Source organism: Bacillus paranthracis (assembly GCF_001883995.1).
In the GTDB taxonomy this organism is placed as follows: Bacteria; Bacillota; Bacilli; order Bacillales; family Bacillaceae_G; genus Bacillus_A; species Bacillus_A paranthracis.
Map to the genome: position 1 here is coordinate 57,672 of NZ_MACE01000005.1, position 115,343 is coordinate 173,014.

Here is a 115,343-nt window from a genome sequence, read left to right on the forward strand (position 1 = left end):
AAACATTTTATTTTTGAATTGATTTCTACTTCAACTACAAACGCCGTTCTTGGTTTCATAGATTTTGATGAGATCAGTATGCTATTTAAAAAGATAGCAGCAGTAATAAAAATTATGGAAAAATAACATTTTTCCATATCAACAAAAAAAGACCACCAAAAGGCAGCCCCTCTCAAAACTCAATCCTCTCTCCAACTCCGCGCTCCACCGCTCTCTCATACAAATACTTTGCAACAATAATATCCACTACCGCCAAACCAACCGATTTAAAAACAGTAATCTCTTCATCGTTTTCACGGCCGGCTTTTTCGCCGCTTATAATTTGACCAAGTTCGGCATGGATGTCGCTTGCTTCAAATAGACCTTCTTTTATTGGAACTTGAAGATCACCTGTTTCTTCTAATGCTGCGTCTTTTGATTCGACTACTACTTTGGTTGCTTGGGCGATGGCGTGGGATGGTAATTCTTGCATGTTCGGCCTAAATGAACCGACGGCGTTTACGTGGACGCCTTTTTGTAGTTTTTTTGAGAAGACTGGTGTGGATGCGTTCGTAGTTGTGACGATGATGTCTGCTTCGCTTATTGCTTCATTTGCACTTGTGTAAACGTACGCAGGTTTATTGAATTTCTCTTGTATATATTGCGAGAATGCATACGCCTTTTCTTCTGTTCGATTGTATAAAATGACTTTTTCAATATCTCTAACCGCGAATATAGCTTCAGCAATTCCTTTTGCCTGTTCGCCTGTCCCGATGATGCATAAAGTTTTTGCGTTATGACGAGCTAAATGTTTTGTCGCTACTCCTGATAGGGCGCCTGTTCGAATCATCGTTAAGTAGGATCCTTCTAACAGTGCGAGCGGTTCTCCCGTTTGAAAGTCTGATAGCATCACAATCCCGTTTATCGTTTTCTTTCCTATCTTTTTGTTCTCGGGGACTACTGTTACTACTTTTAAACCAAGTGCCTCAAGCCCTTCTGCGACTGAAGGCATAATTAATGCCGTATTTTGCTCGTTCGCAAATGGTAATGAACCGCGAATTGGCGTGATTGTTCTTTCTGCGGAAAACTCTTTTAAGGCAAGCGCCGCATATTCAATGACTTCATTCATATTTACTAAGTTTCGTTGTTCGTTCGCGCTTATGACTAGCATATATTTCCACCTCCTCCTTCTATCCTAACAAAAATCCCCGATTCAAATCATCTCTCGGGTCTACAACGAACTGATGAAATCCTGTAATAAATGCATGCCCCGTTACTTTCGGAACGACAGCTTCATATGTATGTACCGCTGTTACCGACAATACTTCTCCCTCGAATTTCCCGTCAGTAATACATTGGTGGACGAAAATTTCTCCCTTTTGTAAAGCATCTTTTGCAAAAAGAGTTGCGATTCTTGCGGAAGTTCCTGTACCGCAAGGAGAACGGTCTACTTGCCCATCAGCGAAGATTGTTACATTTCGTAACGTTGCGTCTTCCCCTTTCGGTTCATCTGAGAAAATAACGCCGTATATTCCTTTTAACCCTTCTTCAAGTGGATGTTTTACTTCCATTTTACTCTCGATGTAGTGCTTAATTTTACCGCCCCACGTTTGAATAGCAGCTAAGTCTTTAAAATCAACTTTCAAACCAAATTCTTTACTATCCACAACAGCGTAGAATGCTCCGCCAAATACGATATCTACTTGAAATTCATAGTCATCTATTTTAATAGGAACGTCTTTTTTGTATACAAATGAAGGAACATTTTCAAATGATACGGACTCTACTTCACTCCCCCTATATGTTGCGTACGCAATGACTTCCCCAGCGGGGCTATCAATAATGAACTTTTGTTTCTCACCTGTCACTTCAAACATACCTGTCTCAATTCCAACTGTAATAACAGCGATAATGCCGTGTCCACACATCGTACTCCATCCTTCATTGTGCATAAATAATACGCCAAAGTCAGCGTGAGCACTGGCAGGCGGAGTAATGATACAACCGTACATACCGTGATGTCCTCTCGGTTCATACATAAGAACTTCGCGAAGATGATCCAAATGTTCCATGCAATATGCACGTCTTTCTAGCTGCGTTTCTCCTTTTATTTTTGGCACACCACCCGTAATAATTCGAAGCGGTTCCCCAGCTACGTGCGCATCAATTGTCGTGTACACTTTACTAACCTTCATTTCTATCTCTCCCCTATATGTTGATACTCTTTTCATTGCAAATATCATGCCAACGCATAGGGTATAAAGTGAAACTTTAATCAGTGGGAGTTTTGTTCATCTCCCACTGATTATTAGTTGAACCAATCGGGCTTTTACGGGCAGTTGATCCCCCACCTAACTTCTTTGCTTCCGCTGACTTTTGAGGTGGGGGGTCTTACTGCCCGTTAATGCGGGATAAATTTGTATACATTGTTTGAAAAAGCATACAGTACTGTCTATTTTTTTATACACAATCCGGAATCCATTTTATGGAACCACTTGATACAGCCAGGCTTATTATTTTCAATGGAAAGTTACTTCCATCCCCAACATATACTGTTCAAAAGCAAAAAGGAAGTGATCCAATGTATTACGGAACAAAAGGCTGGTACGTAGCTGAACTAAAAAAATTAGGCGTGCGTTATCATGAAGGACGCAAACTAGAAAGTTACCGCGGACACATCTTGCGCAATTTACTACTTGCACAACAAGAGAAATTAAAAGAACAGTAATATACTAATGTAACGATATCGACGATTCTCGGAATATATCAGCGATTTCACACAATATATCGGCGATTTTTTAAATTTATCGACGATTCGACATGGAATATCGACTTACCGACAAATTTCGCCAAATCCCTCCTCCATTCCACCAACCAATCACACATTCATACAAAGCAAAAAAAGGTCACCCAAACGGGTGACCTTTCTTCCTTATTCACAAACAAGAATTTGTCTAGAAAATGTTCCTTTTTTTGTAGTGCAACGATCTATAATTTCAAATCCTGCTTCATGAATCATATCGTCCATTGTTTCCATTGTGACAACGACTACCTTTTTAGCAATGCGGCGTGCGCTTGAAAGAATGGAGAGCTGATTTTCTGGTGTTGCGTGCGTAAATAAGTCATATGGCATGTCGATAATTGCGACGTCATAGTTCTCCGTAATCTCCTCGATCGGACCTTTCGTTATCGTCCCATCGAATCCGAAGTGCGCAATATTTTCTCTCGCTCCAATCGCAACGAGCGGGCTTATATCTCTACCAACAATGTTAATTCCCATCGAAAGAGCTTCTACTACAACCGTTCCAATGCCGCAGCACGGATCAATCGCTCTTACTCCCTCTGGATTTGGCACCGCAATATTTGCAACGGATCTTGCAACGCGTGTGCTAAGAGATGTCGAATAGCTACGTGGTTTTTTTATGTGGTGATACCAAACTGGTTCACTTTCTACATAGTGCCCGAAATACCAGCGTCCTCCAAGAGGAACAATCCCGAATACACGCTCTGGATTACGAACATCCGCTTCTCCTTCAATATGCATGCCGAGGTCTCGCTCTATCAGACGTCTTTCTCCATATTCAATTTTATTCTCTCCAACAAGGTCATTAATTTTAACGAAGATAACTTTGAACGTCGCCCCCGCCAAATCAATTTGTTCTACTTGTTCCAAAATACTTTCTAAGTCGTCTCCTTCATACATAACCTCAACGCGCTCTTTCATAAAAGGACTTCTACTCGGGTCAATTTTGACATCACTTTTCAAAATATTAACGTGGGACTCCATTCCAAAGAACGAGCGCATTTCCAAGTAACATAAAGCACGCTCCTCCTCACGAAATGCATACGTATATATACATGCAGGTGTTTTCCTATGATTATTCAATCTATGATCATCCTCTATATCGTTATAATTACAATACTTTCTTATATAAAATTAAATGATATCACATGCCTGAAATAAAGAGAAACGTTAATAAATAAAAGAGACTGCCTATTGGCAATCTCTTTTAATGTATTAACGGAAAGAAGATACGTTATTACCCTTTGCTTCGTAATAGTCTAAAATACCTTGATAAATTGCTTCTGCTGCACTTTGCTTCTGTGCTGGTGTAGCGATTTTATTTGCATCATCCTTATTATCTACAAATGCTAATTCTGCTAATACAGCTGGCATTGTATTATATTTTACTACGTACCAATTATCCTTTTTCACACCACGATCTTTTGTTCCAAGAGCTGCTACAAGGCGCTTTTGAATTTTTTCTGCTAATAAGCGACTGTCTTCCGTATGTGGATTCGTTGATTTTGTCGGTGCTGCTGCATAATAGAATGTTTCTGTGCCGTGTCCATCTTTACCTGTAGAACCGTTACCGTGAATACTTACGAAAATATCACCATTATTTTCATTAGCAAATTCTACTCTTTTTCTTAAAGAATCACTAGCATCTACTCCTGGGCGTGTATCGTTCGTACGTGTTAACTTAACAGTAAATGGTGTCTTTTTCTCAAATAGTTTTTGTAATCGTAAAGATGTATCTAATACGATTTGACTTTCTTTCTCGTAATAACCAACATTACCCGAGTCAATTCCACCGTGACCTGGATCAATAATAATTGCTTTACCTTCTAAGAAGTTCTCTTGTTTTACTGGGTTTAATTGATTTTTATCAACCCATTGGAAACCACTATTTGTACGGATACGAATCCAGCTATCTTTTTCCTCAATAACCGTTACTGTTTGTGCTCCATATTTCCCTAGTACTTTAGAAGAATGTGACGCTTCTGCATATGTTGTAAATCCTTCATTAATAACTTCTGTTTTTTCTTTTAAAGGTGTCCACTTCTCACCTTTGCTCGTTACAATTTTAATCCATCCATCTCGCTCTTCTTTTACTACAACTTTTTGTGGATCATGCTGCAAGTCAGTGATTCCTGATGATAAAGATGGTTGGTGATATGTAATGAACTTACGATCTATATACATTTCTTTCGTTGTTTCTTCTGGTTTGCTCGTATTATCATTATTTTTCTTTAGCTTGTCCGCTTTATACGTCATTTGCGCTGCTTGTTCACGCGGTATATAAAGATCTGGGCTCCAAATTGTCTTACCAGTACCAGCAGAAATCTCTAACGCTACTAAAATATTTGCTGCTTCTTTACCGAAATGACCTTCCAAATCAGTAAATTTATTCGTAATTGGGGATTGTACTAACCCTTGTAGTTTATAAGCCTTCACAAGCATAGAAGCCATTTCAGCACGCGTTACTTTTCCATCAGGATCAAATACGCCTGCTCCTCGGCCTGCAATAATATTTTCTTTTTCAATTGCTGCAATATACTGAGTTGCCCAATGATTTTTTGAATCATTAAAAGATGGTTTCCCAACTGGATCCACTTTTAATCCAATTGCTTTCGCTATAATTGTCGCTGCCTCAGCACGTGTTAAAAGGCCCTTTGGCGCAAACGTATCACTTGTTCTACCACTAATTACATCTCTCTCTACTAAATAGTAAATTGCGTCTTTTGCAAATGAGTCGTCTCGAACATCTGAAAACTTCTTTGTTTCTGCTAAACTACTAACTGGATAAGCTAGTAAACTTGCTGCTAACATACCAGCAGCGATTGCCTTGTACTTCATAAAAATTAAATCTCCTCTCAAAATCTCACGTTATACAATTCTCTTAATCAAACTAATATAAAAAATACCAATTGGAAAATAACTCCTATAATAGTTTATAACATTCTACCACTGTAGTAAATACGTTTTCTGCCTATATTATTAAAGATGAACATATAAGGAAGAATAAATATAAAAATTCAAAAAGCGATCCATTACCCACCAAATGAAAAGCTGATTAAAAATAACATTTTCAATCAGCCCTCTTTATTTTCTACGAAATTATTCTTCAATTAAATGAGACATTACATACGCATATACTAACGCTTCTGTATGAGCAATCGAACTTTCATGTGTACGCTCAAATGCATGAGAAGAATCAATACCTGCTCCAATTAATGCATGCTTCACATCAAATCCAGCTCGAATCGCAGCTGATGCATCCGATCCATAGTACGGATAAATATCTACTTTATATTCAATATTGTTCGTTTTCGCAAGCTCTACTAAATGTTTACGTAGTGCATAATGATACGGACCACTAGAGTCTTTTGCACAAATAGATACTGTATACTCGTCAGATGCTTGTCCATCACCTAGCGCTCCCATATCAACCGCTAAATATTCAACCGTTTCTTCTGGAATGTTAGAGTTACCACCGTATCCAATCTCTTCATTGTTAGAAATTAAGAAATGAGTTGTATATGGTAATGTTACGTTTTCATCTTGTAATCTTTTAATTAATTTTAATAGAATTGCAACACTTACTTTGTCATCTAAATGACGTGATTTTATGTATCCACTCTCTGTAATTTGAACGCGTGGATCAAATGAAACGAAGTCTCCTACTTCAATTCCTAATTCACGTACTTCATCAGCTGAAAATACGCGCTCATCGATACGAACCTCAATATTTTTCTCATCGCGTTTCGCTTCACCTGCATCTTTATATACATGTACAGATGTTTGATGCATTAAAATCGTTCCTGTATACGTCTTGCCACTTGATGTTTCAATTTCGCAATATTCCCCTTCTACAGAGTTCCAGCGAAATCCGCCAATCATAGAAAGACTGAGACGACCATCTGGCTTAATTTCTTTCACCATCGCACCTAACGTATCAACGTGTGCTGTTAATAAGCGATGCTGTGCATCATTTTTCCCTTTTACCGTTAAAATAAGAGCACCTTTATTGTTACGCTTCGTTTCTACATTCCACTCACTTACATAGTTTTCAATAAAACGAATAATTTTATCTGTATTTCCAGATGGACTTGGAATAGAGACAAGCTCCTTAATCAATTCCATCGTTTCTTTCGCATAATGTGCCATTGTCGTTTCCTCCTCATTTTTCCTATTATTTAGTATACCGAATTTACTATAAATCCTCTACTCATATAGCTTAATTTTCTAAATTATAGTAAAATTCACTTTAGTATATAAAAGGAGTTATACAATATGAATATATCAAAAAAATATGTACACATTGCACTCATTTGGTTTCTAGCATCATTACTTTGTTTACAAGTTTCTTATGCAGTTCATACTACTACTTCTATTACAATTGGCTGGGTATTAACAGCTATCTTCTTCATTATTAGCTTAATCGCAACAAAAAAGCATAGCGTTCGTTAATGAGTAACGCTATGCTTTCCCTACAAATCTATTCTTCTGAAACATCCAACAAGTAAATACCTCTTTCAAACCCACCGCGCTCTATCTCTTTCTGCTTACGAAGACGTTCTACATCTTCAATTGTTGCACCTTCTGCACGCGCTAATGAGATGATTACTTCCAGTGCATCCGCAAGAGAATCAAGCGCATGTTCACGCTCTTTCATAGAAGCAAATTCACGAATTTCTTCTGTTCCAATTTTCGCCAAAGCTTGTATGTATGCTTGTCCTGTTAATTTTTGTGCTGTATATGTTTTTCCAGACATTAAAATCTTCTCTGGAACACGATCTCTTACTAACTTGTTATATGCTGACATCATTCATCCTCCTATGTTTAATAGCAGCCGAGCTCTGCCTTATAAAATAACCACTCTTTTTTCACACAAGCACTTAACATATCAATTCCTGATCCGTGCGCCCTTACTGCCGGAAAGAAATAATGCTCTGGTTCTTCTTTCTTCTCTCCATATAAGGTTTTGTACTCATCAGGAATCGCTTCTTTTTTCACATCCCGTTCTTTCTCCACTTCACCTGAGAAAGCAGCAATTGGATGCCCTTCAAAAAATAGTGCAGTCCGTACCGCAAGAGATGGTGTACTATGCAAAGCATAATATGTAAGTAAAATAATAACGATAACGCCAATCAATTTCTTCATTCATTACTCCTTAAAAAAAGTGCTAACACAATTATACTAAAATGTGTTAGCACTTTCTCCCCTTTATCCTAAATTAACCGGCAGTAAAACTGCCACTACACTTTATTCTCCTTTAAATACCGGTAAACGTTTTTCTAAAAATGCAGCGATGCCCTCTTTATGATCTGCTGTTTGTCTCATCGCATATTGGCCGCGTTTTTCAAGCTGCAGCGTTTGTTCTAAATTGGAGCGATTTACTTCACATAAAATTTGCTTCGTTTGAATCATCGCTTTGATTGGCTTTTGTGACCATTCACTAATTTTTTGCTTCACAGCCGTTTGGAAATCTTCGCCGATTACTTCATCAATTAAACCGATATCAAGCGCTTCTGTTGCTGATAATTTCTTTCCTTCCCAAATAATTTGCTTCGTCATATTTTCACCAACGCGCTTTTGAAGGAAGAAATGGCCGCCACCATCTGGAATTAAAGCGATTCCAATAAAGTTCATCGCAATAATTGATGATATATCTGCCATCACATAGTCAGCTGTTAGTGCAATACTTAATCCAAGACCAGCAGTTGGTCCATGAATAGCACTAATAACAAGCTTCGGCATCGTATATAAAGTCACAACGACTTCAGAAATAGTATTCATAATACCATCAAACTTGCTTTCATCATTACTTGAAAGCATCGATTTAATATCTCCACCCGCAGAAAAACCACGGCCGTTCCCGCATAACACAACAATGTGTGCAGAACTCTCCGCTACTTCTTTCAGTTTTTGTAATAACTCTTTTAACGTTGGTTCATCTAATGCATTTAACACCTCTGGGCGATTGACCATAACCGTTGCAACGTGCCCTTCATATTTCACAATGACAGATTCTGTTTTACTTGTTACTTCCATTATATATACCCCTCTTTTCTACACAAAGATTATACTTATATAATTATAGAAAGGATGTGAAAAACCCTTCTTTTTTCTTAATTTTCTGTCTAATAATCTCGTAATTTGTATATCGCCTTGCATAAAACATACAATTTCGTTGAAAAATATAGAAATTAAAGTCGGTTTATCCCGGCTCTTCATCTATTTACCATTACAATGAAATGGTGTATTCTTAAGTCTGATATAAAAATTAAATATAGAAATTCATTCCCCTTCCTATTATATAGAGGGGTGCTGAAATAAAGGAATGAAGAAATGGAGGAACATATGGTTACTAAGTTAAAACAGACGGATAACTACTTCCCGCATTTCCTACTGCTATTCATCGTGTTTCAACCAATTTTAGATTTATTAACGTCTTTTTCAATCTATGTATTACACATGAGCGCAACAGTCGGAATCGTAGTCCGTTTCGCCTTTATGCTTCTTGCATTAGGTTATCTACTTCTTCATCATAAACAACAAGGCGCGAAAAAGTACATTCTCTATTTATGTTTACTCGGAATTGCACTGGCAATCGGTCTTGTAAATAATATGATGGTTAAATCTCCAGTTTCATTTGGAGAAGAAGTTAAATTTATTTTAAAGAGCATATATCCAATTGTGCTACTGTTTGGATATATTATCGTCTTTAAAGAGCTAAAAAATAAAGAATATGTGTTTCATAAAATCATTACATATTTCTTATATGCAACTTTAATTTTAAGCATCACAATGATTATCGCAATGCAAACTGGCACTGATTTCCCAAGCTATCCTCACTCAAAAATTGGCTCAAGAGGTTGGTTCTTTGCTGGAAATGATTTAAGTGCTCTCTTCGCGATTATGTTCCCAATCGTTGTCTTATATTCGATTTATAAAACAACTTCTTTCTCGAAAATATATTACTGGATTCCAACAATACTTGCGATGTATGCAAGTATTATGGTCGGAACAAAAGTTGGATATGGTGCAATTGTGCTAACATTAGGCGTAGCACTTTTCTTCTCGTTCATTGAATATATGATAAACCGTAAAAAAGAAAAAAAAGGATTCACATATCTTGTAAACACCATCGTTGCAGCAGTTGTACTAGGAGGTTTAATTGTTCTTACACCGCATACTCCTATCGCAAAAAATATGGGAATCCACATGCAAATATACGAATACAAAAAATCAGTACAAGAAGAACAGGATAAAAAAGAAGGAAAAGTAATTAAAGAAAATCCAGAGGATGCAAAAAAACACGCAAAAGGTGAACTAACAGACTCTGAAGTGAAGAGTTTAATTTATAGTGATCGGGACAAATTCTTAAAAGTATACAAACAATACTATAAAGAAGCACCATTATCCCAAAAACTATTCGGAATGGGCTACGCTGGTAACTATACAACGAAAGTGAAGCTAGTCGAAATGGATTTCCACGACCTATTCTTTGCATTCGGAATTGTCGGCTTCCTTATGTATTTACTGCCGCTTCTTTATTTCGGTATAAAAATATTCATTCGCTTGATCACAAACTTCAAGAAACTATTTAGCGTAAAACACATGCTACTAGCTAGCACACTCGTCCTATCGCTCGGTATTGGCTTTATGTCTGGACACGTATTAACAGCACCTGCTGTAAGTATATTCTTTACTGTCATACTCGCTTATATGGTTGTTGATTTGGAAATTGAATAACATTGAAATGCCATGCACCTATTTTAAGGGCATGGCATTTTTTATACTTACTATGTTTACTTCTTGCAACAATCAAACAGCATGAGTCTCCTGCTCGCAAATAACTGAATCATATAGAAAATCCCTTGTAGGAAATTTCCTACAAGGGATTTTCATCAATAACAGATATACTATTTATTATTATTTAGCAACTACAGCCGTTGATGCAGTTACGTTACCAAGTGATAACTTGTTACCTGCAGCATCTGTAATGTTGATTTCTGGGTTATATGCACCTTTTGGTACTACACTAATTGTTGCAGCTTGAGCAACGTTTAGATCTTTTTCAGTTGTTAAGTAAACAACGTTTTTCTCTTTTTCGCCGCCATGCTTAATACCTTTAACTGTTGCATTGTTGCCATTTACAACAACTTTTAAGTCATTGATAAATTGAGCGTCATCTGCAGGGAACTCTTTAATGTTTTCATCAAATGTAACTTTGATTGTATTTGAAACTTCAGCTTCATTTGTAGCTTTCACATAAACAGCGCTAGCTAATTTTGGAGCTGTGTTATCAGCGAAGTTGATTAATTTTTCAACTGGAGCTTTTGTTTGAGCGTTAGCTACTACTTTGCTTCCAGAAGAAGTTAATACGTTTGTGCTAATTGTAAATTTAGCATCTTGAGCTTTTGCGAAATAATTTTTAGGTAAAGAAATCTTAACGATTTGTTTGCTACCAACGAACTCTGCAGTTGTACCTGCTGGTAATGCTTTACCGTCAATTTTGTAGTTCTCTACATCTTTCGCGTTACCGCTCATGTCTTGACCGTAATTTACAGTGATTACATCGCCTTCGATTGAAATAATGTCAGCATTTTTTTCTACGACAGGTGTTACAATACCTGATGTAGAAACAGTTGTATTAAATGCAATGTTGCTATTTGTGTTTACAGAGTAAGAAGCTAAGTTCTCATCTTTTGCAAACTTAACAGCACCAGCTTTTACTTCTACTGTGTAAGGCTCATCTTTTGCTGCTGAAGCAAGCTTAATGTTTAATACATCGCCAACAGTTGTGATTTCAGATGTTACAACTACGCCATCTTTGTCACGTACTACGATTTGGTCTTTATTATTTACAACAATTTTACCGTTGAACTTAACTAGTAAGTTATTACCTTCAATTTTGTTTAAGCTATCAGTAGATACTTTTGGTGTAGCAGTATCTTCAGTTAAAGAAACACTCATATCAACTGGTTTACCAAGTAAGTTTACTGTATCTTTGAAGTTTTTAAGGTTAACACTTAAGTCAACGTTCTTCTCACCACTTGCATATAATGGATTACGAGCATCCTTTGCATCTTCTTTAATAGAAACGATGTATGAAGTTGCATCTTGTGGATCAATTGTAAATTGTACTACACCGTTACCACCTACAGTATCATATGCTGCTGTTGGGAATGTGTAGTTACCTTTCTTCACAGTTACTTCAGGGTGTTGGCTTAATGGTTCTGAGAATGTAACTTTGAAAGTACGGTTGTTAATAGCTTTAACTGCTTTCACTTCTGGTGCTGTTGTATCAGAAGATACAGTGTATTTTGTAGTTAAGATTGAAGCTTTATTAGCATTTACGCGTAATGTATCTTCAGCATCATATACAACTACTTCATGATCGCCTTTTGCGAAGATTCCCTTATCAGCAATTGCAGAAGTTGTTAAAGTGTATACACCTGGTGTTTTACTTGCAACTTTTGCACCTTCGATTTTAACGCCGTCAATTTTAACGTCAGCAGTTTCTTTTACTGGTTTGTTGAATGTTAATTCAACTGCGTTACCAACAACGCGTGCACCTAATAATTCTGGAGCTTTTGAGTCAGAGAATGTTTTTTCTGTATCAAGATATTTTTCTACAGGTTTTAAGTCAGCACCTAATACGCCTGTAGTTGAATGTACTGCATATTTGTCAGAGTTAGCAAATGCTTTGTCAGCTACTAATTTGAAAGTTACGCTCTTACCGTCTTTTGAAAGAACACCTTTTTTACCAGCTTCACCTTCAAAATCAACAGCTGTTAAATTAGATCCATTTTGTTTGAAAATGTAGTTAGCTTCGTTAACCGCAGTTTTTTCATTTACTGGGTTTGTGAATGTAACTTTAATTTCTTGAGCGTTGATTGCACTTACAGATTCAACTTTAGCTTCTGTTTTTACTTCTGGGTGATAGTTCATAGCATTGTAGATGAACTGTGCAGCTTGCTCACGAGTTACAACACCGTTTGGATTAAATTTACCTTCACCTTCACCAGCTACGATACCTAAGCTTGCAAGAGTTTCAATTGAAGATTTTGCAGTTGCCCAAGGTAAACCGTCGATGTCATTGAAAGATTTTTTGTTGTTTTCATCAGCTTTGAAACCGTATGCGTTAACAAGAAGCTGTGCCATTTGTGCACGAGTTAATTTCTCGTCTGGACCGAATTTATTGTCACCTAAACCAGCCATGATTTTGTTAGCTTCAGCAGCTGCGATGAATTTAGCATAAATGCTGCTTTCTGGTACATCTGTGAATGGAGTTTTCGTTGAACCAGGTTCAATACCTTTTGCTTTTACCATGAAAGTAGCTACTTGAGCACGAGTTACATCGTCGCCAAATCCGAATAGGCCATCACCAATACCTACGATAATACCTTTTGCAGCCATAGAGTTGATCGCATCTGCAGACCAATGTCCTTTAGGAACATCTTTAAATGCACTCTCTTCTGCTGCTGTAGCAACTGGTGCTACTACTCCTGCTACCATTGCAGCTGTCATTGTACCAGCCATTAATTTGTTAAAAGACTTATTTTTTGCCATTGATTTATTTCCTCCTTGAGAAATATAATACTAGCTTTAGAAATATGTATTTGAAAAACTAGTGATTTACTAAATTCATATATTAATTTACAAACACTTTTTGAAGAATAGTAATTTATCAGCCATAATAAATACTATCTTTTTCCAAAAAGTTAAACCATGTATATAATACGTCATAATTCTTTTTTTTAAAAGAATTATTTATCGCATAATTCGACAAATTTATAATGTTTGTCGAATTATATATTTATCAACTTTTCTAATGTGTAAACGTATATACATCGTTTTTATTTAATATACAAATAGCATTATAGCACATAATATAAATGAAATGACAATTTATACTTTTTAAAATTATCGACAACCTTCGACAATAATGCGCTTTATTTTTATTATTTTGTCGAATTATTTGTTATTAATTTCTATAAAGTGGTATTATATTCATATAAATATTATTATATGGCATTTTTTATTCGACAAACAAAAAGACTGATCATCTAGGTGATCAGTCTTTTTATTTGTTCTTTATTAGTGTTTTACGTACTCTACATTTTCTTTTACAACATACGCTTCATTTACAGCAGGATCATCAGAAATGATTTTAACCCATGCTTGTCCATTTATCATTTCTTCGCCTGTAATCGTAACAACTTTATTTGCCGCTAAGTTATACAGTCTTTCATTCGACGTACGAGGATCTTTTTTCGCTTCCACCTTATTCGTTACACGAGCAAGTTTATATTTGTTGTACTCTTTTTTACCTAAGTACGAATCAAAACGGAACATATGCCCTGCTACTTTTTTACCCCAGTTTGCATCAGATGCATATTTCATATTTAAACCGCTAGCTTTATCACCTGTATATGTTGCAGTATAACGCCAATGACCTGGATTTAAATATCCTTCATTCATATATACTTTTGCCGCATGTTCAATACAATCTTCTTTTGAATTAAATGTTAGACCGTTACCAAACGGACTATTATCTGTTGCATTTAAGCCAAATAAATTATTTTTTTCTCGTGCAAGCCTACTTGTCCCAAAATCACTCTCATGAGCTGCTAATGAATATAGGAATAATGCATTTACATTATACTTGCTTTCTACTTCTTTAAATTTCGCACCTAAACCGATTAATGGAGAATCTGCTTTAACTGATTTTATATAACTATCTAACTGTTCTGCCGTGTACTCTGTTTTCGTACGTAATGATACGTAATTAAAATATTGGTAAAACGTTTCATTTCCGAATGTTTTTCCATCTACACTATACATTGATTGTCCCTGCTTCATGAACGAAGGGGCTGCACCAAATCTATATTCTGTATATCCAGGTGAACTTGTATTATACGTGAAATATCTGTGATATAAATATCCATCTGATTTTACGTAATAAGATGACTTTTTCATTTCATTTTCAGGAATTAAAGTGACTTCATTTTTCTTTACATAACCTGTTAAATCAGAGAGTTGTACTTTCACACGATCTTCTCCAACTTCTAACACTTTAAATTCCGTTCCATACTGAATGTACGTATATACTGTTTGTAAATTATCACCGTACACATTAATTGTATCTCCAGAAATTTGCTTCGCACTTGCAAAGCCATCTTTAATCCATACGTATTCATTTTCATACTTCACTGCATTGATGCCTTTATTTTGCGCAGCTGTAACAGCTTCTTTGTATGTAGTGTAACGCTCTACTATTTTCCCTGCGTCATTTAACAATACATAATTCTTTGTTTCTACAGGCGTTTCTCCTCCGCTGTTACCAATTTTATCAAGCATTAAGTTCAGCATCGCTGAAGCCATACCTCTTGTCGCTGATAAATGCGGTCTAAACGTATTATCTTCTGGATAACCTTTAATAATCCCCGTAGCTACCATAACTTGTACATGTTCTTTATAGTTAATACGATTCGTATCAGCAAATGTAAGCGGACTTACAGTTACGTTAACCTTTTTATAATCTAGCGCCTGTTTTACCATTACGGCCATTTCTTCACGTGTAATCACATCATTTGGTGCAAAAGTCTCAGGACTACGCCCTTTAATAATTCCCGCTCCGAATGCTCTACTTACGCCGTCATATAAGCCATATGATTTTGGCACATCATTAAAATTTGAATCTGCTTGCGGAAGTTGCAGGGCTTTCGCTACTAATGTAGCAAACTCTGCTCTCGTTATCTCTTTGTCAGGTAAATATACATTATTTCCATACCCTGACATGATTCCTTTATTAATAAGAGTACGCATATGCTGCTCAAATAGATGATCTGTAATATCATCACTCGCTGCATAACTTGAAATAGGCGTTAAAAGGAATGCCCCCGTTAATGCAACTGCTGTAATACCTTTTGAAAATTTTTTCACGGTTATGTAATCCTCCTCGTAATCTACGAATTTATCATTCCAACATCGATTATATACTAATTATATAAACATGATAAACAAAAATTAGCATACAACCTTTTTAAAATAAGTATTTTGTTATATTGAAATATTATATATCCTACTAATCTTCCTATAGACTCCATTCCTTTTACAACCGCGAAATCCTTTATGATATAATGACGTAGTTATTTCTGTTTATATAGAAATAACTACAAAGATATTACATACTACGGAGGATCATTATGCCTAGATTATATGCATTTGCATTTAAATCACTGCAAATATTAACATTGTTATTTTTTGTAATGACTCTTATATACTCATTGCAATTTTTAATAACTGAACCGAAGTACGATCATCCCTATTTCCTTATAGTGGCACTTATAGTCATTCTAATCGGGATCATATTCATGTCTATCATCGTGAATCGGTTTTTCACTCAAACACAATTTATCATATTTATTTGTCTACTAGCATTCACACTTCGTCTTGCATGGGTGTTAACAGTTCAAACAAATGTCGTACAAGATTTCGCACAAATGTATAACGGCGCCGTTGATGCTGCAAATAACAATTTCTCATTCGCGGACAAAGCATATTTTACTACTTGGGTATATCAATTAGGCTTTACAATGTACCAAGCTGGTGTGATCAAATTGTTTGGCGAAGGTGTACTAGCAATTAAATTATTAAACATACTATACTGCACTGGTATTACGTACTTTATATATCGCATAGCTACACATCTATTTAACGAATTTAGCGGTAGAGTTGCCGCGCTTATTTTCGCAACGTACATTCCTAACATTATGATGACTTCTGTACTAACAAATCAGCATCTCGCAACATTTCTATTCTACGGTGGTTTTTATCTTCTCGTAAAAAAAGGAATCTCGCATTCATATACGTGGATATTTGTTAGTATTCTTATTGCATTTGGCGATATTATGAGACCAATTGGTATTGTTATTTTACTAGCTCTCATTCTTTTCTTACTTATCACTCATATAATTGGTGATAAGAAACTGAATAAAAAAATGGTTGTATCAAAGCTCATTGGTATGATTGGCATTTATTATATCGTGCATTTCATCTTTAGCTATTCATTAATTGCTACAGGGGTTACACAATATCCATTATCCAGTCGAGACCCTTATTGGAAATTTGTAGTTGGATTCAACCCTGAAACAACAGGTGGATTTTCTTTCCCTGACCATAAACTTGTTTTTCAATATCCGATTGGCGAGGAACGTTTCGAAATTGAAAAACAGCTCATTAAAGAAAGAACTTCTGATAAAGGACAACTATTATTGTTATTCAAAGATAAATTTAAAATTATGTGGGGAGATTATGACGCAGCCATTTATTGGGGATTAGAAGGACATCCAAAACCCGAATTATCAAAATTACTGTGGACGTTAGAAAAATTATGTTACGTAAGCATTTGCATATTCGCTTGCATAGCTTCTATCAAAACGATAAAAGAACAACGAAATAAAACGTTACTGTTCTTCTCATTATTAATTTTAGGTTACGCAGGCGTGCACTTCTTCATTGAAATTCAATCGCGCTATCGCTACTTTATCATCCCGACGTTTATGATCATACAAGGTTACGGTGTCTATCTCGTTACACAATATATAAAAGAAAGATTCAGGGCGTAAATAAATACACTAACAAAAAACACTCTACTTTTTCTGTAGAGTGTTTTTTTCTATATGATAAATAATTTTCTTAGCCGCTTGTTCTCCTTGCAGTTGCAGCTCATCTACTCTTCTTTGCAGAGATTGCTGTATCTCTTCATGTTGCATCACTTGCCTCTTCGCAATTTTATATAGATCTTCTGCACTCCAGTCTCCATCCACACTTCCTATAACCGGTTGATTCACTTGTCTTAAAAATGAATCGATTTTTGGATCGTATGAAATTCCAACCATCGGTGTTTTCGCGACAGCCGAAAAAATAAGGGCGTGAAGACGCATACCAATTAAAAGAGAACACTCTGATAAAATAGATATTTTTTCATCAATATCCATTTTATATGGAAGCATATACGTCTCTTCTCCCATTAAATCCACTACATCACGCGAAGCATTTTGATCAAACGGACCATGCATCGGGACGAATAAAATTTGGTATCCTTCTTGCTTTAATTTTTTTAAAGCTATCGCTAACTTTTTTATATAATCTTCTTTTGCATTCCAGTGACGCACACTCACTGCAATTATTTTCCCATGCAAAGAATGTTTTTGTAGCCAATCTGATTGTTTTTTTCGTTTCCATGTTAAAACTGGATCTGGAACAAGTTCAATATCCCTTTTCATGCCAAGTTCCTTTAAGTATAAAAATGAATCCTCATCTCGAACTGATATATATGTCGCTTTCGACAAATGCCATTTCACTAATAGTCGATTATGCCTTTTTGTAATCGGACCTATTCCTTGTGAATAAATGTAATACGGTTTTTTTAACATACGAGCAAACCCCATAATACCCGTATAATATAAAATACTTTTTACACTCGTTTTATCTTGGAGGAGGCTCCCTCCGCCACTAATAAGTCCGTCACTTTTTTTTATTGCATCATAAACCGATTTGATACTCCAACGATCCACCGCTTCTACTCCGTACATTTTCCTTGTATAGTCAGGGTCATTTGACAGCACAACGAGTTCAATATTCGGATTCTCTTTATGTAACGATTCAATAATCGATTGTAGAATAGCTTCGTCTCCAACGTTATAAAAACCATAATATCCTGATAAAACTAACCGCACTCTTAATCTCCTCCAACATTTGGTAACCAACCATTTCATCCATTATTGGCACCAACTCCTTACCTAAAAAAGCATCATCACAATAAGCCCGTCCGAATTCCAATCCTTACATTTCGTAGTTCTATATTTATTTTTTCAAAAATGGTATTTGTTTTTTTGATATCCAGTTTAATTTCAAAGCACATACCGCATACAAAATGATTGCAATAGCAAGTGCTACAACACTATATAATAACGCAATAATTCTTGAAGATGTAACATCTATTATAGTAGATAGTTCATATAGTCCGAATCCTAAAATACAAGATACACCTATTACAATAAAAAATCTTCCTATGTGAACAGAATAGGAAAGATATTTTCGAATGTACAGATGATTTACGATACAGATTAACACATATATAATCAATGTACTATACGCCGCTCCATCTATGCCAAACTTTTTTGTTAATACTATGTTTAATAAACATTTCACAAAACTTGCACCGATAACAATCCACGCAGCTTGGGCAGAGCGGTTAATTCCTTGTAAAACTCCTATTGATAATACCATAACCGATGTGAAATACGAACTACCAATCATAACAGCTAACATACTGCTTCCTTTCGCATCTGTAAACAATCCCACATTTAACGGAACCGCTAATGCAATTAACCATATTGTTAACGGGGCTGTTAGCACATGCATAAGTGAGTTCGTATTTTGGACTGTCATTTTTGCTAAATTCATATCTTTTTTTGCTAGTGCAGACGTTAATAATGGTATTAATGGAAATACAATTGCGCTTGCGAAAACAACAATTAATTGTGTAAATGCAGAACCGCGGCTATATATACCAAATTGCGATTGAATTTCGGCTGACGATCCTTGCAGCACGTGCGGTACTGTTAGCGAATCCACCAAATTTAAAAGCGGCATGGATAAAGCTCCAATAGCAATCGGAATAGATACTTGCAATATTTTCTTTCCATCTTTTTTCAAATCTTGTAGTGAATACGAGTTGCTCTTATATCGGTATGAACTTTTATTGTACGTCATACGTAAATATATAAGTGAACTTATTACCCCAAGAAAAGATCCAACCATGGCCCCACTAGTAATGATAGTACTACTTTCATTCCAATATACTAATATATAAGCGATGATTAACATAAAAAATACTCGTACAAATTGCTCAATGACTTGTGATATCCCTGTCGGCTTCATATCACCGAATCCTTGAAAATACCCTCGATAAACTGCCATATATGGTGCAACGAGTAAAGCCAATGACGTAACCAGTAAGGGCACCCTCGTTTCTTGTCCACCAAGCATACTTGCAATTTCAGTAGAAAATAACACGATCACTAGACATCCAAATGTTCCAAATACCATCCCTATAATTGATGCCGATTTAAATAATTTCGCAATTTCTTTCTGCTTATTTTTTTCATTCAACTCTGCAATCAATTTTGAAATTGCCAATGGGACACCAGCTACTGATAAGGTAAGGGCAATCATATATACAGGAAATACAAGGCGAAAAATACCAAGCACTTCATCTCCTGCAATATTTTGTAACGGAATTTGAAAAAAACTACCAAGCAATTTCGACAAAAAAGTTGTAATTGTTAAAATTGCTGCACCTTTTACAAACTTCTTATTCATGTACCTTCTCTTTTCTTTTATACATATATTCTTAAGCGTATTGTTTTGAATTATAGAGACCATATTCTATCTCATTAAATCATCATACCAAATTTCTTATATATTGAATACTTTCTTTTTTACAACAAAACAAAAGTATCCTTACTCACATAACTCTTTTACACACATCCCCTACCACTTTCCATTTCTACTTTTTTCTAGTATAACTATGCTATAATGTATCTATTGTCAGTAAGAGGAGTGTTACAAGAATGCTGAATTCGGTCAAGAAACTATTGGGAGATTCACAAAAAAGAAAGATTAAAAATTATGAACAAATTGTGAATGATATTAATCAATTAGAATCTGTAATGGAAACATTATCAGATGATGAATTACGTCAAAAAACTGTCACTTTCCAGCATATGTTACAAAATGGAAAAACAGTTGAAGATATAAAGGTAGAAGCATTTGCTGTCGTTCGAGAGGCTGCAAAACGAGTACTTGGCCTTCGTCACTACGATGTACAGTTAATCGGTGGTCTTGTATTACTAGAAGGAAATATTGCTGAAATGCCTACAGGAGAAGGAAAAACTCTCGTTTCTTCTTTACCTACTTACGTACGTGCTCTCGAAAAAAAAGGCGTTCACGTTATTACAGTAAATGATTATTTAGCAAAGCGTGATAAGGAATTAATTGGACGAGTTCATGAGTTTCTTGGATTAACAGTTGGATTAAATATGTCACAAATGAAATCTATCGATAAAAAACGCGCTTATGAAGCTGATATTACATACGGAATCGGTACTGAGTTTGGTTTCGATTATCTTCGTGATAATATGGCATCATCTAAAGCCGAACAAGTACAGCGCCCATTTCACTTTGCAATTATTGATGAGATTGATAGCGTTTTAATTGACGAGGCTAAAACCCCGCTTATTATCGCTGGGAAAAAATCAAGCAGCTCCGATTTCCATCATTTATGTGCAAAGGTAATGAAAACGTTCCAAGACACTTTGCATTACACTTACGATGCGGAAACAAAAGCATGTAACTTTACAGAAGATGGAATTACAAAAATTGAAGATTTATTTGATATTGATAACTTATATGATCTAGAGCATCAAACTTTATATCATTATATGATTCAAGCATTACGTGCACATGTAGCTTTCCAACTAGACGTCGATTATATTGTCGAAGACGAAAAAATTATGCTTGTTGATATTTTCACAGGACGTATTATGGATGGCCGCTCTTTAAGCGATGGGTTGCATCAAGCACTGGAGGCAAAAGAAGGTTTACCGATTACAGACGAGAATCAAACACAAGCATCTATTACTATTCAAAACTTCTTCCGTATGTATCCAGCTTTATCCGGTATGACAGGTACTGCAAAAACAGAGGAGAAAGAATTTAACCGCGTATACAATATGGAAGTTATTTCAATTCCAACGAATCGTCCTATACTTCGTGAAGATAAAAAAGACGTCGTATATGTAACAGCCGACGCAAAATATAAAGCTGTCTGTGCAGAAGTAATGAATATACATAAGAAAGAACGCCCTATTTTAATTGGTACGATGTCCATCCTTCAATCAGAAGCAGTTGCACGTTACTTGGATGAAGCAAATTTGCCTTATCAACTATTAAATGCAAAAAGTGCTGAGCAAGAAGCTGATTTAATTGCCCTAGCCGGAAAAAAAGGGAAAATTACAATTGCTACAAATATGGCAGGACGTGGAACAGACATTTTATTAGAAAAAGGTGTGCATGAACTTGGCGGTTTACATGTAATCGGAACAGAAAGACACGAATCTCGCCGCGTTGATAATCAGTTAAAAGGGCGAGCTGGCCGACAAGGCGATCCCGGAAGTTCCCAATTCTTCCTTTCATTAGAAGATGAAATGATACAACGCTACGCAGGTGAAGATGTCGAGAAGTTAAAAAAGTCACTTAAAATTGATGAGAACGGTTTAATTCTAAACAATAAAATTTATGATTTAATAAACCGTACACAATTAATTTGTGAAGGCAGTCATTTTTCAATGCGTGAATACAACTTGAAATTAGATGATGTCATAAACGACCAACGAAATGTAGTTTACAAACTTCGTAATAACCTTTTAAACGAAGAAGTAAATATGATAGAGATTGTCATTCCAATGATCAAAAATACACTAACTGTAATTGCTAAAGATCATTTATTAGAAGGAATGCTTCCTGAAGAGTGGGATTTCACTAGACTAGTAGAAGATTTAAAAGCAGTTTTATCTACCGAAGAAATTCCAGCATTATCTGCTAATAACGTTCATTCTGCTGAGGACTTACAAGAGCTATTAAAAGATACTCTTACAAGTTATATAGAGCGTGTTAACGCTTTAGAAAGTGATGCAGATGCACAACAAGTATTACGTCAAATTAGCCTTCACTTCCTTGATTCTGGTTGGACAAGCCATTTAAGTGCAATGCAGCACTTAAAAGAAGGTATTGGCTTAAGACAATACCAACAAGAAGATCCGGCGCGCCTTTATCAAAAAGAAGGTTTTGAAATCTTTTTACACACATTTAGCCATTTTGAAAAAGAGGTTGCTTTATATTTAGCAAGATATATAACTGTCCCACAAAATATATAATGAGGTGAATTACATGCTATCATTTTTAAAAAAGGCAAGAAAAAAAGGTAGAGACTCTGTAATTTCGAGTTCTCAATTATTAGGAACCGAAGAAAATAGCAATAATACAAAAAACGTAAAACCGAACTTATACTTCCATCCTTCTTGGAATGAAGTTTCACAAGAACAAAAGTATATTTATCAATTTTTACATAAATCTTTGCCTACCTTACAAGAAAACCAAATTTCGCTAGCCGGAATTGAAAGTAAAAAACATGAAAATGCTTATTATATTACTACATTCATTCGTAGTAGTGTAAAGCATCCAATTCAATTTGAAACTCTTACTCTATCTTTATTAAATAAAAATGGAGAAACATGCGCACGCCAAACATTTGATTTATCACACTTAGAAGGAATCCCATCAAATGTAAATATGCCTTGGACTTTCGTCTTTGAAGAAAATTCAATTACAGAAGCAACGCTATCAAATGAAGACTGGCAACTAGTATTTGAATTACAAGGAAAACATTCATTAGATTTAGATCCTATATGGCAAGAAAAGCTACCTGAAAGTGCAATAATGAAATTACAAGAAATTATTGCTAACCTAGATCCACCTGAAGAAGATGAAATCAACCTCCGAGGGCTAAACGCTGTTGTAGAAGAAAACGGAGATTTGAATGCAACTATTTTAATTCGTAATGGCTATAACAAAAATATAACCCTTGAGCAACTTCCATTGCATATTTCAGATCGCTCTGAATCTACCGTTGCGGAAAGAATATTTGTATTAAAAGATTTTCAAATTAAGGCCAATTCTACAAAACCTTGGACCTTTACATTCCCTGCTGACTCAGTATCAAAAGAGCCAATCGATTTATCTAAATGGAAAGCGTTTATCCCGCAATAACCTTCATTACTCGCTAATCGAGTAATCAAAAACACGTCGTATCCGTTTATGAATACGACGTGTTTTCTTATGTAAAAATTCAACTACAAACGTTCAATATGATACGCTGCTTCCAACTTACAAAAATCATTTATATTGTGTACTTCGTGATCTTTTAAAATTTTTAATTGCTCTTCAGTCGGCTCTTCATTAACAAGCTCGTTAATTTTTTCGTTCACTTTTACTGCTAACGCTTGATGGAAATCTGGATGTTCTTTCAACTTGTCATCTACTTTATTAATCCAAGTTGATTTTGTATATAAATATTGTTTCCACTGTTCAACAAATTGTTGTATGTCAAACTTTTCTTCGTTCCATTCAATTTCCTTCATATACTTCTCAAAAGAAGCAACGATTGAACGTGTAATCCCGACTTTTACTCCATGTGGTAACTGTTTGTACATCAAATATTCCCTCCAGCTTAAAGCGATTTCTTTTTATCGAAAAGAAATCTTAAAATTCTTACACTTATTACAATAGCATACTGCTAATCTAAAATGTTACTATACTGCTAAGATTAATAAATGTCAATAATCGCGAAATATTGCGATATAAGGATATTAACCCCCCCCTCATATGAGGGCATTTCCTTACATAACATCAGCTTCTACAAACAGTAATTTATCTTTCTGTTCTTTACTCGCCATCGTTACTAACGTCTTTTCAATATGAGCAGGCACTTGCTCTAGCGTCACACTCAATCCTGATTTATCCGACTGCTCAATGAAATTCAATAACGCCATAGCTCCTGACACATCCATATAGTGTGCCTCTTTCATACGTAAAACAACCGGAGATTTTACGTCTTGTAAAGCATAAAAAACACGATCCACTGTTAAAAACGAAAGTGGGCCCTTAATTTTATATGTTGCTTCCTTTTCTTTTACAATAGAAGCTTTACGTTCTTTACATTTCACCATGTATATAATGAAGGAAAGAATAATACCGAACGCAACCGCGATCATTAAATCAAACTTCACTGTGACAATCATCGTTACGAGCATAACAACGACATCACCCTTTGGCGCTACATGCATTTTCTTCATGCTTTCCCAATCAAACATGCCAATACCAGTTAAAATTAAAATACCTGACAATACAGCAAGCGGAATGTATTGCACGACTGATCCAAGTCCCATAATGAAAATAAATAATATAACACTATGCATACTTGCTGAAAGCGCCGTTTTACCGCCACTTCTTATATTAACGATAGATCGTACAGTCGCACCTGCCCCTGCTAATCCGCCAAACAATCCGCTCATCATATTACCGATACCTTGTCCGACAAGTTCTTTATTACTTTTATGACGTGTCCCCGTCACGTTATCCATTACGACCGATGTTAACAACGAGTCAATCGATCCTAATAAAGCAATACTAAGCGCTGGTAAAACAAGTTCTGCTACGCCTGTTCCACTTAAAGATGGAATATGAAGCGTTGGCATCGCTTCTGGAATCGTCCCAATCTTTTCAATCACCATATTTAATGACAAATTTCCAATAACCGGTAACCTCACTGTAAGCCCTTCTAACGCAGAAGAAAATAAAGGAAGCATAGCTGTCACACCTACTAATGCGACTAAACTAGATGGGATTGCCTTAATCCACTTTCCGGAAACAATCATGACAATAATCGTTAATACGACGAGTAGAAAACTATTTTGCACATGTTTCATTTCACCTAAAATAATAATTAATGCGATACCGTTCATAAATCCTGAAACGACAGGATACGGAATGTAACGAACATACGAGCCAAGCTTACATACACCGAATAAAATTTGAAATAGTCCCGCCATCATAAATGCTATAAAACTCGCCTCTAATCCGTGCGTCGCAATAACCCCTGTTGCGATAACCGTAATTGGTCCAGTTGGCCCTGTAACCTGCCCAGGTGTACCACCAAATAACGCCGCAAATAAACCTGCAAAAATTGCACCATACAATCCGACTAGTGCTCCCTCAGATGTTCCCGTTGCAGCAATACCAAATGCAATGGCAAGTGGCAACGCAACAATTGCAACAGTAAAACCCGCTAAACATTCCTTTGCTATTTTTTGAAACATATAATAACCACCTTCATATAAAGTCCATTTTCCATTGTACACCTAAATAGATACATTCGTTAGTCCACTTTTTACAGTATCGTGACGGAAACGCATTCAATTACAAGTACCTATCGCATCTTTGGAAACCATTATAACTATGTTATAATGAACAAATTAAATCTTTTATTATATATTTGGAGGCACTATGCTAACTTTTGAAGAAAAATTATCGATTATTGAATCTTTCCCTGAATTAGAAAGAAAAAACGTATCATTAAAACGTGTGAACTTTCACTTTGAAGAAAGTCGTTTAGATAAAAAGAACGTTGTTTATCACTTACATCCAAATGGAAACGGATTTGTATATGCAAGTGGTATTAAAGGTTACAAAACGGATGATAAAGGTATGGTTAACATCCGCGAATTTTCAGCAGATGAATTACGCTCAGTAATCGAGCAATCAATTGAATTACTTTCACAAGAAGAAGTAGTAATTCCTGCAGAACCTGCGAAAGAAGAAGAATGGCAGAACGAAGACGGTCATATCCTTACTCTTATCTCAGAGGACGATATGTGGAACGTGTACGCTGGTGTAAATTTAGACGGTACATTTAACTCTTATCCAGAAGCTGCGGAATACCTTGATGAAGAAGGGTTTTCACGTAAATAAAAATAGAAAGTGGGCATCCCCCACTTTCTATTTTTTTGCCCCTTTTAAAGACTCTCTAAGCACAAACTTCTGTAATTTCCCACTCGCATTACGAGGAAGTTCATCCACAAATAAATAATGACGTGGACGTTTATAATCTGCTAATTCATCGCTTTCTTTACAATACGTTTCTAAATCAGCCTCTGTAATTGTTTCATCTTTCTTCACAACAACTGCCACAACACGTTCTCCCCATAATTCATCCGGCTCACCAAGCACCGCAACATCTAATATACCAGGATGACTATGGAGAAAATCTTCAATTTCACGTGGATAAATATTAACGCCGCCACTAATCACCATATCATCCACGCGATCTGCGACGAATAAATAGCCGTCTTTATCGAAGTAACCTAAATCACCAGAGTGATACCACCCTTTATACATCGATTTTGCATTTGCCTCTTCTCGGTTATGATAACCAGCCATCATAGTTGGACCGCGCAAAATAATCTCTCCTACTTCATAAGGAGGCACTACATCATCTGGTTCTGCCGGTGCATCTTCGTTTGGTTTTACAATTCGAATTTCATGACTAAAGCATGGCGTGCCTGCTGAACCTGCTTTCGTAATTTGATCTTCTTCTACGAGAAACGCAACAACTGGTCCCATTTCTGTCATTCCGTATATTTGAACAAGATCAATATAAAGACGTTCTTTACATTCCTTCACTAATGCTGGCGCCATTGCAGCCCCGCCGTATATACCGATCTTCATTGACGTTAAATCATACTGCGTTAAATCTTTTTGCAACAGCATATTCCACATCGTCGGTGCTGCAAAGAATGTCGTAATCTTCTCTTCTTGAATTGTATGTAATACTGTTTCCGTATCAAAATGATGTAAAATAACATTCTTTCCGCCAACTTGAATACGCGGGATAATTCCAGCATTCAGCTCACCGCAATGATATAAAGGTGCAACGACAAGTCCGACACTATCTCGATTATATTTTAGGAAATACGTACAAATCATACTATGCTCAGCCATTTCACGATGGCGATGTAATACACCTTTCGGATGACCAGTCGTACCGCTCGTATACAGCATCGAACAATAATCCATTTCATTAATTTCGATATCTATTTTCTTAGAAGATGCTGCGTTCACTTTTTCATGGTAAGAACTTGCATAAGAAGGTGTATCGTCTTCTACATACCAAAAAGACGAATTCGGAAAATCTCGTTCAATGATAGCCACGGTTGGCTCAACTGCTTTTTCAAAAACAACTACTTTCGAGGATGCGTCCTGGAGAATATAAGATACTTCTTTTGCTTTTAAGCGGAAATTAATTGGGTTAAAGATCGCTCCAATTTTTGCACAGGCTAAGTAAACGTTTACAAATTCACGGCAATTATATAAGTACACAGATACCGTATCGCCCTTTCTTACCCCTTCTTCTAATAAAGCATGCGCCGTTTTATTTATTTGCTCATCCCACTGTTTATACGTCCAGCGAATATTTTTTTCTGGTTCCACTAACGCCTCTTTATTCGGATACTTACCAACAGATAAATCAAATATTCTCCCTATCGTCATGTACATGCCAACAATTTCCCCCTTTTCTCTTTCATAAATCTATCATTTCGTCCATAAGTAGACATTGTCCTTTAATGATTCGTCTAATTTTTCTGATTATTATCGACATAGTTTTACAAACAGTTCCGCTTTTGGGGGTAAGTGAAATTATATCGGCGATTTTCCGGATATATCGGCGCAACTTGAATTATATCGGCGATTTTCGAAATATATCGGCGCAACTTGAATTATATCGGCGTTTTTTCGAATATATCGACTTACCGACAAAAACTGACAAGATAAAAAAGAAGCTGTCCCGACTCGGAACAGCTCCTTTCTTCTTATGCAAATAGCTCTTCTAAAATTTTCAGTTTGTCTTCTGTATATTTTACGAAGCCATCGTTATATGATTTTGGATCTTTCGGATTAGCAAAGTGCGTAATTGCACCTGTCTTCGGGTGAACAAATTTACTTGATGCCCCGCAGCCAAGTCCGATAATCGATTGTACTTCTTCCATAATGACAATGTTGTAAATACTTTCTTGCGTCGGCATTGCATAACCAACGTTCTCTAAGTTACCTAAAATATTCTTTTGACGGTATAGGTAATATGGTACGTAATTATGCTTTTGCGTCCACTCTTCTGCTTCGTGCATCATCGCTGTAATTTCTTCGCGACCTGCTACTTTATATTTACGTTTGTTTTGCGTCATTTCGGAAGCACGTTTAAATGATAACGTATGAACTGTTAATGATTCTGGCATTAACTTTTCTGTTTCATCTAGTGTATGCTTGAAAATATCTAACCCTTCACCAGGAAGACCAATAATTAAATCCATATTAATATTATTCATTCCCATTTCACGAGCTAAATGATACTTCTCAATTGTTTCTTCTACAGTATGATGACGTCCAATTGCTTTTAATGTTTCTTGATGGTATGACTGCGGATTAATACTAATACGGTCAATGTTCCATTTATTTAACACTTCTAGCTTCGCTGGCGTAATTGTATCTGGGCGACCTGCCTCAACTGTTACTTCACGCACATTTTTCACATCTGGGAACGCTTCATACATTTCTTCATACAGCATATCCATCTCTTCTGCTGTAATACTTGTCGGTGTACCGCCGCCGTAATAAATCGTCGTAACTGTTACACCTTTTTCTTTTAAAAACTTACCAATTTCACGAACTTCATAATGTAAACCACCTAAGAATGAATCAACAGAGCCTTGACGTCCGTTAATTGCATACGCCGGGAATGTACAATATGCACATTTTGTTGGGCAGAATGGGATACCGATATAAATACTTACTTCCTCTTTCAAACGATATAAATCCGGAACTACCGCTAATTGGCAATCAACGATACGTTGAAGGAGTTCAATTTTCTCTTCATGAATTAAATAACTTTCACGAAGTTCTTGGTGTGCTTCTTCTTTTGACATACCGTTTTGAAGCATTTTATGAAGAAGTTTCGTTGGACGAACTCCAGTTAAAATACCCCAGCTTTGTTCAATACCAGTTAACTGCTGAAGAACAGAAAGATATACATAAGAAACAACGTGCTTCACTTGCTTCATACGCTCTTTTTCATCTGTAAAAGCAGATAAATCTTTTGCGAATGTTTCTTCATACACATTTCCAGTCGCAACATCTGTTAAACGAGCTGATGCTTTCACATTCTCTTCAATGTGTATATCAACGATAAGATTTGCTTCCTCTTGTTCAAATCCAATCGTACTATCTTCAAAAAATAAGCCGCCAATATTTTGTAGCGGACGTAAAAAACGATCATCTTGTAACGTTTTAATTGAAATTAACACCATTATCACCTTTTCATTTGCAAACTCTCTTTAGTTTACTTGAAGGGCGTTTGCAGGTCAATACAGAAGGTTTTACCTTATCTTCTTTCGGTATATCCTTAACCTATACATAAAAAAATGAAAAACAAAAAACGTAGCCAAAAGCTACGTTTTTCCTTTATCGTTTCGGTGTATTTTTATGATTCTTCAAAAACGGAAGCGGGAATTGCTTGCGGAAATGCTCTTTAATCATATACTCTACGCCGTTCTCACTATTTGAACGTGTAATCCAGTCGGCCGCTTGTTTTACCTCTACAGGCGCGTTCCCCATCGCTACCCCGAGACCCACATTTTCAATAACCTCTAAATCTTCCATGCTATCTCCAATGGCAACCATTTCGTTTAACGAAATATTTAAATGCTCTCCAAGCAATTGTAATCCACGTAATTTTGATACATTTTGTGGCAAAATTTCTATTCGTTTTGAATCACATTCAATATACTCTATATCTTGAAACGCTTTTCTTAATGTATTCAGTCCTCTTTCTTTTTCACCTTTCGTTTGGAAAAGAACATCAATTTTTGGCGCCGCGACTGGATGATCACGAAGCGCATCACCTAACGAATCTACAAATTGAACTGGATAAAATAACGGATCCGCACTCGATAGCACAGTACGCGCAATTAAGTTTGGTGTATTTCTCTCACGATTTCCGATTGAAAACCGTTCATGAGAAATGCGGACGTTACAGTCAAAATGCTCCAATACTTGCACAATGTTAAATGTCTTCTCTTCCGATAATCTTCTTTGAACGTACGGCTTATCTAAAGTTGCTGAAACGAAAGCACCGCCATGTGTCACTAATATAGAATCTAATTTTAACGCCTTTGCTACTTTATGAGCGGACTGAAAATTCCGGCTCGTAAATAATGTAACGTATACGTCTTTTCTTTTTACAAATTCAATTGTTTCTCTTAATCCTTTTGCAATTTTTCCGTTGTTGTATAGTAGTGTCCCATCTATGTTAAGAGCTAGTAAGCGATAAATCATGTCGCACTCCCCCTCTTCGCTGTTGTACTCTATCCATAATTTATGAAATAAATGTAGCAAATAGAACGAGTTAGAATTACTACTGAAAATTTGGTTTACTATATACATATACACTTAGTAAAGGAGATAGTACAATGCAGGCACCACCTTCCTTTTATGAAGGCGATACGTTAGAAGTCGCAAAAAAATTACTCGGACAGAAACTTGTTCATATTGTAGATGGAATAAAGCGAAGTGGAATCATTGTTGAAGTAGAAGCATACAAAGGTCCGGGTGATAAGGCCGCACATAGTTACGGCGGCAGACGGACGGATCGTACGGAAGTCATGTTTGGTGCGCCAGGACATGCTTACGTATATTTAATTTACGGTATGTACCATTGTTTTAACGTCATTACAGCACCAGTAGGCACCCCGCAAGGTGTTCTCATTCGAGCCCTTGAGCCGGTAGATGGAATAGAAGAAATAAAACTAGCGCGCTACAACAAAACAGACATTACAAAAGCACAGTATAAAAACTTAACGAACGGACCTGGAAAATTATGTCGTGCCCTTGGAATCACTTTAGAAAAACGAGGCGTATCATTACAAAGTGACACATTGCATATTGAACTCGTCCCAGAAGAAGAACACATATCATCACAATATAAAATAACAGCAGGACCTCGTATTAATATCGACTATGCAGAAGAAGCTGTACATTATCCGTGGCGTTTTTATTATGAGGGGCATCCGTTTGTTTCAAAGAAATAAAGTGAAACTTTAATCAGTGGGGAGTGCCTTCATCCCCCACTGATTATTAGTTGAACCAATCGGACTTTTATGGGCAGTTGATCCCCCGCCTAACTTCTTTGCTTTCGCTGAATTTGGAAGTGGGGATCTTACTGCCCATTAAAGCGGGATAAACAATATCGACTTACCGACAAATAAAAGAAGATGTTGTCTCATAAGTCTCTTTCGAAGTAAAATCACATGAAATTGAAAAGGAAGAAACGTTATTAAATCAACGTTTCTTCCTTTCACTTTCTATTCGATTTTGGCTAAAAAGCACCTTTTGGGACAGCCTCTCTCCCTTTTACTCCGCACCTTCCGCAGTCGCAATATTATCCTCTAAGTTTTCTCTAGATAATTCAGCCGCCATAAAGTCAGCTGTTTCTGGAAGTGCTAAATGCATATGAGCTTTTTGACAAATTTGGATCGTACAGTTTTCAACAACATAGTCGAAAACATGTCCGCCTCCGCTTCTTTCATCGTCAATATAATGTAAGTGGAATCCAGCTACACCAATACCTTGCGCATAATCTGGTGTCCAAAATCCAGCAAGCGTACCTTCTGTATTTTCAAATGAGAAGATTGGTTGTGATTTCGTCACTTCAACGAGTGGTGTATACGGTTTTTCTTGTCTTGGAACAGTTCTCGTTCTTACTTCGCGGAACGTACCATCCATTCGAATACCATAAAATAGGTTTTTACTCGGCATTAATTCATGTAATAATGCTTCCACTTCTTCACGATTCATCGGATGCTCCACTGTATAACTCATTTCTTTCTCAAAAAACGTTACAGTCGCAAACGGTGTTGTTTCTTCTGGCTCTACTTTTTCTGCTGAACCGTCTGAACGTAAATGATAAAATTCGTTATCAAACGCAATCATTTCACCATCTAACTGATCAAATGTGCCGATACCGAAATCACCACGTTCTTTTAGTTCCTCAAAGCTAATCACACCATCATATATACCATCTAATAGCGCAAGCATTGTAGATGTTTGATATACTTCGCTATTCGTTTTCGTTCTTTTTGCATCAATATCAATTAATTGCGCAACAGTCATCTCAAATCTGCCTCCATTAGTTTAATTGGTTTGGTAATAATTTTTCGCTTAATTTAATGTTGTCACGATAGTCAATTGGAATATCAATAATGACAGGACCATCTGCTGCTAATGCTTCTTTTAATACCCCTTCTAATTCATCAGGCGTGTTAACACGAAGACCTAACGCCCCGAAACTTTCCGCATATTTCACAAGATCAACATCGCCAAACTCTGTAGCTGATGTTCTGCCGTATTTCATCATTTGTTGGAATGCAACCATATCATATGTGCCGTCTCTCCAAACGAGATGGACGATTGGAGAATTTAAACGTACCGCCGTTTCTAACTCCATCGCTGAGAATAAGAAACCACCGTCACCTGATACAGAAACTACTTTTTTACCTGGTTCTACTAAAGTAGCTGCGATTGCCCAAGGAAGTGCAACACCTAACGTTTGCATACCGTTACTAAATAATAATCTACGTGGTTCATAAGAACGGAAACATCTCGCCATCCAAATAGAATGGGAACCGATGTCACATGTAACGGTTGTATCGTCACTAATTAAAGAACGAAGTGTACGAATCACTTGAAGTGGATGCGTAACACCTTCTGAAGGACGATTTGGAACTTCTGCTTGTTCTGATAATTTCGCACGTAATCGTTCTAATACTGCTTCTGATTTCGTACTTAACACAAGTTTCGGTAATTTTTCTGCGATACTATTTACTGTTAAGGCAATATCACCAATTAATTCACGCTCTGGTTGGTAATCATGATCGATATCTGCTTGATGGTCATCAAGATGAATAATTGTTCTGTCCCCAAGTTTATTCCAGAATTTCGGATCATACTCAATTGGGTCATAACCGATAGAAATAACAAGGTCCGCTTCTTCTAGTAAAATATCACCTGGTTGGTTACGGAATAAGCCAACGCGGCCGAAGAAATGATCTTCTAATTCACGTGAAATCGCACCAGCTGCTTGATATGTTTCAACGACAGGAAGTTCTGTATCCGCAATTAATTCACGAACAGCTTTCGTCACTTCATTTGTGCTTGCTCTCATACCGAGTAAAATAACCGGCAATTTCGCTGCTTTTATTTTTTCTACTACGTATGTAATATCATGTGTGGGAGCGATTCCAAGCTGTGGCTTAGAAAGCGCACCGATAGACTCTACAGTCGTTTCCGCAGTCATAACGTCTTGCGGAAGACTTACTAAAGTAGCGCCTGGATTTGTGGAAGTCGCACTTCGAAATGCATTTGATAATGCTTCTGGCACATTATCAGGATGCTCTACTTCTACGCTATATTTTGTGATTGGTTCGAATAGTGCAGCATTATCCATAGATTGGTGCGTACGTTTTAATCGATCTGTACGTGGAACTGCACCAGCTAAAGCAACAACGGGATCACTCTCCGCATTCGCAGTAACAAGACCTGTCGCTAAATTTGATGTCCCTGGTCCTGAAGTTACAAGACATACGCCCGGTTTTCCTGTTAATCTACCAATCGCAGCTGCCATAAATGCTGCATTTTGTTCATGACGACAAACAATTAACTCTGGTCCTCTTTCTTGCAGTACATCAAATACAGAGTCAATCTTCGCTCCTGGAATACCGAAAACATGTGTAACACCTTGTTTAATTAAACAATCAACAACAAGATCTGCTCCTTTTGTTTTTGTCTTCACGTCGTTTGCTTTTACACCTGTACTCAAACTAACCATTCCTTTGTTTCATAATTTGTGTAATAAAGATTTTAAACTTCACCTGGTTAATTAACGTGGTGAAGTATTATTTATCATTATATTACAAATGCATTATTTTTCCAACGATATGAATTTGACAGTTTTATGACACTCATTAAGGAATGCGCTTACAACCCTTTATTTATCTTAAAATAATATTTTCATATTTTCTCGAAAAAATCTAAAAAACTTCCATCTCATCACGGTACCAAAATGTTTACAGTACCTTGCAAAGAACACTACTAAATGATATATTTGTAAATATTGGAACACCCATTAATTGGAATAACATTCGTAGTTAGTATATCCCCCTCTCAAAAAAGAGCGAATTCTCAGCTATAATTCATTATTTTATAAAGGGAAGTGATTACAATGAACAAAAGTGAATTTTTAAGCCAACTTAGTTCCTCCCTACGGAATATACCTAATTCAGAAAAGGAGGATATCATCTCAGAGTACGAAACTCATTTTATTAGTGGTAAACAGGATGGAATATGCGAAGAAGAAATTTCTAAAAAACTAGGAAACCCTAAAGCTATTGCTAAAGAACTTAATGTTTCCTATACAATAAGCAATGCTGACAAGAAACGAAGCTTCAAAAATATGATAACTGCACTATTTTCTGTTATGAGCTTAAGTGTTTTAAACTTTGCCTTTATCTTTATCGCCTTTTTCGTACTACTCTTTTTATTACCTTTTCTTCTAGCACTAATCATTGCCACTCCAGTATTAATTATTTCACCTATTTTATTAATAGGATTAGGATTCTTTAAAGGGTTTCATCAAATTAGTTATTCCGATGTTTATAATGTGTTCATCGCTTTTTGCGTCGGTTTACTCATATCCGTTGTATGTTATCAAATGGTCAAACATATATACGCACTTTTAGTAAAGTATTTGAAATGGAATATAGCTATTTTACAAAGACACTAATGAATAAAAAAGGAGATTAAAATGAAGAAATATACTTTATATTCACTCATGCTACTTACAGTTTTATTTCTATCAGCTTGTTCAAACAGTGCACAACCTAAGGAAGAAAACGATGTACAATCTATTACAGATGTTACGGTTAAAATTCCGGAAACTATATTCACTTCCTCAAAAAAGAATGAAACGATTAATGAAGATGAAATGAAACGAAGTATAAAAACTTATTTAGATTATAGCGGAGAGTTATACGAAAACATCGTTGCACTTTCGTCAGCCATGTCTGACGAGAATGCAACGGAATCTGACCGGGAGAAATTAAAACAACTAGTAGATTTAGCACAACAAAACGATGCGAATTTCCTTAATTTTATTAATAACAATACGATCCCTCATGATTATAAACAGCCTTCAAAGGAAATTCATGATTACATTTCAGCGTCTACGGCACTTTCAGTAGAATTAGGGCAAGAACTAGACAAACTCGCTGAAGATGGCAACTTGTTCAAAACCAATTTTTCTTTTACAAAGCGCTTTGAGAAAGTGAATGGAAGAAAGCAAAAAGAGATTGAAAAGTTTTTGAGGGAGAAAAACATTGAAACGAAGTATTTCAAGAAATAACAAATAAAAAAGACACCCCTATACTAGGAGCGTCTTCTCTCATTACGCTTGTTGTTGCGCGCTATATAATTCTTCAAGTGGTTTCATGATAATTTTGTTAACGTCGCCGATTACAACATTTAAGCGTTGCTCAGTTTCCATTAACTTTGTAATTTTAGCATCTTGTTGAATGCGAACTACAACTTCTTGTGCTTGTTGGTTGTCTTCTTCAGTGATTTCTTGGCCTTGCATCATTTTTTGTTGTAGGCTAAGTTGCATTGTGCGGAACTCATCGAATAAGTTCTTTGAAGCTGCATCAGCTTGAACTGCTGCGTAGCTCTCTTTTAACGTTTTGAAGTCATCGTTTTCAGCGATTGCTTTTTGTAATTCATATGCTACATCATGAATGTTTTTTGTCATTTTATTTTTCCTCCTTTAGAAGGCTAGCGCTTATCATACGCACTGCCTTTTACGTGCATTTACATACGCACCTCTTCTTACCATATCAAACTATGCAAGAGATGTGAAGAAATTTCACTTTTATTTGTATGTACGTATTTTATTATTTCAGAAACAACAGTAATAAACCTTGCACAATTCCAATCATACCGCCTAATAAGGCACCTAAATACGTAATCATTTTCAGTTCATTTTTTGTAATGGACAGCACTAAATCTTCTAGTCTCTCCGTGGAAAATGTGGACACTTCTTGCTGCACAATTTCAGCCAAGTGGAGATTATTTAGTATACTCGCTACGTTTTCTGCTCCCCACTTCAAGCCTTTCGTTACTGCACTTGGGACTACCTTTTCCATAATTGTTTCTCGAACTGGCTCACATACTTGCTGCACAGATTGATTTAAAAACTTGCTCACTGTTTCCTCCACTTTAACTGCAGACAATATGGAGCTTACAATCATTTCTTTTTCTACAAACGTTTCTAATTCTTTTACATCTCTTCCTTTTAACTTTTCCCACTCTTTTTGCAGTACTTCAGTTAAAAGCTGCTTTGTGCCATCTTGCCCTAAAAACTTAATAACCTCAGGCTGCACACGATCCACTACACTTACATTCCCTAAAAACATTCCGACTAAGTTAAGCAATGTCCCCCTAGAAGCAAAGAAATCATCAATCATTTTTGAAAGACGAGATTTCCCTTCTTCACTTTCAAAAAAATGAATTGCTCGCTTTAAAATAAACGCCGAGACATTTGGAATTGCATTCTCTATTTTTTCATGAACAGAATGAGGTAAAGCTTGTTCCCATGTATATGTATAGTACTCTTCTAAAAATGCCTGAATCTTTTCTGTAATCACCTGTTCGATTTTCTCAGTTGCTTCTTTTTCTACATGCGCTACGTCCCATTTTTCTAACATGTGTCGCAGTGACTGTTCATTCGCCATTACTTTATCTACTTCTACTTGTGCCCAGTGGATTAAACCTTTTTGAAACTCTTCATTTGTTAACTTCTTGCCGATTCCTTCTGGTGTTAACAAATGTTCGACAACCATTTTCCCTAATTGAACAGCAAGCTCATCGCGGCGCTTCGGAATTAATCCTGGTGTAAATGGCACTTGAAACTTCCCAATATACATAGGGCGATGAGGACGAAATAACATTTTTATTGCTAAATGATTTGTAAATCCTCCAATAATTGCTCCGAGCCCTGTCGTCGTTAACATACTTAACCATATATTCATTACAATCAACCTTTCGCTTCTCCAAAACTATAGCATATCATCATACGGACAAAAGTATAATGGTATAAAAACGTATTTGCAATATATAGCTTCGCCTATTATGCCAACATTTTGTTAGTAAAGGAGTGATTTCGTTGGTTCTCGGTATTTTAACTTCTCACCCTCATTATGAGCAAACGTATTACACCGAAATCGCTAAACGCGCTCGGCTTTATCATAATGTCGTTGCCCAGTTTACGCCGTTTGGTATTGATCCTAAAACAGATCTTATTTCTGGTCTGATTTATGATACAGATACAGGAAAATGGAAAGAGCAAATATTCCCTATTCCTTCTTATATATACGATCGTTCTTCTTTTAACGAGGAAACAAACGTCGAAAAAGCAAAGTCAATTATTCGCTCATTACACAACCGTGCTTCCACTACCTTTTTAAATAACACACTCATTGACTTAAGCGAACTACATGATGTATTTCTCACGAATAAAAAATTATCTCCTTATATACCAAAATTTGAAATAGCAACGATACACAACGTTTTCAAACTGTTATTAAAAACAAAAGATATTATTATACGTCCTACTAACGCACATTCCAATGAAAGTTTGTACCGGGTCGTTTATAAAAATAAAACGTTTCATGTTGATACGATAAATGATGCTTACCATACTTCTACTCCAATTAAACGAACTGATGAATTTATATCTTGGTACAAATCTCATATACGATCAGCACGTTACATCACGCATACAATGCTGCAACCTCCAAATCAATTAACATACCCACTCCATATTCGAACCATTTTACAAAAAAATAAAGAACAGAAGTGGAACGTTATCGGTCAGTTTATACAAAAAAGTTCATTTCCGAATCAACTTTTACTATCGGCAACCGATGATTCCTCCCTGCATGCATTTTCAAAAATTAAATACGTACTATCTAGTACCGGTGTACAATTGTTACAAGACGCTTTACAAGACATTATAAATGAAGTGTTTCAAACGCTAGATGCATCTTATTCTTCATTATTCGAGCTAGAGCTTTCCACTATTATGGATCAAAAAGGGGCAATTTGGCTTATGTATGTCAACACGATTCCCCCGTACGAACATTACATTCGCCATAGTGATTCATTAGCCGAAAAAATATATCACGGACCATTACAATTTAGTCGCTTTACACCATAAAGAAAGGGGGTAAGTCTATTTTGAAAGAGCACATATATACGTTAAATATTTCAGATGAACATCCAAATAGTATTACTTTACCTTATATTTTTTCCATCACACCACCAATTACATCCCTTTCCTTCGGCCTACGCCATGTTGCAAGTGAAGAGGTAAAAATTCATTATTCCTTTACTCGCGAAATCATTATTGGAAAACAAATTGCAGAGAAACTTTTACTGCCTCATTCCACTACTATCCATGCATTCACACAAAACCAAACGATTATTTTCGGACCATTAATCGGGATTTTCACGACTGGTTTTAACGATGACGCTTCTAATCCTTTAGGGAACCGTTCAACTTCTCTTGGCGAGTTACTAACGCCACCATTCACCTTACGACCATTTGTATTCGTTTTTGGTGTGCAACATATAGACTGGGAAGACGAAACAATTGAAGGGTATTTCTTTCAAGAGGAAAAATGGATAAAGAAAAAAGTCCCTTTACCGAATGTCATTTACGATCGATTACCAAATCGGAAAGCCGAAAATTATAAACCGATCGTAAGAGCAAAAAGAAAGTTAGAGCATGACTATGCGATTCCATGGTTTAACCCAGGTTTTTTTAATAAATGGGAAGTGCATCAACTTCTTATGAAAGATGAATCCATTATGCCGTTATTACCAAACACAGAAACATTTCAGCACTTCGAACAAGTGGAACGATTTCTCGGAACGTATAAATCCATTTATATGAAACCGATTCATGGTAGCTTCGGTAGAAACATTCATCAAATATTTTATTCCCAAACAGAGAATTGCTACTACTGTCGTTATCGCGAAAATGAAGAAAATAAACTAAGAAAGTACCAATCATTAGAAACACTTCTGAACCATGTGTTAAAAGGACATGATTTAAAAAAGTTTATCGTCCAACAAGGTATCTCCTTGCTACGCTTCGATGGGCAGCCTGTTGATTTCCGCATTCATACAAATAAAAATCATTTCGGCCAATGGATGGTCAGTGCAATCGTCGCAAAAATTGCTGGCAAAGGTAGCTTAACAACGCATGTAAATAGCGGTGGCGATACGAAATTGCTGCAAGAACTTTTTCCTGATTCAACGAAACAAATTCAAATTGAAAATAAATTAAAACATACAGCCTTACAAATTAGTTACGCGCTCGATGAACAAGTAACCGGAAATATTGGAGAAATCGGTTTTGATATCGGTTTAGACACGCAGGAAAACCCATGGCTCTTTGAAGCAAACTCTAAACCAGGGCGAACTGTATTCCAAGATGCCAAGTTAAAAGAACAAAGTGAACTAACGCGCCAATTATTTTACGAATATGCCATCTACTTAACTGAACACTCTTTGCGCGATACAAAAGAAAAAATGTCTCAAATAAAATCAGAGACTTCCTCAAACAACGAGCATATTCCGTCTCCTATGATTCACTCACAAATACAAAAACAAAAACTTCCACCTCATTCATAAGGTGGAAGTTTTCTATTTACACAAGTTTTACTACAAACTCTGTTTCCACGTTACATACTCCGCAATAAAAAATATGATTGCAATATTCATTTGAATTATTATGTGTCAATCCATCTACTGCACTTAATAATTCTTGGTCCATATACGCACTATAATCGTCTATGTAATCTACAGCCTTCCCATAATCTTGGAGTATACTTTGGCAATTTTGACAAGAATATGTTTGTGATTCTAATGCGTTGCAAAGCGGGCAAATTCCCATCACGATTCCTCCATATAATTGTATCTAGCTACGTATAGGAGCGTCTTGCCCCGTTCTTACTTACATTTACCTCAAAATAGCAGGATACAAAAAGAAAAATATATTTCATATCGCTCTTAGTTTTACCTTCTTTCTAAAAAATAAAACGATTACTCTTATTTCATAATTTACGAAATCACTAAGATTTTTTTACAAAATTTACAAATTATTATTTCGTATATCTTTCTAGGTAACATCCATACTATGAGTACAAACTTAATTACCGATGGATTAGCGCCAAACGGGGCGATAATCTGGTTCAACTCCAGCTAGTCCAACCAAAAAAATTTTTATAACTCTAAGGAGGATATATTCCTATGGCAAACCAAAATTCTTCAAATCAATTAGTAGTACCAGGAGCAACAGCTGCAATCGACCAAATGAAGTACGAAATCGCTCAAGAATTTGGTGTACAATTAGGAGCAGATTCTACAGCTCGTGCTAACGGTTCTGTTGGTGGCGAAATCACAAAACGTCTAGTTGCAATGGCTGAGCAAAGCCTTGGCGGATTCCACAAATAAATATATATGGCAAAAAGGTCTCAAGGCATATGCCTTGAGACCTTCCTTCATTTATTGCAACATTTGTAAAAACTTCTTCGTACGTTCTTCTTTTGGATTTGTAAATACTTCTTCTGGTGTACCTTGTTCGACAACGACACCGCCATCCATGAAAATAACACGGTTCGCAATTTGATGTGCAAAACGCATTTCGTGCGTTACAATGACCATCGTCATACCTTCTTTAGCAAGTTCTTTCATTACTTTCAGAACTTCTTGAACGAGTTCAGGATCAAGCGCTGACGTCGGCTCATCAAATAGTAACACTTCTGGTTCCATTGCAAGCGCGCGAGCAATTCCAACGCGCTGTTGTTGTCCGCCTGATAATTGGAACGGATATAAATCCACTTTATCTGCTAGACCCACTTTTTCAAGGAAATAGTTTGCTTTTTTCTTCGCTTCTTCTTTCCCCATCTTTTTCACCGTAACGAGCCCTTCCATTACATTTTGAAGTGCTGTTAAATGCGGGAATAGATTATGGTGCTGGAATACCATACCTGTTTGCGTACGAAGGTTGACAATATCTTTCTTCGTTACTTTTTGAGAGAAGTTAAGCTCTTTATTACCGATACGAATATGACCAGCGTTTGGCGTTTCTAATACGTTAAGGCAACGCAGGAATGTCGTTTTACCAGATCCAGACGGCCCGATAATAACAACAACCTCGCCCTTCTCAACTGTTAAATCTATATGCTTTAGTACGGTATTATCTCCGAAACTTTTTTGTAAGTGCTGAATTGAAATCATAAAAACAAAAACTCCTTTTGTAAAAGGATTATTTTAATGTATAGCGTTCTGAACGCTTTTCTAACATCTGTTGTACGATTGATAATAAGAAACAAATAACCCAATAAATAAGACCTGCTTCAAAATAAACAATTAAAAACTCATAGTTCATTGCCGCAATTTCCTGCGCTTTTCGGAACATTTCTGTTACTAAAATTAACGATGCTAATGAAGTATCTTTCACTAAGCTAATAAATGTATTCGAAAGCGGCGGAATTGATACGCGCGTTGCTTGCGGTAAAATAACACGTTTTAACGCTTGCGGATATGTCATCCCAATTGTGTAAGCTGCTTCCCACTGCCCTTTCGGAATGGAAAGGATAGAAGCACGAATAATTTCAGATGCATACGCACCGACATTTAATGAAAATCCAACAACTGCTGCTGTATATGGCTCAACTTCAATATTAAGAGTTGGCAGACCATAGAAAATGATAAATAACTGTACAAGAAGTGGCGTTCCGCGAATGATAGATACATAGATACGAGCAATCCATTGTAAAATACGACTACCTGAAATACGTGCAAGCGCCGTTAACGTCGCAAGTATAAGACCGATAATAAATGTAATAAGCGTTAATGGAATTGTCGTAAAAACAGCTTCCTTCAGCATCGGCATGAAGGAAGACTGCATAATATCTACCCAAGTAGACAATCGATCTGAAACCAATGCACTACTTAGATACATTTTCACCGAACCATTTTTTCGTTATTTTGTCATACGTACCGTCTTTTTTCATATCTTCTAACGCTTTATCTACTTCTTGTACAAGCTTAGTGCTACCTTTACGGAATAAGAATCCACTTTGTGACGCTTCTTTTTCTGTATCTACAATTTTAATTTTTGCATCTTTTTTCGTTTCTAAATAATTTAATACTGATAACTTATCATTAATTGTAAAATCAACGCGTCCTGAAGCTAATAATTCTGCCGCTTGGCTAAATCCTTCTACACCTTCGATTTCTGCACCGTTTTTCTTAGCAATATCTGCATAGTTACTTGTTAAAGATTGTGCTCCTTTTAATCCTTTTACATCAGCAAATGTAGCAGGTTTATCTTTATCTTTTGCGATAACTAATGCCGCTGAAGATGAAATGTATGGTTTAGAGAAGTCGTATTTCTTTTGACGATCTTCACGAATACCAACTTCGTTTGCAACCATATCGAAACGTTTTGCATCTAAACCAGCAAGTAAGCTATCCCATTGCGTTTCTTTAAATACAGGTTTTACACCTAAACGTTTTGCAACTTCTTCTGATAGTTCAACGTCAAATCCAGTTAATTTATTGCTTGAATCGTGGAACGTAAATGGTGGGTATGTACCTTCTGTACCAATTACAAGTTCACCGCTTTGTTTAATCTTTTGTAACGCGTCTTGACTAGCTGTATCTTTTTTCTCTTCTTTACCGCAGCCGGCTACAATCCCGATCGCTAATGTAGTTACTGCAAGTACTGAAAATAATTTCTTCATGATGGTAATCCTCCAAGTATTCTGATAGGAATTTAAAAACTATATTGATTGTATGCAATCTTGAACAATTTTTCAATGAAAATGTTCTTATTTAGTTTATCCTTTTTCTTCATAATCAAACAAAAAGGAAAAATAATGCTACATACAAAAAATAAGTAACATTTTTTAATATAGCATTTATTGTACGAAAGGTAAAATAATACTTCTTATTTAATTGCCGTGATTCACTAAAAAAAGAACTTGTGAAAATCACAAGTTCCTCCCCATACCTATTAAGCGCTCTGATTCCCTTCCATTTGCGTTTTGTACATATCGTAATAACGCCCGCGCTTTTTCATTAATTCATCATGAGACCCTTTTTCTAAAATCGTCCCTCTATCAAGCACGATAATTTGATCTGCACTTTTAATTGTTGAAAGACGGTGGGCAATAATAAATGTCGTTCTTCCTTTTTTCACAACTTCTAGCGCTTGTTGAATCATCGCCTCTGTTTCTGTATCGATACTAGATGTCGCTTCATCTAAAATTAAAATGGCTGGGTCAAAAGCGAGCGCCCTAGCAAACGATATAAGCTGACGTTCTCCGGTTGAAAGTGTACTTCCTTTCTCCGTAATTTCTTCATTTATATTGTTCGCAAATCTTTCAGCACCTACATCACGCAATGCTTTTACGATGCGCTCTTTTGAAATATTTTCATTTTCTAAACTAACATTAGATGCTACTGTTCCGCTAAATAAAAATGGATCTTGCAGTACAATTCCCATATGTTCACGAGTTGCTTGTTTCGGCATCTCTTTTACGTCATGACCGTCAATTGTAAGCTTTCCTTTTTCAAACTCGTAAAACTGAAAGAGTACATTCATAATGGAACTTTTTCCTGAGCCAGTATGACCGACAAGTGCGACTGTCTCGCCTTGTTTCGCTTCAAATGAAATATTTTTTAACACTTCATCTTTTCCATTATAAGAAAACGACACATTATCAAACTTCACATTTCCTTGTAAGCGAGGTATACGTTCTTCTTCTATTGCTTCCCCTTTTTCCTCTAATAATTCAAAAACACGTTCTGATGCAACGCGCGATTGTTCTAAGTTAGCAAGCTGATTCACCATATTTGTAATCGGTGAGAATAATCGTGTTAAATAATCAACGAACGCATATAGTATTCCTAAAGAAATGACGCCTGTAGCACTTAATGAAGCACCGCCGAAATACCAAATTACTCCTGTGAAAGCAATATTTCTTAATACGGCTACTAAATTATGAGAAGTTGCTGCATTTAAATTTAAAATTTTATTTTGATACTTAAAATAATCGCCATTTAATTCTTCAAACTCTTTTTTCGTTTCACGCTCTTGACGGAACGCTTGAATAATTGGCATCCCTTGAATGGATTCATTCACTGTTCCGTTAATATCAGATAAACGCGAACGCATTTTATGATTGTATACAGACGCGTACTTTCTATATAAAATAGCCCAAACAATTAAAATTGGGATGATGAGTAAACATAACGTCGCCAATTTTACATCGAGTAAAAATAGCGCAGCAAATATCCCAATAATATAGATGATACTAGAAACGAATGTTGCCAGCACCGTTACATATAAATCACGAATGGCCTCTGTATCATTCGTCACACGCGACACAATTTTCCCTGCTGGTAAATGATCGAAATAACGAATCGGCAACGTTTGAATATGAGAAAAGACATCTTCCCTCATAATTTGAATAATTTTGTTCGCTGCCTTCTGTAAGAAAAACTGCTTTCCGTATGCAAATAATGAAACGACTACTAATAAAGCGAAGTATCCACCACCAAGTAATAATAGACGGTTTATTTCTGGTTTATAAAACGCAAACACTTCTTCTTTCGTCAATGCTTTCGCTTTATACACTTGCACCGCCTTACCATTTTGAACGGTAATCATATCACCTTTTACAGTCCGTGACCCTTCTAGATTTACTTTATTCGGTACAAAGTAATATTGAAAACCGACTTGCATCACGCGTACTTCTTTTCCTTTTTTCTCACCTTCCTGGAAGCGATCGCTTCGCTTATAAAAGGCGCCATTATACGAAACAGCCTCTTCACTCTTTTCTGTTTCATACCAAGGCTTCTCTATTCCAACGATATGATCGTCAATCATCGTTTTCGCGACGAAAGGACCAGCAAGCTCTGCGATGACGAAAATAAATAACATTAGCATCGCTGCAAAAATCGTCCCTTTTACTTTCATTGCGTATTGAAACAATCGTTTTGAAACGCTCATATTTTCACCCCACTATCCGCACTTTCACTTTCACCCTGTTGTCTTTCAAACTGTTCCGCATACCAGCCTCCCTTTTGAATAAGCTGATCATGCGTACCTTCTTCTATTACTTTTCCTTCATCCATCACGAGAATCCAATCCGCATGTTGTACGGCAGATAAACGGTGCGTCGTAATAATCGTCGTCTTTCCGCTTCTCTCTGTTCTTATATTTTCAATGATCGCTGCTTCCGTACGAGCATCAACAGCTGATAAAGAATCATCTAAAATTAATATTTCCGGATTTTGAATAACAGCTCGTGCAATCGAAATCCTTTGTTTTTGCCCTCCTGATAAAGAAACACCTTTCTCTCCGACGAGCGTTTCTAACCCTTCTGGTAAAAACTCTAAGTCTTTTTTAAACGCTGCAATTTCAATCGCTTTCTCGAGTTCCTCTTCAGTCGCTTCCCTATTTCCGAATAAAATATTTTCCCTCGCTGTTTTTGAGAATAAAATATGTTCCTGCGGTACATAACCAATCCACCCAAGCACATTTTCATTCGTCATTTGATCTAATGTCACATCAGAGACTGCAATATCTCCATCTCCAAGCGGATATTGGCGAAGAAGCTGACGTACGAGCGTCGTTTTTCCGCTTCCTGTTTTTCCAACAACCCCAAGCGTTTCCCCTTGTTTTAATGTAAACGAAACCTTTTTTAAATTTGTTTCAGTTGATGAAGGATATGAAAAAGTAACATCATCAAACTGAATATAATCCGGCTCTTGTACAAGCTTTGGATGTTTCGGATCCTTTACATCTGGTTCATACGCTAACGTTTCATTTACACGGTCGAGTGACGCATTTCCTCTTTGCATGACATTGATTAATTCACCAATTGCAAACATCGGCCAAATCATCATCCCTAAATACACGTTAAAGGAAACAAGTTCACCAAGTGTCACCTTTGATTGAAATACAAGATATGCGCCATACACTAAACCAATTAAATAACTAAGACCGACAAGCATTTTCACAGTTGGCTGGAATAGTGCATCAATTCTAGCTACTTTCATATTCTTTTCGTAGACGTCATCTCCTAATTGATGAAATCTTTCCTGATCTGCATTTTCTTGTACGTATGCACGAATCACGCGCACACCAGCGATTGACTCAAGTACTTTATCATTCATATCACCGAACGCATCTTGCGCAACTGTAAATCTTTCATGCAATTTCTTTCCATATATATTCATCGCATACGCCATAATTGGAAGCGGTATAAGTGCCGCAAATGTAAGCTCCCAACTAATTGTAAATCCCATCATAAAGACAATCGTAAGCATATATAAACTCGAATCAACGAGCGTTAATATACCGAAACCAGCTGTCATAGCGATTGCTTTTAAATCATTTGTCGCTCTCGCCATTAAATCACCAGTACGATTTTTTTGATAAAAAGTCGGCGTCATCTTAAGTAAATGCCCCATAAATTTAGAGCGCATCGTTTTCTCAAGCACGAATGCACCGCCAAACAATTGATGTTGCCATACGAAAGTGAGGCCATATCCAACTATCGTAACCCCAATTAAAATAAGAATAGACTGTATAATAGCTTCGTTCGATAACGTTCCTGTTTTTATATTATCTATCGTAACCCCTAACACTTTCGGGGGAATAACTTCAACTATATTCACAATTAAAAGAGCTCCAATGGCGATACTATATCTCTTCCAATGCTCTTTAAAAAACCACTTTAACTTTAGTAATACTGAAAACAATGTAATCTCTCCCTTCTCGTTCTCGTTTATCTCTCATTTCTTTATCCGCTATCCAGACCCATTACATTTACATTTCGTAACCCATACAATCTCATCACATTTTTCCACCTTCCAAAGTTTTATTTAGTAACATGGAAAATAAACAAAAAAAAGCATACCGCCGCTTGACGATATGCACAAAAATGCATAAAAGCGTACGTTACGATATACGCAACGTACGCTTTTTATAAGACAAAAATGCCCTATATATCCGCACGGGTTGCGTAATGATATAAATGTTTTCTGCCATTTAACAGAGCTAAACCCATTACATTTACGATTACAATCATTACGCACACCCCCTTCATTTATTTTCCATTTATAATCTTATAACTTTATTGAGTATTCTGTCAATTGTTTTTTTTACAAATTGAATAAAAACATATGATCCATCATTTCGAAATAAGGGAATGTTCTGTAAGAAAGGGCATACAAAATAAAAACTTCATAAGAAATCGTTTTCACAAATATTTCATTTGAAAAATGTTATCAAACCCCATACAATCACCTTATACTCACTCTTACAAGTTGCTATTTTAGGAGGACTAATCATGACAACTAGCAATACGTACAAATTTTATTTAAATGGAGAATGGAGAGAAAGCTCTTCAGGAGAAACAATCGAAATTCCATCTCCATACTTACACGAAGTAATTGGACAAGTACAAGCAATTACTCGCGGAGAAGTAGATGAAGCAATTGCATCTGCAAAGGAAGCTCAAAAATCATGGGCGGAAGCTTCTCTACAAGATCGCGCAAAGTATTTATATAAATGGGCTGATGAGCTCGTAAATATGCAAGATGAAATTGCCGATATCATTATGAAAGAAGTCGGTAAAGGATATAAAGATGCGAAGAAAGAAGTTGTTCGTACAGCTGACTTCATTCGTTACACGATCGAAGAAGCTTTACATATGCACGGAGAAAGCATGATGGGCGATAGCTTCCCGGGCGGTACAAAATCAAAACTTGCGATTATCCAACGCGCACCACTTGGTGTTGTATTAGCAATCGCACCATTTAACTACCCAGTAAACTTATCTGCTGCAAAACTTGCACCAGCATTAATTATGGGTAACGCTGTTATTTTCAAACCAGCAACTCAAGGTGCAATTAGCGGTATTAAAATGGTGGAAGCACTTCATAAAGCTGGCCTTCCAAAAGGTCTTGTAAACGTAGCGACAGGACGTGGTTCTGTAATTGGTGACTACTTAGTAGAACACGAAGGCATCAATATGGTATCGTTCACAGGTGGTACAAACACAGGTAAACATTTAGCGAAAAAAGCTTCAATGATTCCACTTGTATTAGAACTTGGTGGTAAAGACCCTGGTATCGTTCGTGAAGATGCTGACTTACAAGATGCTGCAAACCATATCGTAAGCGGTGCATTCTCTTACTCTGGTCAACGTTGTACAGCTATTAAACGTGTACTTGTACACGAAAACGTAGCAGACGAGCTTGTTGGCTTATTAAAAGAGCAAGTAGCTAAACTATCAGTTGGATCTCCAGAACAAGACAGCACAATCGTTCCATTAATCGACGATAAATCTGCTGACTTCGTTCAAGGTTTAGTTGACGACGCTGTGGAAAAAGGTGCAACAATCGTTATCGGTAATAAACGTGAGCGTAACTTAATTTATCCAACATTAATCGACCACGTAACAGAAGAAATGAAAGTTGCTTGGGAAGAGCCATTTGGCCCAATCCTTCCAATCATCCGTGTTTCTTCAGATGAGCAAGCAATTGAAATTGCTAACAAATCAGAGTTCGGTCTGCAAGCAAGTGTCTTCACTAAAGACATTAACAAAGCATTTGCAATTGCTAACAAAATCGAAACTGGTTCTGTTCAAATTAACGGACGCACAGAGCGCGGTCCTGACCACTTCCCATTCATCGGTGTAAAAGGTTCAGGTATGGGCGCACAAGGTATCCGTAAGAGCCTTGAGTCTATGACACGTGAAAAAGTAACTGTATTAAACTTAGTTTAATCTTATACAAAGAAGCTGATCTAATTTTAGATCAGCTTCTTTTCTATATAGATACTTCCCAAAAACGGAGTATTTCGTTCTACTTTCGATTTGGTTTTCCAAATCGAACTAAAACATGCCATAATAATTTTAATTCTTGAAGCACTTCTTCATAAGTTCCACGATCACTCCAAGATAATGGATTGCGTTTTAAATCCGCTACAGCAGAACCGATTATATTTGCATCGATACAATGATTCCGTGCAATGCGTCTTGCTAAAGATGGCATTTTTGAACCTCTAAAATTCATTGGAACGTCGTCTACCATAAGTACAAAACCTGTGTGCCAATACAAATCCATAGCATACTTCAGGCAAATTTCTTCTAAAGTTCTTCCTACATCCGTACCCTTAAATGAAGGATCTACAACAAGAGCTTCCACGTCTTCTTTAAGAGAAATCTCTCCATGAACTTGCGCTTCAATATAATGATTAAGATTACGGGCTGGCTCTTTGCTTACTAAATCTATAAACGGCCTTTCCATGTTAGCCAGTAAATGATTAACTAATCTTGTTGGAGTCAAATTCCCTTCACCAATTGCACACTCTCTTACGAATGTCTCTTCCAAAAGAGCAGCTAAAATCATATCAAACTCCTCATAAGTCCCCTTTTCTTTTGGATCTTGATGCGAATCTAAATACGTATATGTAGAGCGAGAAGAAACTTTTGGAGATAAGAGAAAATAACATGATCCAAAACGCGGAGCCGGCCCATCTGGATGTAACATCAAATTTAGCGCCCCATACTTTGGCCGTTGATCATTCGTTACACCTTCCAATTGATATGCTCCTCCAAATATTCTCTGTTCCCAAAGGTCACGTTCACCGCCAGGATAAGCAGATACGCTTCCGTTAGATAGCAATGTTTCAAACTGACTTTTATATATTCCTTGCTCAAACAATGCTTCAGCAACACTTTTCATACTCGAATCGAGTCTGTCTGGATGAAAGTGTAAAGCGATCCTTGCATGAGATTTTAAGTTAGCCACAGCTTCTTCAAATATTTCATCTGTAATATTACACATGTTAAGTATATGATTAATTGTTGCTTTCGCCTCACGTTTTTCGTTCTCTGCATATTTTGAAATATACTCTAAAGCAAATAATTGAGACCTTGATAATTCCATAATCCAATCTCCCCTTTAATTGAAATGACCTTAATCCTTTCAATTAAAAGTGCATTTTTTCCTTCTTATGCAACTAACCTAGTGTATTGAACAAAAAGTACTTTCATACAGTCTAATTACAGATGCGAGCATTCTTTACGGGTAAATCCACACATTCTACAGAAATGTGATATCCTAGCCAACGCTCAGCAATATGTTCAAATGATAAGGCAGAGCCTGTTGTAAAAAATCGATGCTCAGGATTCAGATTGTCAGACAAAATTCCTTTGTGCTGTAAAATTGTGCTTAACTCTATCGCTGTTTCTTCTGCAGAACTAATAATCGTTACATCCTCTCCTAGTTCCTTTTTAATATAAGACTCTAAAAGTGGATAATGCGTACACCCAAGAATTAACGTATCTATATCTTCTTTCGTTAATGGCAGTAAAGCTTGTTTCACTTGCTCGGTTACATATGCTGTATCTTCTAATTGATTTTCTACAACTGTAGCTAAGGTCGGGCACGCATGACTATGCACTTCCAAATATGTATCAAGCTCATGCAATGCTTTTTCGTACATATTAGATTTTATCGTACCTACAGTTCCAATTACTCCGATTTTCCCTTTCTTCGTCACTTTAATAGCCGCTCTTGCTCCTGGATGGATAACGCCAATAACCGGAATAGAAAGTGCTTCTTGCAGCGCAGTCAATGCAGCAGCTGCAGCAGTATTACATGCTACAACTAGAGCTTTTAACGGAAACTGTTTGAGGAACTCAACCATTTCAAATACGAAAGATTGTACCTCTTCTACACTTCTTGGCCCATACGGACAACGCTCATTATCACCAATATAATAAATGCTCTCTTTAGGCAATTGTCTTATAATTTCGCTCGCAACTGTTAATCCCCCAACTCCCGAATCTAACACACCTATTACTGAATGTTTATGACATACAGACATATACTTCATCCCCTTTTCAATCATCTAGCGCCAACAACATTTATTATATTATGAAAATTCAATATTACATAATAATCCCTCTTACTTTTAATCACAAACTCTTCTCTATAATCTGATTATTATTATATCCATTGACGTATAAAAATTCATTTGTTACTCTTAAATACGTTAAATTAATATTTAAATCCTCATTCGTATCTCGGTGAGGTAGAGGTTGCAGTCATTAAGAGTATCATTTCAGGAGATGTAGTGGCATTGATGAACGAATGAGAAAGGAATGATTGCCGAAGTAAGCCCGTGTCCACCATGCACGCTTGCTGGGTCTGCTACTTAATAAGTGCAGAACTGTCACAAACGTTTCGTTTGTGGAGAGCTATCGAGAGGTATGTCGTGGGTTTCTTATAAGATAGAAAGCATGTAGCGGCAAATTACGTGCTTTTTTTGTTTTGTTTGGGACTTCTCTTCCTGACTCAGGAAGACATACATATCTCCTCGCTTGACTTGGTTATACTAACTTTGGAGGTATTTTCTATGCAACAAAAAAAATGGGGCTTTTGGGTACTCACAGCTTTCGTTGTCGGTAACATGGTTGGCGCTGGTATTTTCATGGTGCCAAGTACGTTGGCACAAACAGCAAGCCCTCTCGGTGTCACTTTAGCTTGGTTAACAACAGGGTTTGGTGTTTTAATGCTAGCTCTTGTTTTCGGTAATTTAGCAATTCGTCGTCCTGATTTAACGACAGGGCCACAAAGTCATGCATATGCTTTATTCTCAACACCAAAAAAGAAAAAAATGGCTGGTTTCAGTATGGTATGGGGATACTGGGTTGCAAACTGGGCAAGTAACGTTGCCATCATTACATCATTTGCGGGATATTTATCACTCTTCTTCCCAATTATGAAAGATACACGATTACTATTTTCAATCGGTTCTTTTAATGTAGAAGTCGGAAAACTAATTACATGTACGATTTGTTCCATCTTACTTTGGGGAACTCATATTATATTAACAAACGGTGTAAGCGGAGCTGGAAAGCTAAACTTCTTAGCAACAACAACGAAAGTAACTGGATTCCTATTATTCATCGTCGTTACATTATTTGCATTCGAAGCTTCTAAGTTTGGACAATGGTACACACCGATGATCGATAAATCAGGTGTATCACACGGCCTTCTTTCACAAGTAAACTTAGCTGCTCTTACGACGCTTTGGGCGTTTATCGGAATTGAATCAGCGGTTCTTTTATCAAACCGTGCTGTTTCTCCAAAAACGGTAAAACGCGCAACAGTTGCGGGATTACTTATTACAGTTGCGATTTACTTAGGAATTACAATTTTAACAATGGGTGTACTTCACATTGATAAATTACAAGCTTCTGAACGTCCATTAGCAGATGCACTAAACGCTGCAATGGGTCATGGCGGCGGGAAACTGATGGCATTACTTGCTCTTACTTCCCTATTCGGTTCCATCTTAGGCTGGATTTTATTAAGCTCAGAAGTACCATATCAAGCAGCAAAAGAAGGTTTCTTCCCTTCCTTCTTCACAAAAACAAACAAAAAAGGAAGTCCAATTTATTCATTACGATTAACAAACATTATGTCGCAAGTGTTCTTATTCTCAACATTATCAGGAACAATTGCGGAAGCTTATACATTCGTTATTACTGTATCGACACTGGCCTACCTCATTCCATATCTCGTTTCACCAATCTTCCAGTTAAAACTAGTCGCAACTGGTGAAACGTATAAAAATGAAATGCGGGCAAGAATTACAGATGGCATAGTCGCAGTGATTGCACTTTGCTACGCACTGTGGGTTATTAAAACAGGAGCAGCCGATATAAAAACATTCCTTCTCGGAATTGGTTTATTCGTAATCGGCTTTGCCTTCTATCCATTAATGAATCGTGATCAGAAAAAAAATAACGAAAAGAAAAACGGGCAAGTTGCATAACGCAATTTGCTCGTTTTTTCTTTTACAAAACATATATAATAGAACAAAGAGGTGAAAAACATGTCAATCGAATCACTATGGAGCAGCCGTTTCCAACAACATATGCAAAATATCATTACATACTTTGCACGTATGATTAACGGTTTACTATATAGCTTTATCTTTATTTCATGCGTTGGCGCATACTACTATGCTCAGTTTCTAAAAGCATCTCCTTCTAAAGGAATATCTTTACTACTCATCACGATTGTACTTACATTCATTATAACGAGATGCCCTATTCGTACATTTATTCAAAAACCTGACGCTGTCTATTTACTAGCACTAGAAGAGAAATTAACTTCTTATTTCAAAAAATCTCTTCTATACAATTACATCATTCAGCTTTTCCCATTATTATTTACGTTCCTTATTCTCGTTCCGCTTGCACTGCAATCATTACAATTAACGATACCTTTCTTATGTACAATCTTTATCATTTTAATGGTTACGAAAGCTTGGAACATATACATACATTGGATGTGGCGTGATCGTCACGAAAAAAATATATGGCTGATTATTCGTATTGCTTGTAACGCCCTAGTCATTTATATGCTGTTTTATGCGGCAAATGTTCTCATATTGGGCGGATTACTTTTACTGCTTGCTTTCCTGCTTCTTTATACGAAAAAACAGCCTACAAAACGAATACCATGGGATTACATAATCGAGCAAGAAGAAAAAATGAACGTTCGTTTTTATCAATTTGCTAGCATCTTCACTGATGTTCCGCAACTAAATAAGCAAGTAAATAAAAGAAAATGGCTTACAACTTGGATTGAACCTTTATTACATAAAAAACGAGCAACTTTCTTCTATTTACATACACTCGCATTTTTACGCGGGAATGATTATTTCGGTATATATATTCGCTTAGGGTTGATCGGTGCCTTCGCCTTATATTTTATACCAAACATATACGTAAAAGGCGCTATCGCATATATCGTCCTATATATGATTTCTATGCAGCTCCGTTCCCTATGGAAATATTTTTCGGGAAATATTATTGTAGCATTATATCCAATTGATACTGAAAAACGGCTGAATCAATTTCTTCACTTACTCTTTATATTGCTACGCATTCAGCTCATTATATTTTCAATTGTTATACTCATTGCTACGGGACAATTACTACATGCTTTGATTATTATGGTAATCGGGGTAATCTGGATCAAATTTATTATTGTACCAAAAACGAAGCAACGAATTTCCGCATTTTAACGAAAAGAAATATCTTAAAAGCCAAGGAGAAAATAAAGTATCTCCTTGGCTTTTTTATTTTCATTCCTCAAACAAAAATCACTGAAACAACCAATATTTTATGATTTTTACATAGAAAAACGATAATACATGTTTACGTCCTAACAAAAAGGGTATCTATTAAATTAACAGAGTAAAGGAGGGGCCTATATTGTGAATAAAAAAATGGAACAATTGAAGCACCACGTTACCGACAATCAACGCAAACATGCTTTAACAACAAACCAAGGAGTAAAAATAGCCGAAGATGAATTCTCTTTAAAGATGGGCTTAAGAGGCCCAACCTTAATGGAGGATTTCCACTTTCGCGAGAAAATGACCCACTTTGATCATGAGCGAATTCCCGAAAGAATTGTTCATGCACGCGGAGTTGGCGCTCATGGTTATTTTCAGCTTTATGAATCGTTAGAGGCATATACAAAAGCAGATTTTCTTACTAACCCTTCAAAAAAGACACCTGTATTTGTACGGTTCTCGACCGTTCAAGGCTCTAAAGGATCCAATGACACAGTAAGAGATGTGCGCGGATTTGCCACAAAATTTTATACAGATGAAGGTAACTATGATTTAGTAGGTAATAATATGCCAGTATTCTTTATCCAAGATGCTATAAAATTCCCTGATTTTGTCCATGCAGTTAAACCAGAACCACATAATGATATTCCTCAGGGAGCTAGCGCTCATGATACATTTTGGGATTTTGTTGCGCACAATCCCGAGTCTACTCATATGGTTATGTGGCAGATGAGCGACCGGGCTATTCCGCGTAGTTTACGAATGATGGAAGGTTTTGGGGTTCATACATTTCGACTTATTAATAAAGAAGGAAAAGCCCACTTCGTAAAATTTCACTGGAAACCTACCCTCGGAGTTCATTCATTAGTATGGGATGAAGCTCAAAGAATTGCTGGGAAAAACCCTGATTTCCATCGTCAAGATTTATATGAAGCAATTGAAAAAGGGGATTATCCAGAATGGGAGCTTGGATTGCAGCTAATTCCAGAAGAAAATGAGCATGCATTTGATTTTGATATTTTAGATCCAACGAAATTATGGCCAGAAGAAGAAGTTCCTGTAAAACTAGTTGGTAAAATGACATTGAACAAAAATGTTGATAACTTCTTTGCAGAAACGGAGCAGGTAGCTTTCCACCCTGGCCATGTCGTACCAGGTATTGATTTTTCAAATGACCCTCTTCTGCAAGGAAGATTGTTCTCCTATACAGATACACAATTATCTCGTTTAGGAGGCCCTAATTTTCACCAAATTCCTATTAATCAGCCCGTATGTCCTTTTCATAATAATCAACGTGATGGCATGCATCAAATGCAAATTCATCGCGGTCAAACAAGCTATCACCCTAATGGCTTAAATAATAATCAACCAGCAACCGTCCAAGCCGAACAGGGCGGATATGAGCATTATCAAGAAAAGATTGATGGACATAAAATTAGAGGCCGCAGTAAAAGCTTCCTTAACTTTTATTCTCAGGCTAAACTTTTCTACAATAGTATGAACCCTATTGAAAAGCAGCACATAAAAGATGCATTTTGCTTTGAAGTTGGGAAGTGCAAATCAGACATGGTGAAGGCAAATGTAATTGCTCTTTTAAACCACGTCGATCGTCAATTAGCAAAGGAAGTCGCTAACATGATTGGAGCCCCTTTGCCTAAAGAAAATCACGAAATAAATTCGGATGCAAAATCACCTGCACTAAGCATGTCCAACACTATTTTTAAAGCTGATTCCAAAAATGTGGCAATTCTATTAAATGGTGACCCAAGCGTCTCCCTTCTGTCCGAATGGATTCAAGCTTTTGTACAACACCGAATGAACTATAGCATCATAGATAATAAAATTCATCAGTTCAATGATTCCATTAAAGTAACGGATACTTATACAACAGCAGACTCTGCACTTTTTGATGCGGTATTAGTGTTTAGTAGCGAATCTGTCATTCAACCCCCTGTTTTAGAATTTGCAGAAACTACTTTTAAACACTTTAAACCGATAGCCTATGTCCTTAGCGATCCTCATGCTTTAGACAATAGTAAAATCAAATTAGATGGAGCAGGAATTTACAACTTAACAAACACTTCAATTGAGTCATTTATAGAAGGCATTGCCCAAGGACGATTCTGGAACCGATAATATAATATAAGGAGCGGATTAAAATGAGTAAAAAAATTGCTATTTTAATAACGGATTATTTCGAGGACACAGAATACACAGAGCCAGCAGAAGCTTTTAAACAAAAGGGATATGAATTAACAACTATTGAAACAGAAAAAGGTAAAACGGTACACGGTAAACAAGGAAAAAGTGAAATTGTAATTGATAAAGGTATCGATGACGTTTCTCCAGGAAACTTTGACGCACTCTTCATACCGGGTGGATTTTCTCCAGATATACTTCGTGCGGATGAGCGTTTCGTTCACTTTAGTAAAGCATTTATGGATGCGGAAAAACCGGTTTTCGCTATTTGTCACGGACCTCAGCTACTCATCACTGCACAAACACTTGAAGGACGTGATGTCACTGGATATAAATCTATTGAAGTCGATTTAAAAAACGCCGGCGGAAACTTTCACGATAAAGAAGTAGTCGTATGCCAAAATCAGCTAGTAACAAGTAGACAACCTGAGGACATCCCGGCGTTTATTGAAAAATCGTTGCGTATATTGGAATAGTTATTAAAGATTAATCAAAGTAGCTATTTAGCTACTTTGATTAATCTTTTTATTTGTATGAAAAACAAAAAAGAACCTTATTTTTAATGATCTTTTCATACACCCTCTTTTCTCTCCCCGGAACTTCTAATCACTTTTCATAAGCAGTTCTCATATAGTGAAAATGACTATACAATTCCTATCCATAAGTTAAATAATGATTTTACACATATATAAATACAAAAGATGGGAGCCTTATTTATGAATAACAATCCACCTTCAACGCCCCCAAATCCAGCGGAAACGAATAATAATGAAGTGAGCTTACAAACGTTACGCGTCATCGGACTTATTGTACTGATTAGTGGCTACATATTAGTCACTCTTTCTGAAGTAGGAACGTTAAAAAATCTTTTACTACAACCGAGCACCACTCCAAATTTAGCTGAAGTTGATCCGTTTTAAAAGCCATATGAAAAGCGATTTCTAGCATCGCTTTTCATATCGTTTTATCCAATCTGAGAAACCTCCCCCTCATACTTCTCTCTCCCAATCGCCTTCATAAATAATAAAATACTGCTCATACCAACGATAAAGTACAGAGCACTCATGCCCCAAGATGCGATAAATGAACCTAACATAACACCCAATGCCCCGTTCATTTTTGCTACTTGAAAGACCATTCCGTTAATCGCCATATATGAACCTCTCGCCTCATTTGGTACCATATCTGCCATAATAGATTGACGCACTGGCACATACATCATTTCTCCTACCGTTTGGAAAAGCCCTGCAATTAATAAAATCCATAAACTATTGCTCGTTCCGAGTATTGTAAATCCAATTGTATAAATGAATAAGCCTACATATAATATTTTCAAATCGTTGAAGCTTTTCAGCATTTTAATAAGAAGTGCTGAACATAATACAACTAAAATTGTATTCTCTGCAGAAATCCAGCTCAGCATGCGAATACCTGTTAAATCAAACGTAACACCATTCCCGAATAAAAAGTGCACCGTTTCAAATTCCTTCTGCAAACGTACTCCTAAATAATTATTAATCTGAAACTCTAAAGATAACGTACATATACTTGCTGCACAAAAAATTAAAAATGCTCTATCTTTCATTACGACTTTATAACTATCTGCCATATCTTTTAATACATTTTTCTTCTCTACTATTTTTCTAGCTACATACACCTCTTCCATATATACAGCCATCACATATAAAGTAATAACTGCAATCACTGTTAATCCGATAAACAATTGCAATCTATAGTTCTCAAATAGTAATCCGCCAAATATCGCTCCAATCGCAATGGATAAATTAATTGCCCAGTAGTTAATGCTGTACATCACTTTTCGATTCTCAGGTGTACTCACATCAATTAACATCGCCTCTGTCGCAGGATTCATAAGTCCAGATCCTAAACTATTCACTAGCATAAAGATAAATGTTAACCAAGGTGAATCTACATAATCGGAATTTGCAATCCCCATACAAGCAATGGAAATGACTTGTATACTTTGACCGATAATCATAACCTTTTTACGACCAAGCCGATCTCCAACATACCCACCGTACAAACCAATTACTAATGAAGCTATGACATTAATAAGTAGTAACGCACCAGCAATCGCACTACCTAACTTTATTGAAAAATAAATCGCCATAAATGGAAAAATCATCGTGGATACAGTACGTGTTAAAAACGAAGTTATAATTCTAATTTTTATATTTCGATGCATACTCCAAAATCCCATTGTTTCCCCCTCCTTATGCTTACTTATTTTACTTTGAAAAAAAGGAAGAAAAAGGTTAGAATATTCTAAAGAGTTTCCCCTTTTATAATAGAAGGAAGTGTATATATGAAAATTATGGACTATTACATTAGACTAAGACTACATGCACAAGATCAACAGCATATGCGAAATAGCTTACAAGAATTAGCGGATGTTTTATATTGCAGTACGAAAAACGTAAAGATTTTATTAAAGAAAATGAGCGAGGAGCAATTAATTAGCTGGACTCCAGGGCGAGGTCGCGGGAATAAAACGGAAATTCTATTTATACATAATTTCGTAGAAGCGATTGAGTCCTATACAGATGAACTGTTAGCGCAAGAAAAATTAAAAGATATCTTTCTTCTTTTAAAAGAACCCCTACCCCTTGCACTTCAAAAAAAGATAGAAAATAAACTACATCATCATTTTGGATACGAACCTTCAAATGATATGTACGACATATTAAAAATTCCTATATCGAGAAAGATAGTCCCATTAGATCCGGCTTTTGTGGCTGTAACTACAGAAAGCCATCTTACAAGTCAAATTTTTGATACGTTAGTCGTTTATAACGATGTTACGGAAAAAATGGAGCCACACATTGCGCATACGTGGGAATTAAGTGAAGACGGGCTTACGTGGACTTTTTATTTACGAAAGGATGTATATTTTCATAACGAAACAGTTTTAACTTCTAAAGATGTACGATTTTCATTTGAAAGACTAAAAGAAGTTCACTCTCCTTTCGAATGGTTAACAGCAGAAATTGTTCAAATTGAAACGCCATCACCACTGCAAATTCGATTTCATTTAGCAAAACAAAATTTATTTTTCTTACACTATGTAAGTTCCATACAACTAGCAATTTTGCCGCGTGATGCAGTTATTCAAAATCATCATTATATAGGTACTGGACCTTTCAAACTTGCCCATTACTCTGAAGATAATATCGTGCTCGAAGCGTTCACTCATTATTTTAAAGAGCGCGCTTTATTAGACCGTATTGAATTTTGGGGTATTCCTGATCATGTACAAATCGATGCTGATTATGAACTACCAAATGAAGAAGAAAATGAAAGGCATAATATACAAATAGAAGAAATAGGTTGTATTTATGCTGGCTTCAACTTTACAAAACCTGGTCCTCATCACGACATTTACTTTCGAAAGGCTTGGAGAGAACTATATGATGTTGAAATGATACTTCGTAACATAGAAGGAAGACGAACAATTGCTGCATCAAGCTTTTTCCCTGAAAGAAGTCGCCAAGCTTCTAAAAGGTCTTACTCTTTAGAAAAAGCAAAAGAGTATTTAAAAAAGAGCACTTATAATGGAGAGACGATACATATTTACTTCTTCGCATTTAAAGATAGTGCAAATGATGCATATTTCTTAAAAGAACGATGTGACGGTCTAGGTATACAAGTAGAGCTTCACCCATTTCTCGTTTCAGATTATATGAACCGTTCTATCGATCAGCATGCCGATATTATTTTCATGGGAGAAGTGTTTGCTTCCAATCACGAACTTGCATTCTTAAATGTATTTAAAAATAAAAGTTGCTTCATAAACCGCTTCATGGACCCGCACTATGAAAAACAAATTAACTGTTTACTTGATACATTTTTATTAGAAGAAAATAAGGAGAAGCGCTATGAGCTCATGTATGAGATCGAAGAATTTTTACAAACAGAACACATCATTTTATTTAACTATCACGTTTTAAAAAGAAAGACATACCCTTCTTCTTTAAAAAACGTAACAATTGATTCATTCGGTTGGGCAAATTTTGCGAAGTTATGGATACAGCCATCCATGTATTAACATGCAAGTTTTTATAAAAGGAGAAGGTACTACATCCTTAGTAGTACCTTCTTCACATACAAATACAAACTATTATTTAATTACTTCATCTAAGTGATCTTTCAAGTTCAATAAATATTGCTCAATATCCGGATTCTTCACCACATCATAACAAGCAAAACTCTTTAACGGACTCATCCCAAGAAACTTCTGCACGCGGTGTAAATGACTAAGCGTTGATTCTAGACTTTCCCCTTCAAAGAACTTCGTCTTATCTCCAAATGAATTTTCAGGTGCATTCCAAGTTGTAGAGAACATATACTCTTTCTCTGTTAATAAACCACCTGTTCCGTATTCATCTGCACCTTTAAAGAACAAACCGTATTCATATACTTCATCCATATACGTTTTAAATAATCCTGGAACACTAAACCAATAAATCGGTGTTTGATAAATCACAACATCAGCCCATAAAAATTTATCTTGTTCTTCCTTTATATTGTATCCATCTTGAATCGTTGTTGTTTTCACTTGATGACTCTCGCTTAATACCGCCACCATATGATCCACTAACGTTTTATTTAATCGTCCTTCCTTTGTACCGTATTTTTCATGTCCATTTATAATAAATATTTTTTTCATCGTTTTCCTCTCCCCTACTCTATTCCTCGCTTATTAACCCAAGTTGCTGTTTCAACGTAAGATTATCTTCTAAATGCCAGTCTTCCGTAATCTTTCCGTCTTTCACATGCAAAATATCTATTGCAGAAAAGCTAATATTTTTACCGTTATGCGTTCCTGTAAAAGAAAGACGAGCTGTTACTTTATCACCGACGACTAATAAATCTTCAATCTCGCAATGTATATTAGGAACGACTTTACGAAAGTTTTGTGCTGCAAACTTTAACCCTTCAACACCTTGTGGTCGCTCTTTTGGCAACGTATTATCGAAAAAATCTTTCGTAACAGTCTGCGAAAGAAGCTCCTCTTTACCTGTATCCCAAAATGCATAAAAACGCTGCGCTGCATGAACCATTTCGGTCGCTTCCATTTTACTTAGTGAAGGATCGATTGTCATTTTTTTTGCCTTTGGCATTTCTTTTAATAACTGTACTTCAGTTTTTCCCTCCACGCCACATGCTACAAGCACAATACAAATAACAAACAAACTAAGAAATCCAAACAACTTTTTTATCCCCATGAAAATCACCACCTCCTCCTCTAAATCCTTTGTATTTCGTATTGCTATTGTATATACACTAACTTCCTTTATGGAAGTAGTGATATTTTTTTCATATAGTTACCAAAAGTATAGTTTTGTGATACTATAAAGCAAATTCATTCAAAAAATTTTATGGAGGCTAGTTCCATGAACAATATAGATCCAGTTGAATTAACGAAAGGTTTACCTGGCATACCTTGTCCCATCGCTAAAACGCTTGATGTAATTCGTACAAAATGGACGTTTTTAATCATTCGCGACCTTCTTATCGAAGGAACATTACGCTTTAGTGATTTACAAAAATCAATGGACGGGATTAGCCCGAAAACATTATCGCTTCGACTAAAAGAATTAGAGTCTCAAGGCATTATAACGAGAAAAGTATATCCAGAAGTTCCGCCTCGTGTAGAGTACACATTAACGGATAAAGGAAAGCAATTAGAGGGGATATTTATTGAATTAAAACGGTTTGGATTAAGCTTATAAACCAAAAAACCTTACCATTGTTAAACAGGCTATAATTAGAAGTAATTATAGCCTCATTGAAACGTAAGATTAAGAAGTTAGCAGAAGAGAAGAAACAATTACGTGAGCAATTGAAGATTGCTTATGCAGATATATACAAAAAGAATTTAGAATATGAGGGGGAACTTTGTCCACCTTTATTCTGTCACTAAGTAGCGTATAAATTTATATTTTATTAGTTTATCTTCACACTATTAAACGTCTCCATATGTGTGCATCAGCTTAAAAATTTTATAATGCCCCCACAAGATAAAATCTATATTTTTTCTTGTGAGGGTATACACGCAAAGCAACTAAATCTTTGGCTTGTTATTTACTAGTTCGTTGCACAAACCCTACATTTCTAGCAGGATCTCGTAAAATATTAGAGGATAAAAGAATTGAATTTCTTGAGTAAATAGTTAAGAGTTCTCTATATTTTTAATTATTTCTTTTTCAATCTTCTCAAGTTATTTTATCTAAAATATGATTAATGTGCGCCGCTTAACTTAACTAAAATTTTTGCTTGCGCTTTATCATGAATTAACGCTTCAAAACCTTGTTCAGCAATATTATCTATATCAACTTTACTTGTAATAATGGATTGCGCAGGTAATCTTCCATTAGCGAGTAATTGAATGACCTCATTATAAGTTTCATTACTGTATCCCACAGATCCCATTAATTTTACGCCACTAAAGAGTAAGGAAGCAGGAGCATTAAATTGGATATCTTGAGTATGGAAGCTAATAACCATCATTGTGCCACGAACTTTAGTTGATTGAATGGCTTGATTAAATGTTGACTCAACACCTGCAGCTTCAATTGTTACATCTGCTCCATCTGGGAATAATTTACGAATTTCTTCTACAGGGTTTACTTCTTTAGCATTAAAGACATGCGTCGCACCCACTTCGGTTGCTTTGGCAAGCCGACTATCAAATAAATCAACAACAATAATATTAGAAGCACCTGCAGCTTTTGCACCTAAAATAGCAAATAGCCCAATAGGACCGGCGCCATAAACAACAACAGTATCTCCTTCTTCAACATTTGAATCCTTAATTGATTGGAATGATACAGCTGCCGGTTCTACCATTGCTGCTACTTCTAGTGATAAATTATCTGGAATTTTAAAAATCGTTTTTTGTGGAAGTATCACGTATTCAGCAAACCCTCCGTCGATTTGTGCACCAACCGCGTCTAAAGTGATAAAACGTTCAGTTTCAGCATTTGAAGGATCTTTGAGCATCATTGGATAAATACATACTCTGTCACCTTCTTTAAATTTTGTTACATGAGCACCAACCTCTGCAATTTCACCAGAAAATTCATGTCCGATTATCATATTCTTATTCATTGGTACTGAATCTGGATGCAAGTATGCATGTAAATCAGAACCACAAATACCAGCCCATGCCACTTTAACTTTTACATCATTGGGTTGTAACTCTTTTGTTTCTCTTTCCTCGATACGAATATCTTTTTCACCATACCACACTGCGGCTTTCATAAAAAATCCTCCCTCAAATAATTGGAATATTATATATAATTTTCATTTAATATTAGATCGTAATTCATTTTTTAAAGCATAACGGTAATTCTTTTGCTCTTTAACCTTACTCATTCCTCCTTTGCTATGTTCAATAATCTATCATAGGTTTTTAAGGAAGACGATGAGCAAAAAATAATATACGTCTCGAATTGAGACATTTGTTTTAATTTGGTTCATTTATCAATAAGTTCTTAGAAATCTGAATCAACTCTTCTTTTGTATAGGAATATTCATTGCTTAACCATTTTTTTATAATCTCAAAAAAGCCACTACAGTAAAAATCACACAGTACCATTGGGTAATCTGAGTTTTGGATTTTTTTCGAAAGCGGATCATTATATTCCATTGAGTTTTCATATAAATTTTCTGCACCAAATCGAATCAATTTTTCGTATAACTCAAGGCTATTATTTTTACTAGTAATATTAAAAAACAATGCACGATTAACATCTATGTATTCAATTATTTCCTCAAACAATGTATGTTCTAAATCCAATCCTTCTTTTGTTTGTTCAAAAAGATTGATTGCGATGGAATTTGATACATCGCTAAATAATTCATATTTATCCTCATAATGACGGTAAAATGTGCTTCTATGAATCATTGCTTTTTCACAAATATGATTGATTGTGATGGATGAAAATGTTTTTTCTTTTAATAAATCCATAAACGCATCTTTTATTATGTTTTGTGTGCGTAAACGTGTGAAATTACTCAATTTTAGTATCCTCCTATATTGAATCTAAGTACTGCATGAATTTGTGATTGTTTTCCTAATCCTTATCTCCTTTTAGTATGCCTAAATTAATGATAATCTGGCATTTCCCCACGAATATAATCCTTTTATGAAACTGAGATGGATCATATAAATTTGGCTCTGGCGCGAATATACCAGAGCCAAAATATTTAATTTAGTTCACTTTTTACAGGGAAAGAATGTAATCCATATATAGAACTACTATTTGAGATAGGAACAGGAAGATCCTGGTCAATAAATGAAAATGATTTATATCTTTTTATTAATTCCGTTAATACAATTTTCGCTTCTAATCTAGCTAGAGGAGCACCTAAACAAAAATGGATGCCATGTCCAAATGTAAGATGAGGATTACGTCTACGATATATGTTAAAACTATCGGCATCTTTGAATTGATGCGAGTCACGGTTAGCTGATCCAACCCAAGCTGAAATGATTTGGTCTACTTGTAAAGTTTGTCCTTTTAATTGAATCTCTTTTTTTACTCTGCGTACAATTCTTTGAACTGGTGAACGATACCGCAATACTTCTTCAATTGCTTTCGGAACAAGAGATACATCCTGTTGTAATTGATCATAAACATTTGGATGTTCTATGAAGCAATATAAAGCGTTTCCAAGTAAATTGGTTGTTGTTTCATTTCCCGCTACTAAAAGTAGTTTACAAAACGGTACTATTTCTTTTCCTGAAATGTTTTTGTCCGCTTCACTTTGAACTAATAAAGAAATAATGTTATTTGAATCTTTTTTGGATTTCCCTCGATTGGATTGTATGATTTCTTCAAAAAACTCTCCTAATTCATTTTCTGCTTGTAAACGTGTATTAAAAAATTCTTCCAAATAATCCGAATCATCATGACTCGGTGAACTTACGATAATATCAGACCATCTCTTAAACCTTTCCATATCCTTAGCAGAAACACCTAACATTTCAGCAATTACTATAACTGGTAACGGATAAAATAACTCTCTAACAATATCAAAAGTTTCACGATTAGATAATTGATTGAGTATATCGTTTGTGATTTGCTGGATTCTAGGTTCCCATTCCCTTAATGCTTTAGGAGTGAAAGACCGATTTACAATAGACCGAATTTGCGTATGCTTTGGCGGATCCATCCCAAGAATACTTTGTGGAAATGGAGACTTTTTCTTCTCAGGCATAATACTAGAAAAGTACTCTTTATCCTCTAAGACAGTTTTTACATCTTCGTACAAAAAAACATTCCACATGTCTGTCTGATGATTAAAACAAATAGGATCCTTTTCTCGCATCTCTTTATACCATGCAAATGGTTTATACGGATCTTCTAAAGCCTTTTTTCCCATCAACTTATTTGTAGGAATCATAACAACTGATTGATAAGGTGTTTTCATATATAACAATCTCCTCTCAAAAAAATTTCATTACACCGAATAATATTCACCGAATGTTATTCGGTGTAATGAGGATTATACAACAAGAACCAAAATATTCAAACTACTTTTTCGGTTTTAAAATATCCGTTAATATATAAATAAGGGGGAATAGACATTGCATAAAAAAACTCTGACAAATAGAAAACAACAAGCTTTACTAACACAGAACAATATATTTCATGTGTTTTTAAATTTAATGAAAGAAAAGAAATTTGAAAATATAACAATTGAAGATATTTGTAAAAAAGCAAATGTATCAGTAGGAACTTTTTATCATTATTTCACTTCCAAAGAGGATATTTATAAAAAATTATTTCAACAAATTGAAGAAAATCTACATGTTGAATTAGAAAATATCGATCAACATGCAACAATGCAAACAACTATTTTAACTTTCTTCCAATGCATAGCTGAATATACAACTAAATTGGAGTTACATATAAATCTTCTTAACGATTTCAACAAAAGGTCATTTATATATGAGCCTTCACTCATTTACGAAGCTCTAAATGGCTTTGTTTACAAAGGACAACTTGAAAAAGAATTAACAAATGATATGAGTGTAGAAGAAATAACAACGTATCTTTTTACAATTGCTAGAGGACTTATATTAGATTGGTGTCTTTTAGATGGAAAATACTCACTAGAACAGAGAATGAATACTTATATGAATTTAGCATTGAAATCTTTAAAGCCTTAAATTTTAATCAAGCCCTACGCTTTGTTGCTTCATTTTGTACATTTCATTCAGTTTTATTTTTTCTAGGTGTTACGCAGCTGGAAAAAAAGAAAAAGCATGCCCCTTCTTTATACTGCGAGAAGGGCATGCTTTTTCTTTTTTTACAATACAACTTATAAATCCCACATCAATCCATTTCAAGATAGTTAATTTCCCTTTTCCTATCCCCTCGGAAAAGGAGAATAACAGTCAAAATACATATGAAAAATCAAGAAAATGAATATTTCATACAGGCTAGTTTTAGCACTGTGTATACTTTATATCGTTAAAAATCCATTAAAAAATGAACCACTTTGAGATATATGTCGCATTTTGAAACACATAAACATTTTTGATTATCGTTTTCCTCTAATGCCTATGATAAATTGCTATACATAGCTAGCTTACAATTATATTTCTAAAAATAATATTTCACCTTTCATAAAAAATAAAAAGGAGTTTTTAAAATGAAGAACCGAGTAAACCCAGCATTATTACCAGGCTTAGAAATGTATCCAGATCAAGATTTACGCCCAGAGTGTTTGCCAGTAATGAGAGAAGAAGCATCAAAAGTCTTCCCTCCTACCATTGTTGATGAAACTCTTTCTGTAACAAATGAAGTCATTGAGGGACCTGATGCAAATCCATTACGATTAAAAATTTATCGTCCAAAATCAAATAATGAATCCTTACCTGCTCTGTTGTGGATACATGGTGGCGGATATATCTTGGGATCTATAAATGATAACGATGATCTTGCTGTAAAAATTGCAAAAGAGGCTAACTGTATGGTCGTTTCTGTAGATTACCGTTTAGCTCCTGAACATCCTTATCCAGCTCCAATTGAAGATTGTTATGCAGCATTAAAATGGATTGCTGATAACGCGGAGACATTGAACATTGATTCGAATCGAATTGGTGTTGCAGGAGTGAGCGCTGGTGGCGGACTAACAGCTGCATTAACATTATTAGCCCGTGATCGCCAATATCCTTCTATTTGTTTCCAAATGCCGCTTTATCCAATGATTGATGATCGTAATAACACACCTTCTGCCAATGAAATTAAAGAAGGGTTTGTTTGGAATCAAAAATCAAATGAAGCTGGCTGGAAAATGTATTTAGGAGAATTACATGGAACGGATCATATTCCCGCTTATGCAGCCGCTGCTCGAGCAGAAGATTATCGTAATTTACCACGTACCTACACATGCGTTGGTCAATTGGACCCATTCCGTAGTGAAACATTAACCTATGTAACCAAACTTGCAGAAGCTGGTGTTGATGTCGAGTTCCATTTATATCCTGGAGCTTATCATGGGTTCGAAATGATGCATCCGGATACTGATATATCTATTCACGCTTGGAATGATTATGTGCGAGCAGTTAAAACTGGTTTCGCAAGAAAGTAACTAAGGTAGCTACAAAAAATTTCATAATAAAGGAGAATTTTTAATGAAGAATAGAGTTCATCCAGAATTAAGAGAAATGTTTTCTGTATTACCTGAAGTAGATAATAGTCCGGAAAATTTCCAACAATATAGGAAATGGGCTAAAGAATCTTTTACTGCAACAGTTCTATCATCGAATGATGAAGTTACTGTATCTAATCGATTTATACCTGGGCCTGAAAGAGCGCCTGAAGTTAGAGTTCGCATTTATGAGCCAACTAAAAAAACAAAAGCTTTACCTGGGGTCCTTTGGATACACGGTGGTGGATATCAAGTGGGATCACCCGAAATGGATGACAAACTTTGTGAAAAGTTCGTATTGGAAGCCAACTGTATAGTGGTTTCGGTTGACTATCGATTAGCACCGGAAAATCCATTCCCTGCACCACTTGAGGACTGCTATGCAGCTTTACAGTGGGTTTCTAATAATTCGGAAGATCTTGGTGTCGATTCTTCTCGAATTGCAATTGCCGGAATGAGTGCGGGAGGTGGACTAACAGCAGCCCTTGCCCTTTTAGCAAGGGATAGAAAGGGACCTTCAATTATATTCCAAATGCCACTATGCCCTATGATTGATGATCGTAATATAAAACCTTCTGCTTTTGAGATAACGGATTCAAAATTATGGAACAGAAAAACTAATATCTCTGGGTGGAAAATGTATTTAGGTTCAGTTTACGGTGAAGAGGTATCCCCATACGCTGCTCCAGCTCGTGCAACTGACCTTACAGGACTTCCACCAACTTATACAATGGTGGGTGAAATAGACTTATTCCGAGACGAGACAATTGAATATGCGAATAGATTAATGCAAGCTGGAGTACCAACAGAATTTCATGTTTATCCTGGTGGCTACCATGGATTCGAATTAATAGTGCCCAATGCTGAAATTAGCCAAAGAGCTGAGGAAGAATATATCGGTGCATTAAAGCGAGCATTACAAAAAACAGAAGTTTAAATATATATGAGGATTTTATATAGCATATAGTAAAAAATAAGAGAAAGAGTCTATGAAGAGAGTAGCTCCTCTGTCACTAAGTCTTATAGAGATAAAAAAGTACTGGCAATGCCAGTACTTTTTTATTATTATGCACGCTGTTCAACATTGACTCTTTTAATAAAGAACGAGATTATTAATCCAACAATTACTACAATGATAGCAAAGATAAAGGTATTTTGAACACCGTTTGTAAAGGCCAGAACTTGGTTTAATGGATTTTCTTTATCAGATACTGTCTGAAGGAAGCTTCTTGAACCTGAGGAAAGAATTGAAATTCCAACAGCTGTTCCAATAGCACCAGCAACTTGTTGTAAGGTGTTCATAATCGCTGTTCCATGCGGGTATAGTTCAGGTGGCAGCTGATTTAATCCGTTTGTTTGAGCTGGCATCATAATCATTGAAATCCCAACCATAAGTGCAATGTGTAGTGCAACAATAAATCCTGTAGATGTTTCCAATGTTAAAGTTGAGAAACCATACAGTGCACATGCTACAATGACAAGTCCAGGAATAACTAGCCATTTAGGACCAAAACGGTCAAATAATCCCCCCATAACAGGCGAAAGAATTCCATTAATAATTCCTCCCGGTAGAAGCATAAGACCCGCTGCAAACGTTGATAACGCTAATGATGTTTGTAAGTATAATGGTAAAATCATCATCGTACAAAGCAGCACCATCATGCATACTAAAATTAAGAGAAGTCCAATAACGAACATTGGATATTTAAAAGCCTTAAGGTCTAACATTGGCTCATCCATCTTCATTTGACGAAGGGAAAATGCAATTAATCCAACGACTCCAATAACAAGAGAAAGAATAACGTGTGAGCTTCCCCAGCCTCCACTTTCTCCAGCGCTACTGAAACCAAATACGATACCGCCAAAACCAATTGTTGAAAGAATGATTGAGAAAATATCGATTCTTGGCTTTGTTAGTTTTGTTACGTTTTGCATGAAGAATGTACCAAATACTAATGCGATAATTAATAATGGGAGTGAAATCCAAAAAATCCAGTGCCACGTTAACGTTTTTAGAATCAACCCTGAGACGGTTGGTCCAACAGCTGGAGCAAACATAATGACAAGCCCGATAATTCCCATAGCTCTTCCACGCTTATGTGGTGGAATAATAACAAGAATGGTGTTAAACATAAGTGGTAAAAGTAAAGCTGTTCCTACTGCTTGTACAATGCGGGCAATCATTAATACGCTAAATGTTGGTGCAATAGCTCCAATTAATGTTCCGATAATGGAGAATACAAGAGATGCGATAAAAAGCTGTCTTGTTGTAAACCATTGAAGAATTAAACCTGAAATTGGCACAAGAATTCCTAATGTTAATAAGTAGCCGGTTGTCAGCCACTGTGCTGTTGTCTCTAGAATATCAAAACCTGTAATTAAATCTTTTAACGCCATATTTAAGGCTGTTTCACTAAACAAGCCGATAAATCCAGCAATAAGAAATGACGTAATAATCGGGAGAGCTCTGATGTTAGAGTTCTCTGCTGTTGTTTGTTGATTCCCCATATTAAATTGTCTTCCTCTCTCTTACCTAATTCTTTTATTTGAATTTTCGATTTTAATAACCTTTCCTTAACACCTCGTGGCACTCCCAAATCAGCTCTTCTATTCCCGTCTGGCCTTTCAGCCTACGGCGAACGATTTCTGAGGATAGATTCTGGACTTTGAGCGCTCTTGGTGCTCTTCTTTCGAAGTATGCCTGAAAGGCTGCTTCAATGTCATTATTGTTTTTGAGCTCTTCGGCGAGAACGATTGCATCCTCAATAGCCATGGCGCCTCCTTGCGCAAGAGTCGGAGCTCCGACGTGGGCGGCGTCTCCTCCAATGACGACGCGGCCTTTGTACCATGGCTCTTGCACTGCGACTTGTTCCAATTTGTTAAAAATAACAGGGTAATCTTTTGACATATGCTTTGTAATAAAATCAAGTCCCGGAAAGCCTAAGAGAATCTCTTTGACTCTATTAAACCGGGTATCTTCCTCATCCCAGTAATCGCTGGCGCAAGGCTGGAGCACAAAGACATAGCCGGCGCGTTCAGCTAATGGTACGACGCCGATTTGCGTTTCTCCGCTTATATACATCAATGACGAATCCTCAAATTTGTAATCAGGAAGCTCGAAATAAAATCGCCACGCTCCCATACCGAGATGCTCTTTTTCTATTTCCTTTTGCAGCATCATATTCCTTACAGTTGAATGAATGCCGTCAAAACCTACTAAAATATCAGCCTTTATCTTTTCTCCGTCGTCAAATATGGCAGAGACCGATTCAGCCCTTTCTTCATAAGCAACAACCTTTTTCCCCCACTTGATATCTACACCCGCTGCATCAGCATGCTTGATGAGAATATCACTTAATGTTTTTCGCGGGATATTATTGCGCCCTGGAAGTGTGTCGTCTAAAAAGGATTCACTGACTTGAAACTGCAGATTCCCCTGTGCATCAAATGTTTTCAGCCATTTTGTTTGAAAGCCATGTTCACAACACTCTTCAAATACATCCAATTCTTTCAAGACAGCCAGTGCGTTTTGCGGCATAAGAATCCCCGCACCGGTTTTGCGATTTTCTAAAGCCGCCTCGCACAAGGTAACAGAAAACCCTACTTTACTAAGGGAAATAGACGCTGACAATCCGCCAATTCCCCCACCAGCTATCAAAATATGTTTCATATAAATAACCCCTTTTAGTTCTTTTAAAAATAGTTAGGCACCTAACTACATTACTTTACTACATCCTCAGAAAAATTGTCAATCATCTTTAAGTCAGGTTGTATTATGATATTAACTCCTTTATAATCGTGTCATAACTAACGAACGGGAGCTTATTTTAATGGAATTAAAACATTTACCTAAATATAAATATTTAACAGAACACACCGAGACGTATTCCAATATAGATGCCAGTTCTCTTGAATTGTTTTTATCTCTATTTGATATATCAAAAAAAATGAATCATGTGATGGAGCGTTACTTTGCAGGCAGAGGGCTGTCTGAAGGAAAATTCAAAATCCTGATGCTACTCTTCGACGCAAAAGACCACTCGTTAAGTCCGACAGAACTTGCAAAGCAATCAAACGTTACGAAAGCAACGATTACAGGTTTGCTGGACGGGCTGGTGAGGGACGGTTTTGTCAGCCGCACGCATCAAAATAAGGATAAACGAAAAATCAGCATTGAACTGACAAAAGAGGGAAAAGAACAACTGAAACAATTTCTACCCGGTCATTTCAGTAAAATCTCTGCGGTAATGGAAAACTACAGCGATGAGGAAAAAGAAATGTTTATCAATATCCTGGGAGATCTATTTGAAAAACTGAGCGTGTTTAAAGACTAAAACGCATTTTTTTGGTCCCACCACATCGTTATTCAGCTAAAATTTTATAGTACCCCCAGAACGAAATTTTGTACTAACTTGTAATAAAATATTCATTTTTCGTTTTGAGGGTATTTGCATTTCTTAGGTTGATGGCGGTGAGGCTAGTTCCATGAACAATATAGATCCAGTTGAATTAACGAAAGGTTTACCTGGCATACCTTGTCCTATCGCTAAAACGCTTGATGTAATTCGTACGAAATGGACGTTTTTAATCATTCGCGACCTTCTTATCGAAGAAACATTACGCTTTAGTGATTTACAAAAATCAATGGACGGGATTAGCCCGAAAACATTATCGCTTCGACTAAAAGAATTAGAGTCTCAAGGCATTATAACGAGAAAAGTATATCCAGAAGTTCCGCCTCGTGTAGAGTACACATTAACGGATAAAGGAAAGCAATTAGAGGGGATATTTATTGAATTAAAACGGTTTGGATTAAGTTTATAAAACAAAAACCCCTTACCGTTGTAAGGGGTTTGATTACTTCGCAAAACTTTCAGCTAACTGTTTCTCTCTCCACATAAATGTAATAGCGAGACCCACTATTAAGACAACTCCTGAAAATGCATATGGATAATGAATGTTCATATCAAATAATATTCCGCCCATCGCTGGTCCTGCTATATTTCCTAAACTCGTATAAGTCGAGTTCATACCAGCAACGAATCCTTGCTCTTTTCCAGCTGCTTTTGATAAAAACGTCGTTAAAGCTGGACGAAGTAAATCAAATGCAAGGAAAATGAAGCACGTAACGAGAAGTACAATCCAATAATTAAAGACTACAGTTGAAATGAACGCTAATACTGCACCTACAATTAAACAGATTTGAATTAACACTTTTTCACCGAACATATCAACTAATTTTCCAAACATAAATACTTGCACAACTACCCCAAAGATTGAACTAATTGTAATAATTGCCGCGATATCTTTCGGTGTGAATCCAAACTTATGATCAGAAAACAGACTGAACACCGTTTCATACGCCGATAAACCGAACGCAAGTACAAATACGATGATAAATGCAATTGCATACATTGGATGTAATGATTTCTTTAAATCACCAATAAAGCTTGATTCTTTCGTATTAGAAGAAATCTCTGCAAGCTCTTCTTTCGTTAACGGTTCTTTTAAAATAAAGATCGAAATGACACATGCTATAAAAGCAATTGCTGCTGCAACGAAAAACGGCACACGTATACCGTATTCTGCAATAAATCCGCCGATTCCAGGTCCTATAATAAAGCCGGTACTAATAGCAGCAGATAAATATCCCATCGCCTTTGGACGTTCCTGTATAGATGTAATATCCGCAACATATGCCGTAACACCAGGCATAATAAACGCAGCACTAATTCCGCCTAACACCCTCGCTGCATAGAGCATCCATACATCTGTTCCTAATCCAAACAGAAGCTCTGAAACACCAAAAATAAATAATCCAATGATTATCATTTTCTTCCTACCATAAAGGTCGACCCACCGGCCTGTAATAGGTGAAGCAATAAGCTGAGCCATTGCAAACACTGCAACGAGATATCCCATCGTCTTACCTGTTAAACCCATATCATTCATAAAGGACGGCATAACCGGAATGATTAATCCAATCCCTAAAAAAGCGATAAATATATTACTCAAAAGAATGACCAGTACCATCTTTTGTTCTTTTATCGGTTTCTTCACTTTTAACACCTCTTCCCGTAAGCTCCCCTCAAAAAAATAATACCCAAGAAGCTTTTTCTTTATCCTGCTATTTGTGGGCTAATCATGAGTAGAAATGCCCCTACTCGTTAGAATTTCACTGTATCCTTCCACACATACATACGCATTAGGTGAATGACTATCATTCAGTTTTCCTCAAAAATGAACCTACCTTTTCAGACAGGTTCATCTCACTATTTCTTTATATGTAATGCATGTGTTAAAAAATCTAGTACTTCTGCCTTTTGTAACTCGACTTGCTCATCATCTTTATGATCATATAAATACACTTGCTCCGCTGCTGATTCAACTAGAGCGATAAATAACTTCGCCGTTCGCTCTGCGTGAACCGAATCACGAATTTCACCCGCTTCTTTCGCCTCACCTAAAAATTCACTTAGCCACATATAAAGAGGCTCATACACAGCTTCCCATTCTTTTATATGTTCTGTAGATGCAAGACCCGCATACATTAAAGCTTGTATTTCACGATATTCCTCTATGAAGTGAAACACCGCATCTATTACTTGCGTTACTTTACTTGAGAAAGGCGCATCGTTTTGCACTTTTTCTTTTACTGCAAGTATCATCTTTTCAACCATCACTTCTGCTATTGCAGGCATAACAGATAACTTAGAAGGAAAATATAAATAGAAAGTTCCTTGTGCAATGCCAGCTAATTTCACGATATCAGAAATCTTCGTTTTTTCAACGCCCTTTTCCTGAAACACTTCAATCGCTGCATAGACAATTTTCTCTTTTTTATTCATCATCTAAACCCTTTCACACGCGTATTGAATGACTGTCACTCATTTTATAAGATAATCGATTGTACTGTCAATGATAGTGAACTTTGCGAGGAAATCATTTTTTTCATAATAAAATCTCCTAACAAAAAATTAGGAGATAAAAATGCCAAATACCTTTAAGAAAGAGCCTTTAACCCTGTCACGCCGCATACAATAAGAGCCACACTAATGATACGTGCTTTACTTTTCGACTCACCAAACAAGAACATGTTTAATAAAACGGCACCTGCTGTTCCAATACCAATCCAAACCGCATACGCGACACTTACTTGTAAAAATAAGAAAGATGTATACAAGAATGCAAAGGATGTAGCAAACCCACCTATATAAAGAGCCCCATTTGCTAATGTTTTATCTTTACTATACATTTTAAGACCGATTACACCGACTATTTCACTAATTGCAGCACAAAATACGAAAAACCAACCCATCTTTAAGCAGCTCCTTCCATAGTATCTTCTTTATTATCAGCTAGCTTTAAACCGATAACGCCAGCTACAACCATCACGATAAAGAATAATTTTCCTACACTGAAACTCCCGCCGAAAAGGAATACATCCATTAAGAAAGTACCTACCGTACCAGCTCCGGCAAAAACAGCATATACAGTCCCTGTTGCAAGATGCTCACACGCTTTAGAAAGAAAGTGAAAATCAACAGCGATAACGCCTAAAATAATAATCCAATGCCACCAAGTATCGGCCGTATTAAAACCAAATACCCAAAAAATTTCAAAGATACATGTTAATATGACATATAACCAAGCTCTATTCTTCATACCTCTCACCTCTTATGACTGACTATCAGTCATTTTTATTTTAAAAAAATATACTCTTTCATCAATACTATATAAAAACAACTATCATCCTCATTTACCATTTATATTTATTCCGTTTTCAAACTAACTACATCCTTCCAAAGAAGAAATGACTGAATGTCATTCATATATATTGTACATGAATATTTTAAAAACTGTCAATGCCGAAAGTTTATTTAAAATTTCTTTCATCCGATTTGTATATTTCCTAATAATCTGTCAATACTGCTAGTAACATAATATTTTCTCCACTCCCCCTTGGAGAGATCCCTTGAATGGAGCAGTGAGCTTGTGCTAGCTGCTCTTTTTATTTTCATCTTTCATAATCTCATTCAATCGCATATTCACTTGATTCAAAATAAATATTTACTTATGCAATACTGTCACGATATTCCTCTCTATAAATTCCCGAAAAGCCATTTTGAATTCTTTTTAAATCTGATTTTCTTCGCTCTAAATCAATAATGAGATGTTTAGCTTCTTCAGATTTCAAACTACACATCCTTTTCTACAAAATAGCATTTTCACTCAATTGTCATTTCACTTTTTTGTTCTACAATTCGATATGCAATATTTCATATTTCATTATCGCAATATCACTTTATTAACCAGCATTTTATATAAACGAGTTTCTATTATGTATTAAATCAACATTTGTAATTTAATTCCTTATTTAAAATATATAGTTTTTATTTTTAAACACTATATTCAAATAATTATATTGGAATTTCTTGTTCTACACATCCAAATACATATTGTGTATTATGTAGGAGAAGAGTAATTAAAAGACTTACTCTTTGCTATTGAGGGAAGAGCCTGAGAGCCATATCAGGCTCTTCTTTGTTTATATATATCATGTATTTGAATTTTGCAGTATGCAAAACTAATTAAAGTTCTTAACAACATTTCATTTTTGACTAAAATATAGATGCCCACTATTACATAAATAAGAATGGGCCTTTTTCTCCCTGAAAACTTCACCCAACATACCGAATCATCGCCACCTCATCACAATAATCTACCTTTGGACAATGTCTACAATCAATCCATACCTTCTCTGGTAACGTCTCTCTATTCACAAAAACAAACCCGCACTTTTGAAAAAATTCCGTTTCATATGTTAAAGAAATAACTCTACTCACTTTTATTTTCGCCGCCTCATTTATTACATGGTTTACTAACATACGTCCGATACCTTTCCCTGCATATGTATGCGAAACGACTAACGATCGTACTTCTGCAAGGTCCTCCCCTAATACATGTAAACCAGCAACTCCGACGATTTCCCCCTCTTCTTTCACAACATACAAACATTGTAAATATTGATAGAGAGACAAAAGAGAACGCGGTAAAACCACTCCCTCTTTTGCATAAACTTCAATGAGACTATAAATGTCTTTCACATCACTCGTAACTGCATTACAGATTTTCATATGCTATCCCCTTGCCCCCGATATTAATATTTATAACTCAAAATGAATTTTAATACATAATTTTATATAATAATACATCTCTCTTTTCTTCTCGTCAATCACTTTATACAAACAAAAACCAAGCAATCTAATCGATGCTCGGTTCCTCATTTCGTATCGGTAATACGGTCGAATATTTAATTTCTCGAAGTGCTAAACTCGTCTGTATCTTTGTAATACCAAGCTTATTTAGCTTTCTAATAAACTGCTCTAATTCTTTACGATCACGATTTGCAACCTTTAATAAATAATCATACTCTCCTGTTAAGCAGTGACATTCTAACACTTCCGGCATCGCTTCTAATTCTTTTTCCAACACTTCAAGTTTATCCGATTGATGAATATTCGTACTCATAAAAATGAAGCATAACAAATCAAAACCAAGCTTTTCTTGGTTTAAAATGGCTACTTGCTTATCAATGAATCCTTCTCCATCTAATCTTTTTATTCTTGCATGCATTGCAGCTGGTGATAAATTAACACGTCGTGCAAGCTCTGCATTACTTACTTGTGACTCCTTCTGCAATATATCTAAAATTTGTACATCTAGATCATCCAACACTTTAATAACAGACGACTCCATTATAATTCCCCCTTTTTTCTTACCGATGATTATTCGAAAAAACACCTTATAACTTATATAAAACTGAACATCCTTCTTTAAATATCATTCATAGCAAAACATTTTATCGATTTTTATCCATTATACAAAATAATATATTACACAATAAAGAAAAATGCTAAAATTATTTACAATTCACATTGATTACAACAAAGGGGATTTTAATATGCCTTATTTTTATGTCTTTTTACTATTACTAACGAGCTTATTATGGGGAGGAAACTTTGTCGTTGGAAAATCACTTGTTGATCACGCATCTCCAATGACACTTACAAGTTTAAGATGGATGATTGCGATTGTTTGTTTATTACCAATGGTATGGTTTAAAGAAAAGAAAATCATTCCACCACGCGCGGCAATACTTCCGTTAATATTGATGGGAATTTCAGGGGTTGCTCTTTTTAACATCTTTCAATTTTTAGCATTAGAAAAAACATCCGCAACAAATGTAGGGCTTATTTCTACATTAAACGCGATTTCTATTGCACTATTTTCTGTCTTATTTCTAAAAGAAAAAGTAAATACACTTCAAATTCTATCCATGATTCTTTCATTCTTTGGAGTTATTCTTGTCCTATTAAAAGGTAACTTTGCACTTTTATTTTCACTACATTTTAATAGTGGTGACTTATGGATGATTGCCGCTGTTTGCATTTGGGGAATGTATTCTGTTTGTAGTAAATGGGCAACAAAAACAACGACACCGCTTATGGCGACGCTTTACTCTGGTATTTTCGGCGTTATTTTATTACTGCCATTTAACATAGGAAGCTTCACTGTTACAAATATCAACACTTCTTTTATAACATCACTTTTATATACTGGACTCATTTCCACAGTTCTTTGTATGGTATTTTGGAATGTTGGCGTACAAAAATTAGGAGCAACTACATCCGGCATTTTTCTAAACTTCAATCCCATTTTCACAGCTATTTTAGCATTCCTTTTCCTCGGAGAAGAATTAACGTGGATTCAAATTTTAGGGACAATGATCGTTATGACAGGATGTTATTTATTTTCTCATTTCAAAACAGTTGCCGTTCAGCCTGTTAGACCTTTAATGCGAAAACATTCTTAATGAAAAAACATCGTCATCTGGGTTGGCGATGTTTTTATTTTCTCTTCATTTCTTTTATATACTGCTTTTCCTCTTCTGGCGATAAACGTTCCGTCGCCTTGCCAGTATCTCCACCTTGAAGGCTCCATAAAAAGTTATGCTCCTCAACAGTTTGAGAAAAATCTCCTTTTTCCCATCTATTTATAATAGAAAATAACTTCATTTTATATTGAAAATCTGTGCTATCTTCAATATCTCTTTTCACATTAGAAATTTCCTTGTTTGTCATTTCTACAAATCCCCATTTTTCAGAGGATTTTACCTTTTGGTGTACCATTTTGTGCATAGTAGAAATAATTTCACCTTCACTAACTTGCGGAGATTCTTCTGCAACTTTCTTCTCTTTTTCGTTTGCCACTTGCTGGGTTTGAATATTTTTATTTTCTTTTTCCACATATGCAAGCAATTTCTTTCCGCCAACTATAGACGAGAAAATTATTATAATTGTAATGCATATACCTACGCCCCATTTAAAAAGCATTAACTCTTCATCGCTTCTCTAACAAGATGACTATCTACATATTGCTTAAACTTCACAATTTTTCCGTCCTCAAGTTGCCATATATGAACAAATTCTGCTTCAAATGATTTTCCCGTTTCTTTATAAACTCCTGAATACATACCTTCAGCAATAATTACATCTTTTCCGCTTACTTCATGATATGTATTTACACTTGCTTTATAATCATCCCATTCTGATCCTAATCGGCTAAATACATTTTCCATTATTGCTTCTACACCTATATAAGTTCCCCCGTATGGGAATCCTTCTGCCTCTGTCCATTCTACTTTTTCAGAGAGGGCTTCCGCTAAATGTTTTGCATTCGAAGAAGCTGATCCTTCATATGTACTTCGAATTATTTCTAAATTTGATTTAGACATGTTACTTCCTCCCGTTTTATTTTTTGCACAAGTTGTAATGAAGTTAGTTACAACTTGTGCAAAAAAATATTTAAATTATTTTATTCTTAATCTATTAGTTGTAATTATTATAGTTACAATAATGATTCAAGTCAACAATTTATAAATAAAATCTACTTCGTTTTCATTACTTTCTCTTTTAAAAAACGATCTACATATCCTTCTGCTTTTACAACGAATAAATACGCACCCATTGATAATAATGCAAGGTCTAATTCATATCCTGGATTCTTTCCATCTCCTAATAAACCTGCTGCTCCATTTACCTTTACGATAGCTCCAGCTAAAATAAGAGCGAATAACAATCCTACATATCTTACGCCTAAACCGATAATTAATAATATACCACCAACTAATTCAACTGTTGCTACGCCATATGCAAGACCACCTGGTAAGCCAATGCTTGTAAACCAGCCTGCTACGTTATCGATACCTGATTGAAACTTCGCTAAACCATGTGCAAAGAACGTTACTCCTAACACGATACGAATAATTAAGTTACCAATGTATTGATTCATTTTGAACTCTCCTTTTTGTTTTGTTATGGTGAACTTTTATTTACAAGTCAAAACAATACGGTATTTCATTTCATTCGTCAAATACTTTTTTAAAGAAAACAAAAAACATTATCCCTTTTACGGATAATGTTTTCTTACAAAATAGCGCTAATTCAGGCTTTTACTCTATTACACAAGAAATTTGAAACATTTTTCCAGCGCCAACATACGGCAATAAAGAAATATCCTCTTCTACAACCATGCCAACAACGTTCACTTTCTCATCTGCAGGCAAATCATGTATAGCAACTTGCATCTCTCCTGCATATCTACCGTACAATTCATTATCAATTGTAATGCTGCCTTTCTTTCTTGTAATTGTATGCATCGGCTGTAAAATCACTTTATGTTCTTCTCGCGATTCTACTGAGCGAATGACATCACGGGCTGGATCCAGCCTATTTGTATGCACTCGTTCCACTATTTTTAATACTTCTTTATCAGTTATAAACGATTTGTACCGCAGCGGAATAATCCCTCTACTCGCACTCGCTATCTCTTGTACACTTTCTACACTTCCGCTTATATCCCCGATTAACACTTTATCGACACCACAATCTTGTACAAGTTCTAAATACGCTTCAAGCGGGCGCATATTGCGGTGCTTTTCTAACGTTGGTAAGCCTTCATATAACGGGCCCCGTTTCTCCCCATCCCCTGGAATAAATGCCATCGTTTTTATTCCGCACTCATGCAAGTATTGGTTTTGTTTTTGTAAAAAGGACTTTGCTAGTCCTGTTTCTGGACGCGGGTAAAAATTATGCCACGCTTCTACATTCTCGACCCGTATCTTTTCAGTAATTAACTCTTTCCAAAATGAATCTGTAATCGTGCTCGCATTTAAAGCTACTTTCATCTTGTGAGATACGCGTGCGATTTCTTTTGGCGCAATGCCGTAGTCCATTCTTAAGCCTGTAATGCCCCAGTCCAGTAGATCCTCCACATTTTCATACGTCATCCCTAAATGGTGTAACGATTTTGGAGAAACATCGACCATTAATTCCATGTTATTTTCAAGAGCTTGTTTCCCAAGCATTTGAATTAGCTCTTTATACGTACCAGGGTCATCTTCAGGAATGTGCAATGATGTAAAAATAGATGAAAACCCGTTTTCCTTCGCTACTTTTAGCCACTCTTCTTGCTTCTTTACTCGTTCTTTTGCAAGGTAAATTGAAACTCCAATCATATGAATCTCCCTTTCTATAAATAGAAAAAGAGAAAGGAATCCCTTTCTCTATATGTTTTCTGCCATTTCTTCTTTAAATCCGAAGAAGTACGTAAAGATGAATCCGAACGTATATGCCACTACTAATCCAAGGAAATATAATAAATATTTATTATCAGCAATTAACGGAATTAATGATAATCCTGATACACCAATTCCGAGTGCAGCTGTTTTCATAACTGCTTGGAACGCACCGCCAACTGCTGCTCCTAAACAAGCTGTAAGAAACGGTTTTCCCAGTGGTAATGTAACCCCATATAATAACGGTTCACCAATTCCTAAAAATCCAACTGGTAATGCCCCTTTAATTACGTTACGCAGTCGTTTGTTTTTTGTTTTTACAAAAATAGCAATCGCTGCTCCTACTTGCCCAGCGCCAGCCATTGCAAGTACCGGTAATAAAGGCGTTACGTGCGTTTGATTAATAAACTCCATATGAATCGGTGTTAAACCGTGATGTAATCCGACCATAACGAGCGGTAAAAATGTTCCAGCAAGTACTGCCCCAGCAAACGCTCCGCCAATACTTAAAATACCATTAATTCCGCTCGTAATTCCTTCAGATAAGAAACCTGCTACCGGCTGAATTGCTAACATCGTTACGATACTTACGACTAACACAGTAATAAGCGGCGTTACAATAATATCAACTGCATTTGGTACAGCTTTTCGAACTTGTCTTTCCACTACAACCATAAGCCACGCTGCAAAAATAACGGCAAACAATCCGCCCCGTCCGGGTACGAGCGCTTCACCGAATAATTTTACATTCGCCATCGCCGGATTGAAAATTAAAATACCAGCAATCGCCCCAAGAACTGGAGTCCCGCCAAACTCTTTCGCTGTATTCCAGCCGACTAAAATGCCTAAGAATGTAAAGATACCGCCGCCAATAAGTAATAACATTTGTAGCCACGTTGCATTCGGATCAGCACCTGCGTTTTTCGCAAAGTTAGCAACCCCGTTTATAATACCTGACGCAACAAGACCCGGAATTAACGGAATGAAAATACTTCCTATTTTTCTTAAAAAGTTTTTCACCGGTGTATTATTTTTCTTCTTCATCTCTGACTTCATCTCTTGCCCAAGATCTTCAAGGTGATGATCTGCCACCTCACCAATTCGCAGTCCCGTTAAACCTTCCATCTCTGCTGCTACTTTATTTACCGTTCCCGGACCAACGACAACTTGAAGCGTCTCATCTTCAATAACGCCCATAACCCCTTCAACCTTTTTTAAAAGGTCCATGTTCACTTTACTTTCATCATGAAGCGTTAATCGTAGTCTCGTCATACAATGAGCGATGCCACGAATATTTTTTATTCCCCCAAGTTGCTCTGAAATTTCTTTCGCCATTCTCTCTTCTTTCCTCATAATAGAATCCCCCTCCCTATTATTTATAGTGCCTTCTTCACAAACCCTTTTGCTTCTTTTAGTTTCTCCAGTGCTTCCCCATACTCACACTGCAATAACACCATAACAATCGCAGCTTTCACGTTACGTTCTGCTTTTTCATAATGCTCTGCTGCTACTTCATAACTAACCCCTGTTGCTTCCACAATAATTCGTTTTGATCGTTCTATTAACTTTTCATTTGTAGATTGAACATCTACCATTAAATTTTTATATACTTTTCCAACACCAATCATAGAAGCTGTTGAAATCATATTCAGCACTAGTTTTTGCGCTGTACCAGCTTTCAAACGCGTTGATCCTGTTAAAATTTCTGCGCCTGTTTCTACTTCCACGTTTAGTTTTGCATATTTACTTATTTCAGCATTTTTATTACAGGAGATACTAGCTGTACTCGCTCCTACGCTATTCGCGTACTTCAAGCCACCAATAACATAAGGAGTTCGACCACTTGCTGCAATTCCAATCACTGTATCTTTCTCATTTAATCCAATACTTTTCAAATCTTCTTCTGCTAATTCTTCGCGATCTTCTGCACCTTCTACCGCTTTAGTAAACGCTTTCAATCCACCTGCTATAAATCCTTGCACCATTTTATCGTCTGTGCCAAATGTCGGCGGACATTCCACTGCGTCCAAAATACCTAAACGGCCACTCGTACCAGCCCCAATGTAAATTAATCGGCCCTCTTCTTCGAAAGATTGAATAACAGCCCCTACAACCTTTTCAATTTGTTCTATTTCATTTTCAACTGCTAATGCAACAGTTCGATCTTCTTCATTCATACTTTGCAAAACTTCTTTTATGCTCATCTCATCTAAATTCATCGTCTTCTCATTGCGATGTTCTGTCGATAAATTTTCTAACATATTCCCACCTACTTTGAAATTTAATTTCATACTTTCATTATAACTTTAAGAAATTTAAAATCAATATCACTTTATTATTTTATGAAATTTAATTTCTTTTCATGACGAATTTATGTCCGTCCGTATGCAAAAAAGATGGGTTTCCCCATCTTTTCATTTCAGCTTCCGTAATCGCAAAGCTTCTTCTCTTGTATCCATAAATTGATCTAGCACTTTATTACCAATGCGATTAAAGGTAATCACATATAGAGCATCTATCATGTTCAATTGCGTCATTCTTGAAGCAATACTTGCAATGCGATGATCTTGTTCTACATCTGGCATACAAAGACGAATATCCGCCTCTTTATATAACGGTGATGATTGATCAAGCTTTGTAATCGCAATAACTGTTGCACCCTGTCTCTTCGCATATTGCGCCATTTCAAGTACATCTTTCGTACGACCAGATGTTGAAATCGCCACAAATATATCGCCTTCTTTTAAATTCGTCACAAGCGGCAACATCATATGAAAATCAGATAGCATCATTGCAGTAAATCCGAGTCTTGTAAATTTATAAGCCCCGTCCATTGCTGGAGTTGCTGATCCACCTACTCCGTAAAATATAATTTTATCCGCATTTACAATACGATCCGCTGCTTTCTCAAGCTCCTTCTTATCAATAGCCGTCACGCTCGCCTCAATTGCAGCTTTATTCACATACGTAACTTTATTAAACAAGTCGTACGGGCCATCTTCCGTATTCATCACTGAAAAATCATTAATATTATAATCAGCAATCGTTAATTCACGAACGAGCGCGATTTTAAATGCTTTAAAGCTCCCAATCCCAATCGACTTACAAAAACGAACAACACTCGCTTCACTTGCACCTGCATTCGTTGACACTTCTTTCGTCGTTAAGTTCGGAACAATCTCTGCATTCTCCATTATGTACATGGCAACCTTTTTTTCAGCTGGTGAAAATTGATCCATATTACTTTCAATTTTAAATAGTAATGTTGAAGCTTTCACTATTTAACCTCCACTTCTTACGGTTGCGTTCACTTATTTTCTCTTGCTTCAAGAAGGTAAAAACCATCATCGCCAGGAGGATGAAACACATTTACAATGCGATTCCCTTTTTGATAAACAGTTCTTTCCCCTTCTGTCCACTTCTTTTCCCAACCGTTCATCCAAATCGCAACATCAGGTAAAAAAGCAGTATATTTCAGCTTCTGATCGTACTCACCATCTGCTTCTTCCGAGAAAATAGAAACCGGAAAATCTTTCAGTTTTGATTCTTTCCATGCAGTAAATGGTATGCACAATAAAAGAAGTATAATTACACCTATAATCTTTTCCTTCGTAATCCTCAAACACATCCCTCTCCTTGTCATATCACATACATAGATTTTACCATAATTACAAACCTTTCATGCCACATGACTATTGCTTGTTCCAATAAAAAAGAGCTTACCTACATCAGGTAAGCTCTTCCTCTCTATACAAAATACTTCTTCAAAAGCGGCGGGGTAATAATCGTTGTCAATATAACAACAATAACAATCGCTGTGAAATTTTCTTTCGCTAATAAATTCGCCGTAAGTCCATTCGCTGCGATGATAAGTGCTACTTCACCACGCGATACCATTCCCGCACCGATACTAATAGAAGATTGAAGATTGAATCCTGTTAGTCTTGCTCCTAAACCGGATCCAATTAACTTTGTGAAAATCGCAATAAGCGTCATGATGATAATGAACCAAAGTTGGCTTCCGATACCTTGAAATGTAATTTCCATTCCGATACTTACGAAGAACACCGGTACAAATATTGCATACGCAATCGGTTCAATTTTATGTTCTACTTCGTGCTTATACTCTGTTTGAGAAATGGCAATTCCGGCTGCAAATGCTCCAATAATGCCTGCAATTCCCATCATTTCACTGTAATAAGAAAAAGAGAAGCAAATAATAAGAGCCGCGCTAATTAACGCTTCTGTTACACGAAGCGGCACGAGCATTTTCATAATCCAAGGAACAACTTTCCATGCAATAAAAACAATGCTAACAAAGAAGATAATTTTCTTTACGATAACAAGTGTTATATTCACATCTTGCGTTCCTAAAAAGCTCATAACAAACGCTAATAAAATAACGACGATGACGTCATCAAATACGGCAGCACCTAAAATCGTTGTACTTTCTCTCGTATTCATTTTCCCTAAATCTCTTAGCGTTTGCACTGTAATACTAACTGACGTTGCGCAAAGTAATAATCCTAAAAAAATGGCATGAGATTGTATTAATCCAAACAGCAATCCTGTTACATAACCACCGATGAAAGGAAAAATAATTCCACCAGCTGCTACTGCAAATGACGATTTCAAATTCCGATTTAACTCTTCTAAATCTGTTTCAAGTCCAGCCATAAACATAAGTAGTAAAACACCAATCTCACTCAATTCATCGATTAATTCAGAACTATTTATAATACCAAGTACAGCTGGACCGATAATAATACCGATAATTAATTTACCAAGTACAGAAGGCTGGCCAAGCCTCACGCTAATATCACCAGCTAATTTCGTACAAAGTAAAATGACGACAAGTTCAAAATAAAATAACATAACATCTTCTCCTACTTTAACTTTGATCAGTGGGTTTTCTCCATCCAAAGTAAATTTATAACCCTCGTCCATTCCTGCAAGTAGTTTCTCCTATTCATCTGCATTTTATTTGTCATATTTTTATTTGACAAAATATTCTGAATTATATTAAGATTAATCCAGCAATTTTAAAAAACTATGCACCATAACTGTACCTCCATTTACTTACATACTCTTTTCTAGTGGGCTCATACTACATTCACAGTTATGGAAATGAAAAAACGGGGGGAGAGTCCAAAGTGAAGTCATTATTACGAAAAAAAGCGCTTAGTACTGAATCACCACGGCAGTTAGAGAGAACATTAACCGCACTTGATTTAACGTTTTTAGGAATTGGCGCCGTAATTGGGACAGGTATATTTGTATTAACAGGTATTGTTGCAGCGAAACATTCTGGTCCTGGTATTATGCTATCATTTCTTATTGCTGCATTTACTTGTGCTTGTGTAGCCTTTTGTTATGCTGAATTTGCTTCTTCTATTCCTGTCTCAGGAAGTGTGTATACTTACGCATACATGACAGTCGGTGAAGTCGTCGCCTTCATCGTCGGATGGTGTTTAATGCTCGAATATTTACTTGCAGTCGCAGCAGTAGCTGTCGGTTGGTCTGGTTATTTACAATCTTTACTACAAGGATTTAACGTCCATCTGCCCGCCATAGTCGCCTCAGCACCTGGCGTAGGAAAAGGTGGTCTCATCGATTTACCAGCTGTTTGTATTTTACTCATCATTACGGGGCTTTTAAGTTTTGGTATACGCGAAAGCGCACGCATTAATAATATTATGGTTCTTATCAAGCTAGCTGTTATTATCGCCTTTATCGTAGCAGGTGCAAAATATGTAAAGCCTGAAAATTGGACGCCGTTCATTCCATTCGGATACGACGGTATTATTACTGGAGCTGCCACTGTATTCTTCGCCTTCTTAGGCTTTGATGCAATCGCAACTGCTGCGGAAGAAACGAAAAAACCACAGCGCGATTTACCAATTGGCATTATCGGTTCCCTTCTTATTTGTACTGTTTTATATATGATTGTATCTTTCGTTTTAACAGGTATGGTTCCTTATACACAATTAGATGTTTCTGATCCAGTTGCATTTGCCTTACATTTCGTTGGCGAGGATACAATTGCAGGACTACTCGCTGTTGGAGCGATGACTGGAATGACGACCGTTCTCTTAGTCGTTATGTATGGACAAGTTCGCGTTTCGTATGCGATGAGCCGTGACGGTTTACTTCCAAAAGCGTTAGCACGTGTAAATAAAAGAGTGAAAATCCCTTTATTAAATACGTGGATTACTGGTGTTGTTGCCGCTTTATTAGCAGGACTTTTAGACCTGCATGTATTAGCGAACTTAGTAAACATCGGGACATTAACAGCCTTTACATTCGTTTGCTGCGCAGTACTTATTTTACGAAAAACACACCCTGACTTAAAACGCGGATTCCGCACACCTTTCGTACCTGTACTACCAGTTGTCGCAATTCTTTGTTGCTTATATTTAATGATCAATTTGTCTAAAACAACATGGATTAGCTTTGCCGTTTGGCTTATAGTCGGCTTATGCTTCTATTTCTTCTACTCTAGAAAGCATAGTCACTTAGCTACCGAAAAAACGAATGATGAAAAGAAAAAAGCATAACAAAATAGCTCGCCGTTTTAGCGGCGAGCTATCTTTCTATACTATTATATTTTTTCGTTAACGATTGTAAAATGAAAAATATGCCGATGCAAGCTGTAAACGATGCCCAATTTCCTATTGGTGTTGCGTATTTAAAAACGCCAATACCTACAAGCAATAGAAAAATAATCACCTGATATATAAGCTTCCACTTTTGCATATATTCCCTCCTTTACTTCGTTCCCTTCTTTTTCTTCTTCCATGCATTTAAACTATCAAAAAAGAAGTTAATAAATAACGTGCCTAAACCTGCTAATAAAAACGTCATTAAAAATAGAACCCATATACTTTTTTCTTTTAAGAAATAATATCCTACAAGGAGCACAACCGCGATCCATACATATTCAAGAATTCTTTTTAGCTTTTTCTCTTCCAAATTATTCGCTCCTTTTTTCTATGCTATTTTTAGTATAACAAAAAAGAAGCCTATCATGATAAGCTTCTTTTCTTCTCTCTTATTTGTTTATGCTTTTTTCAACAAGTGAAATCGTATACTCTAATGTACGATTCATCGTTTCTACCTGTGCATCTTTTACTTTTACATCTTTCACTACAGCTTCGGCCACTGTAATTTTTTGACTCAGTGCTTTCACTGAACCGTCCGTTACATTTGCATCTTGCGCTTTTTTCACTACTGCTTTTGCAGATTCAATATTGATTTGTAATTTTTCTTTCGGTGTTTTCGGTTGTTCTACTACTTTAGATTGTACAAATGTTACATTAGCTGTTTTTAATTCGTTATACGTTTGAACGATTTGCTCTCCCGTACTCCCTACATTTTCAAATGCTTGCTTTGCATTATTATAGCTTTTCTCTAATTCTTGAAATGCTTCCTTTGAATATTGACCTGGCTTATCACCAAATTCATACGTACCAGCTAACACTTCTTTCACTTTTCCAAGCTCTTCATATAACGCGTTCACTTGCTCTAACTTTGTGCGGTTAGAAAACTCATTGTACGCCGCTAATACTTCTGAAGAACTTAACGCTTTACTATATAATCTCGCAAGCGCAATTTGTCCGTTCAACGGAATACCACCATTTCCTTTGCTATCAGGGTCAGCTCCAAATGCAAATGGTACGTTCGGATGAGACACTTTCCCTGTAGCTGGTTGGCTATTTACTTTTTTACCATCGACATAAATAGCTACTTCGCTTCCGTTATACGTTCCTGTTAAGTGATATGTTTTGTTTGCTTCTAATTGAACGCCAACGCGTTTATAACTGCCGCCAATGTGAGCCCATAATTCAACATATCCACTTCCTGTAGATTCAAAACCAATTCCGCCACTCTCTGTATTTTGCAAAATACCTTGTCCGCGAATTTCATTCATTGAAAATACAGTTTCTAGCGTGAACGTATTTGCTACTTTCTCTTTTTGTGCTGCTGAAAATGGAAGGTATCCAAATGTGTTTGCTTTTCCGTTTAATTTCATAACATTCTTTTTCAATGCTTTATCATATTCAATAGTCACATTGCCCTTCACATCACCTTTTGTAGCAAATGGTGAATTGTCTTTAAATGTACCATCTGCAAAGTTCACATCGAAAACATCAGCCTTTGGCACTTTTACATTCGGATCAATATTATCTTTTTTCGTAGTAACTTCTGCCGTTAACGGCTGCGCACTTTCATTACCGAACGAATCGATTGCAACTACTTCAAGCATATATGTTTTTCCACCATCTAACCCTGCAAGCGTAAACGTAAGATCTTTCGGCACTGGATCACGATAAAACTCTGAGAATGCTAACAATTTATTCTTTATTTCTCCCGTTTGCTTATCTCTAGCTTGTACACGATAAGAATGTACAAGAAGGTTGTCCAATGCTTGTGGAAATGTTACTGTTGCCGCATTTTCTGTTACATTTGATACCGCAAGCTTTGCATCCTTAGCAAAGTATGGCTTTTCTTTATCACGATCTTCTATATGTGTAAATGTGTCTTTCTTTGCTGGTAATTTAATTTTCCAAGGCTCGCCTGTCCAAGAATTTGTATGGAAATCACGGCGATTGATCGTTACTTCTTTATCGTCTACTTCTACTAATAAGCCTTGGCTTAATGTGCTAGCTCCTGGCGGGATATTCCCTTGTACTTTACCACCTTCAACTTCCATGTAACTTATAGAAGATGTACCAACTGATGTAAAGTCTTTTTGATGAATCGATCTTGGATCATCTAACGGATAATGTGAATGACCTGAAAACGTAATAGCCTGCGGATATTCTTTTAATACCGTATTAATTTTTGCGCTATCTTTTGTTCCCCATTCATGACTACCGTAAACTGTCTCTTTAATGTGTTGGTGTAAAAATACGAAAATTGGTTTTTCTGGATCATCTTTTTGTGCCTTTGCCATTTCTTCTTTTAACCAATTAATTTGCTTGTCCGAATAATATCCATGAGTTGTCCCGTCCTCTGGAGACATAACAAGGAAGTGATACCCTTTTACCACTTTATGATAATAAATTGATTCCATTCCTGTCTTTTCTAAGAAACGCTTCTGTGCGCCCTCTACAGATAAACCGTTCCAATAATCATGATTTCCTAGAGAATTCATTCGCACTGCATCTTTATTTGCATTTTCATTATACACTTGCATGAAACGATCATATTGTTGCAGTGATCCTGAATCAGTAAAATCTCCCACAATTACAAACGCATCTTGTTTAGGTGCAAGTGTATTCAGTTGCTCGATTGCTCGTTTCCAGCGAAACGTATCATCTGTTCCACTATTCTTAATATGTACATCACTTACAACCGGAAAAACGATCTTCTTCTCACTCGGTGCCTTTTCTTGCTTCTTCTCTTCCGCTTTAATTGATGTACCCCACGGAAATGATACAAATGCTAATACAAAAACCATTAATAATCCAATAAGACCTTTTACTTTTCGCAAAACCATTCTGTCCACGTGAATCCTCCTCATAATAATCGATTCATTACAAGGGATATTTTATCTAAAGCATATTAATGTCGTTTAAATAACAAATGAATTTTATTAGATTTTTGTAAATATACAGTTAATTAAAGGTTAAGTTCAACTTTCTTCTTACTATTGTATACAACCACTTTTTGTCTAAAAGAGTCTGAGCATTCTTTTCCCATGTCTATTCACATATAATCTTTTCTATAACATGAATAATAATTTAAGGTTTCAGCCTATTAGACAATCTTAATTTTTAACAATTTCTTCTTTTTTTAACACATCGGCCATGCTTCCACATTTAATAGTAGTAAAAGACTACTTAAAAAGGAGGGGGGTGTATTGAAGAATAAAAAAAACATTGGCTGTTTTGCTCCTTTGTCTATCATTTGCCCAGATCCTTGTCCACCTCCCCCTCCTCCAGATCCAGATTGCGAGCGAGTAACAAATGAATTTGCAGGAAATTTCCTTATAACGAATAACAACATTCCCTCCGCCAAAGATGAATCACAATCGATGATACTGTGGCAAAGTGATGGAATGCTGCCTATATCAGGCACTGTCTCGGTTTACAATAGTACTAGCAGCACAGAAGCAATTACCATTGAAATCGTTGGAGCAGTAACCAATATTTTCACTGTGTTTCCTGGTAATACAATATCGTACACAGGAAAAGACTTACAGTCAGTTAATATTGCTAATATCCAACATAACCCTTCACTATATTTAGAAGGCAAGTACTGTTGCCAATTTACATGTTGTTTATAAAATACCAATCTTATTACTTCCTCAATTAAAAAAGCATACCATTTGCGGTATGCTTTTTTATGAAATCGGATAACGTACTGTAATACAAAACTCACCTTGATTAACAGTTGTTCCTGTTGTAGTAATTCGAACAGTCGTAAAATATCGTACAGTGAAAGTACCACTACTTTGTGGTTGTACGGTAATTGTATCAATTACTGTAGCACCTACTAAAAAATCAACTGTAATTGGAGCCGCACCTACATCATATTTCACGTAACCTGAACCATATACTTCTTGCGTAATATTATTTGTATATACAATTTGAGTACCAGCACCTGTAATAGACCAGTCTGTACATACTTGATCTTGTACAAGCGTTTTATTAGAACAACAAGACAAACTGGAACTTCTTATTCCCATTTTGATCCTCTCCTATTCTGCTATGAAAGTGGATAACGTGTTGTAATACAAAATTCTCCCTGATACGTTCCAGCAGGTGTTGCAGGTAACACAACTTGTATAATGTCAAAACGCCGATACGTAAACCCGATACTCGTTCCTGGGTTTAATGTTTGTGTATCTATTACAGTACCAGCAGAATCAAGCGCCTCTACAGTAATTGGTCCTGGTCCAACATCATATTTAACAAAACCAGTCCCCACTACGTTTTGGTTAATATTATTTGTATAGAGAACATTATCAATTGCTGTTGCAACTACAGTAGCAGACCACGGACTACACACTTTATCTTGTACATAATTTTTATCTGGACAACAAGTTAATGCTGCCCCTGAGCACTCACAAGACATAGTTGTTTCCCCTCTCTCTTTTATATTCCCTATATGTGTATGTCCTTCAGAGTCTTTTGCCTGTACTATTCATTTATTTTCAAAAAATATTCAAATGACTAAATAGATTCCGTTCTGTTCCTTTTCTTCATAAATTTATAGATTAAAATACCACCGACAACGATAACGACGACTAGTAATATCGGTAGCATATATTGCCCCACAACATCCGCCGCTTTTTCCCAATGCGGACCTAATTTCATTCCAAAATAAACATATAAAGTTGTTAACGGGAACATTGCTACAAATGTATATATACTAAATTTCCATATGTTCATTTTCGCCATACCACATGGAACAGAAATAAGCGTTCGAACGCCAGGTACAAAGCGTCCAACAAATGCTACAACTGGTCCATATTTCTCAAAGAAATCATCTGCTTTTTGGATTTGTTCTTCTTTAATAAAGAAGTATTTCCCGTACTTTATTAATAGAGGACGACCACCGTAATAACCGAGTGCGTATAACGTTAACGGTCCTGTCGTTCCACCAAGCGTTCCAGCTAATACAGCTAGCCAAAAATTCATATCACCCTCGTACACCCAATATCCAACCATAGGCAAAACAACTTCTGCGGGAATAAATTCAAACGTTAAAGCCAATACAACTCCAAAATAAGAAAACTGCTTTAAAAACTCAATTATATCTAAAATAATTTGCTCCATATTTTAACTCCTATCCTACATTTACGTTATGCTTTTCTTGTAATTGAACTGGCGCCATTTTTACAATTCGGTTCAAAATAAATAACACAATCCCAATATCATCTAAAATACCGATGAACGGTAAGAAGTCTGGAATTAAATCGAGAGGCATCGCTACATAACCAACTAAAAAAGCAATGGATAAGATTTTCTTCTTTATTGAAACCTCTTTTGAAGTAAAAAAGTCAAATAGGAATGGAACAAATCGGCGAACATGAAATACAACTCTTAATCTACTAATAAGTTTTTTCATTTTTATTTCTCCTCTCTTTGTATACAAAAAGGCCCCTACCAAATATGGTAAGGGTCCTAAAAAAGACAATAAGGGGCCTTTACCATTGCTGGTAAAGGTCTCACTAACAACGAAACGTTGCCAATAAAGCCGAGGGTTTCTCCCTGTAATGACGACTTTACTGTAATAAGTTACTCCCCTTTATATACACAATTTTATACAATCACATTAAAATATTTTAGAGGGCTTGTCAATATATTTTATATTCCAATCCCTTCTGTAAAAAACAAAAAACGTATAGGAAATTTCTTACTATCTCATAATATACATAATCATTTTTGAATGAAAGGAGAGATTTCATTTGCATACCGTATGGAAAGGTGCACTTTCACTTGGACTATTAAATATAGGAATTAAACTATATAGCGCCGTAGAAGAAAACGATATAAAATTTTTAAGTCTCCATAAAGAATGCTTAACACCTATTAAATATAAAAAATTCGCTCCCGATTGTGCGGATGAAGAAGTCGATGATAAAGATATTGTAAAAGCCTATGAATACGCCCCCCATAAATACATTATTATGGATGAAAAAGAATTAGCTGCGTTGCAAAAAGCTCACGAACCACGATCTATTCGTATTATATCTTTTGTTCAAAATAACGAAATTGATTCTATTCTCTATGACCGCTCTTATTTTATAGGCCCTACCCCGGGACATGAAAAATCGTATTTATTATTAAAAGAAGCCCTTGAGCGTACAAATAAACTTGGTCTTATCCATATTTCCATTAGAAAAAAACAACATTTAGCTATTATCCGTAACTTTGAAGATGGACTTATGTTGCAAACTATTCACTACCCTAATGAAATTCGCGATATAACAAATACACCTAACTTACCAAGTAATGAAAATTATCCTATCCAAAAACAAGAACTCACCGCAGCAATCAACTTAATTCACCACCTTACAAATCCTTTTGAACAAGAAATGTATACAGATGAGTATAAAGAAGCCCTTACCGAATTAATCGAAGAGAAAATTGAACAACAGGAAAAAACGGAAACAATCTCTCCTGCTCCAAACATCATCAATATTATGGAGACATTACAAACAAGTATTGAACAAGCAAAAATAAAAAGAGACAATAAAACAGAAAAAGAGGCCAAATAAAATTGACCTCTTTTTCTTTAAAGCGGATTACATTTCGGCATTTCGAGTCCAGATGATTGAGCTAATTTTAATAAATAATAACATTCTTCCCTTGCCATATGATCTGCCATTCTCGCTGATAATACACTTAATACTTCATTTGATAACTCGAGTTCTTCCACTTCATGTAAAAAATGTGAAAATAATTTTAGTTCAAGTGAAACATCTTTTGTAAACTTCTTTAATGCAGGAAAATGATGAAGCTCTGTTCGTAAATATCCAGTCATCTCAACCGCCTTTAAGTAAAATTGTTCAAAATGCTTCGTAAATTCTTCGCTTTTCTCTTTTAATCTTTTTTCAACAAGATCTAACCCACCAGAAATAGAGCCTGCATGACCAGCTGCATCTGTTAACCAAACGAGATGATAATGAAGTTCATGAAAAACAGGTGGAATTTCCCCCTTCTTCAAAAACTCTAAAACCGTTATATACTCTTCCACTTCGTTTACCATATGATTAATAAAAGTCGGCGTAAAATGAATTGTAATTTTCCCTTCCAACTGTTTCTGTATAATATTTAATTTAAACGTCCGGATCTCCTTAGCTGCTTGTTCTGCCTCTTTGGAAAATGCCACAAGATTCACATTACGAACTTTATTTAACAGATTCGTAAATGTTTCAACAAAATAAGTAGCTTTCTTTATATCTTCTTTTTCCTTTGGAGCTAACGCATCAAGTAAAAACTGCGCATGATCAGTAAGTACCTTTAGCCAAAATTGATGCTCAAACAACGCACTTTCTTCATAATTTCTCTCCACCAAATCCCCTCCGTCTATTCATCCTTCTCTACCACTTGAAGTTTATATCCATCTGGGTCTTGTACTACAATACTCCTCGCGCATTCATTTTCTGTATATAAAATTTCATAAAACGCTAGCTTCTTTTTCAATTTCTCTATGTCAGAAATCGTAAATGTTAAATCCTCACATGAATCTGTAACACTTTTTTCCTGCCCACCTAACATGCGATTCATAACAAAACTAATTCTCGTTGAATCGGCATCATACCAAACCCCCGTTACATCTAATTGTGGTCTTTCTAAACTAGGTTTAATTCCTAAAATCCCTTCGTAAAAATATAACGTTTCCTTTAAGTTTTTCACTTCCAATACAATGAATTGTTTCACAGTCTCCACATTCATTCCCCCCGTACCTATTACTTTTTTATATGTGTCATAAATGCTCATTATGTCTGAATACAATACGTAGTAATGAACATGTAAGGAGGTTTATTCGTGAATAAATATATGAGATCATTCGTGCCCTATCATAGTCCTCAAGATCCTTGCCCTCCTATCGGAAAAAAATTTTACTCTACTCCTCCTAATTTATTTTTAGGCTTTCAACCGCCAAACTTACCACAATTCACGCCAAAAGAAGCGCTACAAAAAGGGACTTTATGGCCTGTTTTTTATGACTATTATGAAAATCCTTATAAAAAAGGGCGGTGACTACTGACGTGACTCAATCGCTACCAGAAGAATATTATAAGCTGTTACTGGAGCTTCAAGAACTAGACTTTGTACTAGTCGAACTCACTCTTTATTTAGATACACATCCAGATGACACTGCCGCGATTAATCAATTTAATGACTTTTCCTATAAACGAAGAGTATTAAAACAAAAGATGGAAGAAAAATACGGGCCACTCCAACAGTTTGGAAACAGCTATTCTAATGCCCCTTGGGAATGGAGCAAAGGTCCTTGGCCATGGCAAATATAAAGGAGAGAAACTATGTGGATTTATGAAAAAAAATTACAATACCCTGTTAAAGTAGGAACTTGCAATCCAGCACTTGCAAAATTATTAATTGAACAATACGGCGGTGCAGATGGAGAATTAGCTGCTGCACTCCGTTACTTAAATCAACGTTATACAATTCCTGACAAAGTCATTGGCCTACTTACTGATATTGGTACAGAAGAATTTGCTCATCTTGAAATGATTGCTACAATGGTTTATAAGCTGACGAAAGATGCGACTCCTGAACAAATGAAAGCTGCTGGTCTTGACCCTCATTACGCTGATCATGATAGTGCACTCCACTACCATAACGCTGCCGGTGTTCCATTTACTGCAACCTATATACAGGCTAAAGGTGATCCAATTGCCGACCTATACGAGGATATTGCGGCTGAAGAAAAAGCACGCGCAACATATCAATGGCTTATTAACTTATCAGATGATCCAGATATAAATGACAGCCTACGCTTCTTACGTGAACGAGAAATCGTCCATTCACAACGTTTCCGAGAAGCGGTTGAAATTTTAAAAGAAGAACGTGATAAAAAAATATTTTTTTAAAACACGTATCCTAGTGATATGTGTTTTTTTACGCTATAAGTTAAATCCTTCCTATTAAACATATAAATAGTATATTTATTCGATTTAATGCATTATTTTTTAATTTTTTCAAAATTCCCTATTGCTTTCTAGTCATCAGACCTTTAAAATAATAACAGTTACTCGACAAATTATTTGAATTTTCGACAAAAACACTCATTAGGAGGATTTTCTTTATATGCGTACAACTTTAAAACCAGCGCAAATACTTTCGATTAGTTTACTACTATTCGCAGTTTTCTTCGGTGCTGGTAATATGATTTTCCCGCCCCTTCTCGGTCTTTCTTCCGGAGAAAATATGTGGATTTCCATTACAGGATTTATTATTACAGACGTCGGTTTATCTTTACTAGCTATTGTCGCTGTTGCCCTTGCCGGTGGTAGTTTTAACACTTTAGCAAGCCGTGTTCACCCAAAATTCGCAGCAATATTTGCTATCATTATTTATCTTTCAATCGGCCCACTATTTGTTATTCCACGAACTGGATCTGTATCTTACGAAATTGGGATTGCACCACTTTTCCCAGACCAATGGTACTCTATGTTAATCTTTAGTGCGATTTTCTTTACAGTCGTCTACTTCTTATCATTAAATCCATCAAAATTAGTAGATCATATCGGAAAAATATTAACACCAATTTTACTTGGAATTATTGCGATTATGGCAACAAAAGCAATTCTTTCACCAGGAACGTTTGCAGAACCTGTTGGTGACTATAAAGAAATTCCGTTTTTCAAAGGATTTCTTGAAGGATTTTTAACGTTAGATGCAATCGGTGCACTCGTACTATCAACAATTGTTGTAAATGCAATTCGCCAAAACGGTATACAAGAGAAGAAATCAATTGCGAAATATACAATTATTTGCGGAAGCATTGCCGCTCTATTTTTAACAATTGTGTACTTCTTACTTGGTTATATCGGTGCTTCAAACGGCAACTTAGGACAATTCGAGAACGGTGGTCAACTATTAGCGACTGTTATGTACCACTTCTTTGGGACAAGCGGTAATGTTTTATTAAGCATCGCCATTATCTTCGCTTGTTTAACGACAGCAATTGGTGTTGTAAGTGCATTTGCAAACTATTTCGCAACAGTACTAACAAATGTTTCTTACAAAAAGCTCGTACTATACGTTTGTATTTTTAGCTTCGTGATTTCAAACTTAGGATTAAGTTTACTAATTAAAATTACTTTGCCTGTATTAATTATTCTATATCCAATTACGATTATTTTAATTTTCGTATCATTTATTGATAAATATACGAAACGTAAACCTTCTGTCTACATCGGGGCAATGATTGCAGCATTCCTTATTAGTTGTATTCATGCACTTGATAATGTGGAAATGATACCAAGTTTTATCGCGAATATTGTACACACCATTCCTTTTTATAATTTAGGAATTGGCTGGATTATCCCAGCAATCATCGGTGGTATAATCGGATACTTTATTCCGCAAACAGAAGCTGAAGGCGAAGTTTCTACAAAATAAAGAAAAGCAGCAAGCAGGAAATACATGCTTGCTACTTTTTATTTTCACATCGTATGCTTAAAAGTAAATAACTCTTCTTTTGACTGCACAGCAGATTGTTCCTCTTTTACAACGTCCTTCTTCATCTCTCCTCCTAACCTTACTTTCATCATCGCCTCTTCGATACTTTTTACAATCATATTTCCTGAAAAAATAGTAAGTCCAAAAAATGTAATCGGAACGAGAGGGATCCACGGATTCACTGTCAATGATCTAAAATAGACTCCAATTAACCCTGACCATTCATGTGTATAAGATTCTATTTCTTCTATCGGTCCTAAAAACTTAACCGTTCCGCCAAAGAATATTTCTAGTAACCCTAAGTGCATTAAAATAGTAAGAGTCTGCGTAAACTGCTGAAAAAATACAAGTATAAACGTCATATAAAGATGCGGGAAAAGATGCTTTATAACAATATGTCTTCTCGATCCACCTAATATGCGCGCGGCATCAACAAATTCTTCCGTTCGCAATTTTCGAACTTCCTTCGCAACATACAGTGCAATAACTGGCATTACAAGCATTACAAGTAAGACAACTTGAAACGAAGCCCTTTCAAAAAAGGTTGTTGTTTCCTCCCCACTTCCAAATGTACTTGCAAATTGAAGAAAAAAATACGCAATCATAACTGTCGGAATAACTGTAAAACTATCAAAGAACGCCTCAATTTTTGAAAACCCTCTTTTTATGTACGTTCCGAGCACGACACCGAAAAATACACCTATTACCATTCTAAGTGCCGCAATTAAAATAGATATACCAACCGTCCATTTCGCGCCCTCAATGACTAAATGTAACAGGTCATACCCTTTCCGATCTGTCCCGAGTAAAAATTGTAATGAAGGTGGAAACGGTGGCACTTGTGGATTTTCATCCGCATCATATTGCAATGTAACTTGTCTAATATGTCCATCATTCCATAACGTATTTCCGATGCTCAAAAGAACTAATAGAAGAAGAAACCCAATACTTATCCAAAATCTTTTATCACGTTTTATATACGTCCACATATTATAATCTCTCCTTCATCGCAGCCGGAATGAGATAATGAAACAATTTAAATAAAATAAAAATCGGAATATAAATAAGCAGTACACTCACGATAAAAACTTCAACTCTAATACCCTCATACGATTTCAAAAACATAAAAATACCACCCGTATTAAAAATCCATTCTATAATATATAAATTAGATAACATAAAAAAGATATTCGTTTTCGCAAAGAATAATGTACTAAGCAACACATTTCGTAAAATATGACGATTTAAAATATGAAAGCGCCCCAGCCCTTTCGCCTTAGCAAATAGTACATAATCTTTTTCTAGTTCATTTTCAAAACGAAGCACGACCATTTTTACAAACATAATCGTAGTCGGGATGCTCAAACACAATATTGGCAACCCTCTAATCGACTCGCCTCCAATTGACGCAATTTGAAAAGGTAAAAAACCTGTTTGTTTAAAAAACCATACAACTAAAATTTGTGATACTAAAATAAGAAGGATATCTGGAATGGATTCTAGGAAGATAAGAAATGATTTAATTCGATGTTGTATACGCGGTGAACTACTCATAATCACATAAACAATACAAAATGCTACAAATAATGAAATGAAAAAAGCAGCTAAAAAAATAATAATCGTTTCTTTATAATGGACAAACAACTGTGGAAATAAAAATTTATCTCCCACATATTTAAAATTGGAGATGTCCATTAAATTCACAAACACTTCTTGTAAACTCTGTATGTACTGTGATGCATGCAGCTCAAATCCATAAAATAGTTTTGGCAATGTCCCTAAACAAATAATACCCAAAATCGAAATAAGAAATTGAATCGTCACTTCCATCCCATTCAGAAAAACTTTTTTGACCACGTTTTCCCTTCTCTCTTTATATAATTTACTCTCTAATTTTATTCTTAATTTTCTGAATTGTAAATATTTAATATATAAAAAATCGCTAGGTTATGACCCTAACGATTCTTTGTGTAACTGTTTTTCTCTTTTCGCAAACGGCATATACAAAATAAAACATCCAATAAGCGCTGCGAGTTCTAATGAAATAATATAGTAAGGATGTGGTCCTAACATATCAAGTAATGAAGCTGTTTCTGGCTTATGGGCTAAAAACATATAATTACCACCTGTTTTGTAATTTACAAACGAAACAATCGGAATCAATATGTTTAAAAATATCATTGTGCGTTTAATAGACTGTACTGTCGGACGATATCCTTCCACCCAAGTCATAAAGAGTGGCGCCCAAATGAGCAATATATGCGCGATAAAATATTCAATGAACCGAAAATGCGGAAAAGCATATTGCAAGTTTGGCGTTAAAATGGCTTGTGATGCACCAATAATTCCTGTAAAAAATACAATCTCATATATACGGTAACTTTTCGTTATGATCATAATTGACGCTAACAACAAACTAATCGTACATAACTCAAACGGTAATGAAGTGGCTAGCTCAAAAATCCCTGCTTTCCACTCCCACATATGAAGTCCAATTTCACTCCCTATAAATAGAAATGCAATCGCATATCGAACCGTTATATTCCACTCATTTTGACGTAATACATCTTGGTATTGATATAAAAAAACGATTCCCACCAACAGAATAAATAATATAATGGCATGTTGCCTTGAGTAGGGAATAAACGGTTTTAATGGATGCGCACTAAAATAAGCTTCCATCTTCCTTCCTCCTCTCCTTCATACAATATTATTGTAAGAAAAAAACACGCGTCAATTCATTTGCTTACACTGGGACAAGCTCTACCTTACATTTACATATTCATACCTTACAAAACTGTAAGGTTATTGTAAGCTAAAACGATTTGTCAGATTCTTTCCCTCTTCTATACTTAATGTAGATACTAAAACGAACGAAAAGGTGATAAATAGATGAAGAAGAAAAATAAAGTGTTAATTACTAGTGTAGTAGCAATCGGAATTGCAGCTGGATCATACTTTGCATTTGCTGGCGGCGGTTCAGAAGTAGCAATGGCATATAGCGGATATAAAGTAACAGAAAAACAGATTGAAAACGCGCAAAAATTTGGCGGTGAAGTCATTCCAAACGGAATTGAAACAATTTCATTTGATCCAACAAAAGGTACGTATGAATTAGCTGTAAAAAAAGGTGATGAAGTAAAAAAAGGGCAACTCCTTTTTAAATACAATGACCCTACTGCGAAACAAGGTGTAACTGAAGCAGAAATGCAAAAGAAAATCGCCCAAAAAGAAGTAACATTATTCAAAAAACAAATTGATGCAGCGAAACAAAAATTACAAAAAGATAAAAATGCAGGTCTTCCTGCTGAAGCATTAAAAGCATCAGAAATCGAGGTACAACAATTAGAATCACAGCTTGAAATGAAAAAGTTTGAAGTTGAAAAAGCTGATGAAATGATTAAAGCAGCAAAAGAGAAAGTAAACACACTTTCTGTAACGAGTCCTGCTGATGGCGTAATTGATGATATCGTAAAAGTCGCTGACGAAAAAACAGGTATGAGCGGTATTACACTTCGTCATGCTGGTCCATTTAAAGTAAAAGGTCAACTTTCTGAATATGAGCTTGCTAGTATGAAAGTTGGGCAAGAAGTTACTGTTTCATCAAAAACCGTTGCTGGTAAGACTTGGACAGGAAAAGTAACAGAAATCGGTTCTACTCCATTAAAGAGTATGGACGAAAACAAAACAGTTTCTAACTATCAATTCACTGTCACTTTAGATAATAGTGAAGAATTACAAAACGGCTTCCACGTTTACGTAACAAGTAAATCTGGCGAAGCAACTGGTACAATTGTTCCGAAAAGCAGCATCGTGAAAAAAGGTGATAAAAATGTTGTGTTTGTTGTAAAAGACGGTAAAGCGAAAGAACAAACAGTTACTGTTGAATTCGAGACTGATAGCGAAGCAAAAGTTTCTGGAGTGAAAAAAGGAGAGGAAATTATTTCTAAACCTGAAAAAGACTTAAAAGATGGTATGGAGGTTGTCGCCCAGTGATTAACTTAAAAGGCATCACGAAATCCTTCCAAAATGGTGCAGAGTCCGTTCAAATATTACACGGAATTGACGTAACACTGAACCAAGGAGAATTCACTTCGATTATGGGACCTTCTGGTTCTGGTAAATCAACATTAATGAACATTATTGGTTGTTTAGATAAACCGACGACAGGTACGTACGAACTAGCTGGTCAAAACATTTCAAACATGTCTGAAACAGAACTTGCACACGTACGTAATAAAGAAATCGGATTCGTATTCCAAAACTTTATGTTATTACCGAGACTTTCAGCACTTCAAAATGTAGAGCTCCCTCTTATTTACGCTGGAGTCGATAAAAAAGAAAGGCGCGAGCGCTCATTAGCTGCTTTAACAAAAGTAGGTTTAGCTGATCGTGCTACTCACCTGCCGAACGAATTATCAGGTGGACAAAAACAGCGTGTCGCTGTTGCACGCGCAATCGTAAATAACCCGAAGTTTATCTTAGCCGATGAACCAACGGGGGCACTTGATACGAAAACAAGTACACAAATTATGGACCTCTTTTACGAATTAAATAAACAAGGCTCAACAATCATTATGATTACCCATGATCGTGAAATTGGGGAAGCAGCAGCACGTCAAATTGTAATTCGTGACGGAAATATCGTCCAAGATTGGAGAGGTTAATTTTGAACACGAGTGAAAATATACGCATGGCCCTTTCCTCTATCTTTGCTCATAAAATGCGTTCTATTTTAACGATGTTAGGTATTATTATCGGTATTAGTGCCATTATTACTATCATTTCAATGGGTGATGGTACAAACGCAAAGTTTAAAAAAGAGTTAGGCCAAGGGAAAGATAACGAAGTAACGATTTACTACAACAATCCTGACTATGGAACAGATAATGCCAAAATTACAGCTGATATGCTAAACCGACTGCAAACTGTACCAGGCGTTAAAGATGTATATCCAGATGTAAGTATGAAAGTAAAAGCATCTGCTGGTTCAAAAGATGTAAATCTTGATTTAAAAGGCGGAACAGGCGCCTTTATGACAGATTCGAAGATAAAATTAGTTCACGGTCGTGAATTAAACGACAGTGAGCTAAACCAAGCAATCCCTGCTGTTATATTAAATGAAGAAGCTTTCAACAAATTATTTAGTGGTTGGGAATCAAATCAATACGCAGATATAAAAGGAAAGCCGTATAAAATAGTCGGTGTATACGAAACGAAAAATGACTTTGGAATGCCTATGCCTGAGGGTTATACATCACTTGAAAACGCGCCTGTCATTTCAGGAGTAACTGAGTATGACTCTGTAAGATTAACAATGACCTCTCCGGCCGAACGTAAAAGTGTAGAAAAACAAGCCGTTTCTGTTTTAAACGAAATGAAAGCTCCTAAATTTGAGCACAAATTCGAAGCACAAGACTTAGGTGAATTTACGAAGCAATTAGATGAATCAATCGGTATGATGAAAATGGTATTCGGTGGTATTGCCGCTATCTCCTTACTTGTTGGTGGTATCGGTGTAATGAACATTATGCTTGTATCTGTAACAGAGCGTACACGTGAGATCGGTATTCGTAAAGCTCTTGGTGCAACGCGTGGTAAAGTATTAACACAATTCTTAATTGAATCTTGTATTTTAACAGGACTCGGTGGTTTCATCGGTTTCATGCTCGGTATCTTCTTCGCTTGGATCGTCTCCATCTTTGCTGGATGGCCACTCGTTGTCTCAAAAGAACTTGGACTTCTTGCAGTAGGTATCTCCATGTTAATCGGTATTATATTCGGTCTACTACCAGCTAACAAAGCTGCAAAACTGGATCCAATTGAATGTTTACGATATGAATAAACAAAAACGTAGGAGTTTACACTCCTACGTTTTTTATTTATCTATTAAATCATGTTTCTTCTATTATATATGTTTCACGTTATAAACATCTTTCATTATTTTAATCTACTAAATCTATTATAGAATCCTATTATTGCAAAAATACTATGTGAAAGTCGAAAATCAAGGCGTAATTTTTTCCATACCTCGACTTATTTTGTAACAATTATAGCGATATTTTATTAAATTTCACCTCATTTTTATTTCTCCACAACTAAAATAGTTATTTTTACATAACTACTTTTCTGTTCCGACAGCAAAATACGCCATTTTTGTAATAATTACGAAATAATTACGTAATACTACAGAAATAATATTAACCTATCAGAAATTGAAATACTACCTTTTTTATGCATCATATGCTCTAACCTCCCCTAAAAACTATAAGAAAGCGCTTTTAGGATATTACTGGAATTATTACAAAATATTAATGACCCGTTACGAAAGCTTTGTAATTTTATGTTTTTCGCAAATAAGAAAATAATGGTTGCTATAATGAGGTCAACGAAAACAAATGCAATGGAGGCTATTATGAAAAAATTTATGGGTATAGCAACAGCAGCGGTTTTTGGTCTTGGGATTTTCACAACATCTGCTAAAGCAGAAACAATCGTAACGACTGATGTACTAAATGTACGAGAAAACCCAACTACTGAATCAAAAGTTGTAGGAAAATTATTAGATGGATATAAAGTTAACGTTTTACATACAGAAAACGGATGGTCAAAAGTGAAATTGAATAGCGGTAAGGAGGCTTTCATTAGCGCTGACTACACAAAAGACACTTACTACGTAACAGCTAACGTATTAAACGTACGTGCTGGTGCAAACACAGACTCAGAGATTCTTGGGAAATTGAAACAAGATGACGTAATCGAAACAACACACCAAGTTGAAAATGGTTGGATCCAATTTGAATATAACGGAAAAACAGCTTACGTTCACGTTCCTTACTTAACAGGTAAAGCTCCAGTTAAAGTTCAACCAGTAGTTAAAGCTGAAAAAACAACTACAGTTCAAGATACAGCTAAAGCCGTGGCAACAACTAAAGCTCGTGAAGTAGCTGAAACGCAAGCAAAAGCTAAAGCGGAGGAAGCAACTAAAGCTCGCGAAGCAGCTGAAGCTCAAGCAGCGGCTAAAGCTCGTGAAGCAGCTAAGGCTCAAGAGACAGCTAAAGCTCAGGCAGAAGCTAAAGCTCAAGCAGAAGCTGAAGCTCAAGCAGAAGCTAAGGCTCAAGAAGCAGCTAAAGCTCGTGAAGCAGCTAAAGCTCAAGAAGCAGCTGAAGCTCAAGCAGCGGCTAAAGCTCAAGAGGCAGCTAAAGCTCGTGAAGCAGCTAAAGCTCAAGAAGCAGCTGAAGCTCGTGAAGCAACTAAAGCTCGTGAAGCAGCTGAGGCTCAAGAAGCAGCTAAAGCTCAAAAACCAGCTACACAACAACCTGTTGCAAAAGAAACTGAAACAAGTGCACCATCATCTTCTCGTGAGTTACGCGTTGTAGCAACAGCTTACACAGCAGATCCACTTGAAAATGGTTATAAAGCAGGCGACCAAGTAAAATCAGCTTTAGGTCACAACTTAACAGCTAATCCAAACATGAAACTAATCGCAGTTGATCCAAGTGTCATTCCATTAGGTTCAAAAGTATGGGTTGAAGGTTACGGAGTAGCAATCGCTGGTGATACTGGTGGAGCTATTAAAGGAAATAAAATCGACGTTTTAATGCCAGATAAAGGCACATCTAGTAACTGGGGACGTAAAACAGTTACAGTTAAAGTATTAAACTAGTTTGTAAAAAAAGAGTCAGTCTCATTGAGGCTGACTCTTTTTTTGATGCTTACATTCTTTCTCTTGGAAGTAAGCAATATTATCTCGAAGCCACTTCCTCTCTAACATAAACAAGTTCCCACGTTTTTTGTGCACTTTGTCAAACGTCTGTAAAACTTCTTCATGATTAGCAAACTTATGTAAAAAATGAAGTGCAATGATAACCTCTGATTCATCTGTAGACTCTACTTCATTTTTACGTCTCCTAGAAACAAGAACAAAGCGATAAATCATTTAACTGCCTCGCTTCTTCATACGCACATTGCCGAACTCCTGCTTCTTCGTCAGCCATCCGTCTTAATAAATCATCTATATACTCTTCCATCTCCTTCTCTCCCATCCAAATTAAGTCTATCTCTTTGCATTCTATATACGATAAACCACTATTTCACCAGAAAAAAGAGGATGCCACGGCATCCTCTCCTTGTACTTCCCTATTCCACACAAGTAAACTGCGTCCAAGCTCCTACATAATCTAGTAAGAATAACTCTTCTTCTGCAATTGTACCGACAATATTTTTTCGTTCATCTATCGGCATTTCTTTTAGAATGATTTGTAATTCGCCTTTATACTTACCAAATGAGTTGTTACCAATTACAACTTGGCCTCTTTCCTGTCGTACACTTTCGCGCACCGGGAAGTCATAGTCTTTGTACTTTTTACGTACTTCTGTAGAACGTACCATATATTCTGTTATGTCACCGCGTCTTACGTGTAATTCTTGCAGCGTGGCTCTCTTCTCTACTTCAGTCGCCTCGTCTACAAAGTTTACTTTCAGCTGTAACATGTAACGATTTAAGTTTCCTAGTTTCTCTAACTCTTCTTCACTCGCATAAGCATTTCCGATAATAACGTCATCAATAAGCCCTGTCGCCCATAAATGTTTCGCTTGTACTTCAATCGGTAAGTTACGATGCTGTTCTAATGTACATAATCCGTCGTTAATATCCCATGGGCCGATGTTAGCTGCATGTGACGTAATAAACGCTGCCGTGCGAATACCCTGTTTTTTAAAGCGTTCACTACAGCGAATGAAATAATCGTACGGAAGTCCAGTAAATTTTTGCGGATAGAAGTTATGACAACCAATTAAAGCTGACTTATTTGCCTGATGCGAAAGAATATTTTCTAAGTACGCAATATCGTTACTTACGTTCAGCTCAATTTTTAAGCCGTACGGATTATTCGTCATTTTCGCTTCAGTTAATCCGTCAAACCCTAAATCTAATCGAATACCGTCTGCACCTAACTCTGCGAAAAATGATAGATCACTATAACTAATACCGAGCTGATCAAAGACAGCCGGAGCTACATCTAAAATCACTTCCATATTGTTATCTTTTGCGTGATGAATAATTTCTTTAAATTCAGCTACAATCTCTTCTTTCGGACGATTCACAGACAATAAACAAGTGAATATTCTTGAAAAACCGTGGCGTGCCGCTGCCGAAATGTATGCCATATCTTTTTCTTTCGTTGAATGCTCTGGATAAAGTGAAATTCCTAATTTACGCTCCATGCTTTTGCATCTCCTTCACACGTTGTATTAATGCCATGCTCGTAAATCTATATTTTGCAGATAAACATGTTGCACATAAAATCGTTGGTACAATAATTACGTACGGTGATTGTAAGCTTAGCATTACATAGGCACCCATTGAACTACCGATAAATACAATTGATACTAGTAGTAAAACTAATAAAGATTTACTTTGTACCCATTTTGAATAATGTGCAATACACTGCCCCGCTACAAATGTAATTAAGATGATAATTGCTCCGAGCATTCTGTTTTCTCCTCTCCTGCTAATTGTTGTTTCTCATACATTTTGAAGAACGGATAGTAAATAACGAATGAGATAACAAAGTTAACAAGTACAAGTACACCAGCCATAATTGTCCAGTCCGTACTAATAATCGCTGCAATTGGTGCTAACATCGTAAATGGCAGTTTCGCCATCATCATCGGAATCATACCTGAAACAACTGCGAAATATGATACTGTCGTTGTCACTAACGGTGTAATAACGAACGGAATAATTAAGATTGGGTTCATTACAATTGGTGCCCCGAAAATAATTGGTTCGTTAATATTGAATAAGCCTGGCACGAATGATAATCTACCTAACTCTTTTAAGAACTTAGATTTAGAGAACATAAACATAATTACTAAAGCTAACGTTGAGCCTGATCCACCAATCCATACAAACCATTGAATAAATTGCTCTGTAAATAAGTTTGGTAATTGATGTGCATTTCCTGTAGCTGTGAATACTTCCATATTTTCAAGAATTGCAGAATCCCACATTGGGCGAATGATCGGTCCTAAAATCGCAGGGCCATGTATACCGAATGACCAGAAGAATACGATTAAGAATACTGTTAATAAACCGCCGAATAAATTATTTCCTACTAATACTGATTTTAGTGGTGCGATTAAATATGTGATTGTTGTATTTACATCAAATTTCAAACCGTAGCGAATGCCCCAGAATAAAAGAATAACTGCTAGCGTTGGAATTAATGCTGCAAACGAATTTGAAACTGCTGGTGGTACACTATCTGGTAATTTAATTGAGATATTATGCTTAATCATAAAGTGATAAATTTCTACTGCAATTAAAGCTGTAACAATTGCGCCGAATAAAGATGTTGCACTTAATGTTCCCACTGAAATATATCTACCTGCATCAATAACACCTGGTACAGCTTTCGTAATTTGAATTGGTTCAACCGATGCTAGTAAAAAGGCGAGTACAGATAATAACCCTGCACTTAATTGATTGAGCTGATAAAAATTCGCGAGCGAAGCCCCTACCCCAAATGCTGCATATAATGCCATTAGTCCTACTGTAAATCGGAATGGAATATCTAAAATATGGCGAAACGGTGCAATCCACTCCATATATGCATCAATTGGTAAGTTTAAAAAGATAACGAAAAATGATCCGACAATCGTTAAAGGTAATGTAGAAATAACCCCGTTTCGAATTGCTAATAAATGTCGCTGTCCGGCAATCTTTTGTGTTGTTGGCATAATCTTTTGTTCCATAAAACTCATAAATCCATTCATCAAAACCCCTCCTCTTTCTCTTTTCTATGAAAGGACGAAATAAAGTTATAACATTATAATGTTTATATTTAAAAAAATATAATTATGCTAAAACTAATTGTTCTGCTTGTTTCAGTACTTTCAAACCATCACACATGCCATAATCTCGTTGGTCTATAATCGCAACTGGTATATTGTATGAATTTGCAAGAAACTCTACGGCTGGAAATAAATATTTCACCTGTGGCCCAATTAAAACAACATCAGCATTTTTTATTTCCAGTTTCACAAGTTCTGAATCAACTGCTTTAATTTTATAATCCTTCCCTTGTTTCATTGCCTCTTCTTGCATTTTTCTTACAACCATACTCGTTGACATGCCTGCTGCACAACATAATAAAATGTACATCTTATACTGTCACTTTCTCTTCTATTCGTTTATGAAGAGTGATAAATTCTTCAGCAAGTTCTTTCACTGTAATTGCATTCATTAAATGATCTTGTGCATGCACTAACAGTAAACTGATTTCTGCATGATTTCCTCCTGCTTCTTCTTGAATTAAGTCTGTTTGAATACGATGAGCTGCTGAAATTTCTTCCCTAGCAAGTTTCATCTTTTCACTCGCATTCTCAAAATCTCCTTGTCTTGCAAAAGCAATTGCTTCAAGTGACGCGCTTCTCGCGTTGCCACCATGTAAAATTAACGCAAATGGAGTTTGCATATCAGTCATTTTAAATTCCCCCAAGCCATCTTTTTTCTATATTGTTATCTTATTATGAAAACGCATACAATTAAACATAAAAAACTTCCGTTGTGTAACGGAAGTTTTTATATACTTCTCTTATAACGATAATAATATCTCTTGAAAATCTTCAACCACTTCAGCCTGAGCTAATTTCTCTATCGTATTTTGATTAGACATAATATCATATAAAAAATCATAAAGCTTTTGTAAATCTTCATTATTATTGCGCTTTACACTAAATAAAATAATAACTTGTACTTTCTTATCTCCCCAGTCAACCGCTTTATTAAGTGTACAAAACATCAAAAATGTTTTCTCACTTAATAACTGCATCGGATGTGGAATCGCAACTAAATTCCCAACCGCTGTAGGGGATGTATTCTCTCTTTCCATAACAGAGTCATAAAAGTGTTCTGGGACATAGTTTTTCTCAGCAGCTTTCTCACATAAAAATCGGATAACCTCTTCCTTCGTAGAAGCATTGTGATTTAAAAAGATTAAATCTTCCTTCATATATTGCTGTACACTAGTATTCACATGCGTAAATAACTGCTGACCAATTGACTTAATCTCTTTATCATCAAATATTGAGTTTACTTTTATAACAGGCACAGGTAAACCACTTGGTATATGAATCGTACTAATAATACAATCTATTTTATCTTTATAAAGGTCTTCTACTTTCAATTGATAATAACCGGTAATTCCCACAATCTCTAATTTATCTCGGAACTGTGATAGAATTTTATATTTCAATAGTTGGGCACTTCCTTGACCAGTTGCACAAACTAATAAACATCTTTTCTTTTGATTCTGTTCCTGTAAACGGCTCATCGCTCCGCCGAAGTGAATCGCAATATAACCAATTTCACTTTCCGGAATCGATTCTCCCGTATATTCACCAATTATATCTCCAACGAGAACCGCAATTTCAAAAGCATACGGATAATTCTTTTTCACTTCTGCCAAAAGAGGATTTCTCGTATTTAACTTATACTTCAAACGATTTAATAACGTTTTTAAATGAACACCAAACCCAAATAATAATTCTTCATCATAATAAAAAATAAGATTCCGTTCTTCCGCTACTTTAAAAAGAATATGTTGCATGAATGCATATAGATCTTTTCCTAATAGTTCTTCCACATTTTCATAACGATCTTTCGCTGTAACAGCAGTACTTAATAAATGCATCGTCACATATAAAACTTCTTCTTCTGGAAATGAAAGATGCAACTCTTTCTCTAAATCCCCTAAAATCTCTTTCGCAATTGTGTATTCTTTCTTTATTATAAGTTCAGCTTGCTCTACATGTAGTCCTTTCATATAATGTTGATCTTCACAACGCTTTAATGCAATTGCAATATGAATGACTAAATTATCAATTTCTATATCTGATAAGTATATCGTTCCTCCTTCGATATACTTTAATATAATCGAACGGATAAGCGGTATATGAGGTAGCGATAAGTATGTATCATTCTGCTCAAATTGCTCATGAAACGGAGTATGGTCATAACGCGGTAAACCATATTGTGATAAACAAGAACGAATATGAAACTCCTCTCCGACAATACGTATACCATAATACGGTCTCTTTTCAATTTGTAATTGATAGCGACCACATATATCTGTCACATCTTTCATAATTAAATTTACAGTCGATTTACTTACATAAATCTCCTCTGCTAACTGTGAAAGCTTCACATACCCATCTGTCGTTAAAATACGTTGTAGAATGTAAGCTATCCTTTCTTCGTAAGAAGTTGGGATCTTTTCCGTCTGTTTTTGAAATAGACTCACGCAAAACTCTTCAAACTTCTTCGCTTGTATAATTTCTAGTTCGTATCCAGTCCCTCTTTGCGATTCAATTTTCGCTCCATTTTCTTCCAATATATCATTTAATAATTTTATATCTTTTTGAATCGTCTTCGTTGATACATGTAAACGGCTCGCTAAAAAAGCTCGATTTAACATCGATTTCTCTTCTAAAAACTCCTCTAAAATAGAAACTAATCGCTGATGCACCTTTGTCATAGCTCTTCCTCTCGCAATTTATATATAAAAAGGAAAAAGCTGCTGAAATCAGTAGTTTTTCCCTTTTATTTTATCTATTTCTTTAATGTAAATCCGAATTTATCCCATGCTTGCAAATAATCTAATAAGAAAATCTCTTCTTCTACAATTCGACCAACTACATTTGTTTTTCCTGTATTCACCATATCTTTTAATGCAATTTGCAATTCACCTTTATATTGGCCATATTGCTCATTATCAATTAGAAGATCGCCGCGCTTAATTTCACGTGTATGATGAGGTTTAAACTCTTCTTTTTTATATTTCACACGGCTTTGTGTAGAGCGAATCATATATTCAGATACATCCCCGCGATAAAAATGAGGCTCGTCTAATACGATAATTTTTTCTAGTTCTGTCGTTGTATCATATAACTCTATATCAAATGTTTGTTTCTCTTTATTTAATGCACCTAGTGCTTGTAATTCTACTTCTGATGCATAAGCATTCGCAATAATAACATCATCAATTAATTCTGTTGCAAATAAATGCTTCGCTTGTGTTGTCATTGGTAATTCACGATGCTGCTCTAACGTACATAATCCTTCTGTTACTGGCCAAGGTCCATATGTTGCATCAAATGATGAAATAAAAGCAGCCGTTCTCATACCGTAATCTTTAAATTGTTTCGAGCATTTCATAAAATGATCATATGATAATCCGGAATAACGATGCGGATAAAAATTATGGCAACCAATTAAATTTTCGCGATTTGGTCTATGACTCATAATGTTATCTACATACTTCGTACCGTTACTCATATTGATCTCAATTTTTAAGCCATACGGATTGTACGTCATAATTGATTCTTCTAATCCTGAGAAACCAACATCTAAACGAATACCGTACGCACCTAGTTCATGGAAAAACGATAAATCGTTATATGAAATACCTAATTGCTCAAAAACAGCTGGACTAATATCAACTAACACTTGGAATCCTAATGCATTTGCATGAGAAATCGTTTCTTTAAACTCTTCTATAATTTTCTCTTTTTCACCATCTACAGATAATAAACATGTAAATACACGAGTAAATCCGTATTTACTTGCTAATGTTAAATACTCTTTATCTTTCTCTACTGTTGAATGTTCTGGATAAATAGAAATACCTAATCGTCTCATATGTACACGCCTCTTTCTTCATCATATTGTAAACCTTTTCAAATATATGTAGCGAAAAAGTATATATCCCCTTCTCATTCACTACTTTTTGAATCCGCTTTCTTTAAAGAAAAAACAATTTCTATCATTCATAACAACTACCAGTCTATACATCTATACTTTACATCTTTTTTTCATAGTTGTGTAGTCTTTCCACAAATTTGTCAGTTTTTTACCTCGAAAATTGTTGTACGTTTTCAAGGCACCTTCCTTGACTGTTTCATTGGCCAATACATATACTCGAAAGAAAAGAGAAATTTTTTATATAGGGGATGAATATATGGGAGAAGCAATACTCGTAAAACGAGAACCGTTATGGACGAAAGAATTTGTTGCGCTAATTCTAGCAAACTTATGTATGTTTTTAGGATTTCAAATGTTAATTCCGACTTTACCTGTTTATGTGAAAGAAATTGGAGGTACAAGTTCCAATATTGGATTTGTTGTCGGTATGTTTACTGTTGCGGCACTTTTTGTTAGACCGCTAACTGGAAATGCCTTGCAAAAATTCAGCAAAAAAATCATTTTAATGATTGGTACTGCTATTTGTTTACTCGCTATGGGTAGTTATCTTTTCGCTTCAACTGTTTTCCTATTGCTTGCCGTTCGAATTTTACACGGAGCTGGTTTTGGTATTACAACGACTACATATGGAACTGTCGTTTCCGATTTAATTCCGCAAGCTCGCCGCGGTGAAGGCATGGGATATTTCGGTCTTTCTGGAACGATTGCAATGGCGCTCGGTCCACTTATCGGACTTTGGCTTATGCAAACATATAACTTCACGATTCTTTTTTTATGTGCACTTTCCTGTACAATTGTTTCATTAATATTAACGAAACTACTTCAAATCAAAAAATCGCCGCAATCACCACAGCAAACATCTGGTACCTTTCTCGATGGATTTATTGAGCGCAAAGCTTTACTTCCTTCATTATTAATATTATGTATTACATTAATGTACGGGGGAATCGGAAGCTTTATTACGTTATTTGCTACAGAAGTCGGCATTGCTGATATAAGCCTCTTCTTCT

At 36.0% G+C, this 115,343-nt stretch carries 112 protein-coding genes, 1 pseudogene and 1 riboswitch (1 of these 114 only partly in view); of the genes and pseudogenes, 40 read left to right on the forward strand and 73 right to left on the reverse strand.

Annotation, left to right across the window (positions count from 1 at the left end):
• Positions 1–172 precede the first annotated feature (172 nt).
• On the reverse strand, positions 173–1,150 hold the full coding sequence (locus BAQ46_RS00795) for an ornithine cyclodeaminase family protein (protein WP_071741494.1): 978 nt from the start codon (positions 1,148–1,150) through the stop codon (positions 173–175).
• A gap of 19 nt (positions 1,151–1,169) precedes the next feature.
• Positions 1,170–2,222, reverse strand: a complete 1,053-nt coding sequence (locus BAQ46_RS00800; RefSeq protein ID WP_175879538.1) for a proline racemase family protein — start codon at positions 2,220–2,222, stop codon at positions 1,170–1,172.
• A 242-nt stretch (positions 2,223–2,464) separates the two neighbouring features.
• Here BAQ46_RS00800 and BAQ46_RS29960 point away from each other — a divergent pair, with 242 nt between their 5' ends.
• A complete protein-coding gene (locus BAQ46_RS29960; RefSeq protein ID WP_000433493.1) occupies positions 2,465–2,707 on the forward strand; it encodes a YflJ family protein in 243 nt (80 codons plus the stop codon).
• A 204-nt stretch (positions 2,708–2,911) separates the two neighbouring features.
• On the opposite strand, the gene BAQ46_RS00810 is transcribed toward BAQ46_RS29960, so the two are convergent.
• From BAQ46_RS00810 to BAQ46_RS00820, 3 genes are all read right to left on the reverse strand, one after another.
• Entirely contained in the window at positions 2,912–3,865 is a 954-nt protein-coding gene (locus tag BAQ46_RS00810) for a TRM11 family SAM-dependent methyltransferase (protein WP_071741495.1), read from the reverse strand.
• A 132-nt stretch (positions 3,866–3,997) separates the two neighbouring features.
• A complete protein-coding gene (locus BAQ46_RS00815) occupies positions 3,998–5,620 on the reverse strand; it encodes an N-acetylmuramoyl-L-alanine amidase (RefSeq protein WP_071741496.1) in 1,623 nt (540 codons plus the stop codon).
• A gap of 261 nt (positions 5,621–5,881) precedes the next feature.
• Positions 5,882–6,931 carry a M42 family metallopeptidase gene (locus tag BAQ46_RS00820; RefSeq protein ID WP_016716601.1) on the reverse strand — a complete coding sequence of 350 codons (1,050 nt, stop codon included), beginning with the start codon at positions 6,929–6,931 and terminating at the stop codon, positions 5,882–5,884.
• 126 nt (positions 6,932–7,057) lie between these two features.
• On the opposite strand from BAQ46_RS00820, the gene BAQ46_RS30515 reads away from it, so the two are divergent.
• Positions 7,058–7,234 (forward strand): hypothetical protein, encoded by a 177-nt coding sequence (locus BAQ46_RS30515; protein WP_001027096.1) that lies wholly within the window; start codon positions 7,058–7,060, stop codon positions 7,232–7,234.
• 28 nt (positions 7,235–7,262) lie between these two features.
• Here BAQ46_RS30515 and BAQ46_RS00830 read toward each other — a convergent pair whose 3' ends face one another.
• The 3 genes from BAQ46_RS00830 to BAQ46_RS00840 form a co-directional block, all read right to left on the reverse strand.
• Positions 7,263–7,589 (reverse strand): nucleoside triphosphate pyrophosphohydrolase, encoded by a 327-nt coding sequence (locus BAQ46_RS00830; protein WP_001277353.1) that lies wholly within the window; start codon positions 7,587–7,589, stop codon positions 7,263–7,265.
• Between the two features lie 17 nt (positions 7,590–7,606).
• Positions 7,607–7,927, reverse strand: coding sequence for a hypothetical protein (locus BAQ46_RS00835; protein WP_016716600.1), 321 nt, complete (start codon positions 7,925–7,927; stop codon positions 7,607–7,609).
• A 102-nt stretch (positions 7,928–8,029) separates the two neighbouring features.
• Positions 8,030–8,818, reverse strand: a complete 789-nt coding sequence (locus tag BAQ46_RS00840; protein WP_016716599.1) for an enoyl-CoA hydratase — start codon at positions 8,816–8,818, stop codon at positions 8,030–8,032.
• 309 nt (positions 8,819–9,127) lie between these two features.
• Here BAQ46_RS00840 and BAQ46_RS00845 point away from each other — a divergent pair, with 309 nt between their 5' ends.
• The gene (locus tag BAQ46_RS00845; RefSeq protein WP_061131405.1) at positions 9,128–10,522 is read left to right on the forward strand and encodes an O-antigen ligase family protein; all 1,395 of its coding nucleotides are present in this window, start codon (positions 9,128–9,130) and stop codon (positions 10,520–10,522) included.
• A gap of 180 nt (positions 10,523–10,702) precedes the next feature.
• Here the strand turns inward: BAQ46_RS00845 and BAQ46_RS00850 are convergent, their stop codons facing one another.
• The gene (locus BAQ46_RS00850) at positions 10,703–13,345 is read right to left on the reverse strand and encodes an S-layer homology domain-containing protein (RefSeq protein WP_071741497.1); all 2,643 of its coding nucleotides are present in this window, start codon (positions 13,343–13,345) and stop codon (positions 10,703–10,705) included.
• A 528-nt stretch (positions 13,346–13,873) separates the two neighbouring features.
• Positions 13,874–15,721, reverse strand: coding sequence for an S-layer homology domain-containing protein (locus BAQ46_RS00855; protein ID WP_071741498.1), 1,848 nt, complete (start codon positions 15,719–15,721; stop codon positions 13,874–13,876).
• A 263-nt stretch (positions 15,722–15,984) separates the two neighbouring features.
• Between BAQ46_RS00855 and BAQ46_RS00860 the strand changes: the two genes are divergently transcribed.
• Complete coding sequence (locus BAQ46_RS00860) at positions 15,985–17,406, forward strand: glycosyltransferase family 39 protein (protein ID WP_061131404.1); 1,422 nt, start codon at positions 15,985–15,987, stop codon at positions 17,404–17,406.
• Between the two features lie 24 nt (positions 17,407–17,430).
• On the opposite strand, the gene csaB is transcribed toward BAQ46_RS00860, so the two are convergent.
• Together csaB and BAQ46_RS00870 are read right to left on the reverse strand one after the other, a co-directional pair.
• Positions 17,431–18,519 carry a polysaccharide pyruvyl transferase CsaB gene (gene csaB / locus BAQ46_RS00865; protein ID WP_062822271.1) on the reverse strand — a complete coding sequence of 363 codons (1,089 nt, stop codon included), beginning with the start codon at positions 18,517–18,519 and terminating at the stop codon, positions 17,431–17,433.
• A gap of 127 nt (positions 18,520–18,646) precedes the next feature.
• Entirely contained in the window at positions 18,647–20,167 is a 1,521-nt protein-coding gene (locus BAQ46_RS00870; RefSeq protein WP_061131402.1) for a putative polysaccharide biosynthesis protein, read from the reverse strand.
• 251 nt (positions 20,168–20,418) lie between these two features.
• On the opposite strand from BAQ46_RS00870, the gene secA2 reads away from it, so the two are divergent.
• Complete coding sequence (gene secA2 / locus BAQ46_RS00875) at positions 20,419–22,782, forward strand: accessory Sec system translocase SecA2 (RefSeq protein ID WP_016716592.1); 2,364 nt, start codon at positions 20,419–20,421, stop codon at positions 22,780–22,782.
• A 13-nt stretch (positions 22,783–22,795) separates the two neighbouring features.
• Positions 22,796–23,674 (forward strand): accessory Sec system S-layer assembly protein, encoded by an 879-nt coding sequence (locus BAQ46_RS00880; RefSeq protein ID WP_016716591.1) that lies wholly within the window; start codon positions 22,796–22,798, stop codon positions 23,672–23,674.
• Positions 23,675–23,757: 83 nt separating this feature from the next.
• On the opposite strand, the gene BAQ46_RS00885 is transcribed toward BAQ46_RS00880, so the two are convergent.
• Together BAQ46_RS00885 and BAQ46_RS00890 are read right to left on the reverse strand one after the other, a co-directional pair.
• Entirely contained in the window at positions 23,758–24,117 is a 360-nt protein-coding gene (locus tag BAQ46_RS00885; protein ID WP_061131401.1) for a hypothetical protein, read from the reverse strand.
• A gap of 186 nt (positions 24,118–24,303) precedes the next feature.
• Positions 24,304–25,782 carry a SulP family inorganic anion transporter gene (locus BAQ46_RS00890; protein WP_071741499.1) on the reverse strand — a complete coding sequence of 493 codons (1,479 nt, stop codon included), beginning with the start codon at positions 25,780–25,782 and terminating at the stop codon, positions 24,304–24,306.
• A gap of 187 nt (positions 25,783–25,969) precedes the next feature.
• Between BAQ46_RS00890 and BAQ46_RS00895 the strand changes: the two genes are divergently transcribed.
• A complete protein-coding gene (locus BAQ46_RS00895; RefSeq protein WP_000955016.1) occupies positions 25,970–26,434 on the forward strand; it encodes a hypothetical protein in 465 nt (154 codons plus the stop codon).
• Between the two features lie 27 nt (positions 26,435–26,461).
• Here BAQ46_RS00895 and BAQ46_RS00900 read toward each other — a convergent pair whose 3' ends face one another.
• The 3 genes from BAQ46_RS00900 to BAQ46_RS00915 form a co-directional block, all read right to left on the reverse strand.
• Positions 26,462–28,018, reverse strand: coding sequence for a fatty acid--CoA ligase (locus BAQ46_RS00900; RefSeq protein WP_071741500.1), 1,557 nt, complete (start codon positions 28,016–28,018; stop codon positions 26,462–26,464).
• A 314-nt stretch (positions 28,019–28,332) separates the two neighbouring features.
• On the reverse strand, positions 28,333–29,823 hold the full coding sequence (locus BAQ46_RS00910; RefSeq protein WP_071741502.1) for a coproporphyrinogen III oxidase: 1,491 nt from the start codon (positions 29,821–29,823) through the stop codon (positions 28,333–28,335).
• Between the two features lie 154 nt (positions 29,824–29,977).
• Positions 29,978–30,850: a Cof-type HAD-IIB family hydrolase gene (locus tag BAQ46_RS00915; RefSeq protein WP_000640425.1), complete on the reverse strand. Its 873-nt coding sequence runs from the start codon at positions 30,848–30,850 to the stop codon at positions 29,978–29,980.
• A gap of 134 nt (positions 30,851–30,984) precedes the next feature.
• On the opposite strand from BAQ46_RS00915, the gene BAQ46_RS00920 reads away from it, so the two are divergent.
• Positions 30,985–31,602, forward strand: coding sequence for a DNA-3-methyladenine glycosylase (locus BAQ46_RS00920; protein WP_071741503.1), 618 nt, complete (start codon positions 30,985–30,987; stop codon positions 31,600–31,602).
• 322 nt (positions 31,603–31,924) lie between these two features.
• Here the strand turns inward: BAQ46_RS00920 and alsD are convergent, their stop codons facing one another.
• Together alsD and alsS are read right to left on the reverse strand one after the other, a co-directional pair.
• A complete protein-coding gene (gene alsD, locus BAQ46_RS00930) occupies positions 31,925–32,683 on the reverse strand; it encodes an alpha-acetolactate decarboxylase (RefSeq protein ID WP_071741504.1) in 759 nt (252 codons plus the stop codon).
• 16 nt (positions 32,684–32,699) lie between these two features.
• The gene (alsS, locus tag BAQ46_RS00935; protein ID WP_000103515.1) at positions 32,700–34,388 is read right to left on the reverse strand and encodes an acetolactate synthase AlsS; all 1,689 of its coding nucleotides are present in this window, start codon (positions 34,386–34,388) and stop codon (positions 32,700–32,702) included.
• 402 nt (positions 34,389–34,790) lie between these two features.
• Here alsS and BAQ46_RS00940 point away from each other — a divergent pair, with 402 nt between their 5' ends.
• Together BAQ46_RS00940 and BAQ46_RS00945 are read left to right on the forward strand one after the other, a co-directional pair.
• Positions 34,791–35,351 carry an HAAS signaling domain-containing protein gene (locus BAQ46_RS00940; protein ID WP_071741505.1) on the forward strand — a complete coding sequence of 187 codons (561 nt, stop codon included), beginning with the start codon at positions 34,791–34,793 and terminating at the stop codon, positions 35,349–35,351.
• Positions 35,352–35,372: 21 nt separating this feature from the next.
• Positions 35,373–35,969 (forward strand): NDxxF motif lipoprotein, encoded by a 597-nt coding sequence (locus tag BAQ46_RS00945; RefSeq protein ID WP_071741506.1) that lies wholly within the window; start codon positions 35,373–35,375, stop codon positions 35,967–35,969.
• A gap of 42 nt (positions 35,970–36,011) precedes the next feature.
• Here BAQ46_RS00945 and BAQ46_RS00950 read toward each other — a convergent pair whose 3' ends face one another.
• Both BAQ46_RS00950 and BAQ46_RS00955 read right to left on the reverse strand, forming a co-directional pair.
• On the reverse strand, positions 36,012–36,368 hold the full coding sequence (locus BAQ46_RS00950; protein WP_000164606.1) for a YlbF/YmcA family competence regulator: 357 nt from the start codon (positions 36,366–36,368) through the stop codon (positions 36,012–36,014).
• A 142-nt stretch (positions 36,369–36,510) separates the two neighbouring features.
• Positions 36,511–37,647 (reverse strand): DUF445 domain-containing protein, encoded by a 1,137-nt coding sequence (locus tag BAQ46_RS00955; protein WP_116777217.1) that lies wholly within the window; start codon positions 37,645–37,647, stop codon positions 36,511–36,513.
• A gap of 134 nt (positions 37,648–37,781) precedes the next feature.
• Here BAQ46_RS00955 and BAQ46_RS00960 point away from each other — a divergent pair, with 134 nt between their 5' ends.
• Complete coding sequence (locus BAQ46_RS00960; RefSeq protein ID WP_000242707.1) at positions 37,782–38,834, forward strand: YheC/YheD family protein; 1,053 nt, start codon at positions 37,782–37,784, stop codon at positions 38,832–38,834.
• 20 nt (positions 38,835–38,854) lie between these two features.
• Positions 38,855–40,315, forward strand: a complete 1,461-nt coding sequence (locus BAQ46_RS00965) for a YheC/YheD family endospore coat-associated protein (protein WP_071741508.1) — start codon at positions 38,855–38,857, stop codon at positions 40,313–40,315.
• Between the two features lie 16 nt (positions 40,316–40,331).
• On the opposite strand, the gene BAQ46_RS00970 is transcribed toward BAQ46_RS00965, so the two are convergent.
• Complete coding sequence (locus tag BAQ46_RS00970) at positions 40,332–40,577, reverse strand: hypothetical protein (RefSeq protein ID WP_000510467.1); 246 nt, start codon at positions 40,575–40,577, stop codon at positions 40,332–40,334.
• A 356-nt stretch (positions 40,578–40,933) separates the two neighbouring features.
• On the opposite strand from BAQ46_RS00970, the gene sasP reads away from it, so the two are divergent.
• Positions 40,934–41,137 (forward strand): small acid-soluble spore protein, SasP family, encoded by a 204-nt coding sequence (gene sasP / locus BAQ46_RS00975; protein WP_000013338.1) that lies wholly within the window; start codon positions 40,934–40,936, stop codon positions 41,135–41,137.
• 51 nt (positions 41,138–41,188) lie between these two features.
• On the opposite strand, the gene BAQ46_RS00980 is transcribed toward sasP, so the two are convergent.
• The 5 genes from BAQ46_RS00980 to BAQ46_RS01005 form a co-directional block, all read right to left on the reverse strand.
• Positions 41,189–41,923 (reverse strand): amino acid ABC transporter ATP-binding protein, encoded by a 735-nt coding sequence (locus BAQ46_RS00980; protein ID WP_000623602.1) that lies wholly within the window; start codon positions 41,921–41,923, stop codon positions 41,189–41,191.
• Between the two features lie 28 nt (positions 41,924–41,951).
• Positions 41,952–42,650 carry an amino acid ABC transporter permease gene (locus tag BAQ46_RS00985; protein WP_000281503.1) on the reverse strand — a complete coding sequence of 233 codons (699 nt, stop codon included), beginning with the start codon at positions 42,648–42,650 and terminating at the stop codon, positions 41,952–41,954.
• Positions 42,637–43,434, reverse strand: a complete 798-nt coding sequence (locus BAQ46_RS00990; protein ID WP_061131389.1) for an amino acid ABC transporter substrate-binding protein — start codon at positions 43,432–43,434, stop codon at positions 42,637–42,639. Before BAQ46_RS00990 ends, BAQ46_RS00985 begins: the two co-directional genes overlap by 14 nt.
• Before the next feature lie 272 nt (positions 43,435–43,706).
• Positions 43,707–45,707 (reverse strand): ABC transporter ATP-binding protein, encoded by a 2,001-nt coding sequence (locus tag BAQ46_RS01000; protein WP_071741509.1) that lies wholly within the window; start codon positions 45,705–45,707, stop codon positions 43,707–43,709.
• Entirely contained in the window at positions 45,704–47,464 is a 1,761-nt protein-coding gene (locus BAQ46_RS01005) for an ABC transporter ATP-binding protein (protein WP_071741510.1), read from the reverse strand. The genes BAQ46_RS01000 and BAQ46_RS01005 overlap by 4 nt, the downstream gene beginning before the upstream one ends.
• 590 nt (positions 47,465–48,054) lie before the next feature.
• Between BAQ46_RS01005 and gapN the strand changes: the two genes are divergently transcribed.
• Positions 48,055–49,494, forward strand: a complete 1,440-nt coding sequence (gene gapN / locus BAQ46_RS01025) for an NADP-dependent glyceraldehyde-3-phosphate dehydrogenase (RefSeq protein ID WP_000213631.1) — start codon at positions 48,055–48,057, stop codon at positions 49,492–49,494.
• A 79-nt stretch (positions 49,495–49,573) separates the two neighbouring features.
• Here gapN and BAQ46_RS01030 read toward each other — a convergent pair whose 3' ends face one another.
• Positions 49,574–50,659 carry a DUF3626 domain-containing protein gene (locus BAQ46_RS01030; protein WP_071741511.1) on the reverse strand — a complete coding sequence of 362 codons (1,086 nt, stop codon included), beginning with the start codon at positions 50,657–50,659 and terminating at the stop codon, positions 49,574–49,576.
• Between the two features lie 112 nt (positions 50,660–50,771).
• A complete protein-coding gene (gene racE, locus BAQ46_RS01035) occupies positions 50,772–51,602 on the reverse strand; it encodes a glutamate racemase (protein WP_071741512.1) in 831 nt (276 codons plus the stop codon).
• A 200-nt stretch (positions 51,603–51,802) separates the two neighbouring features.
• A riboswitch (Lysine riboswitch) is annotated at positions 51,803–51,986 on the forward strand.
• A gap of 147 nt (positions 51,987–52,133) precedes the next feature.
• Between racE and BAQ46_RS01040 the strand changes: the two genes are divergently transcribed.
• The 5 genes from BAQ46_RS01040 to BAQ46_RS01060 all read left to right on the forward strand — a co-directional run bounded on the left by BAQ46_RS01040 (position 52,134) and on the right by BAQ46_RS01060 (position 57,991).
• Positions 52,134–53,558 (forward strand): amino acid permease, encoded by a 1,425-nt coding sequence (locus tag BAQ46_RS01040; RefSeq protein ID WP_071741513.1) that lies wholly within the window; start codon positions 52,134–52,136, stop codon positions 53,556–53,558.
• 60 nt (positions 53,559–53,618) lie between these two features.
• Complete coding sequence (locus tag BAQ46_RS01045; RefSeq protein WP_000021406.1) at positions 53,619–54,818, forward strand: ABC transporter permease; 1,200 nt, start codon at positions 53,619–53,621, stop codon at positions 54,816–54,818.
• Between the two features lie 192 nt (positions 54,819–55,010).
• On the forward strand, positions 55,011–57,008 hold the full coding sequence (locus BAQ46_RS01050) for a catalase (RefSeq protein WP_071741514.1): 1,998 nt from the start codon (positions 55,011–55,013) through the stop codon (positions 57,006–57,008).
• Positions 57,009–57,031: 23 nt separating this feature from the next.
• Positions 57,032–57,547, forward strand: coding sequence for a type 1 glutamine amidotransferase domain-containing protein (locus BAQ46_RS01055; RefSeq protein ID WP_071741515.1), 516 nt, complete (start codon positions 57,032–57,034; stop codon positions 57,545–57,547).
• A gap of 240 nt (positions 57,548–57,787) precedes the next feature.
• A complete protein-coding gene (locus BAQ46_RS01060; RefSeq protein ID WP_001063858.1) occupies positions 57,788–57,991 on the forward strand; it encodes a hypothetical protein in 204 nt (67 codons plus the stop codon).
• Between the two features lie 44 nt (positions 57,992–58,035).
• Here BAQ46_RS01060 and BAQ46_RS01065 read toward each other — a convergent pair whose 3' ends face one another.
• A complete protein-coding gene (locus tag BAQ46_RS01065) occupies positions 58,036–59,292 on the reverse strand; it encodes an MDR family MFS transporter (RefSeq protein ID WP_071741516.1) in 1,257 nt (418 codons plus the stop codon).
• A 105-nt stretch (positions 59,293–59,397) separates the two neighbouring features.
• Between BAQ46_RS01065 and BAQ46_RS01070 the strand changes: the two genes are divergently transcribed.
• Positions 59,398–61,137: an SgrR family transcriptional regulator gene (locus BAQ46_RS01070; protein ID WP_071741517.1), complete on the forward strand. Its 1,740-nt coding sequence runs from the start codon at positions 59,398–59,400 to the stop codon at positions 61,135–61,137.
• A gap of 72 nt (positions 61,138–61,209) precedes the next feature.
• Here the strand turns inward: BAQ46_RS01070 and BAQ46_RS01075 are convergent, their stop codons facing one another.
• Both BAQ46_RS01075 and BAQ46_RS01080 read right to left on the reverse strand, forming a co-directional pair.
• The gene (locus tag BAQ46_RS01075; protein WP_000718020.1) at positions 61,210–61,758 is read right to left on the reverse strand and encodes an NAD(P)H-dependent oxidoreductase; all 549 of its coding nucleotides are present in this window, start codon (positions 61,756–61,758) and stop codon (positions 61,210–61,212) included.
• 19 nt (positions 61,759–61,777) lie between these two features.
• Positions 61,778–62,317 (reverse strand): ester cyclase, encoded by a 540-nt coding sequence (locus BAQ46_RS01080; RefSeq protein WP_000511555.1) that lies wholly within the window; start codon positions 62,315–62,317, stop codon positions 61,778–61,780.
• A gap of 168 nt (positions 62,318–62,485) precedes the next feature.
• Between BAQ46_RS01080 and BAQ46_RS01085 the strand changes: the two genes are divergently transcribed.
• A complete protein-coding gene (locus BAQ46_RS01085; RefSeq protein ID WP_001059468.1) occupies positions 62,486–62,824 on the forward strand; it encodes a winged helix-turn-helix transcriptional regulator in 339 nt (112 codons plus the stop codon).
• 56 nt (positions 62,825–62,880) lie between these two features.
• A complete protein-coding gene (locus tag BAQ46_RS31325) occupies positions 62,881–63,015 on the forward strand; it encodes a hypothetical protein (RefSeq protein WP_255256530.1) in 135 nt (44 codons plus the stop codon).
• 317 nt (positions 63,016–63,332) lie between these two features.
• Here the strand turns inward: BAQ46_RS31325 and BAQ46_RS01090 are convergent, their stop codons facing one another.
• The 3 genes from BAQ46_RS01090 to BAQ46_RS01100 form a co-directional block, all read right to left on the reverse strand.
• Positions 63,333–64,355, reverse strand: a complete 1,023-nt coding sequence (locus BAQ46_RS01090; RefSeq protein WP_071741518.1) for a 2,3-butanediol dehydrogenase — start codon at positions 64,353–64,355, stop codon at positions 63,333–63,335.
• Between the two features lie 205 nt (positions 64,356–64,560).
• Complete coding sequence (locus BAQ46_RS01095) at positions 64,561–65,115, reverse strand: TetR/AcrR family transcriptional regulator (RefSeq protein ID WP_000064552.1); 555 nt, start codon at positions 65,113–65,115, stop codon at positions 64,561–64,563.
• A gap of 188 nt (positions 65,116–65,303) precedes the next feature.
• A complete protein-coding gene (locus BAQ46_RS01100; RefSeq protein WP_071741519.1) occupies positions 65,304–66,530 on the reverse strand; it encodes a cytochrome P450 in 1,227 nt (408 codons plus the stop codon).
• 157 nt (positions 66,531–66,687) lie between these two features.
• Between BAQ46_RS01100 and BAQ46_RS01105 the strand changes: the two genes are divergently transcribed.
• The 3 genes from BAQ46_RS01105 to BAQ46_RS01115 all read left to right on the forward strand — a co-directional run bounded on the left by BAQ46_RS01105 (position 66,688) and on the right by BAQ46_RS01115 (position 69,696).
• Entirely contained in the window at positions 66,688–67,272 is a 585-nt protein-coding gene (locus BAQ46_RS01105) for a TetR/AcrR family transcriptional regulator (RefSeq protein WP_016125526.1), read from the forward strand.
• Between the two features lie 485 nt (positions 67,273–67,757).
• Positions 67,758–68,699 carry an alpha/beta hydrolase gene (locus BAQ46_RS01110; protein ID WP_000797646.1) on the forward strand — a complete coding sequence of 314 codons (942 nt, stop codon included), beginning with the start codon at positions 67,758–67,760 and terminating at the stop codon, positions 68,697–68,699.
• Positions 68,700–68,742: 43 nt separating this feature from the next.
• Entirely contained in the window at positions 68,743–69,696 is a 954-nt protein-coding gene (locus tag BAQ46_RS01115; protein WP_000797638.1) for an alpha/beta hydrolase, read from the forward strand.
• 128 nt (positions 69,697–69,824) lie between these two features.
• On the opposite strand, the gene BAQ46_RS01120 is transcribed toward BAQ46_RS01115, so the two are convergent.
• Complete coding sequence (locus BAQ46_RS01120) at positions 69,825–71,267, reverse strand: DHA2 family efflux MFS transporter permease subunit (protein WP_000528112.1); 1,443 nt, start codon at positions 71,265–71,267, stop codon at positions 69,825–69,827.
• A gap of 52 nt (positions 71,268–71,319) precedes the next feature.
• Entirely contained in the window at positions 71,320–72,429 is a 1,110-nt protein-coding gene (locus tag BAQ46_RS01125) for an FAD-dependent oxidoreductase (protein ID WP_000680551.1), read from the reverse strand.
• A 160-nt stretch (positions 72,430–72,589) separates the two neighbouring features.
• On the opposite strand from BAQ46_RS01125, the gene yetL reads away from it, so the two are divergent.
• Complete coding sequence (gene yetL / locus BAQ46_RS01130) at positions 72,590–73,093, forward strand: transcriptional regulator YetL (protein ID WP_000420689.1); 504 nt, start codon at positions 72,590–72,592, stop codon at positions 73,091–73,093.
• 151 nt (positions 73,094–73,244) lie between these two features.
• On the forward strand, positions 73,245–73,583 hold the full coding sequence (locus tag BAQ46_RS01135; RefSeq protein ID WP_071741520.1) for a winged helix-turn-helix transcriptional regulator: 339 nt from the start codon (positions 73,245–73,247) through the stop codon (positions 73,581–73,583).
• Between the two features lie 33 nt (positions 73,584–73,616).
• Here BAQ46_RS01135 and BAQ46_RS01140 read toward each other — a convergent pair whose 3' ends face one another.
• The 7 genes from BAQ46_RS01140 to BAQ46_RS01165 form a co-directional block, all read right to left on the reverse strand.
• Positions 73,617–74,819, reverse strand: a complete 1,203-nt coding sequence (locus BAQ46_RS01140) for an MFS transporter (protein WP_000742938.1) — start codon at positions 74,817–74,819, stop codon at positions 73,617–73,619.
• A gap of 212 nt (positions 74,820–75,031) precedes the next feature.
• Positions 75,032–75,610 (reverse strand): TetR/AcrR family transcriptional regulator, encoded by a 579-nt coding sequence (locus tag BAQ46_RS01145; protein WP_061131380.1) that lies wholly within the window; start codon positions 75,608–75,610, stop codon positions 75,032–75,034.
• A 152-nt stretch (positions 75,611–75,762) separates the two neighbouring features.
• Positions 75,763–76,077, reverse strand: coding sequence for a DMT family transporter (locus BAQ46_RS01150; protein ID WP_000539674.1), 315 nt, complete (start codon positions 76,075–76,077; stop codon positions 75,763–75,765).
• Between the two features lie 2 nt (positions 76,078–76,079).
• Positions 76,080–76,424 carry a DMT family transporter gene (locus tag BAQ46_RS01155; RefSeq protein ID WP_061131379.1) on the reverse strand — a complete coding sequence of 115 codons (345 nt, stop codon included), beginning with the start codon at positions 76,422–76,424 and terminating at the stop codon, positions 76,080–76,082.
• A gap of 409 nt (positions 76,425–76,833) precedes the next feature.
• Entirely contained in the window at positions 76,834–76,956 is a 123-nt protein-coding gene (locus BAQ46_RS31330; RefSeq protein WP_255285330.1) for a hypothetical protein, read from the reverse strand.
• Between the two features lie 484 nt (positions 76,957–77,440).
• Positions 77,441–77,896, reverse strand: coding sequence for an N-acetyltransferase (locus tag BAQ46_RS01160; RefSeq protein WP_061131378.1), 456 nt, complete (start codon positions 77,894–77,896; stop codon positions 77,441–77,443).
• 127 nt (positions 77,897–78,023) lie between these two features.
• Positions 78,024–78,518, reverse strand: coding sequence for an Lrp/AsnC family transcriptional regulator (locus BAQ46_RS01165; RefSeq protein WP_000446103.1), 495 nt, complete (start codon positions 78,516–78,518; stop codon positions 78,024–78,026).
• Positions 78,519–78,723: 205 nt separating this feature from the next.
• Between BAQ46_RS01165 and BAQ46_RS01170 the strand changes: the two genes are divergently transcribed.
• Positions 78,724–79,635, forward strand: a complete 912-nt coding sequence (locus tag BAQ46_RS01170; protein WP_071741521.1) for a DMT family transporter — start codon at positions 78,724–78,726, stop codon at positions 79,633–79,635.
• 34 nt (positions 79,636–79,669) lie between these two features.
• Here BAQ46_RS01170 and BAQ46_RS01175 read toward each other — a convergent pair whose 3' ends face one another.
• From BAQ46_RS01175 to BAQ46_RS01215, 9 genes are all read right to left on the reverse strand, one after another.
• The gene (locus tag BAQ46_RS01175) at positions 79,670–80,155 is read right to left on the reverse strand and encodes a PRK06770 family protein (RefSeq protein ID WP_071741522.1); all 486 of its coding nucleotides are present in this window, start codon (positions 80,153–80,155) and stop codon (positions 79,670–79,672) included.
• The gene (locus tag BAQ46_RS01180) at positions 80,155–80,556 is read right to left on the reverse strand and encodes a nuclear transport factor 2 family protein (RefSeq protein WP_061131375.1); all 402 of its coding nucleotides are present in this window, start codon (positions 80,554–80,556) and stop codon (positions 80,155–80,157) included. Before BAQ46_RS01180 ends, BAQ46_RS01175 begins: the two co-directional genes overlap by 1 nt.
• Before the next feature lie 152 nt (positions 80,557–80,708).
• A complete protein-coding gene (locus BAQ46_RS01185; protein WP_001077751.1) occupies positions 80,709–81,113 on the reverse strand; it encodes a DoxX family protein in 405 nt (134 codons plus the stop codon).
• A 160-nt stretch (positions 81,114–81,273) separates the two neighbouring features.
• Positions 81,274–82,338, reverse strand: coding sequence for a DUF871 domain-containing protein (locus BAQ46_RS01190; RefSeq protein WP_061131374.1), 1,065 nt, complete (start codon positions 82,336–82,338; stop codon positions 81,274–81,276).
• 48 nt (positions 82,339–82,386) lie between these two features.
• Entirely contained in the window at positions 82,387–83,751 is a 1,365-nt protein-coding gene (locus BAQ46_RS01195; RefSeq protein ID WP_061131373.1) for a PTS transporter subunit EIIC, read from the reverse strand.
• Between the two features lie 23 nt (positions 83,752–83,774).
• Positions 83,775–84,659: an N-acetylmuramic acid 6-phosphate etherase gene (murQ, locus tag BAQ46_RS01200; RefSeq protein ID WP_000892362.1), complete on the reverse strand. Its 885-nt coding sequence runs from the start codon at positions 84,657–84,659 to the stop codon at positions 83,775–83,777.
• 153 nt (positions 84,660–84,812) lie between these two features.
• Positions 84,813–85,676, reverse strand: a complete 864-nt coding sequence (locus BAQ46_RS01205) for a MurR/RpiR family transcriptional regulator (protein ID WP_000648162.1) — start codon at positions 85,674–85,676, stop codon at positions 84,813–84,815.
• Positions 85,677–85,705: 29 nt separating this feature from the next.
• Positions 85,706–86,020 (reverse strand): outer surface protein, encoded by a 315-nt coding sequence (locus BAQ46_RS01210; protein ID WP_071741523.1) that lies wholly within the window; start codon positions 86,018–86,020, stop codon positions 85,706–85,708.
• A gap of 125 nt (positions 86,021–86,145) precedes the next feature.
• On the reverse strand, positions 86,146–87,273 hold the full coding sequence (locus tag BAQ46_RS01215) for a cation:proton antiporter (RefSeq protein ID WP_000899800.1): 1,128 nt from the start codon (positions 87,271–87,273) through the stop codon (positions 86,146–86,148).
• Between the two features lie 278 nt (positions 87,274–87,551).
• On the opposite strand from BAQ46_RS01215, the gene bcaP reads away from it, so the two are divergent.
• Positions 87,552–88,955, forward strand: coding sequence for a branched-chain amino acid transporter BcaP (gene bcaP, locus BAQ46_RS01220; RefSeq protein WP_000838731.1), 1,404 nt, complete (start codon positions 87,552–87,554; stop codon positions 88,953–88,955).
• A gap of 28 nt (positions 88,956–88,983) precedes the next feature.
• Here bcaP and BAQ46_RS30520 read toward each other — a convergent pair whose 3' ends face one another.
• From BAQ46_RS30520 to BAQ46_RS01235, 3 genes are all read right to left on the reverse strand, one after another.
• Positions 88,984–89,154 (reverse strand): hypothetical protein, encoded by a 171-nt coding sequence (locus tag BAQ46_RS30520; RefSeq protein WP_061131370.1) that lies wholly within the window; start codon positions 89,152–89,154, stop codon positions 88,984–88,986.
• A gap of 12 nt (positions 89,155–89,166) precedes the next feature.
• Positions 89,167–89,370: a hypothetical protein gene (locus BAQ46_RS01230; protein ID WP_000391504.1), complete on the reverse strand. Its 204-nt coding sequence runs from the start codon at positions 89,368–89,370 to the stop codon at positions 89,167–89,169.
• Positions 89,371–89,449: 79 nt separating this feature from the next.
• On the reverse strand, positions 89,450–91,909 hold the full coding sequence (locus tag BAQ46_RS01235) for a LamG-like jellyroll fold domain-containing protein (RefSeq protein WP_071741524.1): 2,460 nt from the start codon (positions 91,907–91,909) through the stop codon (positions 89,450–89,452).
• Positions 91,910–92,263: 354 nt separating this feature from the next.
• Here BAQ46_RS01235 and BAQ46_RS01240 point away from each other — a divergent pair, with 354 nt between their 5' ends.
• Positions 92,264–92,689: an S-Ena type endospore appendage gene (locus BAQ46_RS01240; protein WP_000791313.1), complete on the forward strand. Its 426-nt coding sequence runs from the start codon at positions 92,264–92,266 to the stop codon at positions 92,687–92,689.
• Positions 92,690–92,746: 57 nt separating this feature from the next.
• Here BAQ46_RS01240 and BAQ46_RS01245 read toward each other — a convergent pair whose 3' ends face one another.
• From BAQ46_RS01245 to BAQ46_RS01260, 4 genes are all read right to left on the reverse strand, one after another.
• Positions 92,747–93,091 (reverse strand): DUF3992 domain-containing protein, encoded by a 345-nt coding sequence (locus tag BAQ46_RS01245; RefSeq protein WP_061131367.1) that lies wholly within the window; start codon positions 93,089–93,091, stop codon positions 92,747–92,749.
• Positions 93,092–93,111: 20 nt separating this feature from the next.
• Positions 93,112–93,480 (reverse strand): DUF3992 domain-containing protein, encoded by a 369-nt coding sequence (locus BAQ46_RS01250; protein WP_001277529.1) that lies wholly within the window; start codon positions 93,478–93,480, stop codon positions 93,112–93,114.
• A gap of 98 nt (positions 93,481–93,578) precedes the next feature.
• Positions 93,579–94,184, reverse strand: a complete 606-nt coding sequence (locus BAQ46_RS01255) for a DedA family protein (protein WP_000435019.1) — start codon at positions 94,182–94,184, stop codon at positions 93,579–93,581.
• A gap of 10 nt (positions 94,185–94,194) precedes the next feature.
• On the reverse strand, positions 94,195–94,476 hold the full coding sequence (locus BAQ46_RS01260) for a YkvA family protein (protein ID WP_000733844.1): 282 nt from the start codon (positions 94,474–94,476) through the stop codon (positions 94,195–94,197).
• A gap of 340 nt (positions 94,477–94,816) precedes the next feature.
• On the opposite strand from BAQ46_RS01260, the gene ku reads away from it, so the two are divergent.
• Positions 94,817–95,629, forward strand: coding sequence for a non-homologous end joining protein Ku (ku, locus tag BAQ46_RS01265; RefSeq protein WP_061131366.1), 813 nt, complete (start codon positions 94,817–94,819; stop codon positions 95,627–95,629).
• A gap of 17 nt (positions 95,630–95,646) precedes the next feature.
• On the opposite strand, the gene BAQ46_RS01270 is transcribed toward ku, so the two are convergent.
• The gene (locus BAQ46_RS01270; protein ID WP_046198851.1) at positions 95,647–96,426 is read right to left on the reverse strand and encodes a DUF2935 domain-containing protein; all 780 of its coding nucleotides are present in this window, start codon (positions 96,424–96,426) and stop codon (positions 95,647–95,649) included.
• 14 nt (positions 96,427–96,440) lie between these two features.
• Entirely contained in the window at positions 96,441–96,854 is a 414-nt protein-coding gene (locus tag BAQ46_RS01275; RefSeq protein ID WP_001996766.1) for a VOC family protein, read from the reverse strand.
• A gap of 48 nt (positions 96,855–96,902) precedes the next feature.
• On the opposite strand from BAQ46_RS01275, the gene BAQ46_RS01280 reads away from it, so the two are divergent.
• The 4 genes from BAQ46_RS01280 (at position 96,903) to brnQ2 (ending at position 99,506) form a co-directional block, all read left to right on the forward strand.
• The gene (locus BAQ46_RS01280; protein ID WP_001046258.1) at positions 96,903–97,118 is read left to right on the forward strand and encodes a spore coat associated protein CotJA; all 216 of its coding nucleotides are present in this window, start codon (positions 96,903–96,905) and stop codon (positions 97,116–97,118) included.
• Positions 97,119–97,126: 8 nt separating this feature from the next.
• On the forward strand, positions 97,127–97,390 hold the full coding sequence (locus BAQ46_RS01285; RefSeq protein ID WP_000194491.1) for a spore coat protein CotJB: 264 nt from the start codon (positions 97,127–97,129) through the stop codon (positions 97,388–97,390).
• Between the two features lie 12 nt (positions 97,391–97,402).
• Positions 97,403–97,972 (forward strand): spore coat protein CotJC, encoded by a 570-nt coding sequence (gene cotJC / locus BAQ46_RS01290; RefSeq protein WP_000265273.1) that lies wholly within the window; start codon positions 97,403–97,405, stop codon positions 97,970–97,972.
• 217 nt (positions 97,973–98,189) lie between these two features.
• Positions 98,190–99,506 carry a branched-chain amino acid transport system II carrier protein BrnQ2 gene (brnQ2, locus tag BAQ46_RS01295; RefSeq protein ID WP_061131363.1) on the forward strand — a complete coding sequence of 439 codons (1,317 nt, stop codon included), beginning with the start codon at positions 98,190–98,192 and terminating at the stop codon, positions 99,504–99,506.
• 44 nt (positions 99,507–99,550) lie between these two features.
• On the opposite strand, the gene BAQ46_RS01300 is transcribed toward brnQ2, so the two are convergent.
• The 3 genes from BAQ46_RS01300 to BAQ46_RS01310 form a co-directional block, all read right to left on the reverse strand.
• Complete coding sequence (locus BAQ46_RS01300) at positions 99,551–100,555, reverse strand: ABC transporter permease (protein WP_061131362.1); 1,005 nt, start codon at positions 100,553–100,555, stop codon at positions 99,551–99,553.
• Position 100,556: 1 nt separating this feature from the next.
• Positions 100,557–101,423 (reverse strand): ABC transporter permease subunit, encoded by an 867-nt coding sequence (locus BAQ46_RS01305; RefSeq protein WP_061131361.1) that lies wholly within the window; start codon positions 101,421–101,423, stop codon positions 100,557–100,559.
• 90 nt (positions 101,424–101,513) lie between these two features.
• Complete coding sequence (locus BAQ46_RS01310; RefSeq protein ID WP_061131360.1) at positions 101,514–102,248, reverse strand: YwaF family protein; 735 nt, start codon at positions 102,246–102,248, stop codon at positions 101,514–101,516.
• 210 nt (positions 102,249–102,458) lie between these two features.
• On the opposite strand from BAQ46_RS01310, the gene BAQ46_RS01315 reads away from it, so the two are divergent.
• From BAQ46_RS01315 to entC, 4 genes are all read left to right on the forward strand, one after another.
• The gene (locus BAQ46_RS01315) at positions 102,459–103,562 is read left to right on the forward strand and encodes an efflux RND transporter periplasmic adaptor subunit (protein ID WP_071741525.1); all 1,104 of its coding nucleotides are present in this window, start codon (positions 102,459–102,461) and stop codon (positions 103,560–103,562) included.
• Positions 103,559–104,233 (forward strand): ABC transporter ATP-binding protein, encoded by a 675-nt coding sequence (locus BAQ46_RS01320; RefSeq protein ID WP_000609099.1) that lies wholly within the window; start codon positions 103,559–103,561, stop codon positions 104,231–104,233. Before BAQ46_RS01315 ends, BAQ46_RS01320 begins: the two co-directional genes overlap by 4 nt.
• A 26-nt stretch (positions 104,234–104,259) precedes the next feature.
• Positions 104,260–105,411, forward strand: coding sequence for an ABC transporter permease (locus tag BAQ46_RS01325; RefSeq protein WP_001996759.1), 1,152 nt, complete (start codon positions 104,260–104,262; stop codon positions 105,409–105,411).
• A gap of 447 nt (positions 105,412–105,858) precedes the next feature.
• Positions 105,859–107,232 carry a cell wall-binding protein EntC gene (entC, locus tag BAQ46_RS01330; RefSeq protein WP_071741526.1) on the forward strand — a complete coding sequence of 458 codons (1,374 nt, stop codon included), beginning with the start codon at positions 105,859–105,861 and terminating at the stop codon, positions 107,230–107,232.
• Positions 107,233–107,253: 21 nt separating this feature from the next.
• Here the strand turns inward: entC and BAQ46_RS30385 are convergent.
• The 8 genes and pseudogenes from BAQ46_RS30385 to BAQ46_RS01370 form a co-directional block, all read right to left on the reverse strand.
• Positions 107,254–107,487 (reverse strand): annotated as a pseudogene (locus BAQ46_RS30385) (hypothetical protein); the annotation flags it as partial.
• A 218-nt stretch (positions 107,488–107,705) separates the two neighbouring features.
• The gene (locus BAQ46_RS01340; RefSeq protein ID WP_000440033.1) at positions 107,706–108,791 is read right to left on the reverse strand and encodes a DUF871 domain-containing protein; all 1,086 of its coding nucleotides are present in this window, start codon (positions 108,789–108,791) and stop codon (positions 107,706–107,708) included.
• On the reverse strand, positions 108,781–109,059 hold the full coding sequence (locus tag BAQ46_RS01345; protein WP_000900037.1) for a hypothetical protein: 279 nt from the start codon (positions 109,057–109,059) through the stop codon (positions 108,781–108,783). The genes BAQ46_RS01340 and BAQ46_RS01345 overlap by 11 nt, the downstream gene beginning before the upstream one ends.
• Complete coding sequence (locus BAQ46_RS01350) at positions 109,035–110,345, reverse strand: PTS sugar transporter subunit IIC (protein ID WP_001013054.1); 1,311 nt, start codon at positions 110,343–110,345, stop codon at positions 109,035–109,037. The genes BAQ46_RS01345 and BAQ46_RS01350 overlap by 25 nt, the downstream gene beginning before the upstream one ends.
• A gap of 82 nt (positions 110,346–110,427) precedes the next feature.
• The gene (locus tag BAQ46_RS01355; protein WP_000275647.1) at positions 110,428–110,733 is read right to left on the reverse strand and encodes a PTS sugar transporter subunit IIB; all 306 of its coding nucleotides are present in this window, start codon (positions 110,731–110,733) and stop codon (positions 110,428–110,430) included.
• 1 nt (position 110,734) lies between these two features.
• Positions 110,735–111,055: a PTS lactose/cellobiose transporter subunit IIA gene (locus BAQ46_RS01360; protein WP_000131334.1), complete on the reverse strand. Its 321-nt coding sequence runs from the start codon at positions 111,053–111,055 to the stop codon at positions 110,735–110,737.
• Positions 111,056–111,166: 111 nt separating this feature from the next.
• Complete coding sequence (locus BAQ46_RS01365) at positions 111,167–113,107, reverse strand: BglG family transcription antiterminator (RefSeq protein ID WP_000169840.1); 1,941 nt, start codon at positions 113,105–113,107, stop codon at positions 111,167–111,169.
• A 74-nt stretch (positions 113,108–113,181) separates the two neighbouring features.
• A complete protein-coding gene (locus BAQ46_RS01370) occupies positions 113,182–114,270 on the reverse strand; it encodes a DUF871 domain-containing protein (RefSeq protein WP_001253343.1) in 1,089 nt (362 codons plus the stop codon).
• Positions 114,271–114,589: 319 nt separating this feature from the next.
• On the opposite strand from BAQ46_RS01370, the gene BAQ46_RS01375 reads away from it, so the two are divergent.
• Positions 114,590–115,343: the 5' portion of an MFS transporter gene (locus BAQ46_RS01375; RefSeq protein ID WP_000503266.1), read on the forward strand. The gene runs 449 nt beyond the window's last position; only the first 754 of its 1,203 coding nucleotides appear in the window; it begins with the start codon at positions 114,590–114,592; the stop codon falls past the right edge of the window.

Excerpts from the sequence above, each read along its gene's own strand:
- BAQ46_RS00795 (WP_071741494.1), bottom strand. The coding sequence starts at position 1,150 with ATGCTAGTCATAAGCGCGAACGAACAACGAAACTTAGTAAATATGAAT.
- BAQ46_RS00800 (WP_175879538.1), bottom strand. The coding sequence starts at position 2,222 with ATGATATTTGCAATGAAAAGAGTATCAACATATAGGGGAGAGATAGAA.
- BAQ46_RS29960 (WP_000433493.1), top strand. The coding sequence starts at position 2,465 with ATGGAACCACTTGATACAGCCAGGCTTATTATTTTCAATGGAAAGTTA.
- BAQ46_RS00815 (WP_071741496.1), bottom strand. The coding sequence starts at position 5,620 with ATGAAGTACAAGGCAATCGCTGCTGGTATGTTAGCAGCAAGTTTACTA.
- BAQ46_RS00820 (WP_016716601.1), bottom strand. The coding sequence starts at position 6,931 with ATGGCACATTATGCGAAAGAAACGATGGAATTGATTAAGGAGCTTGTC.
- BAQ46_RS30515 (WP_001027096.1), top strand. The coding sequence starts at position 7,058 with ATGAATATATCAAAAAAATATGTACACATTGCACTCATTTGGTTTCTA.
- BAQ46_RS00830 (WP_001277353.1), bottom strand. The coding sequence starts at position 7,589 with ATGTCAGCATATAACAAGTTAGTAAGAGATCGTGTTCCAGAGAAGATT.
- BAQ46_RS00835 (WP_016716600.1), bottom strand. The coding sequence starts at position 7,927 with ATGAAGAAATTGATTGGCGTTATCGTTATTATTTTACTTACATATTAT.
- BAQ46_RS00840 (WP_016716599.1), bottom strand. The coding sequence starts at position 8,818 with ATGGAAGTAACAAGTAAAACAGAATCTGTCATTGTGAAATATGAAGGG.
- BAQ46_RS00845 (WP_061131405.1), top strand. The coding sequence starts at position 9,128 with ATGGTTACTAAGTTAAAACAGACGGATAACTACTTCCCGCATTTCCTA.
- BAQ46_RS00850 (WP_071741497.1), bottom strand. The coding sequence starts at position 13,345 with ATGGCAAAAAATAAGTCTTTTAACAAATTAATGGCTGGTACAATGACA.
- BAQ46_RS00860 (WP_061131404.1), top strand. The coding sequence starts at position 15,985 with ATGCCTAGATTATATGCATTTGCATTTAAATCACTGCAAATATTAACA.
- BAQ46_RS00870 (WP_061131402.1), bottom strand. The coding sequence starts at position 20,167 with ATGAATAAGAAGTTTGTAAAAGGTGCAGCAATTTTAACAATTACAACT.
- secA2 (WP_016716592.1), top strand. The coding sequence starts at position 20,419 with ATGCTGAATTCGGTCAAGAAACTATTGGGAGATTCACAAAAAAGAAAG.
- BAQ46_RS00880 (WP_016716591.1), top strand. The coding sequence starts at position 22,796 with ATGCTATCATTTTTAAAAAAGGCAAGAAAAAAAGGTAGAGACTCTGTA.
- BAQ46_RS00885 (WP_061131401.1), bottom strand. The coding sequence starts at position 24,117 with ATGTACAAACAGTTACCACATGGAGTAAAAGTCGGGATTACACGTTCA.
- BAQ46_RS00890 (WP_071741499.1), bottom strand. The coding sequence starts at position 25,782 with ATGTTTCAAAAAATAGCAAAGGAATGTTTAGCGGGTTTTACTGTTGCA.
- BAQ46_RS00895 (WP_000955016.1), top strand. The coding sequence starts at position 25,970 with ATGCTAACTTTTGAAGAAAAATTATCGATTATTGAATCTTTCCCTGAA.
- BAQ46_RS00900 (WP_071741500.1), bottom strand. The coding sequence starts at position 28,018 with ATGTACATGACGATAGGGAGAATATTTGATTTATCTGTTGGTAAGTAT.
- BAQ46_RS00910 (WP_071741502.1), bottom strand. The coding sequence starts at position 29,823 with ATGGTGTTAATTTCAATTAAAACGTTACAAGATGATCGTTTTTTACGT.
- BAQ46_RS00915 (WP_000640425.1), bottom strand. The coding sequence starts at position 30,850 with ATGATTTATCGCTTACTAGCTCTTAACATAGATGGGACACTACTATAC.
- BAQ46_RS00920 (WP_071741503.1), top strand. The coding sequence starts at position 30,985 with ATGCAGGCACCACCTTCCTTTTATGAAGGCGATACGTTAGAAGTCGCA.
- alsD (WP_071741504.1), bottom strand. The coding sequence starts at position 32,683 with ATGACTGTTGCGCAATTAATTGATATTGATGCAAAAAGAACGAAAACG.
- BAQ46_RS00940 (WP_071741505.1), top strand. The coding sequence starts at position 34,791 with ATGAACAAAAGTGAATTTTTAAGCCAACTTAGTTCCTCCCTACGGAAT.
- BAQ46_RS00945 (WP_071741506.1), top strand. The coding sequence starts at position 35,373 with ATGAAGAAATATACTTTATATTCACTCATGCTACTTACAGTTTTATTT.
- BAQ46_RS00950 (WP_000164606.1), bottom strand. The coding sequence starts at position 36,368 with ATGACAAAAAACATTCATGATGTAGCATATGAATTACAAAAAGCAATC.
- BAQ46_RS00955 (WP_116777217.1), bottom strand. The coding sequence starts at position 37,647 with ATGAATATATGGTTAAGTATGTTAACGACGACAGGGCTCGGAGCAATT.
- BAQ46_RS00970 (WP_000510467.1), bottom strand. The coding sequence starts at position 40,577 with ATGGGAATTTGCCCGCTTTGCAACGCATTAGAATCACAAACATATTCT.
- sasP (WP_000013338.1), top strand. The coding sequence starts at position 40,934 with ATGGCAAACCAAAATTCTTCAAATCAATTAGTAGTACCAGGAGCAACA.
- BAQ46_RS00980 (WP_000623602.1), bottom strand. The coding sequence starts at position 41,923 with ATGATTTCAATTCAGCACTTACAAAAAAGTTTCGGAGATAATACCGTA.
- BAQ46_RS00985 (WP_000281503.1), bottom strand. The coding sequence starts at position 42,650 with ATGTATCTAAGTAGTGCATTGGTTTCAGATCGATTGTCTACTTGGGTA.
- BAQ46_RS00990 (WP_061131389.1), bottom strand. The coding sequence starts at position 43,434 with ATGAAGAAATTATTTTCAGTACTTGCAGTAACTACATTAGCGATCGGG.
- BAQ46_RS01000 (WP_071741509.1), bottom strand. The coding sequence starts at position 45,707 with ATGAGCGTTTCAAAACGATTGTTTCAATACGCAATGAAAGTAAAAGGG.
- gapN (WP_000213631.1), top strand. The coding sequence starts at position 48,055 with ATGACAACTAGCAATACGTACAAATTTTATTTAAATGGAGAATGGAGA.
- BAQ46_RS01030 (WP_071741511.1), bottom strand. The coding sequence starts at position 50,659 with ATGGAATTATCAAGGTCTCAATTATTTGCTTTAGAGTATATTTCAAAA.
- racE (WP_071741512.1), bottom strand. The coding sequence starts at position 51,602 with ATGTCTGTATGTCATAAACATTCAGTAATAGGTGTGTTAGATTCGGGA.
- BAQ46_RS01040 (WP_071741513.1), top strand. The coding sequence starts at position 52,134 with ATGCAACAAAAAAAATGGGGCTTTTGGGTACTCACAGCTTTCGTTGTC.
- BAQ46_RS01045 (WP_000021406.1), top strand. The coding sequence starts at position 53,619 with ATGTCAATCGAATCACTATGGAGCAGCCGTTTCCAACAACATATGCAA.
- BAQ46_RS01055 (WP_071741515.1), top strand. The coding sequence starts at position 57,032 with ATGAGTAAAAAAATTGCTATTTTAATAACGGATTATTTCGAGGACACA.
- BAQ46_RS01060 (WP_001063858.1), top strand. The coding sequence starts at position 57,788 with ATGAATAACAATCCACCTTCAACGCCCCCAAATCCAGCGGAAACGAAT.
- BAQ46_RS01065 (WP_071741516.1), bottom strand. The coding sequence starts at position 59,292 with ATGGGATTTTGGAGTATGCATCGAAATATAAAAATTAGAATTATAACT.
- BAQ46_RS01070 (WP_071741517.1), top strand. The coding sequence starts at position 59,398 with ATGAAAATTATGGACTATTACATTAGACTAAGACTACATGCACAAGAT.
- BAQ46_RS01075 (WP_000718020.1), bottom strand. The coding sequence starts at position 61,758 with ATGAAAAAAATATTTATTATAAATGGACATGAAAAATACGGTACAAAG.
- BAQ46_RS01080 (WP_000511555.1), bottom strand. The coding sequence starts at position 62,317 with ATGGGGATAAAAAAGTTGTTTGGATTTCTTAGTTTGTTTGTTATTTGT.
- BAQ46_RS01085 (WP_001059468.1), top strand. The coding sequence starts at position 62,486 with ATGAACAATATAGATCCAGTTGAATTAACGAAAGGTTTACCTGGCATA.
- BAQ46_RS01090 (WP_071741518.1), bottom strand. The coding sequence starts at position 64,355 with ATGAAAGCCGCAGTGTGGTATGGTGAAAAAGATATTCGTATCGAGGAA.
- BAQ46_RS01100 (WP_071741519.1), bottom strand. The coding sequence starts at position 66,530 with ATGAAAACACCTTATCAATCAGTTGTTATGATTCCTACAAATAAGTTG.
- BAQ46_RS01110 (WP_000797646.1), top strand. The coding sequence starts at position 67,758 with ATGAAGAACCGAGTAAACCCAGCATTATTACCAGGCTTAGAAATGTAT.
- BAQ46_RS01115 (WP_000797638.1), top strand. The coding sequence starts at position 68,743 with ATGAAGAATAGAGTTCATCCAGAATTAAGAGAAATGTTTTCTGTATTA.
- BAQ46_RS01120 (WP_000528112.1), bottom strand. The coding sequence starts at position 71,267 with ATGGGGAATCAACAAACAACAGCAGAGAACTCTAACATCAGAGCTCTC.
- BAQ46_RS01125 (WP_000680551.1), bottom strand. The coding sequence starts at position 72,429 with ATGAAACATATTTTGATAGCTGGTGGGGGAATTGGCGGATTGTCAGCG.
- yetL (WP_000420689.1), top strand. The coding sequence starts at position 72,590 with ATGGAATTAAAACATTTACCTAAATATAAATATTTAACAGAACACACC.
- BAQ46_RS01135 (WP_071741520.1), top strand. The coding sequence starts at position 73,245 with ATGAACAATATAGATCCAGTTGAATTAACGAAAGGTTTACCTGGCATA.
- BAQ46_RS01145 (WP_061131380.1), bottom strand. The coding sequence starts at position 75,610 with ATGATGAATAAAAAAGAGAAAATTGTCTATGCAGCGATTGAAGTGTTT.
- BAQ46_RS01150 (WP_000539674.1), bottom strand. The coding sequence starts at position 76,077 with ATGGGTTGGTTTTTCGTATTTTGTGCTGCAATTAGTGAAATAGTCGGT.
- BAQ46_RS01155 (WP_061131379.1), bottom strand. The coding sequence starts at position 76,424 with ATGAAGAATAGAGCTTGGTTATATGTCATATTAACATGTATCTTTGAA.
- BAQ46_RS01160 (WP_061131378.1), bottom strand. The coding sequence starts at position 77,896 with ATGAAAATCTGTAATGCAGTTACGAGTGATGTGAAAGACATTTATAGT.
- BAQ46_RS01165 (WP_000446103.1), bottom strand. The coding sequence starts at position 78,518 with ATGGAGTCGTCTGTTATTAAAGTGTTGGATGATCTAGATGTACAAATT.
- BAQ46_RS01170 (WP_071741521.1), top strand. The coding sequence starts at position 78,724 with ATGCCTTATTTTTATGTCTTTTTACTATTACTAACGAGCTTATTATGG.
- BAQ46_RS01175 (WP_071741522.1), bottom strand. The coding sequence starts at position 80,155 with ATGCTTTTTAAATGGGGCGTAGGTATATGCATTACAATTATAATAATT.
- BAQ46_RS01180 (WP_061131375.1), bottom strand. The coding sequence starts at position 80,556 with ATGTCTAAATCAAATTTAGAAATAATTCGAAGTACATATGAAGGATCA.
- BAQ46_RS01185 (WP_001077751.1), bottom strand. The coding sequence starts at position 81,113 with ATGAATCAATACATTGGTAACTTAATTATTCGTATCGTGTTAGGAGTA.
- BAQ46_RS01190 (WP_061131374.1), bottom strand. The coding sequence starts at position 82,338 with ATGATTGGAGTTTCAATTTACCTTGCAAAAGAACGAGTAAAGAAGCAA.
- BAQ46_RS01195 (WP_061131373.1), bottom strand. The coding sequence starts at position 83,751 with ATGAGGAAAGAAGAGAGAATGGCGAAAGAAATTTCAGAGCAACTTGGG.
- murQ (WP_000892362.1), bottom strand. The coding sequence starts at position 84,659 with ATGTTAGAAAATTTATCGACAGAACATCGCAATGAGAAGACGATGAAT.
- BAQ46_RS01215 (WP_000899800.1), bottom strand. The coding sequence starts at position 87,273 with ATGTTATTTTATTTTGAACTTGTCGTCATTTTACTTTGTACGAAATTA.
- BAQ46_RS30520 (WP_061131370.1), bottom strand. The coding sequence starts at position 89,154 with ATGCAAAAGTGGAAGCTTATATATCAGGTGATTATTTTTCTATTGCTT.
- BAQ46_RS01245 (WP_061131367.1), bottom strand. The coding sequence starts at position 93,091 with ATGGGAATAAGAAGTTCCAGTTTGTCTTGTTGTTCTAATAAAACGCTT.
- BAQ46_RS01250 (WP_001277529.1), bottom strand. The coding sequence starts at position 93,480 with ATGTCTTGTGAGTGCTCAGGGGCAGCATTAACTTGTTGTCCAGATAAA.
- BAQ46_RS01255 (WP_000435019.1), bottom strand. The coding sequence starts at position 94,184 with ATGGAGCAAATTATTTTAGATATAATTGAGTTTTTAAAGCAGTTTTCT.
- BAQ46_RS01260 (WP_000733844.1), bottom strand. The coding sequence starts at position 94,476 with ATGAAAAAACTTATTAGTAGATTAAGAGTTGTATTTCATGTTCGCCGA.
- BAQ46_RS01275 (WP_001996766.1), bottom strand. The coding sequence starts at position 96,854 with ATGAGCATTTATGACACATATAAAAAAGTAATAGGTACGGGGGGAATG.
- cotJC (WP_000265273.1), top strand. The coding sequence starts at position 97,403 with ATGTGGATTTATGAAAAAAAATTACAATACCCTGTTAAAGTAGGAACT.
- brnQ2 (WP_061131363.1), top strand. The coding sequence starts at position 98,190 with ATGCGTACAACTTTAAAACCAGCGCAAATACTTTCGATTAGTTTACTA.
- BAQ46_RS01300 (WP_061131362.1), bottom strand. The coding sequence starts at position 100,555 with ATGTGGACGTATATAAAACGTGATAAAAGATTTTGGATAAGTATTGGG.
- BAQ46_RS01310 (WP_061131360.1), bottom strand. The coding sequence starts at position 102,248 with ATGGAAGCTTATTTTAGTGCGCATCCATTAAAACCGTTTATTCCCTAC.
- BAQ46_RS01315 (WP_071741525.1), top strand. The coding sequence starts at position 102,459 with ATGAAGAAGAAAAATAAAGTGTTAATTACTAGTGTAGTAGCAATCGGA.
- BAQ46_RS01325 (WP_001996759.1), top strand. The coding sequence starts at position 104,260 with ATGGCCCTTTCCTCTATCTTTGCTCATAAAATGCGTTCTATTTTAACG.
- BAQ46_RS01340 (WP_000440033.1), bottom strand. The coding sequence starts at position 108,791 with ATGGAGCGTAAATTAGGAATTTCACTTTATCCAGAGCATTCAACGAAA.
- BAQ46_RS01345 (WP_000900037.1), bottom strand. The coding sequence starts at position 109,059 with ATGCTCGGAGCAATTATCATCTTAATTACATTTGTAGCGGGGCAGTGT.
- BAQ46_RS01350 (WP_001013054.1), bottom strand. The coding sequence starts at position 110,345 with ATGAATGGATTTATGAGTTTTATGGAACAAAAGATTATGCCAACAACA.
- BAQ46_RS01355 (WP_000275647.1), bottom strand. The coding sequence starts at position 110,733 with ATGTACATTTTATTATGTTGTGCAGCAGGCATGTCAACGAGTATGGTT.
- BAQ46_RS01360 (WP_000131334.1), bottom strand. The coding sequence starts at position 111,055 with ATGACTGATATGCAAACTCCATTTGCGTTAATTTTACATGGTGGCAAC.
- BAQ46_RS01365 (WP_000169840.1), bottom strand. The coding sequence starts at position 113,107 with ATGACAAAGGTGCATCAGCGATTAGTTTCTATTTTAGAGGAGTTTTTA.
- BAQ46_RS01370 (WP_001253343.1), bottom strand. The coding sequence starts at position 114,270 with ATGAGACGATTAGGTATTTCTATTTATCCAGAACATTCAACAGTAGAG.